Source organism: Marinobacterium stanieri (assembly GCF_900155945.1).
Classification (GTDB): Bacteria; Pseudomonadota; Gammaproteobacteria; order Pseudomonadales; family Balneatricaceae; genus Marinobacterium; species Marinobacterium stanieri.
In genome coordinates this window covers 56,665-172,007 of sequence record NZ_FTMN01000006.1, presented here as the reverse complement: position 1 = coordinate 172,007, position 115,343 = coordinate 56,665, and the positions used below count along the sequence as shown (strand labels likewise).

Annotated in this window: 86 protein-coding genes and 4 tRNA genes (2 of these 90 only partly in view); 50 read left to right on the top strand and 40 right to left on the bottom strand. The window is 56.7% G+C overall.

Annotated elements, in window-relative coordinates; translation table 11 throughout:
* Positions 1-756 carry the end of a pyruvate:ferredoxin (flavodoxin) oxidoreductase gene (gene nifJ / locus BW956_RS14195; RefSeq protein ID WP_076463377.1) on the top strand. 2,859 nt of this gene lie to the left of the window's left edge, so only the last 756 of its 3,615 coding nucleotides appear in the window; the start codon falls outside the window, past its left edge; the stop codon is at positions 754-756.
* Positions 749-1,750, top strand: a complete 1,002-nt coding sequence (locus BW956_RS14190) for a dihydroorotate dehydrogenase-like protein (RefSeq protein ID WP_076463374.1) — start codon at positions 749-751, stop codon at positions 1,748-1,750. Before nifJ ends, BW956_RS14190 begins: the two co-directional genes overlap by 8 nt.
* A gap of 36 nt (positions 1,751-1,786) precedes the next feature.
* Here BW956_RS14190 and thpD read toward each other — a convergent pair whose 3' ends face one another.
* Complete coding sequence (gene thpD, locus BW956_RS14185) at positions 1,787-2,710, bottom strand: ectoine hydroxylase (RefSeq protein ID WP_076463371.1); 924 nt, start codon at positions 2,708-2,710, stop codon at positions 1,787-1,789.
* Between the two features lie 249 nt (positions 2,711-2,959).
* Between thpD and BW956_RS14180 the strand changes: the two genes are divergently transcribed.
* Positions 2,960-4,711, top strand: coding sequence for a sensor domain-containing diguanylate cyclase (locus BW956_RS14180; protein WP_076463368.1), 1,752 nt, complete (start codon positions 2,960-2,962; stop codon positions 4,709-4,711).
* Here the strand turns inward: BW956_RS14180 and BW956_RS14175 are convergent.
* A complete protein-coding gene (locus BW956_RS14175; protein WP_076463366.1) occupies positions 4,708-5,613 on the bottom strand; it encodes a MurR/RpiR family transcriptional regulator in 906 nt (301 codons plus the stop codon). The two genes, BW956_RS14180 and BW956_RS14175, sit on opposite strands and share 4 nt — an antisense overlap.
* 218 nt (positions 5,614-5,831) lie before the next feature.
* On the opposite strand from BW956_RS14175, the gene BW956_RS14170 reads away from it, so the two are divergent.
* On the top strand, positions 5,832-7,097 hold the full coding sequence (locus BW956_RS14170) for a pyridoxal phosphate-dependent aminotransferase (RefSeq protein ID WP_076463365.1): 1,266 nt from the start codon (positions 5,832-5,834) through the stop codon (positions 7,095-7,097).
* A gap of 54 nt (positions 7,098-7,151) precedes the next feature.
* Here BW956_RS14170 and acnA read toward each other — a convergent pair whose 3' ends face one another.
* The 3 genes from acnA to BW956_RS14155 all read right to left on the bottom strand — a co-directional run bounded on the left by acnA (position 7,152) and on the right by BW956_RS14155 (position 13,630).
* On the bottom strand, positions 7,152-9,869 hold the full coding sequence (gene acnA / locus BW956_RS14165) for an aconitate hydratase AcnA (RefSeq protein WP_076463362.1): 2,718 nt from the start codon (positions 9,867-9,869) through the stop codon (positions 7,152-7,154).
* 106 nt (positions 9,870-9,975) lie between these two features.
* Positions 9,976-12,363, bottom strand: coding sequence for a Lon protease family protein (locus tag BW956_RS14160; RefSeq protein WP_076463359.1), 2,388 nt, complete (start codon positions 12,361-12,363; stop codon positions 9,976-9,978).
* A gap of 16 nt (positions 12,364-12,379) precedes the next feature.
* A complete protein-coding gene (locus tag BW956_RS14155; RefSeq protein ID WP_010322625.1) occupies positions 12,380-13,630 on the bottom strand; it encodes an MgtC/SapB family protein in 1,251 nt (416 codons plus the stop codon).
* A 363-nt stretch (positions 13,631-13,993) separates the two neighbouring features.
* On the opposite strand from BW956_RS14155, the gene BW956_RS22475 reads away from it, so the two are divergent.
* The 3 genes from BW956_RS22475 to BW956_RS14135 all read left to right on the top strand — a co-directional run bounded on the left by BW956_RS22475 (position 13,994) and on the right by BW956_RS14135 (position 17,426).
* Complete coding sequence (locus tag BW956_RS22475) at positions 13,994-15,196, top strand: hypothetical protein (RefSeq protein WP_076463353.1); 1,203 nt, start codon at positions 13,994-13,996, stop codon at positions 15,194-15,196.
* A 43-nt stretch (positions 15,197-15,239) separates the two neighbouring features.
* Complete coding sequence (locus BW956_RS14140; protein WP_076463348.1) at positions 15,240-15,650, top strand: hypothetical protein; 411 nt, start codon at positions 15,240-15,242, stop codon at positions 15,648-15,650.
* 72 nt (positions 15,651-15,722) lie between these two features.
* On the top strand, positions 15,723-17,426 hold the full coding sequence (locus BW956_RS14135) for a metallophosphoesterase family protein (protein ID WP_076463346.1): 1,704 nt from the start codon (positions 15,723-15,725) through the stop codon (positions 17,424-17,426).
* Between the two features lie 61 nt (positions 17,427-17,487).
* On the opposite strand, the gene BW956_RS14130 is transcribed toward BW956_RS14135, so the two are convergent.
* Both BW956_RS14130 and BW956_RS14125 read right to left on the bottom strand, forming a co-directional pair.
* The gene (locus tag BW956_RS14130) at positions 17,488-19,005 is read right to left on the bottom strand and encodes an acetyl-CoA hydrolase/transferase family protein (protein WP_076463343.1); all 1,518 of its coding nucleotides are present in this window, start codon (positions 19,003-19,005) and stop codon (positions 17,488-17,490) included.
* Positions 19,006-19,326: 321 nt separating this feature from the next.
* Positions 19,327-20,709: a DEAD/DEAH box helicase gene (locus BW956_RS14125; RefSeq protein WP_217695134.1), complete on the bottom strand. Its 1,383-nt coding sequence runs from the start codon at positions 20,707-20,709 to the stop codon at positions 19,327-19,329.
* A 248-nt stretch (positions 20,710-20,957) separates the two neighbouring features.
* Here BW956_RS14125 and BW956_RS14120 point away from each other — a divergent pair, with 248 nt between their 5' ends.
* The 12 genes from BW956_RS14120 to BW956_RS14065 all read left to right on the top strand — a co-directional run bounded on the left by BW956_RS14120 (position 20,958) and on the right by BW956_RS14065 (position 46,128).
* On the top strand, positions 20,958-23,582 hold the full coding sequence (locus tag BW956_RS14120) for an ATP-binding protein (protein WP_076463340.1): 2,625 nt from the start codon (positions 20,958-20,960) through the stop codon (positions 23,580-23,582).
* Positions 23,579-25,330, top strand: coding sequence for a putative bifunctional diguanylate cyclase/phosphodiesterase (locus BW956_RS14115; protein ID WP_076463337.1), 1,752 nt, complete (start codon positions 23,579-23,581; stop codon positions 25,328-25,330). Before BW956_RS14120 ends, BW956_RS14115 begins: the two co-directional genes overlap by 4 nt.
* 119 nt (positions 25,331-25,449) lie before the next feature.
* Complete coding sequence (locus tag BW956_RS14110) at positions 25,450-25,914, top strand: C40 family peptidase (RefSeq protein ID WP_076463335.1); 465 nt, start codon at positions 25,450-25,452, stop codon at positions 25,912-25,914.
* Positions 25,915-26,359: 445 nt separating this feature from the next.
* The gene (locus tag BW956_RS14105; RefSeq protein ID WP_175612020.1) at positions 26,360-27,325 is read left to right on the top strand and encodes an ABC transporter substrate-binding protein; all 966 of its coding nucleotides are present in this window, start codon (positions 26,360-26,362) and stop codon (positions 27,323-27,325) included.
* The gene (locus BW956_RS14100) at positions 27,322-30,111 is read left to right on the top strand and encodes an EAL domain-containing protein (protein ID WP_076463332.1); all 2,790 of its coding nucleotides are present in this window, start codon (positions 27,322-27,324) and stop codon (positions 30,109-30,111) included. The genes BW956_RS14105 and BW956_RS14100 overlap by 4 nt, the downstream gene beginning before the upstream one ends.
* 82 nt (positions 30,112-30,193) lie before the next feature.
* Positions 30,194-30,281, top strand: a tRNA-Ser gene (locus BW956_RS14095).
* A gap of 23 nt (positions 30,282-30,304) precedes the next feature.
* A tRNA-Asn gene (locus tag BW956_RS14090) sits at positions 30,305-30,380 on the top strand.
* Between the two features lie 53 nt (positions 30,381-30,433).
* Positions 30,434-30,509 (top strand) — tRNA-Lys (locus BW956_RS14085).
* Positions 30,510-30,533: 24 nt separating this feature from the next.
* Positions 30,534-30,609, top strand: a tRNA-Lys gene (locus BW956_RS14080).
* 168 nt (positions 30,610-30,777) lie between these two features.
* Complete coding sequence (locus BW956_RS14075; RefSeq protein WP_175612019.1) at positions 30,778-32,658, top strand: sensor histidine kinase; 1,881 nt, start codon at positions 30,778-30,780, stop codon at positions 32,656-32,658.
* Entirely contained in the window at positions 32,637-33,332 is a 696-nt protein-coding gene (locus tag BW956_RS14070) for a response regulator transcription factor (RefSeq protein ID WP_076463326.1), read from the top strand. Before BW956_RS14075 ends, BW956_RS14070 begins: the two co-directional genes overlap by 22 nt.
* A gap of 133 nt (positions 33,333-33,465) precedes the next feature.
* Positions 33,466-46,128, top strand: coding sequence for a DUF4347 domain-containing protein (locus BW956_RS14065; RefSeq protein ID WP_076463323.1), 12,663 nt, complete (start codon positions 33,466-33,468; stop codon positions 46,126-46,128).
* A gap of 71 nt (positions 46,129-46,199) precedes the next feature.
* On the opposite strand, the gene greB is transcribed toward BW956_RS14065, so the two are convergent.
* A complete protein-coding gene (gene greB, locus BW956_RS14060) occupies positions 46,200-46,697 on the bottom strand; it encodes a transcription elongation factor GreB (RefSeq protein ID WP_010322611.1) in 498 nt (165 codons plus the stop codon).
* A gap of 73 nt (positions 46,698-46,770) precedes the next feature.
* On the opposite strand from greB, the gene BW956_RS14055 reads away from it, so the two are divergent.
* Together BW956_RS14055 and BW956_RS14050 are read left to right on the top strand one after the other, a co-directional pair.
* A complete protein-coding gene (locus BW956_RS14055; protein WP_076463321.1) occupies positions 46,771-47,202 on the top strand; it encodes a hypothetical protein in 432 nt (143 codons plus the stop codon).
* A 58-nt stretch (positions 47,203-47,260) separates the two neighbouring features.
* On the top strand, positions 47,261-48,178 hold the full coding sequence (locus tag BW956_RS14050) for a DMT family transporter (protein WP_010322609.1): 918 nt from the start codon (positions 47,261-47,263) through the stop codon (positions 48,176-48,178).
* On the opposite strand, the gene zntB is transcribed toward BW956_RS14050, so the two are convergent.
* From zntB to BW956_RS13995, 11 genes are all read right to left on the bottom strand, one after another.
* A complete protein-coding gene (gene zntB / locus BW956_RS14045; protein ID WP_076463318.1) occupies positions 48,143-49,117 on the bottom strand; it encodes a zinc transporter ZntB in 975 nt (324 codons plus the stop codon). The two genes, BW956_RS14050 and zntB, sit on opposite strands and share 36 nt — an antisense overlap.
* 23 nt (positions 49,118-49,140) lie before the next feature.
* Positions 49,141-49,533, bottom strand: coding sequence for a hypothetical protein (locus tag BW956_RS14040; RefSeq protein ID WP_010322607.1), 393 nt, complete (start codon positions 49,531-49,533; stop codon positions 49,141-49,143).
* Positions 49,499-49,798 (bottom strand): hypothetical protein, encoded by a 300-nt coding sequence (locus BW956_RS14035; RefSeq protein ID WP_010322606.1) that lies wholly within the window; start codon positions 49,796-49,798, stop codon positions 49,499-49,501. The genes BW956_RS14040 and BW956_RS14035 overlap by 35 nt, the downstream gene beginning before the upstream one ends.
* Positions 49,795-50,622 carry a putative RNA methyltransferase gene (locus BW956_RS14030; protein WP_076463316.1) on the bottom strand — a complete coding sequence of 276 codons (828 nt, stop codon included), beginning with the start codon at positions 50,620-50,622 and terminating at the stop codon, positions 49,795-49,797. Before BW956_RS14030 ends, BW956_RS14035 begins: the two co-directional genes overlap by 4 nt.
* Complete coding sequence (gene dapE, locus BW956_RS14025; protein ID WP_010322604.1) at positions 50,619-51,764, bottom strand: succinyl-diaminopimelate desuccinylase; 1,146 nt, start codon at positions 51,762-51,764, stop codon at positions 50,619-50,621. Before dapE ends, BW956_RS14030 begins: the two co-directional genes overlap by 4 nt.
* A gap of 80 nt (positions 51,765-51,844) precedes the next feature.
* Positions 51,845-52,876 (bottom strand): 2,3,4,5-tetrahydropyridine-2,6-dicarboxylate N-succinyltransferase, encoded by a 1,032-nt coding sequence (gene dapD / locus BW956_RS14020; protein ID WP_010322603.1) that lies wholly within the window; start codon positions 52,874-52,876, stop codon positions 51,845-51,847.
* A gap of 61 nt (positions 52,877-52,937) precedes the next feature.
* Complete coding sequence (locus BW956_RS14015) at positions 52,938-53,288, bottom strand: ArsC family reductase (protein ID WP_076463313.1); 351 nt, start codon at positions 53,286-53,288, stop codon at positions 52,938-52,940.
* An 11-nt stretch (positions 53,289-53,299) separates the two neighbouring features.
* Positions 53,300-54,496, bottom strand: a complete 1,197-nt coding sequence (gene dapC / locus BW956_RS14010; protein ID WP_076463312.1) for a succinyldiaminopimelate transaminase — start codon at positions 54,494-54,496, stop codon at positions 53,300-53,302.
* An 88-nt stretch (positions 54,497-54,584) separates the two neighbouring features.
* Positions 54,585-55,958 carry a class II fumarate hydratase gene (locus BW956_RS14005; protein WP_076463310.1) on the bottom strand — a complete coding sequence of 458 codons (1,374 nt, stop codon included), beginning with the start codon at positions 55,956-55,958 and terminating at the stop codon, positions 54,585-54,587.
* A 20-nt stretch (positions 55,959-55,978) separates the two neighbouring features.
* Positions 55,979-59,083 carry an efflux RND transporter permease subunit gene (locus tag BW956_RS14000; protein WP_076463308.1) on the bottom strand — a complete coding sequence of 1,035 codons (3,105 nt, stop codon included), beginning with the start codon at positions 59,081-59,083 and terminating at the stop codon, positions 55,979-55,981.
* A 2-nt stretch (positions 59,084-59,085) separates the two neighbouring features.
* Positions 59,086-60,342 (bottom strand): efflux RND transporter periplasmic adaptor subunit, encoded by a 1,257-nt coding sequence (locus BW956_RS13995; protein WP_076463305.1) that lies wholly within the window; start codon positions 60,340-60,342, stop codon positions 59,086-59,088.
* A gap of 202 nt (positions 60,343-60,544) precedes the next feature.
* Between BW956_RS13995 and BW956_RS13990 the strand changes: the two genes are divergently transcribed.
* The gene (locus BW956_RS13990; protein WP_076463303.1) at positions 60,545-61,546 is read left to right on the top strand and encodes a hypothetical protein; all 1,002 of its coding nucleotides are present in this window, start codon (positions 60,545-60,547) and stop codon (positions 61,544-61,546) included.
* A gap of 14 nt (positions 61,547-61,560) precedes the next feature.
* Here the strand turns inward: BW956_RS13990 and BW956_RS13985 are convergent, their stop codons facing one another.
* Positions 61,561-62,253, bottom strand: coding sequence for a hypothetical protein (locus BW956_RS13985; protein ID WP_076463301.1), 693 nt, complete (start codon positions 62,251-62,253; stop codon positions 61,561-61,563).
* A gap of 117 nt (positions 62,254-62,370) precedes the next feature.
* Here BW956_RS13985 and pdxH point away from each other — a divergent pair, with 117 nt between their 5' ends.
* On the top strand, positions 62,371-63,018 hold the full coding sequence (gene pdxH / locus BW956_RS13980) for a pyridoxamine 5'-phosphate oxidase (RefSeq protein ID WP_076463298.1): 648 nt from the start codon (positions 62,371-62,373) through the stop codon (positions 63,016-63,018).
* Between the two features lie 9 nt (positions 63,019-63,027).
* Complete coding sequence (locus BW956_RS13975; protein ID WP_076463296.1) at positions 63,028-63,489, top strand: FKBP-type peptidyl-prolyl cis-trans isomerase; 462 nt, start codon at positions 63,028-63,030, stop codon at positions 63,487-63,489.
* A 33-nt stretch (positions 63,490-63,522) separates the two neighbouring features.
* Here the strand turns inward: BW956_RS13975 and BW956_RS13970 are convergent, their stop codons facing one another.
* Positions 63,523-63,795: a hypothetical protein gene (locus BW956_RS13970; RefSeq protein ID WP_010322593.1), complete on the bottom strand. Its 273-nt coding sequence runs from the start codon at positions 63,793-63,795 to the stop codon at positions 63,523-63,525.
* Positions 63,796-64,342: 547 nt separating this feature from the next.
* On the bottom strand, positions 64,343-64,537 hold the full coding sequence (locus BW956_RS13965) for a hypothetical protein (RefSeq protein ID WP_076463295.1): 195 nt from the start codon (positions 64,535-64,537) through the stop codon (positions 64,343-64,345).
* Positions 64,538-64,726: 189 nt separating this feature from the next.
* Between BW956_RS13965 and BW956_RS22470 the strand changes: the two genes are divergently transcribed.
* Together BW956_RS22470 and BW956_RS13960 are read left to right on the top strand one after the other, a co-directional pair.
* Positions 64,727-64,867 (top strand): hypothetical protein, encoded by a 141-nt coding sequence (locus tag BW956_RS22470; protein ID WP_175612017.1) that lies wholly within the window; start codon positions 64,727-64,729, stop codon positions 64,865-64,867.
* A 109-nt stretch (positions 64,868-64,976) separates the two neighbouring features.
* Entirely contained in the window at positions 64,977-65,606 is a 630-nt protein-coding gene (locus tag BW956_RS13960) for a YigZ family protein (protein WP_010322591.1), read from the top strand.
* Here the strand turns inward: BW956_RS13960 and dacB are convergent.
* A complete protein-coding gene (gene dacB / locus BW956_RS13955) occupies positions 65,603-67,012 on the bottom strand; it encodes a D-alanyl-D-alanine carboxypeptidase/D-alanyl-D-alanine endopeptidase (protein WP_076463294.1) in 1,410 nt (469 codons plus the stop codon). The genes BW956_RS13960 and dacB overlap by 4 nt on opposite strands.
* A gap of 84 nt (positions 67,013-67,096) precedes the next feature.
* On the opposite strand from dacB, the gene BW956_RS13950 reads away from it, so the two are divergent.
* From BW956_RS13950 to BW956_RS13935, 4 genes are all read left to right on the top strand, one after another.
* Entirely contained in the window at positions 67,097-67,693 is a 597-nt protein-coding gene (locus tag BW956_RS13950; protein ID WP_076463293.1) for a DNA-J related domain-containing protein, read from the top strand.
* 105 nt (positions 67,694-67,798) lie between these two features.
* Positions 67,799-69,169 carry an efflux transporter outer membrane subunit gene (locus BW956_RS13945; protein WP_139327192.1) on the top strand — a complete coding sequence of 457 codons (1,371 nt, stop codon included), beginning with the start codon at positions 67,799-67,801 and terminating at the stop codon, positions 69,167-69,169.
* Complete coding sequence (locus BW956_RS13940; protein WP_076463291.1) at positions 69,166-70,368, top strand: efflux RND transporter periplasmic adaptor subunit; 1,203 nt, start codon at positions 69,166-69,168, stop codon at positions 70,366-70,368. Before BW956_RS13945 ends, BW956_RS13940 begins: the two co-directional genes overlap by 4 nt.
* Positions 70,365-73,514, top strand: a complete 3,150-nt coding sequence (locus BW956_RS13935) for an efflux RND transporter permease subunit (RefSeq protein ID WP_076463290.1) — start codon at positions 70,365-70,367, stop codon at positions 73,512-73,514. The genes BW956_RS13940 and BW956_RS13935 overlap by 4 nt, the downstream gene beginning before the upstream one ends.
* Here BW956_RS13935 and BW956_RS13930 read toward each other — a convergent pair.
* Positions 73,508-76,231, bottom strand: a complete 2,724-nt coding sequence (locus BW956_RS13930; RefSeq protein WP_076463289.1) for a DUF2339 domain-containing protein — start codon at positions 76,229-76,231, stop codon at positions 73,508-73,510. The two genes, BW956_RS13935 and BW956_RS13930, sit on opposite strands and share 7 nt — an antisense overlap.
* A 99-nt stretch (positions 76,232-76,330) precedes the next feature.
* Here BW956_RS13930 and BW956_RS13925 point away from each other — a divergent pair, with 99 nt between their 5' ends.
* The gene (locus BW956_RS13925; RefSeq protein ID WP_010322584.1) at positions 76,331-76,714 is read left to right on the top strand and encodes a DNA-J related domain-containing protein; all 384 of its coding nucleotides are present in this window, start codon (positions 76,331-76,333) and stop codon (positions 76,712-76,714) included.
* Positions 76,715-76,783: 69 nt separating this feature from the next.
* On the opposite strand, the gene BW956_RS13920 is transcribed toward BW956_RS13925, so the two are convergent.
* A complete protein-coding gene (locus BW956_RS13920) occupies positions 76,784-78,109 on the bottom strand; it encodes a multiheme c-type cytochrome (RefSeq protein WP_076463288.1) in 1,326 nt (441 codons plus the stop codon).
* A gap of 11 nt (positions 78,110-78,120) precedes the next feature.
* Positions 78,121-78,660 (bottom strand): cytochrome c3 family protein, encoded by a 540-nt coding sequence (locus BW956_RS13915; RefSeq protein WP_076463286.1) that lies wholly within the window; start codon positions 78,658-78,660, stop codon positions 78,121-78,123.
* 136 nt (positions 78,661-78,796) lie between these two features.
* On the opposite strand from BW956_RS13915, the gene BW956_RS13910 reads away from it, so the two are divergent.
* The 3 genes from BW956_RS13910 (at position 78,797) to BW956_RS13900 (ending at position 80,743) form a co-directional block, all read left to right on the top strand.
* A complete protein-coding gene (locus tag BW956_RS13910; protein WP_076463284.1) occupies positions 78,797-79,351 on the top strand; it encodes an NMCC_0638 family (lipo)protein in 555 nt (184 codons plus the stop codon).
* 7 nt (positions 79,352-79,358) lie between these two features.
* A complete protein-coding gene (gene arfB, locus BW956_RS13905) occupies positions 79,359-79,772 on the top strand; it encodes an alternative ribosome rescue aminoacyl-tRNA hydrolase ArfB (protein WP_076463281.1) in 414 nt (137 codons plus the stop codon).
* A 122-nt stretch (positions 79,773-79,894) separates the two neighbouring features.
* Positions 79,895-80,743 (top strand): pirin family protein, encoded by an 849-nt coding sequence (locus BW956_RS13900; protein ID WP_076463279.1) that lies wholly within the window; start codon positions 79,895-79,897, stop codon positions 80,741-80,743.
* Here the strand turns inward: BW956_RS13900 and BW956_RS13895 are convergent, their stop codons facing one another.
* A complete protein-coding gene (locus BW956_RS13895) occupies positions 80,744-81,289 on the bottom strand; it encodes a DUF3087 family protein (protein ID WP_083703080.1) in 546 nt (181 codons plus the stop codon).
* Between the two features lie 149 nt (positions 81,290-81,438).
* Between BW956_RS13895 and BW956_RS13890 the strand changes: the two genes are divergently transcribed.
* Positions 81,439-81,924, top strand: a complete 486-nt coding sequence (locus BW956_RS13890) for a nucleoside deaminase (RefSeq protein WP_010322577.1) — start codon at positions 81,439-81,441, stop codon at positions 81,922-81,924.
* Positions 81,925-81,944: 20 nt separating this feature from the next.
* Here BW956_RS13890 and BW956_RS22465 read toward each other — a convergent pair whose 3' ends face one another.
* Positions 81,945-82,577: a Spy/CpxP family protein refolding chaperone gene (locus BW956_RS22465; RefSeq protein ID WP_076463277.1), complete on the bottom strand. Its 633-nt coding sequence runs from the start codon at positions 82,575-82,577 to the stop codon at positions 81,945-81,947.
* A 166-nt stretch (positions 82,578-82,743) separates the two neighbouring features.
* Between BW956_RS22465 and BW956_RS13880 the strand changes: the two genes are divergently transcribed.
* The 7 genes from BW956_RS13880 to BW956_RS13850 all read left to right on the top strand — a co-directional run bounded on the left by BW956_RS13880 (position 82,744) and on the right by BW956_RS13850 (position 92,808).
* Complete coding sequence (locus BW956_RS13880) at positions 82,744-83,160, top strand: putative signal transducing protein (protein WP_076463276.1); 417 nt, start codon at positions 82,744-82,746, stop codon at positions 83,158-83,160.
* A 133-nt stretch (positions 83,161-83,293) separates the two neighbouring features.
* The gene (locus BW956_RS13875; RefSeq protein ID WP_076463274.1) at positions 83,294-84,880 is read left to right on the top strand and encodes an ABC-F family ATPase; all 1,587 of its coding nucleotides are present in this window, start codon (positions 83,294-83,296) and stop codon (positions 84,878-84,880) included.
* Positions 84,881-85,239: 359 nt separating this feature from the next.
* On the top strand, positions 85,240-86,604 hold the full coding sequence (locus BW956_RS13870; protein ID WP_083703079.1) for an SPFH domain-containing protein: 1,365 nt from the start codon (positions 85,240-85,242) through the stop codon (positions 86,602-86,604).
* 147 nt (positions 86,605-86,751) lie between these two features.
* On the top strand, positions 86,752-88,053 hold the full coding sequence (locus tag BW956_RS13865; protein WP_338066347.1) for a DEAD/DEAH box helicase: 1,302 nt from the start codon (positions 86,752-86,754) through the stop codon (positions 88,051-88,053).
* Positions 88,054-88,164: 111 nt separating this feature from the next.
* The gene (locus BW956_RS13860) at positions 88,165-91,212 is read left to right on the top strand and encodes a sensor domain-containing diguanylate cyclase (protein WP_076463270.1); all 3,048 of its coding nucleotides are present in this window, start codon (positions 88,165-88,167) and stop codon (positions 91,210-91,212) included.
* Between the two features lie 71 nt (positions 91,213-91,283).
* Positions 91,284-91,751, top strand: coding sequence for a Cys-tRNA(Pro) deacylase (gene ybaK / locus BW956_RS13855; RefSeq protein ID WP_010322570.1), 468 nt, complete (start codon positions 91,284-91,286; stop codon positions 91,749-91,751).
* A gap of 100 nt (positions 91,752-91,851) precedes the next feature.
* A complete protein-coding gene (locus BW956_RS13850; RefSeq protein WP_076463268.1) occupies positions 91,852-92,808 on the top strand; it encodes an Acg family FMN-binding oxidoreductase in 957 nt (318 codons plus the stop codon).
* Between the two features lie 30 nt (positions 92,809-92,838).
* On the opposite strand, the gene BW956_RS13845 is transcribed toward BW956_RS13850, so the two are convergent.
* Positions 92,839-95,343 (bottom strand): penicillin acylase family protein, encoded by a 2,505-nt coding sequence (locus tag BW956_RS13845; protein ID WP_244894374.1) that lies wholly within the window; start codon positions 95,341-95,343, stop codon positions 92,839-92,841.
* A 174-nt stretch (positions 95,344-95,517) separates the two neighbouring features.
* Between BW956_RS13845 and BW956_RS13840 the strand changes: the two genes are divergently transcribed.
* Positions 95,518-96,393 (top strand): LysR family transcriptional regulator, encoded by an 876-nt coding sequence (locus tag BW956_RS13840; RefSeq protein WP_076463266.1) that lies wholly within the window; start codon positions 95,518-95,520, stop codon positions 96,391-96,393.
* A 56-nt stretch (positions 96,394-96,449) separates the two neighbouring features.
* Here BW956_RS13840 and BW956_RS13835 read toward each other — a convergent pair whose 3' ends face one another.
* Entirely contained in the window at positions 96,450-96,953 is a 504-nt protein-coding gene (locus BW956_RS13835) for a MarR family winged helix-turn-helix transcriptional regulator (protein ID WP_010322566.1), read from the bottom strand.
* A 75-nt stretch (positions 96,954-97,028) separates the two neighbouring features.
* Here BW956_RS13835 and BW956_RS13830 point away from each other — a divergent pair, with 75 nt between their 5' ends.
* Positions 97,029-97,343, top strand: coding sequence for a DMT family transporter (locus BW956_RS13830; protein WP_076463264.1), 315 nt, complete (start codon positions 97,029-97,031; stop codon positions 97,341-97,343).
* A 61-nt stretch (positions 97,344-97,404) separates the two neighbouring features.
* Here BW956_RS13830 and BW956_RS13825 read toward each other — a convergent pair whose 3' ends face one another.
* The 6 genes from BW956_RS13825 to BW956_RS13800 form a co-directional block, all read right to left on the bottom strand.
* Positions 97,405-99,363 (bottom strand): methyl-accepting chemotaxis protein, encoded by a 1,959-nt coding sequence (locus BW956_RS13825; protein WP_076463263.1) that lies wholly within the window; start codon positions 99,361-99,363, stop codon positions 97,405-97,407.
* Between the two features lie 319 nt (positions 99,364-99,682).
* Entirely contained in the window at positions 99,683-100,021 is a 339-nt protein-coding gene (locus BW956_RS13820; protein WP_244894373.1) for a gamma-glutamylcyclotransferase family protein, read from the bottom strand.
* Between the two features lie 519 nt (positions 100,022-100,540).
* Positions 100,541-100,975, bottom strand: coding sequence for a host attachment protein (locus BW956_RS13815; protein ID WP_010322562.1), 435 nt, complete (start codon positions 100,973-100,975; stop codon positions 100,541-100,543).
* A 151-nt stretch (positions 100,976-101,126) separates the two neighbouring features.
* Entirely contained in the window at positions 101,127-103,982 is a 2,856-nt protein-coding gene (locus tag BW956_RS13810) for a valine--tRNA ligase (RefSeq protein WP_076463259.1), read from the bottom strand.
* 650 nt (positions 103,983-104,632) lie between these two features.
* Positions 104,633-105,400, bottom strand: a complete 768-nt coding sequence (locus tag BW956_RS13805) for a hypothetical protein (protein ID WP_076463257.1) — start codon at positions 105,398-105,400, stop codon at positions 104,633-104,635.
* A 37-nt stretch (positions 105,401-105,437) separates the two neighbouring features.
* Positions 105,438-106,124, bottom strand: a complete 687-nt coding sequence (locus tag BW956_RS13800; protein ID WP_076463255.1) for a tetratricopeptide repeat protein — start codon at positions 106,122-106,124, stop codon at positions 105,438-105,440.
* Positions 106,125-106,518: 394 nt separating this feature from the next.
* Here BW956_RS13800 and BW956_RS13795 point away from each other — a divergent pair, with 394 nt between their 5' ends.
* From BW956_RS13795 to BW956_RS13770, 6 genes are all read left to right on the top strand, one after another.
* A complete protein-coding gene (locus BW956_RS13795; protein WP_420811652.1) occupies positions 106,519-107,628 on the top strand; it encodes an MlaE family ABC transporter permease in 1,110 nt (369 codons plus the stop codon).
* Positions 107,625-108,401 (top strand): ABC transporter ATP-binding protein, encoded by a 777-nt coding sequence (locus tag BW956_RS13790; RefSeq protein WP_083703077.1) that lies wholly within the window; start codon positions 107,625-107,627, stop codon positions 108,399-108,401. The genes BW956_RS13795 and BW956_RS13790 overlap by 4 nt, the downstream gene beginning before the upstream one ends.
* Before the next feature lies 1 nt (position 108,402).
* The gene (locus BW956_RS13785; RefSeq protein WP_010322557.1) at positions 108,403-109,341 is read left to right on the top strand and encodes an MlaD family protein; all 939 of its coding nucleotides are present in this window, start codon (positions 108,403-108,405) and stop codon (positions 109,339-109,341) included.
* Between the two features lie 11 nt (positions 109,342-109,352).
* Positions 109,353-109,970 (top strand): ABC-type transport auxiliary lipoprotein family protein, encoded by a 618-nt coding sequence (locus BW956_RS13780; RefSeq protein ID WP_076463254.1) that lies wholly within the window; start codon positions 109,353-109,355, stop codon positions 109,968-109,970.
* A 47-nt stretch (positions 109,971-110,017) separates the two neighbouring features.
* Complete coding sequence (locus tag BW956_RS13775) at positions 110,018-110,884, top strand: bifunctional methionine sulfoxide reductase B/A protein (protein ID WP_076463252.1); 867 nt, start codon at positions 110,018-110,020, stop codon at positions 110,882-110,884.
* A 76-nt stretch (positions 110,885-110,960) separates the two neighbouring features.
* A complete protein-coding gene (locus BW956_RS13770) occupies positions 110,961-111,425 on the top strand; it encodes a YkvA family protein (RefSeq protein ID WP_076463250.1) in 465 nt (154 codons plus the stop codon).
* Here the strand turns inward: BW956_RS13770 and BW956_RS13765 are convergent.
* The 4 genes in view from BW956_RS13765 to BW956_RS13750 are tightly spaced (each overlapping or abutting the next) and all read right to left on the bottom strand, a layout consistent with a single transcriptional unit that may run on beyond the window.
* Positions 111,394-112,590, bottom strand: a complete 1,197-nt coding sequence (locus BW956_RS13765; RefSeq protein WP_076463246.1) for an ABC transporter permease — start codon at positions 112,588-112,590, stop codon at positions 111,394-111,396. The two genes, BW956_RS13770 and BW956_RS13765, sit on opposite strands and share 32 nt — an antisense overlap.
* Positions 112,577-113,797, bottom strand: coding sequence for an ABC transporter permease (locus tag BW956_RS13760; RefSeq protein WP_076463245.1), 1,221 nt, complete (start codon positions 113,795-113,797; stop codon positions 112,577-112,579). Before BW956_RS13760 ends, BW956_RS13765 begins: the two co-directional genes overlap by 14 nt.
* Positions 113,784-114,467: an ABC transporter ATP-binding protein gene (locus BW956_RS13755; RefSeq protein ID WP_010322551.1), complete on the bottom strand. Its 684-nt coding sequence runs from the start codon at positions 114,465-114,467 to the stop codon at positions 113,784-113,786. Before BW956_RS13755 ends, BW956_RS13760 begins: the two co-directional genes overlap by 14 nt.
* A protein-coding gene (locus BW956_RS13750) for an efflux RND transporter periplasmic adaptor subunit (RefSeq protein WP_076463243.1) crosses the window boundary here: on the bottom strand, positions 114,464-115,343 show its 3' portion. Its footprint extends 254 nt past the window's final position; only the last 880 of its 1,134 coding nucleotides appear in the window; its start codon lies off the right edge, out of view; it ends in the stop codon at positions 114,464-114,466. The genes BW956_RS13755 and BW956_RS13750 overlap by 4 nt, the downstream gene beginning before the upstream one ends.

Genomic DNA, 115,343 nt, shown 5'->3' with positions numbered 1-115,343 from the left:
CTGGAATGTCTGGATGACCCGCGTGCGCACGAGTTGGGACGGCTGGCGGACAAGCTGTGCCGTCACAGTGTCTGGATTGTTGGCGGTGATGGCTGGGCTTATGACATCGGCTACGGCGGCCTGGACCATGTGCTGGCCTCAGGACGTAATGTGAATATCCTGGTACTGGATACGGAGGTGTACTCCAACACCGGTGGCCAGACCTCCAAGGCCACCCCGCGAGGTGCCGTGGCCAAGTTCTCGGCAGGCGGCAAGCCGGTGGCGAAGAAGGATCTGGCTCGCATCGCCATGGATTACGAACATGTGTATGTGGCGCATGTGGCCTATGCGGCCAAGGATGTACAGACACTGCATGCCTTCCAGGAGGCGGAAAGCTGGGATGGACCCTCTCTGATCATCGCTTACTCGCCCTGCATCGCACATGGCTTTGATCTGTCCGATAACCATGAGCATCAACGTCTGGCGGTCGAATCAGGGCACTGGCCGTTGCTGCGCTATGACCCGCGCCGAGCCGAGCAGGGGCAAAATCCGCTGAAACTGGATTCCAAACCGCCTTCCATTCCCTACCAGGCGTTTGCCCGTACCGAGGCGCGTTTCAGCATGCTGGCCCGTGCCAACCCGGCTGCCGCCAAAGCCTTTCTGGAGCAGGCCCAGCGTGAGGTCAGCGAGCGTTATCATCGCTATGAACAGCTGGCCGGCCTGAGCTGGGGGAGCGGAGCAATACCGACGGGTGCCGAGGAGGGACAGGATGACTAAATCATTGCAAACAGAGTATCTGGGGCTGGCGCTGGATAGCCCGCTGGTGCCTTCGGCGTCACCGCTCACCGCAACCCCGGCGGGCGCCTGTGAACTGGAAGATGCAGGGGCGGCAGCCATCGTCATGCATAGCCTGTTTGAAGAGGAGTGCACCCGCGATCACGAGTTGCTGCACCGGTTTCTCTACGAACAGGAAATTGGTCATTTCGAAGCGGATGACTTTTTGCCTGTGCCCGATGCATTCAAAACCGCTGAAGAACATTATTTGGAACGGCTAAAGGGTATGAAGGAGCGCCTGCAGATTCCCGTGATCGCCAGTCTTAACGGCGTCAGTCCGCGCGGCTGGGCGGAGTATGCCGTGCAACTGGCTGAGGCCGGCGCCGATGCACTGGAATTGAATATCTTCCATATCGCGGCATCGGTGACCGAAAGCGGGACGGCTGTTGAGCAGCGCTATCTGGATATTCTCGATGGCGTGCGCGCGGCGGTGCCTGACCTGCCATTGGCGGTGAAGCTGTCTTCCCGGTTTTCCAGTCCGGTACACATGGTGGCGCAACTGAAACACCGGGGCGCTGATGCCGTGGTGTTGTTCAATCGTTTTCTGGAGCCGACGCTTGATCTGGACGCTCTGGAAATCAGGCCGCAGCTTCAATTGTCGACGCCCTCGGAGTTGAACGAACGTCTGCGCTGGACAGCGATTGTCAAAGCCCAGGTGGCGTTGGATGTGGCGATTACCGGAGGTGTTCACAGCGCTGAAGATGTGATCCGAACCCAGCTGGTGGGTGCCGAGGTGGCGCAGCTGGCCAGTGTGCTGATGCAGCAGGGCCCCGAAGTGATGCAGCAGATGAAACGGGACATGAGTGAGTGGCTGGAGCAGCATGAGTACGCGTCTCTGGATCAGCTCAGGGGCAGTGTCAGCCATGCCAATGCGGCCAACCCGTCCGCCTGGGAACGAGCCAACTACGTTGATTCACTGGATCTGTGGCGCCCTTGAGCAGGCAGGGGCGTACCCTGCCTGGACTGGAATAGATCAGCCGACTTTGCGTTCCCGGGCATTGTTGCGCGCGGGGAGTAGGGAAAAGGTCTCCCGCGTGGCGAGAAATTCCGGCCGCGGCGGCTGATTACAGAAAGGGGCAACACAGCGATTACTGACCGCGTTATAGACAAAGAACAGGTTGCTGCGCGGCATGGGGGTAATGTTGCCGTTGGAGCCGTGCATCAGGTTGCAGTCAAACAGCAGTACTGAACCGGCAGGTGCCGCTGTGGACTCCAGGCCAAATTCCTTATGCAGGCTGGCAAGGCTGTGGTTGTCGGGTGTACCCACGGTTTGCTGCTGCAGCGAGTTGCGGTAATACCCCTCAGGGGTTTCGCCGACGCAGCTGACATACTGGCGATGAGATCCCGGCATCACCATAAGGGAGCCATTGAAGTCACTGTTATCGGTGAGCAGGATAGAGGCGCTGAGGGCGCGCATGCGGGGCATCCCGTCCTCTACGTGCCAGGTTTCAAAATCCGAGTGCCAGTAGAACTCGCGGCCATTAAAACCGGGCTTGAAGTTCAGGCGTGACTGATGAATGTAAAGATCATCGTCCAGAATAAAGCGGGCTATGTCCGCAACCCTCGGGTCGGCGGCGACCTGACTGAACAGATCATTGTATTGATGGATCTGGAAAACCGAGCGTAGCGCACCGCTCCCCGGTTCGGTGATGGCGCGTTCAGAGTCAAGCAACGTCTGGTTTTGCTGCATCTGCTGAAGCTCGTTGAGGAAGCGGCTTACCTCAGCACGGCTGAAGACTTCGGGCAAAAGCAGAAAGCCCTTTTCATCGTACTGGTTCAGCTGCTCCTCACTGATGGGCGCTGCACTGAAATCGGTACCGTGAATAACAGGATCCTGACGGTCCAGAATGACCGGCTGAGCGCTGGTTCGGGACGGATAGAGATCCTTGGCTGGCATATTACCTCCTTTTGTCTGGGCACCCGGATAAAGGGAGTGGTCGGCACAGCGAGCCGACAGGGACCGGGTGCTGGCAATAGAAATGTAAAACCCGATGGAAATCTGGGGGTTAATCGGGGATATTTCAACCCGTTAAAGCCACAATTTGTGGGTTGTCAGGCTACGCAGCCAGATGAACATGATCTATAGTAGATTGTTATTCGGAACACACTGACGTTTTCAGTGGGATACATTCAACAGGGGGTTCCGTTGAACCTGAAAGCCAGACTGAGCTTTCTGGCGTTGTTATTGATATTGGCATCGGCTTCAGCAGTTTGGGTAGCGGTACAGACCCTGGCCGAGCGCATTATTACCGAATGGGCGCAACGCTACGTAGAAAAGCAAGTGCTGTACGACAAGGAGCGTGTACTGCAACCGCTACTGCGCGAAATCGTGCTCGCTCGGCAGCTGGCCAGCTCCCCTGCTGTGCTGGACTGGCTGCAAAAACCTGATGATATAGTTATGGAATATCAGGGCCTTAGAGAGCTGGAGCGCTATCGCCAGGCGTTCCGCAATGGCAACTACTTCCTCGCCGTGGCGGCCAACGGCCACTACTACTACAACAATGCTGAAAACGAGTTCGGCTCCGATCAGCTGCGTTATATTCTCAACCAGCGCGAGCCCGGTGACCGCTGGTTCTATGAATTCCTCAAACAGGACCGTGACCTGGTCATCAACGTTAACCCGGATATGCATCTGGGGGTGACAAAGCTGTGGATTGATATCATGTTGCGCGGTCCGGATGGCCAGAGCCTGGGCGTGGCTGGTACGGGTATTAATCTGAGCGGTTTTCTCAATGATTTCGTCGACAGTGGTGAAGAAGGCATCACCACCATGTTCGTCAATCATGATGGCGCAATTCAGCTGTACCGTGACCAGAGCATGATCGACTTTGCCAGCTACACCAAGGGGGCCGAAGAGGGCAATCATCTGGGCAAAATGGTTAACAGTCGTGATCAGGCGCGCCTGCGTGAAGTCATGACCCAGCTGGAAGGTTCATCCCATCAGGTGATGAGCCGTTTTGTCGAGATCGACGGCAAGCGCTATCTGGCGGGGATGGCCTACCTGCCGGAGGTGGATTGGTACGAAATTACCCTCATGGACCTTGAACAGCTGCTGCCGATGAGCCTGTTCAATACCATCCTGCTGGTGTTCTCCATCTGCTTGCTGATTACCATATTGCTGTTCCAGCTGGTGCTGGGACGCTGGATTGTGGAGCCACTGTCAGCACTGGACCGTGCCATTCGCTCCATTCGTCGTGGGGAATACCGGGGCGAGCCGCTCAACATTCATGCATCAGGTGAGGTCGGGCGGTTGGTGCGCGAGTTTGAACTGATGAGTCGGGAGGTGTTCGAGGCCCGTGCCAATCTTGAGTTCAAGGTACAGGAGCGGACCGAAGCCCTGAATCGCTTGAGTCAAACCGATGCTCTCACCGGACTGTTAAATCGGCGTGGCATGGATCAGAAAATTCTGGAGGAACTGAAGCGCTGTGAACGTGAGGCCCGTGCCCTGGGGATCATCTGGATAGACCTGGACTACTTCAAGGAGATCAACGATATCTACGGCCATGCCGTGGGTGATGACGCTTTGGTGCTGGTGTCTCAGGTGCTGCGCTCTGTCCTGCGTGAATACGATGCGGCTGCCCGCTGGGGAGGGGACGAGTTTCTGATTATCCTGCGCGATGCCGAACCCTTAATGATCAGGTCAATCTGCGAGCGTTTGCTCAGAGTGATCCGCAGTCAGGTGCTGGAAAGCCCCAACGGTGCCAAAATATGCATGACCTTCAGTATCGGAGCCTGCCTGGCGCAGAGCTCAGACCCCGAAACCGCCCTGCACCGGGCAGATGCGGCGCTCTATGCCGCCAAGGAAGCCGGACGTAACTGCTACCTCATCGATGGCGAAACCACACCCAGTGGTCAGCAGAAACTTGTGTCTGCTTCACATGATCCCAACCTGCATTAAAATTCGTCGTTCAAGCGGTTAATCAATTCTTCACGGCGGCTCAGCTGGGCCACGGCCTTGTCCCCCAGCTGCCGGGCCGTATGCAGCAGCAGAGTTTCCATCATGAAGACAGTGGCGACCATGCTGTTGGTATACAGCGGGCTGGCATTTTGTGTCAGCAGACTGGCATCGGCCAGCTGCGCCAGGGGCGAGTGATAGCTGTCGGTCAGTGCCAGCAGCGGCAATTTCAGCTCACAGGCCAGTTGCGCCAGTGTCACCGAGTCACGGCTGTAGGGCTCGGACCCGAACATCACCAGCAGGTCACGTGAATCCAGCTCGGCCAGCGTCTGCGCCTGACCCTCGCCGGCAGCGCCAACCACCCCGACACCGCCACGGATCAGCCCCAGCATGTAGTTGAACATGGCAGCCAGCCCATAGGACTGGCGCCGGCCAGCGATGCGTACGCGTTTGGCTTTGACCAGCAAGCGTGCCGCCTTATCCAGTTCGGACTCACTCAGGTGTTCAGCCGTACGTAACAGGTTTTCGGTCTGGCGCTGACAGTGGCTATTGATACGCGAGCTCAGGCTGCTGTTCTGATCGCTGCTGACCAGGGCCGTGGCCTGTTCACTGTAATAGCGCCCAGGTTCGCTGACAGCATGTCGAAACAGCGCCTGGAACTGGACGAAGCCGGTAAACCCCAGCAGCTTGGCCAAGCGGGTCAGTGAGGCAGGGCTGACACCGGTCGCTTCAGCCAGCTCGGTAATGGTGTGAGTGGCGACCAGTTGAGGATCATCCAGCATCAGGCAGAGTGCTACCAAGAGGCGTTTGCCCATGGGCAGGGTGATTTCACCGCGCTTGAGCAGTGAGGGCAGCTTGCGCAGTTGCGACAGGGACTTGGGGGGGAAGCTCACTGGCGTGGACATAAGACCATTTCCATTGTTTTCAATCGCTTTGAAGCGGGTTTTTGCAACTAGCTGAATTAAATGGTTTTTATTTCTTATCTGAGTAAGTGTATCGGATATTTTGAAAATTGCTTTTCATTTTATGTGTCTTGATTGAAAAGATTTTCATAGCGGCGATAGTTACCCCCATAGCCAGCTGCATTGCAGGGCTGTAGCCACTTCCAATCAGGACCCAAAACATGTCTATCGATGAATTCTTACGTCCGATCAACCATTCGGAAACCTTATTGATCAACGAACGCTCCGACTCACTGGAACAGACCCGCCGTGTGTTCCGCTTCGGTTTCGGCCAGTCACCCTTTCCGGTGCCGGCTTCGGTAACCGCCGTGTTGGCCGAGCATGCCGGCGAGAAAGCCTATATGCCGGTACAGGGCTGGCGCCAGTTGCGGGAAGCGGCTGCGGCGTTTCATCGCAGTGCCGATGGTGTTGACTGGCAGCCCGAGCGAGTGCTGGTTGGCCCTGGCAGCAAGCTGCTGATCTACGCCGTGATGGCGGCGTTTACCGAGGCTGAAGTGCTGCTGGTATCGCCCAGCTGGGTGTCTTATGAACCCCAGGCGCGCCTGGCCGGTCACAGCGTTCATCGTTTGCAAACCTCCGCCGAAACCGAATGGCGCCTGACAGCGGAACAGCTGGATGCCTTTTGTGCTCAGCGCGAACAGCCACAGCGTCCGCTTATTCTGGTATTGAACTATCCGGGTAACCCCAGCGGCACGACTTACAGCGAAGCCCAGCTGAAGGCACTGGCCGAGGTGATGCGCCGTCATCAGGTACTGGTGATCAGTGACGAAATCTACGGCATGTTGCATCACCAGGGACAGCATCGCTCGCTGGCACGCTACTACCCGGAGGGCACTCTGGTGACCGGTGGTCTGTCAAAATGGTGTGGTGCCGGTGGCTGGCGCCTGGGTGTTATGCATGTGCCTGAGGCTCTTGCCGGCAACCTGATGCCAAGGCTGTTGGGTGTGGCGTCTGAAACCTGGTCCTGTGTGGCCTCACCGGTACAGCATGCGGCTGCAGTGGCCTATCACTTTGGGCCGGACGTGCAGGCCTACGTCGAAGGCGAGCGCCGTGTCCTCAGTCATATCGGCAATCGCGCTGCCGAGCGTCTGAATAATGCGGGGGTAGCGACTGCCGCACCAGAGGGCGGGTTCTACCTGTTCCCGGATTTTGCCGGCTGGCGTGAACTCTTGGCAGAGCGGGGCATTCATACCTCCGATCAGCTGTGCGAGCGTTTGCTGGAAGAAGCCGGGGTGGCGCTGTTGCCGGGTACGGCATTTGGTATGCCGGCCGATGAGCTGGTGGCACGCCTGTCTTATGTGAACTTTGATGGCGCGGTGGCACTGAATGCCCCGCTTGAAGACCTGGAGGCTATTGCCGCACCGGTTATGGATGGGCTTGACGCCATTCGCGGCTGGCTGGGCGACCGGCAACAGGTTGCGGCCTGATTCCGGTGCCCGCGTGGGCTCAGGCAAGGGTCGCCTGAGCCGAGGCAAGCGCCATCAGGCCTTGCCGATCATACGGCGCAGCACATAGTGCAGAATACCGCCGTGTTGGAAGTAGGCCAGTTCGTTGCCGGTGTCGATCCGGCAGCGAACATCCACCTGCTCCGTACGACCATCCGGATAAGCTATCTCCAGTTTCAGCTCCTGACGCGGGCTCAGCTCCGCCAGCCCCTTGAGGCTGATCTCCTCTTCGCCGGTCAGGCCCAGCGCCTTGCGATCCGTATCGATAAACTCCAGAGGCAGTACGCCCATGCCCAGCAGATTGGAGCGGTGGATGCGCTCAAAAGACTCTGCAATGACGGCGCGTACGCCCAGCAAACGGGTGCCCTTGGCAGCCCAGTCACGTGACGAGCCGGTGCCATATTCGCGCCCGGCAATGACCACCAGCGGACGACCCTCATCCTGATAGCGCATGGCGGCATCATAGATGGCGAGCTGATCGCCACTGGGGTAGTGGCGTGTTTCGCCGCCTTCCACGTTTTCCAGCATTTCGTTGCGGATACGGATATTGGCGAAGGTGCCACGCATCATCACCTCATGGCTGCCACGCCGGGAACCATAGGAGTTGAAATTCTCCGGAGTAACACCCTGATCCTGCAGATAACGACCGGCAGGACTATCCGCCTTGATCGCGCCAGCGGGGGATATATGGTCTGTAGTAACCGAGTCACCCAGCAGGGCCAGTACGCGTGCCTTGTCGATATCTTCGACCGGTTCCGGCTGCGGAGACATGCCACTGAAGAACGGTGGCTGTTGAATATAGGTGGATGTGGGCCAGTCATAGGTGTTGCCGGTAGCCACGTCGATCGCCTGCCAGTCCGCATCGCCGTCAAAGACGGCACCGTACTCCCGGCGGAACATGTCGGTGTTGACCTGCTCCAGAGCGTCGGCAATTTCGCCCTGGCTGGGCCAAAGGTCCTTGAGATAGACCGGCTGGCCGTTACTGTCTTCGCCCAGAGGCTCCTGCGACAGGTCGATATCCACGCGCCCGGCCAGGGCGAAGGCGACGACCAGCGGCGGAGAGGCCAGCCAGTTGGTTTTCACGGCGGGGTGCACGCGGCCTTCAAAGTTGCGGTTGCCCGAGAGCACTGAAGCGACGGTAAGGTCCCGCTCGCGAATGGCTTGCTCGATCGGATCGGGCAGAGGGCCGGAGTTACCGATACAGGTGGTGCAGCCATAGCCGACCAGGTTGAAACCCAGTGCGTCCAGCGACTTATCCAGGCCTGCGGCCTTGAGGTATTCGGTGACCACTTTGGAGCCCGGTGCCAGCGACGTTTTCACCCAGGGTTTGCGTTGCAGGCCTTTTTCGAGCGCTTTCTGTGCCAGCAGGCCGGCGGCCAGCATTACGCCCGGGTTGGAGGTGTTGGTACAGGAGGTGATGGCGGCAATAACCACGGCGCCCTGATCCAGGGTGAAGCGCTGCCCATCCAGTTCAACCTCTGCGGTTTCCGGTGTGTCATTCACCGGTTGGCCTCCTTCGGCTTCCAGCTTGCCTTCGGCGCTGCCGGGAGCCGGTGTCAGGCTGAGCGCCATAAGTTCATCGAAGCGGGATTTGAGATCGCTGAGTGTGACCCTGTCCTGTGGACGTTTGGGGCCTGCCAGTGAGGCTTCGACGCTGCCCAGATCCAGTTCCAGGGTGGTAGTGAACACCGGCTCGTCGCCGGGCTCGCGCCACAGCCCCTGCTCCTTGCAGTAGGCTTCGACCAGCGCGACCTGTTGCTCGTCACGACCGGACAGGCGCAGATATTTCAGGGTTTCTTCATCCACCGGGAAGAAACCACAGGTCGCGCCATACTCGGGTGCCATGTTGGACAGGGTTGCGCGGTCAGCCAGTGGCAGCTGGGCCAGACCATCGCCATAGAACTCAACAAACTTGCCCACCACACCATGCTGGCGCAGCATTTCGGTAACGGTAAGTACGAGGTCGGTGGCGGTGATACCCTCACGCAGGGCGCCGCTTAACTTGAAGCCCACAACCTCGGGAATCAGCATGGAGACGGGCTGACCCAGCATGGCCGCTTCCGCTTCGATGCCACCCACACCCCAGCCCAGAATGCCCAGGGCGTTGATCATGGTGGTATGGGAGTCTGTGCCCACCAGCGTATCGGGGTAGGCCCAGTTTGCGCCGTCAATTTCCTGAGTCCATACGCTTTTGCCCAGGTACTCCAGGTTCACCTGGTGGCAGATCCCGGTACCGGGCGGTACCACGCGGAAGTTGTCGAAGGCTTTCTGGCCCCAGCGCAGGAAAGCATAGCGCTCGCCGTTGCGTTCCATTTCGATCTGGACGTTATCGCGAAAGGCATCGGGGCTGGCGAAGTGGTCCACCATCACCGAGTGGTCGATCACCAGATCCACGGGTGACAGCGGGTTAACCTTCTGCGGATCTTCACCCAGTTCGCTGACTGCGTCGCGCATGGCAGCCAGGTCGGCGACACCGGGGACACCGGTAAAATCCTGCATCAGCACGCGGGCGGGTTGATAGGCAATTTCGCGATCCGAGCGTCCGCCCTGATGTTGCCAGTCTACCAGGGCCTGCAAGTCTTCCGGTTGCACCGCGTCGCTGTCGTGACGGCGCAGCAGGTTTTCCAGCAGAACCTTGAGTGAGCGGGGCAGGCGGTCAACCGACCCCAGCTGCTCAGCGGCCTTGCGCAGGCTGCTGATGCGGTAGTCCTGGTTGCCCACGGTCAGGGTGTGCGTTGTGTCCACTAGCCTCATGTCGAGCCTCTCCTGAGTTGTACGCAGAAAATTCAGAGTAGCCTACTCTGATGACCTTGGGACGACAGAACGATACTTCAACCCCTGCAGGTCCAGAGTATGGGTATCAGTCCTTGCCGCCAGCATGCTTTTGCGCCAGCTCCGACCAATCCGCCAGTTGCTGCTGTACCAGCCCGTTCACGGTGCTTGGCGCATAGCGACCGCCGGCATCCGCCTTGCCGGCAGGGCGGTCGAACAGCAACTCGATCAGTTCATCCAGTATCGCAACTGCATGGATCTGGAAGTGGCCTTCCCGGCAGGCGTTGACCACCGCCTCACTCAAAATCAGGTGCGGTATATTGGCTGCAGGAATGACCACGCCTTGTTCACCATCCAGCCCTCGGCTTTGGCAGAGCTCGAAAAAGCCTTCGATTTTTTCGTTAACGCCGCCAATGGCCTGAATATCGCCCTGCTGGTTGATGGAGCCGGTAACGGCCAGGCTTTGCTTGATCGGTAGCTGGGCGATGGCTGATATCAGGGTGCAGAACTCGATAGCGGAGGCGCTGTCACCGTCAACCGGTCCATAGGATTGCTCAAACACCAGACTCGCATTCAGAGACAGAGGACGGTTGCGGGCGTAGCGAGCCCCGATACAGGCACCCAGAATCATGACCCCCTTGGTATGAATGGCACCGCCAAGCTTGGTTTCGCGTTCGATATCCAGCATGCGGCCATTGCCTATGCGAGCGGTGGCGGAGATCCGGCTTGGTTTGCCAAAACGCTGGTCGCCCAGCTGGAATACCGACAGGCCGTTGGCGCGCCCGACTTCCTTGCCCTGGGTGTCGACCATCTGCAAGCCGCGTTCGATCTGCTCTTGCATCAGCTCGGACAGCTGGCTGCTGCGATAGCGTTGTTGGGCAATTGCCTTTTCCACATGGGCTCGATTGGCCTGTGAGTCCCCCTGACGCAGGGCCCAGAAGCTGGACTCACGCAGCAGATCGATCAGCTGGCCACGGTGAAGTGACAGCTTCTCGCTGTCATCCATGCGTCTGGAACTGTACTCGATCAGGGTTTCCAGTCCGGAGCGATCAAAGTGGGTCAGTCCTTCCTCACGCACCAACATGCTAACCAGTCCCAGATAGGCGCTCAGATTATCGCGGATTCGATCAAAGCCCTCGGCAAAATCGGCATAGACCTTGAACAGGGAGGTGAACTCGGGATCGTACTGCTTGAGCAGGTAGTAGAGGCGCCGGTCTCCAATCAGAATAACGCGGGTATCCAGTGGCACGGGTTCAGGGTCCAGGGCACGGGTGCCGCTGACACCGTAAATTTTCTCCAGTGAATCCAATCGCACCTCTCGGTTGCGCAGGGCACGTTTGAGGCCCTCCCAGGCAAAGGGGTAGCTGAGCAGTTTCTGTGCATCAACGATGAGGTAGCCGCCATTGGCACGGTGCAGGGCGCCGGGCTGAATCAGGCTGAAGTCCGTGCTCAGGGTGCCGAAGTGGGCTTCGTACTCCACCCGTCCGACCAGATTCTGATAACTGGGGATATCTTCATGAATCACCGGTGCGCCGTCGGTTTCATGGTGTCCTACCAGCACATTGATCTGGTAGCGACGAAACTTGGCAGAGCGTGCACGCTTGTGCAGCGGGGCACGTTCTTCCTCTTCGCTGGGGAAAAAGTCGTCCACATTCTCGATCAGATCCTGGTGCAGGGCATCGAGAAAATGGAAGGTGGCGCTGTGTTCGCCATATTTCTGACGCAGGTTGTTGAGGGCCGGGTCGATGACGCCCCGAGTGGTTTCCTGCTCAAGATCGCGAATGCGTGCCTGGTGCTGTTGGTGCAGGCGGGGCACTTCGTGAACCAGCTCCGTCAACTCCTCGTTAAGGCTTTCCAGCTTCTCCTTGATGCGATTTTGCTCGGCCTCGGGCAGTTCACTGAACTGGTCCGGGGTCATCAGTTTGCCATCTTTTATCGGTCCGAGCGTGTAGCCGCCGGGGGTACGCATGAGGGTAATGCCGGACTCTCGGGCGGTCTTGCCCAGTGCCTTGAAGCCGGCTTCTTCCAAGTGCTGAAACTCATCATTCAGCGCCTGCAGCTGGTTGCGGTACTCCTCGCTTTTGAACTGGGCGGGGATGCGCAGTAGCAGTACTTCGATCAGGCGGCGCAGGTCTTCATGCAGTTGCTGCCCGGTACCACGCGGTAAAATGAGTGTGCGTGGCTGGCTCGGGTTGTCGAAGTTGTGGATATAGCAGTAGTCCGAGGGGACCTCGCCGCTGGCGGCTTCGGCGCTGATGATGCGCGAGACCAGTTCACGCTTGCCAAGCCCGGTTGAGCCACTGACAAACAGGTTGTAGCCACTATGGTCCATGCCGATGGCGAACTGGATGGCATCCACTGCCCGCTCCTGTCCCAGCGCGGAGTAATCCGGTGTGATATCAGCCGATGAATCTATGCCCAGTTCGCTCAGATCACAGGGGTGACGCAGGTGTTCGGGGCTCAGCAGCGTTGTCATGTCCATCTCCTCCCGCTCAGGTCAGGAATAAGGTTAGCAAAGCCAGCGCGACGGCCAGCACCAACCCCGGCCAGAGCCGTTTACACAGTGCCCAGTGGCCGGCAAAAAAGGCCAGGCCACCCTTGACCAGGGTGTTGGTGATCGCTGCCAGAGTGATACCGGTGACCGCTGTATCCTGGCTGATGGTGTCACGTGCCATCCGCGCCAGCGTCAGGGTGATGGCATCTACATCGGTGAGCCCGGCCACAATCGCGACCAGCCATAACCCCTGCTCGCCCATATGTGCCTTGATGCCGTGGGAGATCAACATGATCAGTGCCAGCAGAAAGCCGAACTGCAGCGCCGGCATCAGCTGGAAGGGCTCGGTGATAAGTTGAGAGGTATCCAGGTTGCCGAAGGGCTCCCGGGTGCGCCACAGCCATACTGCGCCGGCGGCACAGCCCAGTGCCATGGCACCCATAGGCAACCAGAGGGCGTCCAGCAGGGCGGCATTGACCACTGCCACTTCCAGCAGAATACGCGGATACATGATGGTGGCGGCCAGCAGAATGCCGCAGGCCAGCAGACGTGGCAGCGGCAGGCGGCTGGTCATGCGGGCCAGACTTAGAGTCAATGCGGTGCTGGATGCCAATCCGCCCAGCAGGCTGGTGATAATCACGCCCTTGTCCGGCCCGGCCAGGCGCATGGCGAAGTAGGCGGCCAGGCTGATGCCGGCAATCAGGACTACGAGAAGCCAGATCTCATAGGGGTTAAGCGCATCCCAGGGGCCGTAGGTTTCATTGGGCAATACCGGCAGCAGGACAGCGGAAATAAGTGCCAGTTGCAGAATGCCACGGATCTCATGATCGCTCAGGTGCTCCAGAGCGCGATGCAGAGCCTGCTTGAAATGCAGCACTATTGTAGTGAGGACCGCGATGGCCACAGGCAGACTGAGGTCGGTCAGTACGGTCATGGCACCTAACAGGTAAGTCACGATACCGGCAACGACAGTGGTGATGCCGAAGTCCTGATCGTCGCGGGAGTCGAGCCAGTGCGCCAGTCCCAACAACAGGGCGGCCGCAATACCGATACCGATGGTAATGCCGGGCCCCAGCGGTTCAGCCAGCAGTGCGGCCATGGCACCGCTGAGGGCCAGCAAGCCAAAGGTGCGTATTCCACCGATGCGACCACCAGCGCGGGTGTGACGTTCATGCCAGCCACGCTGAAGACCGATCAGCATGCCCAGCGCCAATGCTACCAACACTAAAAACAGAGGTTCTTGAGCCATATCGCCTCCTGCTGAAGCTCTAGTCTCAGCCTAACAGATTTTGCTGCTGTTGGGCCGGAGGCAATGCTTTGCTATTGATATAGACCATTGATGTGATTTGAAGGCAGGGGCAAGTAATAATAGGAAATGGGTACAGCATGAAAATCAGAAAAAGCGGTATTTTTTGAAACTTAAAGAAGATTTTTTGTTTCTTTTTAAAGTCGATTTTATTTTTGATAAAAAACATCTTTAATTATAAAATTTGCCTTTGACACGAAAACCTTTTCTTTTCGTCAATTCAAACACTCAATTCATTTTTACTCTTATCTTTTAGCCGTGCATGGATGCACTCGCTATAGCCTGTTTTATCTATGAGCAATTGACATGAAACCAAAGAAGGAAATAACCTTTTTAATTGAAGGGTTATCGGAGGAAGACAAGGAAAAGTTGCTTTCAGTTCTGGTACTGGCTGAAGTAAGGCTTGATGCCAGCTGGATGTATCTGGAACAGGCAGATAGTGCAGATGTTTGTTTTTCCGGTGGAAGTGTAGATCAAAAGCCGAACATACAAGCGCATGCCTGGGTTCTTTACGGCAAGGCGGAAAGCACAGAGGTTTTTCCCAGGCAAGGAAGTGAATTGTTTTGCCTTCGTGTCGACAGCAACAACGTTCCTTTTATTTCTGACTTGATTTGTGTTTTGAATCAGGTGTTTACATGGGTAGAGCGTGTCTCGGAACAGGATTCTGTTGAGCCAGAGCCAGAGCCAGAGCCAGAGCCAGAGCCAGAGCCAGAGCCAGAGCCAGAGCCAGAGCCAGAGCCAGAGCCAGAGCCAGAGCCAGAGCCGAGGTCTGAAGTAAACGCATCTGAGCCACAGATGGTGATTCCTGACGCCAGTCTTATTCCGACGCTCATGCCGGTTGACGACGACAGCTTACCCGCTGCCGAAAACCCAGCAGCCACCAGGATAGTTGATGAATCCAGGGGCAGTAACAGCAAGTTGCCTTGGCTTGATGCGATTACTCATTATCTGCACTCACTCGATGCTGATGCCGAATACTGCAAAATAGTGTTGCAGTCTGGCGATATTTTAATGATTGATTTTAATCAAGAGCGCTATTACTCAAGTGTCGAAGTTGAAAGTTTTATTTCGAAAGGAAGAGACAATAAGGTTTCCTGTTTTTCAGTTCAGGATAAACATGAATTTAAAACAGGTGTAAGCAAGCAGGGGTATATCGAGAGGCCGCTGAGTAATCTGAAATGGTTTCTTGCACTCTACTCCAATGTGGGCAGTCTGGATATAGATGCAGAAAGCGATGCCTATGTCCTTGGAGCCTGGCCCGGGAACGAACTCCCCGGGCTTCACCGTGACCATTTGAAGTTGGCGGCATTTATGCGTGCCAAAAGAGCTTCCCTGTCAGAAATAGCAGCGGAAACGGGAATCGCCATTGGCCAAATCACCTCCTTTGTCGAAGCCTGCCACCATGAAGGGTTACTGCTTGATGAGCCTGAATTGGAGACGCTGCAAGAGCTGGCGCCCGAAAAGCCCAAAGGTCTTTGGGGGCGCCTGTTACACAAAATCAGGGGGTAAGGGAATTACCACCCTGAGTCCATAATGTTGAGTCGGAAATACTATGTCTAAGCTGGATGACCTGTTACAGAATATTGTGAATGATGTGGATGGTGCTCTGGGGTGCGCTGTCGTTGATTTGGAAAGTGGATTGCTGTTGTCAGTTGCGCACAACGTTCCTTACTTTACTTCTTCCTATCTCGAAGCCGTGGCGGCAGCTGCTGTTGATATGATGCGTGGGCGTAATGTGCGAGCGGTAGAGTCGCTTCTGTCCAATCAGCGTGGCCAACCGGTTCGCCATATGATTCAGGAAGTGCAAATGAGCACGGAGAGAACCTACCACTTTATGGCTGTTGTGCCCGAGAAGCCCAATTCTCTGGTTGTGCTGATCACCAGCCGAAATACCAACCTGGGTATGGGCTGGTCAGCCGTTCGAATTAACCTGCCGCATATTGCAGAGTATTGCCCGTCCTGATCAATCCTTACCCCTTCACCAGGAGCAGCCCGGATGGCTGCTCTTTTTGGTTTTTGAAAAAATGGGACTGATGTGAAAAAAAAACTGAAAATTATCGGTGCGCTAGAGGGGCGGGCAGGCTTTGGACCTGCACAGATTAGTGATGCCATCAAGCAGGGTTCGACAGCACTGGCGCATAACAGCGAGTTCACGGGGCGCCCCGAAACCAATATCTATGCGAATCGTGACACTGTGGTCAAAATTCGCCGGGATCTGAAATTGACGGCGGCGCAGGCCGATCCCTGGTTGGGCAAGGTGCTGGAACGGGAGCGCCAATTGGGGGTGTACCACCCTGAGAAGACCTGGTTTTACATCTATATAGAACGCGACGGCGCCATCGATCTTTCTGAAGAGGTGCTGATCGGAAATATTACGCCCAGGCTGCGTCCCTTGCACAAGCTGCTGGAAGTTCGGCCTGATACAGAAAATGCGCGTCGTGTTTTACTGCGACAAATGACGTCCATGTTTGAGATGTACCTGCAGACGGCCGAGCGTTGCCAGCTCAAGCTTGATGAAGGCCTGTCCAACTTCGCGCTGGATGCAAATGATCGTCTGTTCTACGTCGACGATGAAACCTACCCCTGGGACAAGTTCATTTCCTTCTCGGTGATGCTGGGGGTCATGATCCGTAAACTGGAGTGGCTGGACCGTGACTTTGCCCGTACCCTTGCAACAGAACTTGGGCAGCAGGTTGATCATATTTTCGGTGATCTTAACTACAGAGCCAGTATCGCCTACCAGCTCCGTTCAGCCTTTATGCCTGCAGGCAAAAAGCGTGATATTGCCAATCTTATTTGTGCCACGCTGAATGCGCCTGGCAAGCTCTCTGATTGCACACTGGGTAAGGTTCATGAGCCCGCTTCCAGTGCTCCAGCAGTTGCTGTGACATCGGCAGACACTCCCGCAGATGTATCCCGGCCGGCAGCCAGTGTGCAGGGAACTGATCCATTTTCGACCCGGAGTTCTGCTTGCCAGAGCAAACAAGATTTGATTAATCAGCAACCGTTGGCTGTGTTGGCTGATATTCATGCCAACCTGCCGGCGCTAAGTGCTGTGCTCGAGTGGTTGGAGCAAAACGATGTTTCTCAAGGAATCGTGCTGGGTGATCTGGTTGGTTACGGGCCTGATGCCAGAGAGGTTGTGGAGTTGATGAGGGCATCCAATTTCCACATCATCAAGGGCAATCATGATCACTGCATTGCACTGGGAGCTTATGAGCGAGGCCTGTCCAAGCACGCACGCCATGTGGCTGAATGGACGAATGCACAGTTATCCGAGGAGCAGTTGGGATGGCTCAAGGCGTTGCCTCCGGTGCTGGATAATGATGACTGGATGGCAGTCCACGGAGCGCCCCTGGACCCGGAGTTTTTTTACGGTTATGTCTATGAAATGACCTACCGGGAAAATCTGGACAAGCTGACAGCTCTGAACCGCCGTCTCTGTTTCCACGGCCATTCCCATATGCCGGGGCTGTATGGGCGTGATCTGGAGGGGCAGGATCGTCACAGGGTGGGTGAGGTGATTTCTCTGGAAAGCTTTGCCCAGTGTCTGGTCTGTCCGGGGTCTATCGGACAGTCTCGTAATGGCACTCCGCAGGCACAGTTTGCACTCTATGATCCGGTGAAAAACGAAGTCAGTTTCAAATCTCTGCCCTATGACTATGAACCGGTAGTGGAGCGAATGAAGGCAGAAGCATTTCCAGCTGAGCTTTACCGGCGTTTGGCTAAAGGCGTCTGAGTACTGGATAAAAAAGGCGCCCGTAAAGGGCGCCATAAGGGCTTAGAGCATCGGAAAAATCTTACATCTGTCCGCTTTGTTCATAGCGCTGGTGCCAGCTCAGCGCTTCTTCCAACAGATGCGGGGTATGCATGCCGCGACCCGAGTGCAATGCACGTTCGTAGTAGTCGATCAGCGCAGGGCGGAAGTCCGGATGGGCGCAGTTGTTAATGATTTCATGGGCGCGCTGGCGCGGTGACAGGCCGCGCAGGTCCGCAAGGCCCTGTTCGGTGACGATGATCTTCACGTCGTGCTCGGTGTGATCAACGTGTGACACCATCGGCACGATCGCCGAGATAGCACCATCCTTTGCGGTCGACGGCGATACGAAGATCGACAGGTAACCGTTACGGGCGAAGTCGCCGGAACCGCCGATGCCGTTCATCATGCGGGTACCCATGATGTGGGTAGAGTTCACGTTGCCGTAGAGGTCGCATTCGATCAGGCCGTTCATGGCGATCACACCCAGACGACGGGCCAGTTCCGGGTGGTTGGAGATGTCCTGCTGACGCAGAATGATCTTGTCCCGGTAAAAGTCGATGTTGTCGTCGAACTCCTGGATGCCGTCCGGGCTCAGGGAGAAGGCTGTAGCGGATGCAACCTTCAGGGTGCCGGACTTGAGCATCTTCAGCATGCCGTCCTGAATCACCTCGGTGAAGGCGGTCAGGTTCTTGTAAGGGCCGGCATCCAGACCTTCCAGCACCGCGTTGGGGATGTTGCCCACCCCTGATTGAATGGGCAGCAGCTCTTTCGGCAGGCGGCCCAGTTCGATCTCCTTGTTGAAGAACTCGAGGATATGCCCGGCGATCTTTTTTGAAACTTCATCGCTGGGCTTGAACGGCGAGTTGCGGTCAGGCGCTGCTGTTTCGACTACGGCGATCACTTTCTCCGGCGGGCAGGCCAGGTACTGCTCGCCGATACGGTCTGCCGGATCGGTCAGCATGATCGGTTTGCGGTTCGGCGGCAGCGCGGTACCGTAGTACACGTCGTGCATGCCTTCCAGCTTGGCATTCTGCCTGGAGTTGACCTCCAGAATGATCTTGTCCGCCTGCTCAATCCAGGTCTTGTTGTTACCGATAGAGGAGGAGGGGATCAGGCTGCCGTCTTCACGGATGCCGGCCACTTCGATCAGGGCGATATCCATCTTGCCGAGGAAGCCGGACCAGGCGTACTGGGACACCTCGGAAAGGTGGTAATCAACATAATCCATGGTGCCATCATTGATACGGTTGCGGCAGATGGGGTCGCTCTGGAACGGCAGGCGCATCTCGATGCCATCAACTTCGGCCAGCACACCATCCAGCTCGGGCGCCGTGGAGGCCCCTGTCCACACATTGATACGAAACGGCTTGGCATTGGGCTGACTGTTCAGCTGTCGAATGCGTTGCGCCAGAGCGCCCGGGACGGCTTTGGGGTAGCCGGCACCGGTGAAACCGCTCATACCTACATTGGCACCTGCCGGAATCAGCTCGGCAGCCTGTTCGGCGCTCATAATGCGTTGTTGCAGGACAGGGCAGAGGATTCTTGAGTGATCAGACATAGGGACTCTCACGCCAGATTGTTGACAATTATATTTATGGCCTGGGTTCGCATTTTTGCGCAGGGTATAAAGATTGGCCGTATTACAGGTTATGCAGGCGTATTTTACGAGCAGGACTTTAACTAGCTGTAGTTCTTTAGTCTAGTTTTATGAATAAATTGTAGACATTGTTGCGGGTTTGTGGAAACTGAGTTGCATTATGCGCAACTCTAATCTGCTATAAGGCGGCGTTCAGGTTGTCGCCGATTCAGGGGTGGCAGACCAACGTGCAGGCACAAAAAAACGGGCCTTGAGGCCCGTTTTTAATGGATAAACGCGTACTCAGTCGTTATCTGGTTTTGGCTTGCGCTTCATCATCGGCATGGAGCCATCGCCCAGACTGGGGCCTTTGGGCACTGGGCTGGCGCCGCTACTGCCCCGGCGCTTGCCGACCTGTTTGCGGTCGCGTTCGCGCACCTTGCCGCTGCTCTTCTTGGCGCCTTTGGCGTCAGTTTTCTTTTTCTTGGTACCGGCGGCCTTGCCAGAGGCTTTCACCTTCTTGGGTCCCTTGTAGCTGCCTTCCAGTCCTTTCAGTGTGCGCCGCTCAAACTGGAGCTTGAGGTACCGTTCGATGCTGGACATCAGATTCCACTCGGTGTGTGAAATCAGGCAGACCGCCAGGCCTTCACGTGATTGGCGACCGGTGCGGCCCACTCGGTGAACATGTTCGTCACCCTTGCGTGCCATATCAAAGTTGATCACCAGGTCCAGGCCTTCAATATCCAGACCGCGCGCCGCCACGTCCGTTGCTACCAGAACATTGATTTTGCCGCTGCGCATCAGTCCCATGACATGCTTGCGCTCATCCTGGGTCATTTCACCATGCAGTACGCCGGAGCGGCGGTGCTGGCGTTGCAGGCTTTTGGCCAGCCACTGCGCCTTGTCGCGTGTATTGGTAAAAATGATCGCCTTGTCGTACTGCTCGTTGGCCAGCAGCCACTCCATCAGGCGTTCCTTGTGCTTGTCATCATCCGCCAGAATGATCTGCTGGCGAATGGACGCCTGGGCATCCTGAGGCGTGTGAAGCAGAAGCTCTTTAGGGTCCTTGAGTACCTGCGGCAGCAGCTCCCGCACGCCGCGGTGAGTCAGTGTGGCAGAAAAGACCATGGACTGGCGTTGAGGGCGGCAGATATCAACAATGGCCATCACCTCGTCACGGAAACCCATGTCCAGCATGCGGTCGGCTTCATCCAGTACCAGATATTCGAGATCATCAAGGTCCAGTGTCTGGCGCTCCAGGTGCTCGGCCAGACGGCCCGGCGTGGCTACCAGCACTTCCGGATTCTTGCGCATCTCGGCAGCCTGCTCCTTGAAGCCGGTGCCGCCGCAGACGGTCATGACGTTGACGCGGGTAAAGGCGGCGAGATCCTTTACCGACTGGCAGACCTGTTCTGCAAGCTCTCGTGTTGGCGTCAGGATTAGGCCGCGGGTACCCGTGTTGGGCGAGGGGGTATCCAGAAAGTGTTGCAGCATCGGCGCTACGAACGCCAGCGTCTTGCCACTGCCTGTCTCGGCACCGACGATCAGGTCATGTCCGGCCAGGGCTTCGGGCAGGGTTTCCAGCTGTACGGGAGTCGGCTGGGTGAACCCCAATTTATCGATCGCCTTGAGCAGGCGTTCATGTAGCATCAGTTCTGCAAACACGTTGAAATCTCGCATGGACATTAGACTGCGAATCCTAGCAAATTACGGGGCGCTTGAGGATGCGAAATGATCGCTGGCTGTCAGGCCCCGCCGCATATCGCTTCGGCAGGGCTGTGCGGAGGTTGTTCAGGGGGTTGTCCACAAAAAGCGTGGATAACTTTGAGCCTGATCGAACTTGTCTGGCTGAGCGTATACGGATTGCTGATTGCGGTCTGAATTTAAATGTCTGACTATGGCGTCTATATCCTACTTGCTCGGTGCTTCCTGCCATGATTCAAACACCCAAATCGTCGAATACTGAAGCTCATCGCCTGGCAGTCTTGGCCGAGCTGGCTCTTTGGGATACGGAGCCTGATCCTGCTTTTGACAGCCTGGTCGAACTGGCAGCAGCGCTGTTCGATGTCCCTATCGTACTCATTTCACTGCTCGATGCAGAGCAGCAGTGGTGCAAGGCGGCGCATGGGCTGGAGGCGAGGCTTTGGCCAAAAGGCCAGTTGCCATGCACTAATGCGCTGGAGCGAAATGCCTTACAGCAGGCTTCCGACCTGACCCAGGTGCCGGGTCTTGGCTCTTCATTGGTTGAAGAGCTGGGGGTGAGATTTCATGCTGCCGTGCCCTTATATTTCAGGCAGCAGCCGGTAGGGGCTTTGACGTTGCTGGATCGCCGTGCACGTCAGCTCGATGAGCGCCAGCTCCAACAATTGCAGCAACTGGCGCTTCAGGCTGAGCAGTTACTGGAACTGTTCGCCTGCCGACAGCATCCCAATGCGCAGAGCTTTGCCGGTGCCGGTGAAGCACGCTACAAGGCGATCATTCAGGGAGCCGCAGCGGGTGTCGTCCGTATCGATGGTCGTGGTCGTATGCTGGCTGCGAACCGTTTTGTTCAGGATATGCTGGGATATCAGGAAACAGAGCTGATTGGTCGCAACGTTAAAATGCTGATGCCTGACCGCTGGAGCCAGCACCACGATGGCTACCTGCAGGCCTATCAGCGTACCGGGGATGCGAGGGTTATTGGTACCGGGCGAGAGGTGGAGGCGTTACACCGCGACGGTCATACCATTCCTGTTCACCTTGCTGTCAGCGAGGTAAAGACCGATGGCCAGGGGCCGGACAGCCGTGAGTTCATCGGTATTCTTTCCGACCTTTCGGATGTGCATGCGGTGCGCCAATCCCAGGAGCGTCAGCGTGCGCTGCTTGAGGTTCTGCATACCGGGTTGACCGATTATAAGGCGCTGGTTACGGGCAATACACTCTGGGAATTCCTCAAAGAAGCCCTGCGTGAATTGACCGGCAGTGAGTATGCACTGATCGGCGAGGTTGTCAGTGACAGCGAGCAGCCGGCGCTCAAACTGCACGCCATTACCGATCTGTCCTGGAGTGAGGACTCGCGGGAACTGATGCGCAAGCTGGTCAGTGGTGATATGCGCCTGACCAACCCCAATAGCATGCTGGGACGAGTGTTTGCCGGCGGGGAAGTCGTATTGAGCAATGCCATGGAGCAGGACCCGCGCGGCGGAGGCTTGCCGCCGGGGCATCCAACGCTTTACCGATATCTTGGGGTGCCAATACTGGACCGTGGCCAGGTGATCGGCATGTATGCCATCGCCAATGCCCATGAAGACTACGCACCTGAACTGGTGCAGTGGCTGGAGCCTTTTACCTCAACCTGTGCGCTGTTGATCAACCTGTATCGACAGATGAATGAGCAGCAGCGGTTGAACGAGGCGCTGAAAGCAGAGCACGAGCGTGCCGAGCGCGCCAGCCATGCCAAAACCGAATTTCTCTCTTCCATGAGTCACGAGCTGCGTACGCCGCTGAACTCTATTCTCGGTTTTGCCCAGTTGCTGCAAAACAGCCGTACACCGCTGACTGATCGACAGCATCGCCAAACCGAGCAGATCATCCGCAGTGGGCGCCATCTTCTGAGTCTGATAAACGAAGTGCTGGATCTGGCCCGTATTGAAGCTGGTAAAATGCAGGTTTCCATTGAGCCTGTTTGTCTGGGTGACGTGATTCAGGAGGCTTTGGAAACCCTCAGCCCGTTGGCGAACGAGGCGGGAATAAAGCTCAAGTGGTTGCAGTCCGAAACCTGCCGTCATCGTATCCGGGCTGATTACACCCGCCTGCAGCAGGTCCTGATAAACCTGATCAGTAATGCGATCAAGTACAACCGCCCCCAGGGGCGGGTGGAGCTGTTCTGTACGGTTCTGGACGGCACACGTATCAAGGTAACCGTAAAGGATACGGGCAAGGGTATTCCGGCGCAGCGCATGTCGGAGCTGTTTCAGCCGTTTAATCGGTTGGATGCCGACAATGGCACGATTGAAGGCTCGGGCGTGGGGCTGGCGCTGACCCGTAAGCTGGTACATCTGATGCAGGGTGAAATAGGCGTCGATAGCGTTGAGGGTGAGGGCAGTGAGTTCTGGTTTGAGCTGCCCCTGGAGAATAGAACGGCGGTACCCGAGCAGAGCGACGAGGCTGAAGCACCAAGTGCCAACCTGCCATTGCCGGAGCAGCAGGTACTGTATATCGAAGACAACCCTGCCAACCAGCGCCTGATGATCGACCTGTTTGAAGAGCTGGAAGGATGTGACCTGGTATGTGTCAACAGTGCTGAAGAGGGCATAGAGCTGGCCTGTTCGGAGCCGCCGGACCTTATCCTGATGGATATCGACCTGCCGGGGATGAGCGGCTTTCAGGCACAGCGGCTGCTCAAGGGGAATCCACTGACGGCGCAAGTGCCCGTGCTGGCAGTGTCGGCCTCGGCGTCAACGCGGGATATTCGCAAGGCGCGCGAAGCCGGTTTCGTGGACTACCTGACCAAACCATTGGATCTGATGCTGTTCATGGACAGGGTGGCGCAGATACTCAATCAGGGAGAAGGTTCATGAGTGCACATCTTGGGGCAGATGTCCTGATTGTCGATGACAACGCGGTCAATGTTGAGCTGCTGGAGAATCTTCTCGAAGATGCCGGATACCAGCAGCTGGAAGGCGTAACCAGCCCCTTTGCGGCCGAGTCTCGCATTCAGCAACGTTGTCCGGACCTGGTGCTGCTGGATATTCGCATGCCGGGGATGGATGGTCTCGAGCTGATGCAGCGTCTGCAGACCCGTCTGGGAGAGCGGATGCCGGCAGTAATTTTTCTGACCGCACAGATTGATGAACAAACTCGCTACCAGGCGTTGTCACTGGGAGCACAGGATTTTATCACCAAGCCATTCGACCAGACCGAAGTACTGCAGCGCATGACCAATACGTTGCAGCAGCGGCTGTTGTTACGTGAGCACAGCGAGAAAGCAGACCTGATGGAGCAACTGGTGGCGCAGCGTACCGCCGAATTGCACCGTCAGGCACGTGAAGATCCGGTGACCCGGCTGCCAAACCGCCGTGCCTTGCTGGAAATTCTACAGCGACATTTGCATCACTCAGGCCCTGTGGCTGTGCTGTTCCTTGCCTTGGAAGGGTTGGAAAGCAGTGCGCGTCTGCACGGCTACGGAGTGGCTGATCAGCTGGCGCAGGCTTTGGCGCAGCGCCTGCGGGAGCATTCCCGGCCGGGGGCTATTATTGCGGGCGTCTGGAACAGCCACGAATGGCTTTTGATCATGCCGCAATGGCCCGGTGAAGCGGAAGGCGAGCGTAATCTGGATAGTCTGCTGGGGTTGTTCCATGAGCCTGTGCAGGCCGGTGGCGTGCAATTGAAACTTGGGGTACGTATAGGCGTTAGCATCAGTGATGATCGTTGTGATGCAGAACAACTCATTCGCATGTCGGCGCTGGCTTTGCCGCAGGAGTCAGGCCATTGGCAGCGCTATGATGCTGAGCTTGAGCAGCAGTTGCGACAGCGCCAGATCATGCAGGATGAGTTGGCTGATGCCCTTGCAGCGGATGAGTTCCAGCTGGTGTTTCAGCCCAAAATTGATATTAACAGCGGACGCCTTAGCGGTGCCGAGGCTCTCTTGCGCTGGCACAATAAACAGCTGGGGCAGGTTTCGCCTGTACATTTCATTCCCCTTGCCGAAGCCGGGGGCGACATTATTGCCATCGGTGATTGGGTGCAGCAACAGGCCTTGCAGCATGTAAATGCCTGGTACCGCGCTGGCAAGGTCGATAACGACTTTACCCTGGCATTCAATGTGTCCAGTGTTCAGTTGATGCAACCCACCTTTGCGGAGCGGTTGATCGAGCAGATAGCGGCTTTGCAGTTGCCTCCGGCAATGGTCGAGGTGGAAGTGACGGAGTCCGGCCTGATGGATGACGTCGAGCTGGCAAGAGCGCAGCTGGAAACCCTGGCCGACGCCGGTGTGGGTGTTGCCATTGATGACTTTGGCACGGGCTACTCATCTCTGTCCTACCTGAAAAGCCTTCCGGTCTCGGTGCTGAAGATTGATCGCGCGTTTATCCGTGAGTTACATCTCAGCTCCCAGGACCAGCGCCTGGTTGAGACCGTGATCGATATGGCGCGCCATTTTGAGTGCAAGACCGTGGCCGAGGGGGTCGATCAGGTTGAGCAGATGGACATGTTGCGGCGTATGGGCTGTGATCAGGTGCAGGGGTTTCTGTTATCCCCGCCGCTGCGAGAAAAGGCTTTTCTTCAGCTGGCGCAGCTCGGCTTCGATCACCTGTTTCAGGATGAATAACCCTCTGGCCTGAATGCTGGGGAACTGACGCCATATACTTGTGGCGTTATGATGATGGTTTCTGAGCTCTGACGGTCGCTGGCTGTCAGCTGGAACTCGGCCAACCATGGGAGCTTGTTATGGCCCTGCGACCGCTCATTGTGCTTCTGCTGCTAAGCCTTGCGCTTGGGGGGTGTAGTACCCAACCTTCCCAACCGGCAAGCATCTCCTTTGACCATCCGGTTCGTCAGTCCTTACTGGGGCATTATGCAGAATGGGCTGGTACGCCCTACCGTTTTGGAGGAGTTTCCCGCAGCGGTGTTGATTGCTCCGGTTTTATTCAACAGGTCTATCTGAAGGCTGATCAGCGACAGTTGCCTCGCTCTACAGCTGATCAGTCCCGTCTGGGGATGCATGTGCCAAAGCATGAGCTGCAGCCGGGTGATCTGGTCTTTTTCAAAACCGGCTTCAAGCAGCGTCATGCCGGAATTTACCTTGGCAACAGCGAATTCATGCATGCTTCAACCAGTCGCGGTGTGATGATTTCACGCCTCACCAACCCTTACTGGTCAGAGGTCTGGTGGATGGCACGGCGCCTTCCCTGAGCGGGTAAAAGCGGTTATTCACAGGCTTTGTACACTAAGCATAAAATTTTTCTGCCCTGTGAATACAAACTCTTGATTATTGTGATTTCAGTTGGTTTGGTTATTAAATAACCGTCTCGTCGGGGTTGACAATTTCTGCTTGAGGACAACTATACCGGCGCCGCTCAATAAATATACTGTTTTTTAAATTTGTTTTAAAACAAAGGGTTATAGTATAGCTTTGTGAGCTTTCCAAAACTTATCCTAAAGGTTTTGCACAGAAAGTGTGAGCAAAAAAAGTATGTTTTCAACAATTCGTGCTACTTCTGGATTTTGTGAGTAAAACTGTGAGCGGAATTCGGGCGGTAGAGCCTGACAGTGTCTGTTAACGGGTCATTCAGAGACTTGGGTGATGCACTGCGTCGCTTGCGTTAAACTGGGGATATTGTCCGAATGGAGTTGCCGGATGCATATTCGATCTCGCCTTGTCGTGCTAACCCTGATGCTGTTAGCAGGAGCCTTACTGGCTGCGTCCTTTCTGTTAACACCATCCAAGCCCATTAAATTGGGAACCAACCTTTGGCCCGGGTATGAGCCACTCTATGTGGCCCGAGAGCAGGGCATATTGAGCAGTGATGATGTTGCGCTGGTTGAGCTGTTATCGGCCAGTGAGGTGATGCGTGCCTTTCGCAATGGCGCCATTGACGCAGCAGCTCTGACACTGGATGAAGTGATTAACCTGAGGGTGCTGGGGCTCAGGCCGGTCATTGTGCAGGTCACCAATATCTCAATGGGTGCTGACGTTATTCTGGCGCAGCCGGGTATCACCTCCTTTGAAGAATTGAAAGGCAAACGGGTGGGCGTCGAAGCAACTGCGCTGGGTGCGTACATGCTGTCACGTGCGCTGGAGCTGAATGCCATGTCGCTCGATGATATCGACGTGGTCCACCTCGAGGTAAATGAGCATGCCCAGGCGTTCAGGGCGGGACAGGTGGATGCGGTTGTTACCTTTGATCCGGTGCCGCAGCAGATTGGCGAAGACCAGTCGGTTCAGCTGTTTGATTCCACTCAAATACCTGGCGAAATTGTCGATGTATTGGTGGTACGTGAAAGGACGCTCGCTGAGCGCAAGGATACGATTCGCCAGCTGATCAGTGCCTGGCATGAGGTGCTGGCATTTATCGACGATAACCCCGATGCCAGTGCTCGTATGATGTCTGAACGTTTGAAAGTCACGCCGATGGAAGTGAAACATAGTCTGCAGGGGTTAATGCTGCCTGATCAGAAGGCGAGCCTGGAGTTATTTGACGGGAATCCTTCTCCCTTGCAGCAGCAGGTCGAGCGTCTGGCCGAGACCATGCTCAGGGATGATTTGATTGATGATATCCCGGACCTGAAAGGCGTAGTGTATGGCGGGTACCCCGACGCATGAACAGGATTAATCAAATCCCGCTAAGACGCCTGCTGCCTGGCGCCATCATTCTGTTAGCGCTGTTGTTGCTGATCATGGCGCTGGGGGTACTCAAGCCAATGGTCACAGGCATCCTCTACGACAACATGGAGGAGGGCCTGAGATCGACCCTGAACCGCATTCAGGGTACGACCGAATACATGCTGAGCCGGGGAGACCTGGCCGGCCTGAAGCGGGAAGTAGCGGTCACCAGTGCTCGCAGCCAGGTTAAGCATCTGCTGATTATTGATGCTGACAGCAATGTGATTTCGTCCAGCCGGCTGGCTCATGTTGGCAAGTCGGTAGCTGAACTGGCCCTGCATTTGGATCCGAGCTTTCTTCCACGCGCCCGTGAAGCGATTGAACCCTTGTATGTGAGGCAGCTGGAAGGGGAAAACACTCTGTATGGTTTATCAGCCTTTCGTTACCCCGACCCGGATAACAGTCTGAGGAACCGGCAGGGGCTCATCATTATGGAGCTGGATGTCGAGCAGGTGTTGCGTCCGGTGACTTACAAACTGGATATGATTTTCGCTGCACTTACATTAGGGGTCATTCTGTTTGCCTTCATGCTATGGCGTCTGTTGGAAGGCAGTATCACCCGCCGACTACAGCAAATTACCCAAGCAGTTGAAGGGCTGGCTCAGGATGACTTCAGCCAGCGCACAGGCTTGCAGGGCGCGGATGAGCTGGGGCAAGTGGGCCAGGTGCTGGACCAGCTGGCCGAGCAGCTGGAGCAAAGCCGTGCCCAGATTGTGACGTTCAACAAGCAGATGGAGAACATTCTCAAGTACATCCCTTCGATGGTGTATATCAAGGACCGCGAAGGGGTATACCGCCTGGTCAATGAGCGCTTTGTGCAAGTGCTGGGGCAGCCCGACGCCTCTGGCGATACGGTGTTCGATCTTCTGGATGACCCCTATGCCAGTTTTATTTCGGAACGTGATCAGCAAGTGCTGGAGCAGGGAACTCCGGTGCAATTCCAGACAGAGTTTCCGGTCAGTGACGAATTACACCGCTGGTTTATGGTCAAGTTCCCGCTGGTGGATGAGCAGGGGCATTGCTATGCCGTGGCTACGGTCGCAACGGATGTTACCGAACAGGAGCGCAACGAAAACCTGGCGCGAATTGCCCGTCGCGTGTTCGAGCATACCACTGAAGGCATCATGATCACCGATTCGGACAACCGCATTGTTGATGTGAACCAGTCTCTGGTCAGGATGAGCGGCTACAACCGTGACCAGCTGATCGGGGAGTCTCCGAACATCCAGAATTCGGGTCGACAGGATCAGATCTTCTACCACCGTTTATGGCAGGCGCTTGAAAAGCAGGGCAACTGGACCGGCGAGCTGGAAAACCGCCGTGCAGATGGCAGCCTGTACCCGGTTCGTCTTTCTGTCAGTGCCATCTATGACCGTGCGGGAGGGCTGGATGGCTATTTCGGTATTTTCCAGGACATCACTCACGAGAAGCAGGCCGAACAGGATCTCCACCGCCTGGCATACCATGATTCCCTGACCGGGTTGTTCAACCGCACCGAGTTTCAGCGTGTCCTGAGCGAGGCGGTTCACCGCGGCGAGCGCTACGGAGAGCCATTCGGCCTTCTGTTTATCGATCTGGATCTGTTCAAGGAAGTGAATGACTCGCTGGGGCATGCGGTAGGGGATCAACTCCTGTGTGAAGTTGCCCATCGCTTGCGCAGTTGTATTCGTGACAGCGACCGGGCATTCCGTCTGGGCGGGGATGAATTCACCCTGCTGTTGCCTCAAGTGAAGCGAGACAGTGAGCTTTCAGCGGTGGCTGAGAAAGCCCTTCAGGCACTTAAAAAGCCGTTTGTCATCGACGATCGTGAAGTGCGCATAGGCTGCAGCATCGGTGTAGTCAGCTATCCGCGTGATGGTCACGAGGCGGATATTCTGCTGGGACATGCCGATGCCGCCATGTACTTTGCCAAGGAGCTGGGGCGTGGCCGCTTTGCCTTCTTTGATCCTCAGATTAACGAGCGCAACCAGCGTGCGATGAAGGTCAAGTCCGAGTTGCCGAGGGCGCTGGAGCGCCTGGAGTTCAGCCTGGTGTACCAGCCAAAGCAGAAGCCGGACGGTACGATCACCGGTTACGAGGCGCTCATGCGATGGCAAAGTGCCGAGCTGGGTGCGGTGTCACCGGCCGAATTTATTCCGTTGGCAGAAACCAGTGATGCACTGGAGCTGATGACCGACTGGCTGTTGCAGCAGGTAGTGGCCGACCTGAAGGACCCGAAGCTTTCAGGCAAGCAGATTGCCATCAACCTGTCACCGCGACAGTTCCAGGGAGGCAACTGGGCGGAGAGCCTGAAGCAGACCATCGAAACCAACAATCTGCGCCCGGAGCAGCTGTGTATCGAGGTGACCGAAGGTGCGCTGGTGGAAAACTTTGCTACTGCTGCCGAGCAGCTGTCCGCTGTGCAGGCGCTCGGTGTTGAGGTTGCGGTGGACGACTTTGGCACCGGCTACTCCTCTCTGGAGTATCTCAAGCGCCTGCCTATCGATTATCTGAAGATAGACCGCTCCTTCGTGCGTGACATTGAAACCGATGCTGACGATCGTGTGATTGTGGAAACCATCATCGTGCTTGCACACTCGTTGGGGTTGCAGGTGGTGGCTGAAGGGGTCGAGACCCGAGCGCAAGCGGACTTCCTCAGCGAGCGTGGCTGTGACGAGTTGCAGGGCTATCTGTTCTCGGCACCGCGTCCATTGTCCGAATTGGGTGAACAGCAGGTAAAAATTTAACCATTTCAGATAATTATGTGGTTTTTTTTACAAAGGGTGTTGACAGAAATTCTGAACTCTATAAAATCTGCGCCCATCCTTTGGAGGGGTGGCTGAGTGGTCGAAAGCACCGGTCTTGAAAACCGACGAGTCGAGAGGCTCCCAGGGTTCGAATCCCTGCCCCTCCGCCATTTAGGATGATGATTTGAGCAGTTCCTCGATAGCTCAGTTGGTAGAGCAGTAGACTGTTAATCTATTGGTCGCTGGTTCGAGTCCAGCTCGAGGAGCCAAATCATGAAGATCTAGCCTGTCTGGCTTGATCGATGCGTAGAGCATAAAGAGCGGGTCGTTAGCTCAGTTGGTAGAGCAGTTGGCTTTTAACCAATTGGTCATAGGTTCGAGTCCTATACGACCCACCACTCTCTTGAACTCTCGCAACCGGAGGGTCGTTAGCTCAGTTGGTAGAGCAGTTGGCTTTTAACCAATTGGTCATAGGTTCGAGTCCTATACGACCCACCACTTCCGGTTTTCTTACTACTTCCTCATTGATCGATATCACTTTACTGTCCGCTCTGTTGATTCACTTTTGAATCTCTCTTGATTGTGCCTGTTACAATCGATCAGACCACTATACGGATCAATGTAGGCTGTTCGCTGTGGGCAGTGTGGTTTCTGAGGCGGGGCAGAGTGAAAGGATTTAGATGCTACCCAAAGCTTGCGATATCGGTGATATTTCTACTCTTCAGCCTGGTCCTTCCGCAAGCCCAAGCTTCTTTCAATGGCAGCGATACATATACGCCGCGATTCGAATACTATGTTGATTCTACACAAACTCTAGGTATTGATAGTGTAGCTAACTTGCCAGCGAGTGCATTTAAACAAGCACCCAAGGCTGGTTATGTAGGTGGGTATAATCGGTCGATACAATGGCTGAAATTCAGGCTGCCACCTTCGAGCGGCCCTTCGCTTTTGCGCATAAAACCAGCCTATACCGACTATGTAACTCTGTATCAGCCAGATGATGGTGACTTCAAGGTTACTGAGCGAGGTGAGCTGTCAGAAGTTGAGGTGGGCAGGTTTGATCGCGCAATTGTGTTTGAATTGGAACCTGTTGAATCGGAAAGCACCTACTATTTGCGAATTGAAACAGAAAATACCAGTACGGTGGTTGCTCAGGTTTACACCCAGCAAGGGTATTTGCGGGCTGTCATGCTGGACTCCATGGTTGCTGGCAGTTTTATTGGTTTGCTCATCACGTTGATAGTCGTAAATTTGAGCTATCAGCGCTGGCGGAACGATTTGGGCTTTCGCTACTACATCCTGTTCGTGATTGCCTCTCTGATGGTGTTTTTGTCAGTCGATGGCTGGCTTCTGCTTGTTTCTCCGCAGTGGCTCAAGCCTTTAGTGTCTTACCTTCCTCAGCTAACGACGTTGTTGTATTTGTTGTCGGTAGCAGTCTTTTACCAAGCCCTTTTTGGCTTTGCTTTGGCAGAAAGTCGTTATTGTCTATGGATATCTCGTATTTATCAGCTGGCAATTTTATTGGGGGGAGGGGCTCTGATAGTAGGTGCTTATATCGAGTACTTTCCCTGGTTTATGCAAATCTCAGTTATCTATTTGCTGTGGATTTCAATGATTGCTCTTAAACGGGTTTGGACGGGGAGCAGCGAAGGGCGTGCTCTGCTGTTCGCGGTGGTTTTAGGTTTTTTGGGAATCCTGGGCACGGCCTTGTCATTGAACGGAATAGTGTCGGGTGGAATATGGCTTCTGTATTCCTATACTGCGGGCACATTGGCTAGCATCCTGGTATTTCAGAGTGTTATGAATCGTCGCCTTCGGTGTGCTGAAAAGGTGCATCTGACGACGCTGCTGGAAAAAGAGCATGCTGAAGTGCTGGCTGAGCGAGAACGGCAGGAGAAAGAATTAAAGGCCCAGTTCATCAGTATGCTCTCGCACGAACTTAAAACACCCTTGTCCGTCATTAGTATGGGCGTCTCCCAGCAAGTAATAACCGGCAAGACACGTAAATATTTGATTCAGGCTGTCAGTGATATGAGTCGTGTAATCGATCGATGTGCTGTGCTTGAGCAGGTGGATGCTGAAGTGTATACACGCAAGGAGGCTGTAGAGCTTGTCAACTTGATAGGCACTCAGATTGAGCAAGCCGGGGGGAATAGCCGCATTCTTTGGCAACCACCACAGAGCGAGCTTTGGGTCAGCAGCGATACCGACTGGTTGCGTGTAATTGTCTCCAACCTGATTGATAATGCCCTGAAATACAGTCCTGCCAAAACAGCTATCAGTGTCCGTGTTGAATGTCACTTGGGGGAAGTCTGTGTGCAGGTTGAGAATATGGTAGAAGGTGAGCCGCCGGACCCGCAGTATATTTTTGATAAGTATTACCGCGCTCGAAGTGCGCACAAGCAAACGGGTGCCGGACTGGGTCTGTATATTGTTAAACGCCTGGTAGCCCAGCTAGGTGCTCGGATAGATTGCCGGATAGAATCGCTGCCCATCCAAATGGCCAATAGAGTTGTAATGTGCCTATGTTTGCCCGATCGTCAATAAAGCTAATACTGGTTGAGGACAATGACGTTCTCAGGGAAATGCTAGTGGGCTCTCTGGAGTCGCTTGGTTATTCGCTTGTTGCGTATGACTCTGCCGAATCCGCTTTGGCTTCACCTGAGGCTCAGGCTTGTGATGTTGCTGTGCTGGATGTGAACCTGCCTGGCGAAGATGGCCTCTACCTGGCACAGCAACTGCGATATAAAAATGCTGGTGTAGGTGTTATTTTGTTGACGGTGCGCAATCAGTTGGCAGATAAGTTGGCAGGTTATGAAGTAGGGGCTGATATGTACCTGCCGAAACCTGTTACGCCAGAAGAACTGGACGCAACCATACAGGCACTTTGCCGTCGTTTGCCGGGTGTGATCAGAGCTGATCTGATTTTGCATTATCCAACTCATCAGCTCCTGAACGCTGAGGGTCTGAACTTGCTTTTATCCCCGGAAGACGCTCGCCTACTGGTTTTGTTGGCGCAAGCGCCTCAGGCTCGCCAGGAGTTCTGGGAATTGGCTGAGCATCTGGAACTGGATTTGGACAGCGATACCTTCCGAGCCAATTTGGAAAAACGTATTTCCCGCCTGCGTCGCAAACTTACTCAACTAGGGCAGCCTGCTACTGTCATCAAAGCTCTGCGTGGGTATGGCTATCAATTGAATTGCACTGTAAATATTCAGTAACTGGTCAGCTTGGGTCAGGTTCTTTTCGAGAAGATTCGTAAGATGGAGACAATAAAACAGGTGTTAGAGTGCTTCGTTCAATGAAGTAAGGCGCCTGGTCTCTGATTGAATCTGATGTCTGGAGCTGCTCAGCATGACCACACGTTCATCCTCAGTTTTCCCCCAAGATCGCCATGAAATTGCTTTTATTGACACCTCGGTAAGCGATTACCAAAGCTTGGTGGACGGTTTGCCCGCAGGTGTAGAAGTCCAGCTTATTGATGGTACCCAGGACGGTATCCTCCAAATCGCTGAATGGGCCGAAGATAACAGCGGATACGATGCTATTCATATCCTTTCCCATGGCAGTGAAGGTCAGGTACAGCTTGGCACAGCCAGTCTCAATGATGACAGTCTCGCCGATTACTCGGCTGCCTTGGAGAAGATCGGACAAAGCCTGAACGACGAGGGCGATATTCTGCTGTATGGCTGTAACATTGCGGCTGAGCAGACCGGCGTAGACTTTATCGGCAAATTGGCGCAAGTCACGGGTGCTGATGTGGCTGCATCTGATGACTTTACCGGTGCTGAGGCTAAAGGTGGAGACTGGGTGCTGGAAGCGGGCGTTGGTTCTGTTGAATCGGCAACACTTTCTTCCGCAGCTGCAGATGTGCTGCTGGCTTCAGGCTTTTTGCAAAATAGATACGTCAAGTTTGGTTACAGTGATAACGGCACTCTGGGTTACAGCGGAAGCGTCAAACCGGGTATCCAATATGACAAGGATGGCTCCTATAACTTCCTGGATACGGCTGACTACCTGACTCCAGGTTCACCCTGGGAAATGTTTGCCGTCAAAACCGGTTCGAGCAATTACGTCAACAATAACTCCTCTGGCGGAACCAGTGGTTCCATGACCACGACGCTCAAGTCAACCGATATTACGACATCGGGCCAGGATACGTATGGATCAATTACCTATGAAAGTACGGCCGGCAATCTGAAAATTACGCAGATCTATACGCTGGGGCAGGCCGCCAAAGTCATTAACATGCAGGTCAAGATTGAAAACACAGGCTCCAGCACTGTGTATGATGTCAAATACGCGCGTGGTATCGACCCCGATGTGGATTCAAACGGTTTGCCCGGGTCTACCTCAAGCACCAATAACGTGCGTGGTGCCACTGATATAGCACCGACAGATATCGTATTGGCCAAAGGCCCTGTCAGTGATAGGTACATTGGCCTTTATACTGATAGTTCATTTACCCACAACACCGGTGTTACCGGCTGGAGTACAGATCCAAACTCTTACCTTGCAGGCACTGATGTCGGTGATGGCGACAATACCATCGGTGTCGGCTTTGAGTTGGGCAACTTCGTTGCGGGCCAGTCCAAAACCTTTTCGTTTGCCTATGTGTTTGCAGCCAGTGCCGCAGAACTGCAGGATTCTGTCAATGAGGTGCCCAAAAGTAATCCTGCACCGACTTTGACCGCGTTTGCTGAACCGGTTGGTGGCACGAACGAAGATATCGCGGAAACCATTGCCTATGCCGAATTGATCCACTGGGGTAATGAAGCGGATATGAATGCTGACGATACGGTCGGCACGGTAACTGGCTTTGTTGTCACATCGGTTGCAAGCGGCACTTTAACCATTGACGGTGCTGCCTGGGCGGTCGGCAGCAACGATGTTATTACCGCCTCAAAAACTGCCGTGTGGACACCGGACGAGAATGCCAACGGCATTATCAATGCCTTTTACGTGGTCGCGCAGGATGCTGAAGGTGCGGTTTCAGACAGCCCGGTGGCTGTGCAGGTGAGGGTTCATGCGGTCAATGATCGCCCTACGATTATCAGTGCGCCCACCCTGGCTTCCATTACTGAAGATGCTGCCGTCAATAACGGCAGTGCCGTCAGTGACCTGTTCATTCCACGCTTCAGTGATGTGGATAGCGATATGGCGGCCATTGTGATTACGGCCAATACTGAATCCAGCATCGGGCAGTGGCAGTACAGCACAGATGGCGGTTCAACCTGGCATGACGTCGGCACCGTCAGTGCGGATGCCGGGCTTGTCCTGGCGGCTACCAGTACAACCAAACTTCGCTTTGAGCCCAATGAAAACGCCAACGGCACGCCCAGCCCACTGACTATTTGGGCACTGGACGATACCTACTCCGGTACATTCACCAGTAGTAGTACACGAGAGGTGTTTGATACCAACAACCCGGCTAGCACTGGCCCGCTGAGTACCAACAGCATTGACTTGGGCACTGAGGTCACGGCGGTAAACGATGCCCCTGTATTCACCAGCACTGAAGCGACTGCCAGTGTGGGTGAAACGGCCAATAGCGACACCGCGGTGGGCTCAGGCGTCACATTGACGGCCGAGACGGGCTCTACGGTGGCGGAAGGTAAACTGACCGGTACATTGGCTGCCACCGATGTGGATGATGAAGACTCTTCCCTGGTTTTCAGTATCCGCGGCGGTCAGGAAACAACGGGTACATGGAGCAAACAGGGCCTGTTCGGTACCCTGACGCTAAACGCGGATGCAACCTGGTCGTATGAATTGACCGAGTTCGATGCCATCAATGCGCTGCCTGAAGGTGCAACGGCAACCGAGCAGTTTGACTTCAAAGTGGCGGATGACGGTGGCGCCCTGTCCGTTCAACCGTTGACCATCACGCTGACCGGCACCAACGATACACCGGTGTTGGCAGCTGCAATCGCTGATCAGAGCCTGACTGGCAATGGTGACTGGCTGTATCAGATTCCGGCGGCAAGTTTTACCGATGCTGAAGGTTCAGGTCTTGCATACACCGTCAAGGTCACTCATGAGGGTGGTGTCGCAGTTACTCCCTATGACATCAGCGGTTCAACAACCAGTGGTACTGGACAGGCTTCAGACTGGCTGACTTTTGATGAAGCTACCCGCAGCTTCACCGGCAACCCTCCAGCTGATGAATGGGGCAATAAATCCCTTACCTTTGAGGTGACCGCCAGTGATGGCGGCCTGAGTGTTACCGACAGCTTCGATCTGACCATCAGCGCCAATGACAACCAGCCACCGGTTGTCGATAACCCACTCACTTGGACCGCAGCGGACGCGCCCAAGGAAGTCACCAAGGTCACCTTTGGCGAAGCCTTGGGCGGCACCACCATTGCCTTTGATGGCAGTGGTGATATCACGCTGGGCAGCAAAGCCACCGGAGCCGAGGTCGCCGCAGAATTCAGTGCTGGCACGACAAATTACGACCAAACCGGCACTACCGACAACATACTCACCCTGACGGCTACAGTAGCGGGTGCTCGCACCGATTTCAGTGATGGTGATACCGTTATTATTCCGGGTGGCAGTTATTCAGTAGCGGTCACGCAAGAAGGTGCGGATGCCACAACCGAGCAGTGGCAAGTTCAATTCCTTGGAGGCACAACGCTTGGTGAAGGCACCCTTACGGTATTAGGACAGACAGTCAACGTTACTGCTACGGATGATGCGGCAGCCGTTGCCAGCAAAGTTGTAACCGCTTTGAGTGCCGATGGAACATGGAACGTTGAAGTTGACGGAACCGACACGGATATTGTCAATTTTACCGCCAAAGCAACGGGTGTTACCGCCGATTTGGCACCCACAGACTTTACATATGTCGTAACGAGTGACGCTTCTACCCCTAACCCATTGAATACAGGTTTTGACGCGGATGGCCTAAAACGTGTTGAAGATGGTGCTGACGCAATAAAGGAAACCGTTACCCTGACCTTCGACGGTGCCTACGGCGGTGCCGATATCATCATTGATGGCACCACTCAGTCAGCTGGCAGCAGTGTTGCTGCAGGAGATGTAGCAACAGCCGTCAACGGCGGCACTTATACCACCTATGACACCAACGCAGATGGCGCAGTTGTAACCTTCACGGGTAAAACCCCGGGTAATCTGACCGATATCCAAACCTCTGATTTCACCGTGACCGATGTAACGGGACAAACTCTTTCGGTGACGCCTAGTGTGACAGAGCAAGGTGATGGCTGGAGCGTTCAGGTTCCTGCCAATACCTTCAGAGACCCGGACGATGATACGCTGACATATACGGCCTATACCGTCACTGTCGATGGTAGTGGCACTCAAGCCGCGACTGAAATCAGTAACACCGCGGCCCTGGCATTTGATGCTAATACACTAACCTTGAGCGGCGACGGCTCTGGGCCCACGACACGGTACATTGAAATCCGCGCCACCGATGCAGCAGGCTCCAATACAACCGTTGCCAGCCAGTTCGAGCTGGCGGTGTACAGCAATACCCAAACGGCAAGCCTGGATAAGGTTGCCAATGGGGTTCCCTCAACTGTTCCCTTTGTGGATGGTGCCGGCAGCGGTAGTTTTACCGTACCGGCCAGCGCATTCAATTTTGCATCAGATGACACCGACAGCCTGGCCTACAGTGCCACATTGGCTGACGACACCGCACTGCCTGAATGGTTAACCTTTGACACCACCACCGGAACCTTTAGCGGCAATCCGCCCCATGGCTCAACCGATATCAGTGTCAAAGTCACGGCAACCGCAAGCAGTGGTGGCAGTGCTACAACCGATGCATTCACGCTGCAGGTGGCGAATGCGAACGACCCCTTGCAGTCGACAATTCCGCTACCGGACCAGTCAGCAAATGAAGGCGGTGCCGTTAGTATCCTGGTCGACAAACCGTTTATTGATCCTGATGGTGCGGCAGATGGCACATCAAGTATCACGGGTATTAGCTATGCTGCAACGGCAAATGCTCAGCCCTTGGCCGACTTTGGCCTGACCTTGGAAGAAGGTACTGGTGCAAATACCGGCAAGCTTCTGATTACGGGTAATACTCCGGCGGGTGTGTCTTACCTGAACATCGAAGTTACGGGTACTGAAGACAACGGCGGTGATACAGCAGCCACTTCATTTACCCTTAACTTGGGTGGCACAGGTACGGATTATTCAGGTGCCCAACGCTCCAATGATATGGGCGAAGTCACCATCGCTTCTGATGCAAGTATTGAAGCGCCAAAACAAGGGGATGTGCTGACGGCCGAAACACCGACGGACGCCGATGGGATAACGAATAGCACCTTCAGTTATCAGTGGCAGGTGTCAGCTAATGGCACCGATTGGGACGATATTGGCGGTGCCCGCGGCCAGGGCAATACTCTCACGCTGGCGCAGTCAGAAGTCGGCATGCAGGTGCGTGTTCAGGCGTTTTATATTGATGATGGCGGCTTTGCCGAATCTCCGGTTTCCAGTGCGCTACCAGCCATTGCCGATGTAAATGATCCCGGTGCTGTTAGCATCAGTGCAAGTGGCTCCAGTGTAGGTAACACCTGGAGTGCGGTGGTTACCGATGTGGATGGTTTGACAACCGCAACACCGACCTATCAATGGCAACGCGCCGACACTGAAGGCGGTAGCTATACGAACATCGATGGCGCAATCTATAGCGGCTATACCCTTACTGCCGAGGATGGTGGCAAGTGGGTACGTGTTATCACCAGCTACACCGATGACCAGGGCAATACTGAAACAGCGATCACCTCGACTGCCCGTAATGTGAACCTGTCAGAAATTGCCCCTGTTGCGGCAGATGTCGGCGGCAATGCAACCGAGGCGAGTGGTGTTGACAACGACATTGCCGGCAGTGACGCTACCGGCAATCTCACTGCCGGCGCAACGGATGCCAACCCTGGGCAAGCAGATGCCCTGACAGTGAGTGCGGTACGCGCTGGCGAGCTTGAGGGGCTCGGCCGCCCGGCGAATGACACCGGTACTACTTTCATTATCAGCGGTGAATTTGGTGACCTGGAAGTCAACAAGTCGACCGGTGCTTATACCTACACGGTTGCACAAAACAGTGAGGCAGTGCAGGCGCTTAACAGCGGCGAGTCTTCGACTGAAACATTCAACTTCACACTGCAAGATCCGGACGGTCTTACCGACACGGGGGTGTTGACCATCACGATTGATGGTGCCAATGACAAGCCGTCTATTTCAGGCGAAGTCGCAACGGCAAACGTGGTGGAGGATGTGCCAACCGTACTGCCGTTGGATATGCTATCCGTCGTTGATCTTGATGATAATGCCCTGTCACTGACACTGTCGGTAAACGCAGGAACCATGCGGGTAAACTCGCTGGATGACTCTGTCAGTATCACGGGTAATGATACCGATACGCTGACACTTTCTGTTACCTCCAGCCCAGCAGTGCTGGCTGGCTGGCTGTCGGACAACGATGTCTTGTATGTGTCACCCGCGAACCAGACGGGAGCGGTGGCCACACTCAACTACAGCGTTGATGACGGTAGCGGCGCGGTCGTGGCAGCCGGCACCACAGACATTACGGCCACCGCAGCCAATGATGCTGTGCAAGTTGACCCTGACGGTAACAATGCAACGGTTGGCAATCATGCTACAGCTGTATTCAAACCACGCGGTGAGGCTGTCAAGGTGGCGTCTGAACTGACCCTCAGCGATATTGATGCCAGTGCACAAAACCTGACGTCTGCTACCGTTACTCTGGCCAGTGGTGCCATTGATAATCAGTACGGCACCATCTATGAAAAGTTGACCCTCAGCGAGGCAGGTGCGGTTGCAGCGACAGCAGCAGGCTTGACGGTATCGATCACTGAAAGTGCTGCCAGCGTTGAGTTGAACCTGGCCGGGACGGCCACTCAAGCAGAGTACCAGGCGGTGCTGCGCGAGGTGCTGTATGAAAACAGTAACCCAAGCGCTTTTACCGGTGACCGTGGACTGACCATATCAGTTACCGATGAAGAAGGTGTACTGGGTAACGCGGCGGCGTTCAAGACCGAGGCTGAGAATAACGACATTGCCCAAGGTCAACGCATCTTTATCAATGGCGAAGATAGCGGTGCGGTTGTCGCTACAGTGGAAGATAACCAGCATTTCATTGCCAGCCAGCCATTGGTTCTGGAATCCGGCGACATACTGAACTTCTATGATGCTGACAACCAGCCAACGTATCAGCGCAATGCAGATGGCACTATCTCTCTGGCAAGTGGTGATACTCCGCTGACAACCGCCTCAGTGGCAGATCCGCGCCTTGCTACCGTGACGGTGCAAGTCCCCTGGACACCCGTAGTGGATCTGAACGGTGAGGCTTCCGGCCGCGACCATGCTGTTGGATTTACCGAGGGACAAGAGGGTGTTGCAATCGCAACGGCTGACTCCAGCATTACTGACCAGGATGGTAATCTCAAGGAGGTCACGATAGCCATTCTGAACCCGCAGGATGGCACCTCTGAAAAGTTGTATTACACCGATGCTGTTGCCACGAACCTGGAATATTTAGGTATTACCGTTACCGGTAACAACACCCATACCATTACACTGAGCGGCAACACGGATGCCAGCCAGTTCCAGCCCTGGTTGCGTGCAATTCAGTATGTGAACGAATCTGATGATCCTGGTATCGCTGCGCGTCAGGTTCAGGTAACGGTGATTGATGCGGCGGATAATATCGGCGTGCCTGCCACTACCACCATCGGCATCACTCCTGTTAATGATGCCCCTGTTAAAGGTGGCGATGTTGCGGGTGAGCTGGATGAAGGTGGCGTTTACGTCTTCACCAATGCCGATCTGAACAGTGCGGATGTCGATAACGACAATGGCACGCTCAAGTATGTACTGACCTCCACACCTACCCAGGGTACGTTGTTCCGCGATACCAACAACAACGGTGTGGTCGACGCTGGCGAGTCTATTGTCACAGCAGGTGACAGTGACAGCCTGGACGCGATTAATGCGATTGGTACCGACGGCTACTTCACTCAGGCCGAGGTGGATGCGGGCCAGATCAAGTACGCCCACAATGGCCAGAACCCGGATGGCACCAGCGCAACCGGTAACGACAGCTTTGGCTTCAAGGTTGTTGATGGCATGGAAGATTATGCCTTTGCCGATATTGCGGCCAACCAGGCAGGTGATGTGACCCTGACGGTTACTGAAACCGATGATGTGCCCACAGGTGAACCAGTCATTACGGGGGAAATGACACCAGGGGAAGTGCTGACGGTCGAGGCCAGTAGCATTGCCGATGCTGACGGGCCAGACAACCTTGTTTTCAGTTATCAGTGGCAAACCTTCAACGGTACAGCCTGGGATAACGTTGGCACCGATGCGGCCAATTACACATTGGAAGCAGCCGACCAGGGTAAACAAGTCCGTGTACAGGTCAGCTTTGACGATGCGCTGGGCCGGGCCAATACCCTGAACGGTGAAGCGGTCGGCACTGTGGCCTTTACCAACACGGCAGCCACCGGTGTTGTCACTATCACGGATGATGGCACGCCGCAGGCGGGTGAAACGCTTACCGCGGATACCTCTGCTATTGCCGATGCCGATGGATTGGGGCCGTTCAGCTACCAGTGGCAGGTTAGCACAGATGGGGGCGGTACCTGGGAACCTGTAGAAGGAGCAACCGCCAAGGCGTACAGCCTGCCGGCTGATGCCGCTGAGGGCACAGAGTACAAGGTCGCCGTTAGCTTTACCGATGGTCGTGGCAATGCTGAAACACTGGAAAGTGGTGTCACAGCCGTGCAGGCGCCGGATGCTGCAGTGGATGTAGCACCATGGCTGACGGCAACCGGTGAAAACCCAACGGTTATCGACGGCAGCCAGGTGCTGTTCAGTGGTGTAGTTGCCGACACCGTGGAGGACGGCCAATTGATCACTCAGTTGATCCTGACGGTAACCGGTTTGGCCGACGGTGCTGATGAGCAACTGAGGATTGACGGTGAAGCAATCGGCTTAACCGATAGCAATACCGGTATAACAGCCGCGGGGGCTATTGGATATGCCGTCGCCGTAACCGATACAACCGCCACGGTAACCCTGACCCACTCAGGGCTTAACGAAGCCGAAGCAGGTGCTCTGGTCGGCAGCCTGGCGTATGTCAACAGTAAGAATGACGGTGCCGAACCGCCAACACCCACTGCAACCGCTGGATTGCGAGTGGTGACGCTTGTCAGCCTGCAAGACAATGGTACGGGCGACAACACGGGGCTCATTGGCCTGAGCTCTACGCAGGATGTAGGCAACACGCTACCGGACAGCAACAACGCGCCAGTGGTTGCCGGTGATCTCAATGGAGTGGTCAGCGAGGGCGAGGCTGTCACGCTGACGTTGGCTGACCTCAACGGCACCGATACCGAGCAGCCGGGCCTTGGTGTTCAGCTGAGCAGCGATACCACCCATGGTGTGCTGTTCCGTGATACCAACGGCAATGGCACTGCGGATGCCGGTGAAGCACTGGCAGCCGGCAGCACCTTCACGCTGGCTGATGTGGATGCAGGCCTTATCCAGTATCAGCACGACGGCAGCGAAACCACCGAGGACGGCTTCAGCTTCCATATCAGTGACGGGCTGGCGCTCAGTGATGCTGATAGTGGTACTGCGGATGATCAGGCTACTGCCTTCAACATCACCGTGAACCCGATGGATGATGCGCCGACTCTGGCGGCGACTGCCTTGGGCAGTAGTGCGACACCTGTTGCCTTTACCGAAGGCGACGCCAGTGGTGCAGTGCTGTTCAGCGGCTCCAACGCAAACCCGATCGAGGATGATGAAAATCTCACCGGCCTGACACTGATGGTGGGCGGTCTGAAAGACGGCGCCGCCGAACAGCTGTTCATTGATGGCGTGAATATCGCCCTGACAGCCGGTACAACAGGCACTACGTCTAGTGGTGTTGGATACACTGTTGCTGTGACCGGTGGTACCGCCACGGTTACCCTCAGTAACGATGCTGACGAGGCTACCTGGAACAGCCTGATTGATGGTCTTGCCTACCAGAACACCAGTGAAAACCCGACGCAAGGCAGTCGCGCGGTTACTCTAACCAAGGTAACTGAGGCTGGTGATCAGAGTTCAGATGTTGTTTTTACCAGCTATGTGGCGGTCAGTGCAGTCAACGATGCACCGACGCTGGTTACAAATGGCTTCGCGGTCGCTGAAGGCGGCTCAAAAACATTGACGACCACCGATATTGTGGCCGCGGATGTTGATGATGCCCTCAATACACTGACTTACACGCTTGAATCGGCACCGGTCGGCGGCACTGTCTATATTGACGCCAACGGTAACGGTACTCAGGATAGTGGCGAAGCCCTGATAACGGGCGATACCTTCAGCCACAGTCAACTGAATGCAGGCAAGGTGCGCTATCAGCATAATGACGGTGAAACGGATGATAGCCTCAATTTGAGTGTGACTGATCCGGATGCCGCAAGCGCGAGTGCAGCAACGCTGAACATCACACGTGCCGCAGTCAATGATGCTCCGGCTATCAGTGGCCTGAATACCGATATTCTGGGTTACCCGGCCAATTCCGGCGCCAAGACGCTGGAGCAGGGCGGCGATGTTGTGATCAATGACCCGGACTCCCCCGACTTTGATGGTGGCAAGCTACAGGTATCGATTACCTTCAACCGCGATCCCGCCCATGATGTGCTGAGTATCGAAAACGTAGGTACCGGCGCTGGGCAGATCAGCGTTGCCGGCAGTGATGTTTCCTATGCAGGCACTGTCATTGGCACCCTCTCCGGGGGTAGCGGTACCAGCGACCTGGTGGTGACTTTTAACACTAACTCCACACAGGAAGCGGTCTCAGCACTGGTTGAAGCGATTCAGTTCACCAACGACCAGGAAGAACCAGTCCACACATCACGCACCGTCAGCTTTGCTCTTAGTGATGGTGATGGCGGCCAGTCTCAGCCAGCGGCGGTCAACGTGAACATTGCGACGGGTGTTACGCCCAGTATTTCGATCGCAAGTGGCTTCTTTGTAGTCGAAAACTCGCAGTTGGTGACAGCGCTGTCAGCGGTTGATCCAAACGGGCGGCCAATCACCTTCAGTATTAGTGGTGATAATGGTGCTGATAACCCGGACAGCAGCCTGTTTGAAGTTGTGTCGGGTAACCTGCTGCGCTTCAAAGGTGCGCCGGACTTCGAAAATCCGACCGACAGTGGTGAAGACAATGTCTACAACGTGATCGTTCGTGCGACCAATGACGAAGGGTCTTATGCTGAACAGGCTTTGGCTGTCACAGTGCTGGATCAGGAACCGGAAGGCTCTGCCGTTGGTGACACTGATGGCCCTGTATTCGGCTTTGCCACTGTAAATGGCAATAGTCTGGTTATGACCTACACCGATGCCAGCCAATTGGCGTCATCTAACCTGCCGTCTGCTGCAGCCTTTGGCGTTAACGTCAATGGCTCGGTCGTTGCGGTAAATGCTGTAGCAGTAGATTCTACTGCCAAGACTGTAACCCTCACACTGGCCAGTGCTGTTCGGGCTGGGCAGGCCGTTAAAGTTTCTTACACTGACCCGACCACAGAGGATGATGTGGTCGCATTGCAGGACAGCGCGGGTAATGATGCGCAGAGCCTTGTTGACGCAACCGTCAGCAATATCACTCCGAGCACAGGTGGCGGTGGTGGAACTCCAACTGTGCCCCAGCCTCAGCCTGAACCGGAACCACAGCCTGAGCCTGAGCCTGAGCCTGAGCCGGAACCGGAACCGGAACCACAGCCTGAACCTGGGCTTCCGCCTCAGGAAGACTGGGAAGATCTGCCGGATAATGACGGTGATGGCATTCCAGAAGATATCGAGGACTTTGTGCCTTCTCTTGTTGGAGGCTCTCAGGGCGATGGAAACGGTGACCGTGTTCAGGATAGTGAGCAACAGGATGTCGCTTCGGTGCCGTTCAAAAATACGCCTACGCCGTCCCAGGAACCTGATGCCCCCGCGATTTTTGTCTCACTCACCGGAGGTAGTGAAAACGGTAAATCTACCAACAGTGGCGTAAAATTGACCAACGTGCGTCAGTTGGACAAACCCGAGGAAAATACAACGGGTGATCTGGATATGCCGCTGGGGATGATTGCGTTTGATGCCGATATCGGTATCGAAAATGCTGGCGGAACCGAAACCTTCAGCCTCTATGTCGATGACGACGTGGCTGTTAACGGTTATTGGAAACAGGATGCCCAAGGTGATTGGGTAAATCTGGCGTCTGAAGAGTACGGCGGCAAGATTGTGCTGGAAGGTGACAAGCTGCGACTGGATTTCCAGATCACGGATGGCGGTGAGTTTGATGCTGATGGCGATGCTACCAACGGCAAAATATCGGACCCAGGGGCTCTGGCGTTTGGCAGTAACGCTATTAGCGAACAGGTACAGGCGCTTTATATCGCTTACTACCAGCGTCCTGCAGACTCGGCAGGCCTCGACTTCTGGGTGGACTATCTGAATGAACACAATGGCAGCTTGGATAACATCGTAGATGCCTTTGCAAGCTCGTCAGAATCACGGGCCCTCTATGGTGATATTACCGAGGCCAATGTGAATGCATTCATTAGCGATCTGTATGGCACGCTGTTCGATCGGTCCGTGGAAACTGAAGGTCTTGATTTCTATCGCAGTGCCTTTATCGCAGGCGAGTATGAAGATGGCCGTCCGGCAACTGCGGGCACCTTGATGCTGGATATCCTGCAGGGCGCACAGAACGGCGATGCCGAGGCGGTGGATAACAAGCTTGCAGCTGCACAGACGTTCACTTGGCTACTGGATCCAGATGCGGACGCTGAGGTTATGGCAACCTTTGATGCCAGTGACCTGGCGCCTGTGCGGGATTGGCTGCAGGGTATAACAGCTGATATGGATGTGCCTGGAGTAGGGGCCATCTACAATTTGATCAGGGATCAGGTTGCTGAAACCGGCGAGCCTATTACGGTTGTAGGCGAAGGCGGGGTAGTTGATCTGCTGTTCTAAGGCTTTATAGCCAGCTCAATGCCGGGCACCCCATCATCTTTGGTTGGTGGGGCCCCGGCTTTATTGGGCCCTCAATACTCTATCGCCAGCACTTCCAGCCAGAGCTCGTCCTGCTCGGGGCGCTCAATGACTACTTCATCGCCCACCTGTTTTTTCAACAGCTGCCGTGACAACGGTGCGTCTATGCTGATGTAACCCTTGGCAGGATCTATTTCGTCGGCACCGACGATGCGATAACGCCGTTCCTGATCCTCTTCGTCCACCAGCGTGACCCAGGCGCCAAAGAAAACACGGCTTTGGTCATCCGGTGCACGGTCGACCACCTTGATGTGCTCCAGCCGTTTGGACAGGTAGCGCACACGCCGGTCGATTTCACGCAACTGCTTCTTGCCGTAAATATATTCAGCATTCTCCGAGCGGTCGCCCTGAGCTGCGGCTTCCTTGACGGCCTGAGTGACTTCCGGGCGTTTTACCTTCCACAGGTATTTCAGCTCCTCTGTGAGCTGGTTGTAGCCTTCCTGAGTGATATAGGGCGAACTCTTCGCCTGAGGGGGGCGCCAGCGTCCCATCGACAGGTCTCCGTAAGAAAAAAGTAAAGGATTACAGCTGTTTGCCGATAATACCAGTCACTACGGAGGGATGATGCAAACAGAGCAAATTCAAAATCGAATTGAGACCTATACGGCCTCACTGCCACAGGCAGTGCAGTCGCCCAATGGTGCCCAATTCGCCTTTTTGCTCAGCCTTATTGCCTCCAATCAGGAGATCTACCAGCCGCAACAGGCGGCTGCGCCCGCAGGTGAAGGGTTTGAGCTGCCCACCACTGCCGGCCTTAGCTACCCCGATCCCACCGAGTTGCACACCTCCCAGGTGGTTGATCGCCTTAATCATTCCATTAATGACCCCAATCCGGGCGACTATGCGTTTCAGGTTTCCAGACTGGACGTGCAGGCCCGTACGCCACGTGCCCAGGCGCTGCGATCCGACCGCTTCGAGCAGGTTGCCCTCTATGCAGCCAGTAACCTGGCCGGCGAAATCGAGCAGGCGCGAAGTTCAATCCACGTAGAGGCCTGACACAGAGCCGCAAATATGTTTTGCTAGCGCGTTTTGTCCCCCACCTGAGGTTGTTCGGATGTCGGAGAAATCCCAGTCACGCGCCATGCTGCTCGGTCTGAGCGCAGTCCTGCTGTGGTCCACGGTGGCCACGGCATTTAAACTCTCTTTGCAGACCCTCAGTCCACTGCAGTTGCTGGGCTGGTCCGGCCTGTTTTCCACGCTGGTACTGGCGGTAGCGGTCAGCTGGCAGCACCGCTGGGGTGAGCTGCTGCAACAGCTGCGCCGGCGTCCCGGCTACTATCTGGCCATGGGTGCGCTGAATCCCTTTCTGTACTATCTGGTGCTGTTCCGTGCCTATGACCTGCTGCCCGCGCAGCAGGCTCAGGCGCTCAATTACACCTGGGCACTGACGCTGGCATTGCTGGCTGTGCCTCTGCTGAAGCAGAAACTGCACCGCATCGATATTATCGCCATGCTGCTGGGGTATATGGGCGCGCTGGTGATTGCTACCCGCGGCAACCTGCTGGCACTGGAGTTCGACAGCCTGCCCGGGGTGGCACTGGCACTGGGCAGTACCCTGATCTGGGCGTTGTACTGGATTCTCAACACCCGTGCCGAAGGGGCGCCGGCGGTAACGTTGTTGCTCTGTTTTCTGCTGGGTACGCCCATGGTGTGGGCATTGATGGCCTGGCAGGGTGAGCTGGTGGTGCCCTCCCTGCAGGGGGTGTTGGGGGCTGCCTATGTGGGGCTGTTCGAGATGGGGGTAACCTTCCTGCTTTGGTTGGGGGCGATGCGGGCGGCGACGCATGTCAGCCGCATATCGAACCTGATTTTCCTGTCACCCTTTCTGTCGCTGGTGTTTATCCGGCTGTTCCTGAATGAGCCCATAGTGCCCGCCACCTTTGTGGGGCTGGCACTGATCGTGGGTGCAGTGGTGCTGCAGCAGAAAATGAAGCCTTCAGAGCCAGCGCCAGCGGCGGAACAGCCAGAATAATCCGCCCACCATCAGGCTCAGGCTGGCCAGAAACATCAGGAAGGCATTGTCGTTGTCAGCACCGGGAATGCCGCCCACGTTGATGCCCAGCAGGCCTGTGAGGAAGCCCAGCGGCAGGAAAATGGCGGAGATGATCGACAGCACGTACATGCGCTGGTTGAGCTGCTCGCTTTGCTGGCTGGCCAGCTCTTCCTGTGCCATGGCGGCGCGCTCGCGCAGCATGTCCAGATCTTCAATATGGCGCAGCAGGCGGTCGCTGATCTCCCGCAGGGCAAGACGGTGATCGGTGCTTAGCCAGTCCAGGCGTTCGCCCTGCAGCTGGTTGAACGCATCACGCTGGGGTGAGTAGTAGCGACGCAGGCTGATGCACTGGCGGCGCAGGTTGCGCACGCTGTGACGCATTTCACTGTCGGCGTCGGTCAGCAGGTTCAATTCCAGTTCTGAAAGCTCATCATCCAGTGCTTCCACGGTCAGCCCCATGCGCTCCACCAGCCCTTCATTGAGCTGCACAATCAGATCGGCACTGGTGCAGGGGCCCTGACCGGCATGCAGCTGTTCTACCAGCTTGATTACCGAGAGCAGGCGGCGTTTACGGGTGGAGATGATGCAGTTGGAGGAGATGCACAGGCGAATGGACACCATGTCCTCGGGGTCTGCACCCGGGTTGGTATTGACGCCACGCAGGGCCAGCAAAAGGTGTTCGCCCAGCAGGGCGGCTCGGGGGCGAGTGTTTTCCGCCAGCAGGGATTCGATGGCCAGTTCCGGCAGCTTACTCTGCTGCTCCAGCCACTGTCGCGAGGCGGAGTCGGTGTAATCCAGGTGCAGCCAAAGCAGGCCCTGTTCGGGCTGCCAGGCATCCAGTTGTGCCGGTGTCAGGCTGGTTGCGCCGCCCTGACCGTCGAGTAATAGCGCGTGTAGCGGGGGAGATTCGAGTGTCATGGCGGCTTTCCTGTGCAATGGCCTTATTCGGTACGCCAGCTGATCTTTTCGGTGTTGCCGTTTTCGATGCGCCACCACTCGTCGGGGTCATCGCCGTCTTCCCAGCCGGATACGATACAGCGCACCTGGGTATCCAGAGCCCGGGATGCCTCTTCGGCGCAATCCAGATCGCGCTCCCAGGGGGTGGCGTCGGAGCGGAACCAAAGGCTGGTCCAGGCTTTACCCAGCGCGCGCTCATGGATCATCACCGGAATCGTCTGACCCTTGATGATGCATGACAGGTGGTGGGTGCTACCGGCGGTTTCCACCGCCTGCAGGGATTCGCTCAGTTGCTCCAGCCAGGCCAGAATCTGCTCCAGCGAGCGGCTCTTGATGTAAATCTCAATGTCGGGGTGGCGTGTCGTCTCGTCGCTCATCATCGTCGTCCAGAAAGTGCCAAATTCGCAGCAGGCTGAGGCTCAGGTAGCCATACAGGGCGAGTATGCTGCCGAGGCTCAGCAGGATCAAGCCTGCCAGCGCCAGCATTTCAGCCTTGAGGCCGCTCGGCAGGCTGTACTGTGCCATCATGATGGCACCCAGGCCTACAAAGAAAAGGAAGGCGCCGCTCATCAGGTTGCGCAGGTTGGCGCGACCGTCTTCGGCCTGGCGGCGCAATCTGGCTTTGAGGCGCTGCCAGTTCATCGTTTGTGAAAAAGGTACAGGGTAAAGTCTGCCTGTTCCTGCAGCTGCTCGCGCTGGCTCAGGCGGGTACGGGCTTCGGGTTTGAGACGCTGGCCATGGGGCGTCATGGCAAGCAGGTCCTGTATCGCCTCGGCAGTGTCCAGCGTGAAGTCGAAACTCAGGGATTCACAGGATACCGGCTCAAACTGTTCCGCCAGCAGGGCGGCAGGATCAAATCCGGAGGTGGCGCGGACATCCGTGTAGATCAGGCTGCGCAGTGCCAACAGGTGGTTGGGGCCAGGGATGACCACCAGCAGCAGCCCGCCGGGCTTGAGTACGCGTGCAGTGGGTTCCGGCATCAGGCGGCTGAATACCAGTGTAGCGGCATCGACGGAAGCTTCGGCCAGTGGGATATCGGCGCCGGTCGCTACCAGCCAGTGCACGTCTTTATTGCGCTTGCAGGCGGTTTTGATCGCGTCCTTGGAGATATCCAGACCGGTGGTGCAGCAGCCCAATTGGCGCGCCAGACGGTCGGTATACCAGCCTTCGCCGCAGCCCAGGTCCAGCAACTGTGTCTGCTCGTCTGGGTTGAGTTCGGACTGCAGCAGCTGACCGATGCGCTCCGCCAGCGGCGTGTAGTAGCCGGCTTCCAGAAAACGCTGTCGGGCTTGCACCATTTCGGCATTATCGCCCGGAGCCTTGCTGCGCTTCTTCTGCGGCAACAGCAGGTTCCAGTAGCCCTGACGGGCGCGGTCGAAGCTGTGCCCGTTGGCACAGCTCAGCCGCTTGTCATCCAGTACCAGTGCCTCACGGCAGACCGGGCAGGCCAGTGCAGGTTGGCTCATGCCTTGGCAACCAGCAGGCGGGCCAGGATATTTTCGTACAGGGACGAAAGGTCATCCAGATCCTGGGCGCGCACGCGCTCGTTGATCTTGTGGATGGTGGCGTTGCACGGCCCCAGTTCCACCACCTGTGCACCGGTAGGCGCGATAAAACGCCCGTCGGAGGTGCCGCCGGAGGTGGACAGTTCGGTTTCGTAACCCATGATCGCCTGGATCGCTTCGCGGCTGGCATCAACCAGATCGCCGGCAGCGGTCAGGAAGGGGTTACCGGACAGAATCCAGTCGATATCCCACTCCAGGTTGTGTTTGTCGAGAATGTCCCGCACGCGGATCTTGAGCTCGTCTGCAGTCACTTCGGTGGAGAAGCGGAAGTTGAAGGCTACATCCACTTCACCCGGGACCACGTTGGTGGCACCGGTACCGGCGTTGATGTTGGAGATCTGGAAGCTGGTCGGCGGGAAGAAGTCATTGCCTTCGTCCCAGGTGGTCGCGGCCAGTTCGGCCAGTGCTGGCGCCGCTTCGTGAATCGGGTTGCGTACCAGGTGCGGATAGGCCACATGGCCCTGAATGCCGCGTACCTTGAGGCTGCCGCTGAGGGAACCACGACGGCCGTTCTTGATGATATCGCCCAGCTTGTTGGTGCTGGAGGGTTCACCGACGATGCACCAGTCGATCTTCTCGTTGCGGGCTTCCAGGTGATCGATGACGCGAGTGGTGCCGTTGACGAAGGGACCTTCCTCGTCGCTGGTGATCAGCAAGGCTATGGAGCCTTCATGGTCCGGGTGGTGCTCGATAAAGCGTTCTACAGCCGTTACAAATGCCGCCAGGCTGCCTTTCATGTCGGCGGCACCACGGCCGCAGAGGTAGCCTTCTTCGATAACCGGCTCGAAGGGCGGGTGATCCCAGTGTGCTTCGGGGCCGGAGGGCACCACATCGGTGTGGCCGGCAAAGCAGAATACCGGACCGCTGTCGCCACGGCGGGCCCAGAAGTTGGTCACTTCTTCGAACGGCAGGCGTTCAATCTTGAAGCCCAGGGCTTCAAGGCGGCTGATCATCAGTTCCTGGCAGCCGGCATCTTCCGGGGTGACCGAGCGGCGGCTGATCAGGTCCTTGGCCAGTTCAAGAGTGGGCGAGAGCTGTGTCATGACGGATATCCTGCTTGGCAAAAGGTGAAAACCCCGCAGGCCAGGCCGGCGTGCGGGGTCGGGTACGCTGAGGTCGCTGCTTAGTTGTGCGAGTGCAGCTCAGCGTTCAGTTCGATCGCGCTCTTGTTGGTTTTCACCTCGATACGACCGTTCTGGGAGTTACGACGGAACAGCAGGTCCGGCTTGCCGGCCAGTTCGGCGGCCTTGATCACGCCAACCGAGTTGTTCTGGTCGTCCAGCAGGGTGACCTTGGAGCCGCCCGTTACGTACAGACCGGCTTCGATGGTGCAGCGGTCGCCCAGCGGCAGACCCAGACCAGCGTTGGCGCCCAGCAGGCAGTTTTCACCCACGGAGATCACCACGTTGTTGCCACCGGACAGAGTGCCCATGGTAGAAGCGCCACCACCAACATCGGAGCCGTTGCCCACGACAACACCTGCAGAGATACGGCCTTCAACCATGCTCACGCCCAGTGTACCGGCGTTGAAGTTGATGAAGCCTTCGTGCATGACAGTAGTGCCTTCACCCACGTGCGCGCCCAGACGGATACGGGCCGCATCACCGATGCGGATACCGGCCGGAACCGCGTAGTTGGCCATTTTCGGGAACTTGTCCACAGACTGAACGTCCAGCACGCGGCCCTGGGCACGGGCAGACAGCTGACGACGCGGCAGGTCTTCCAGTGCCACGGCGCCTTCGTTGGTCCAGGCCACGTTCGGCAGCAACGGGAACATGCCGCTCAGGTCCAGGCCGTGCGGCTGAACCAGACGGTTGGACAGCAGGGACAGCTTCAGATACACCTCGGCAGTGGTCTGCGGTGCCGCATCGGTTTCCAGGATGCACAGGACAACCGGCTGAGAGGTGCCTTCCAGAATTTCCACGACTTCAGCCTGAGCTTCAGCATCGACGGACAGGAACGCCGCTTCCAGTGATTTCAGCTGGGCTGCGTCCAGTTCAATCGCCTGGTTACCGCCTTCGTAACCCACTTTCTCGGCCACGGCTGCAACCAGTGCATCGTCTGCGTTCAGCAGCGGTGCGTTGTAATAGACTTCCAGCCAGTCACCTGCGGAAGATTTGGTGCCTACACCCAGACCCAGTGCGAAATTCGCCATCGTTAACTCCGTTCTTCAAAAAGTAAAAAAGTATTCAGTAATCGGTATTGGTTGGCCCGGCTCAGTTGCCGAACAAGGCGGCATAGCTGTCCGCCTTGAAGCCGATCTCGATGCGGCCGTCGTCCAGTTCCAGCACCGGACGCTTGATCAGTGTGGGCTGCTCCACCAGCAGCGCCTGCAGTGCCGCTTCATCGGTGGTAGCCTTGACCTCATCGGGCAGCTGGCGCCAGGTGGTGCCACGCTTGTTCAGAACCTTGTCGATGCCGGCGGCTGCGCACCAGCGGGCAACCTGCTCGGCACTCAGGCCCTGTTTGCGAAAATCATGAAACTCGAACTCAACCGCTTCTGCTTCCAGCCATTTGCGCGCCTTGCGCACCGTATCGCAGTTGCTGATACCGTAGATGGTTGTCATGCCGGCTCCCGTTACAGCGATTCGATGTAGCGGCGGATACGCTCGGCCGCTTCGACACATTCAGACACAGTGGCGACCAGTGCCATGCGCACGAAGCCTGCACCCGGTACCACACCGTCGATTTCGCGGGACAGGTAGCGACCCGGCAGCACGGTCAGGTTCTGCTGCTCGAACAGGCCCTTGGCGAACTCGTCATCGGCGATGGGGGTCGGTGCCCAGAGGTAGAAGCTGGCATCGGACTGTTTCACGTCCATGACCGGCTGCAGCACGCGCAGTACGGCTTCGAACTTGTGGCGGTACTGGCTGCGGTTCTCCAGTACGTGTGCTTCGTCGTTCCAGGCTGCTATGGAGGCCAGCTGGTGTTGAATCGGCATGGAGCAGCCGTGATAGGTACGGTACAGCAGGAAGGGCTCCAGCAGGCTGGCATCACCGGCAATAAAGCCGGAACGCATGCCCGGCAGGTTGGAGCGCTTGGACAGGCTGTGGAACACGATGCAGCGGGCATAATCGCTGCGCCCCAGTTCGGCACAGGCCTGCAGCAGACCGGCCGGCTTGTTGTTCTCATCCGGGTACAGCTCGGAGTAGCACTCGTCGGAGCAAAGGATGAAGTCGTGCTCATCCGCCAGCGCAATCAGCTTTTTCAGCGTGTCCATGTCATGCACGGCGCCGGTGGGGTTACCCGGTGAGCAGACAAACAGCAGCTGGCAGCGCTGCCAGACATCGACCGGTACGGCATCGTAATCCGGAATAAACCCGTTTTCCGGCAGACAGTTCAGGTAGTGCGGCTCGGCACCGGCCAGATAGGCGGCGCCTTCATAGATCTGGTAGAAGGGGTTGGGCGCGACCACCATCGCATCGGGCTTGCGTGCCACGGCGGCCTGGGTGAAGGCGAAGATCGCTTCACGGGTACCGTTCACCGGCAGCACGTTGCGGTCCGGGTCCACATTGCCCGCACCCAGCTCAAAGCGACGCTCACACCAGCCGGCGATGGCCTGGCGCAGTTCGGGCATTCCCTTGGTGGTGGGGTAGTTCGACAGGCAGCTGAGATTATCCGCCATCACTTCGAGCACGAACGGCGGTGCCGGGTGCTTGGGCTCACCGATGCCGAGCGAAATGTGCTCAAGGCTGGTCGGTGGCTGGACGCCGGCTTTGAGCACGGCCAGCTTTTCAAACGGATAGGGCTGGAGTCTGTCGAGATCTGGGTTCATGCGCTTTTCCTGTCAGGCCCTGCTACTCACAAAAAAAGCAGGGTTTTTCGCTCACGTTTGGGGGCGAAAGTATAGCGGATGGCGCCTGTCAGGCGCCAGTGAGATGCCGGGGATTGAGCAGCTGTTCCAGCTCTTCGCGGCTCAAGTCGGTTTCTTCAGCAACCACGTCGATGATGGGCCGGCATTCGGCATAGGCCTGTTTGGCCAGTGCAGCTGCGCGTTCGTAGCCCAGAACCGGGTTCAGTGCCGTCACCAGCACCGGGTTGCGGGCAAGCGTCGCCTCGATATGCTCGTTGTTGATGCTGAAGCCCTGAATGGCCTTATCGGCCAGGTGTTCGGCGGAGTTGGCCACCAGCGTCTGGCTCTGCAGCAGGTTATAGGCAATCAGTGGCAGCATGGTGTTGAGCTGGAAGTTGCCGTGCTGAGCGCAGATGCTGATGCTGGTGTCGTTACCGCTGACCTGGGCTGCGGCCATCATCACCGCTTCCGGGATCACCGGATTGACCTTCCCGGGCATGATGGATGAGCCGGGCTGCAGCGTGGGCAGTGCGATCTCACCCAGGCCTGCCAGCGGGCCGGAGTTCATCCAGCGCAGATCATTGGCGATCTTCATCAGGCTGGTGGCGCAGGTTTTCAGCTGGCCGGACAATTCCAGCGCCGTGTCCTGGGTTGCCTGGGCACTGAAATGGCTGGCGGCCGGTTTGACGGTCAGGCCGCTGCGGGTGCTGAGATAACGGCAGAACAGACGGGCAAAGGTAGGCGGCGCATTGACGCCGGTGCCGACGGCAGTGCCGCCCTGGGCCAATTGGGTCAGGCGTGGGCGAATGTTCTCCAGCCGTGTCAGGTTATCTTCAATCTGCTGCTGCCAGGCGGCCAGCTCCTGGTCCATGCGGATCGGCATGGCATCCATCAAATGGGTGCGGCCGGTTTTCACCACATCTGCCACTTCGTAGCGTTTGCGCGTGAGACGACCGACCAGATGGCGCAGTGCCGGCAGCAGGCGATTTTCCAGCATCAACAGGTTGCTGACATGGATGCAGGTGGGAATCACATCGTTGGAGCTCTGGCTCATGTTGATGTGGTCGTTGGGATGCAACTCAAGACCCGAGTGATGCTTGACCAGCGAGGCCAGCACTTCGTTCATGTTCATGTTGGTGCTGGTGCCGGAACCGGTCTGGAACACATCCACCGGGAAGTGCTCGGCATAGCCGCCTTCGATAACGCGGTCGGCGGCGGCGACAATGGCGTCGGCCTGCTCCTTCTCCAGCAGGCCCAGCTCGGCATTGGCCTGAGCACAGGCGGCCTTGATACGGGCCAGGGTAGCGATGAAATGATCCGGCAGTTTCAGCTCGCTGAACTGGAAATTGTCCACCGCGCGCTGGGTTTGAGCACCGTAGAGTGCCGCTTCGGGGACTTCCACTTCTCCCAGACTATCGTGTTCGACTCGGGTGTTATTGGCCATTTCGTGAACTCCTTGCCCGGTCAGGGCAGCACTTTTTTCGCTTTGGTCTTGCTCTCTTCCAATAGACTCAGCATAGCGGGTATGACCACGAGTATCAGCAGGGTTCCGTAGGCCAGGCCAAACACGATGGAAGTGGCCATGGGAATCAGGAAGCGCGCCTGCAGTGAGGTCTCGAACAGGATCGGCATCAGGCCGCCAATGGTGGTCAATGATGTCAGTAATACAGCACGCAAGCGCTGGCAGGCCGCTTCGATGATCGCCTCGCGTGCTGCCATGCCCTGTTCGCGCAGGCCCTTGTAGAAGGTGACCAATACGATGGAATCGTTGATGACGATACCGGACAGGCCAAAGAGGCCGAACAGGGACAGCACGGTCAGATCCAGGCCACTGAGCAGGTGGCCGTAAATGGCACCGGTGAGGCCGAGGGGGATCGCCAGCATGACCACCACGGGCCAGCTCCAGGAGCCGAACACCCAGGTCAGGATGATGTAGATCAGGGCCAGTGCCAGCAGCAGGCCGGCTTTCATATCGGCCAGGGTTTCGCGCTGGTCACGGTTCTTGCCTTCAAAACTGGCGCCGACGCCGTACTCGCTGGTCAGTGAAGGAATAACCTCTTCCTGCAGTTTGGCGATGACTTCGTCAGCGTTGGTTACGGCCTCATCCAGGTCGGCTGAGACATTCAGGGCCAGCTGGCCATCGATACGTTGCAGGCTGTCCAGACCCGGTCGTGCCTCGAAGCTGACAACATTGCCAATCGGCGTGACCCGGCCATCCGGCAGCACCACCGGCAGTGAGCCCAGAGTGCTGAGCTGATCGCGGGCGGCGTCGGGCAGCATCACGCGCACTTCGATCTCGTCCCGTCCTTCGTAAAAGGCCTGTACCTTCTGGCCATCAAAGGCGGACCTGAGCTGACCGCCCAGCGCGTTCAGTGTCAGTCCGGCAGCCTGCGCCGAGGGTGTCAGGCTGTAGATCAGCTGGGTACTGCCCCAGGGCAGATCGTCGTCAACATTGGACAGCCCCGAGTAACGGGACAGACGGTCCTGCAGTGCCAGTGACGCCTGCTTCAGCGTGCTGACGTCGGGGCCGGTCAGTTTGACCTCGATGGGTTTGCCGGGCGGGCCGGCCTGCGCCAAATCGATGCTGAATTTCTCAATACCGGCGGGCAGCTGGATCTGTTCACGCCAGTGACGGATCAGCTGCTGGTTGGTCACCTCACGATCATCGGCCGGCTTGAGTTCCACATAGAGCGAACCGTAGGTATCGCCGGTGAAAGCCGTGGCTGAACTGCGCGGGAAATTGGCCATGCCGGATTCGCGCAGCCGAACCTTGACCAGGTCACCACCCAGCGCCTCATCCGTACTGCCCAGCGTACTGTCCAGATGCGCCAGAAAACGATCCACGTGGATACGGTCGGTACCGGCCACAAACTTGACGTTGGCGGTGAGGGTGTTGGTATCCACGCTGGGGAAAAAAGTAAACGACAGGCGGCCACCGGCAATAAGGCCAAATCCGACCACCAGCAAGCCCAGGGCCAGGGCAAGGGTAGCGCCACGGTGATGCAGGGCCAGGGTTATAAAACGGCGGAACTGGTGCTCACGGAAATGGTGGAAGCCCGAATCCAGTCGCAGGCGCAGTTTGGACGGGCGCAGATCCTGGATACTGCGCAGGCTGTGGCTCAGGTGACCGGGCAGAATCAGCAGGCACTCCAGCAGCGACGCCAGAATGACGCAGATGACCACCGTAGGAATGTCGATCAGGATGCTGCCGATAATGCCACCCACCATCAACAGCGGCAAAAAGGCCGCGATGGTGGTGAGCGAAGAGGCTATTACTGGCGCAGCCATGCGCTTGGCGCCACCGATGGCCGCTTGCAGGCCCGGTTCGCCTTTTTGCACATGGGTCAGGGTATCCTCGCCCACCACGATGGCATCATCCACGATGATCCCAAGGGCCATGATGAAGGCGAACAGGGACATCATGTTGATGGAGCCGCCAATGCCCCAGAGCACCGCCAAAGCCGTCATGAATGAAACCGGAATACCGACACAGACCCAGAAGGCGACGCGGGCATTGAGGAACAGGAACAGCACCAGAATCACCAGAATCAGGCCGCTGATGCCATTTTTCACCAGCAGCTGGATACGGTCGCGCACCAGTTGCCAGCTTTCATTGAAGGCCACCAGCTCGACACCCTGCGGCAGGGTGGGCCGGGTGTCGGCGAGCCAGGTATCAAGGATCGCAGCCGCTTCCAGAGTGTCGTCTGCTTCGGTGCGCTTCAGTTGCATCAGTACGGCAGGCTGGCCCTGCCAGGACAAGAGTACAGACCGGTCACGCGGGCGCTGTTCCACTTGTGCTACATCACCGACGCGAACCAGACGCCCCTGATCATCGGTCAGTAATGGCAGCTGACGAAAGCCTTCGCTGTCGCGCTGTTGGCCCAGGCTGCGGATCTGGCGTGCCCCTTCACTGCGGGCCGCTGTGCCGGCGGGCAGATCCCGGCTTTGTTCACGGATACGGGCTGCGATCTGGTCCAGCGTCAGGCCCAATTGCTGCAGTTGCTCGGGCGGCACCTGGATGGCGATCTCCTGCTCCGGCAGGCCGATAAAATCGATTTTGCGCACACCACGGTCCAGCAGCTCCTGTTCCAGCTGATAGGCCAGCGGACGAAGTTCATCCAGCGAGGCACGGTCCGAGGTGAGAATAACGTCGGAGATGCCTTCGTAATTGATGACCTTCTGGATCAGCGGTTCTTCGCTGTCGCTGGGCAGGTCGGCGCGAATGGCATCAACCTTCTGGCGCACTTCGGTGAGGGCGTAATCCACGTCGGTGCCTTCTTCCAGCTCTACGCGGAAGGCGGCACGCCCCTGATTGGCGGTGGCATAGAGCGTATCCACACCGTTGACCGAGCGCAGTTCCTGCTCCACCGGCAGCAGAATAGAACGCTCCACATCTTCGGCGCTGGCGCCGCTCCAGACCACTTCTACCGTGACAATATCGATATCAAAGGTGGGGAAGAACTGGGTGTTGAGCTGGCGTAAACCGTACAGGCCACTGAGCAACAACAGCAGCATCAGCAGGTTGGCGGCGACGCGATGGCTGGCAAAAAGGGCGATGAATCCGTGCATGCTTACTCCACCACCTGTACCGGCAGGCCGCCGATGGCATTGGGCAGCTGCGTGGTGATGACCCTGTCACCGCTGGTCAGGGCGTCGGCACTGACCAGTACCTGTTGCTGGCCATCAGTCAGCTGGCGCTGACCGGCCAGCTCTACCCTCACGGCCTGCAGGCGCTCATCCTCATCCAGACGGTACACGCGGTTGGTGCCGTAAAGAGCTTCCGGCGGCAGGGCAAACAGCGCGTTCTGCTGTGGCAGCAACAGACGGATGCTGAGGGTTTGTCCCGGCAATGGCAGCTGGCCTTTTGGTGGCAGACTGAACAGGGCATCCACGCCGGCCTGGCCGGGGTTGATGCGGGCCGCCAGGCGTTGCATTTCCAGCGACACCGTTTCTCCGGCCAGTTCGGCACGAGCCTGCAACGGCCCCTGCTCCAGGGCTTGCCCCAGGCGCTCGCGCCAGTGGTCAGGCACCTGTGCTCTGAGCTGAATACGGTCCAGGTCGTACAGAGTGATCAAGGCATCCCCCGGGCGTACTCGGTTACCGACCGCGGTTTCGATGCTGAGGATGCGGGCATTGAAAGGGGCCTGAATGCGGGTGCGCGCCAGGTCCAGCTCGGCCAGTTCAATCTGGCTTTGAATGCGCTCGCGTTCGGCTTCCAGCTGGGCCAGCCGGTTGGGATGATCGGCAATGGACTGGCGTCGTGCTTCGATAGCCAGGGCCTGCTGGCGCAGCGTCTGACGGCTGGCATCCAGTTGCTCCTGGCTCAGCAGGTTACGCTGCTGCAGGCTTGCGGCGCGATCAACCCGGTCCTGGTTGAGGGCCTGTACGTCCTGCTCCAGCTTCAATGAGCTGCGGTCATGCTGGTAACGCACCTGCTCGGCGTTGATGCGAGCGTCGATGGCCGCCAGTTCGGCCTTGCGCTGGCGCAGCTGGAGTTCAACCTCACGTGCATCCAGTTCCAGCAACAGGCTGCCCTGGGGCAGGCGTTCACCCTCGGACGCGAGGATATGGCTTACATCGGCGTTGAGGGCACTGCTCAGGCGCGTCGTTTGAGGCGGCTCGAATTGGCCGTACAGCCTCAGCTCGGGGGCCGCAGACAGACTGTTAATCTGAGTCGCGGTGACGTTCCAGCGTTTGATCTGGGCGTCCTGTGCCTGAGGTTGCTCACGGGTTTTGACCAATGCAAAGGTGATCAGACCGGCGATGGCCAGAATCAGCAACGGCAACAGACGCTTGAACAGAGAGTACGTCCCGACAGAGTCACGCATGAGGCATCCTTGGTGTCGATGAGTAGTGTCGCGTACAGAAGAGACCGCCGCTTACGGAACCCGGCGGAATTTGGATCTATGGTATGGCAATCACTGGGGGTTATCCACAGCACCGAATGCCATTACTGCGGATATCACCCGAGATTGCAACTGGTGTAGACTCAGTGCCCTTATCCACAGGTCGATCATGCAAGGAGACCCCATGAGCCTACTGACACGCTGGCCCCGCAATCAGCTCTGCCTTTCCGACGAAGAGCGCCGTCATGCGGTCAATGCAGTGGAGCAGGCGTTTGCAGCGACGCTGGAATCGCTCAAGGTGGATATCGGCCTGAAAGAGATGTTTGAAGAGATCTACGTGCCGCTGGCGGCCTGGATTCTGGCCCGGCAACGGCGTCAGGAAGGGCCGCTGGTGCTGGGCATCAATGGTGCCCAGGGCGCCGGCAAATCGACCCTGTTCAACCTGCTGGAGGTCATTCTGGGTGAAGGCTTCGGCCTGCGCGTGGTGGGGTTTTCCATCGATGATCTGTACAAGACCCGCGCTGACCGTGAACTGTTGGCTGAGTCCGTGCACCCGCTGTTGGTCACACGTGGTGTACCCGGCACCCACGACGTTGATCTGGGCGTCGAGATCATCGACAGCCTCTGTGCCGATGATCCTGATCGCATCACCAAGATCCCGGTGTTCGACAAATCCATTGATGACCGCTGTCCCGATTCCGTCTGGCAGGAATGGGTCGGTGGTGCAGATCTGATCGTGTTCGAGGGTTGGTGTGTCGGCGCCCAGCCGCAATCTGAAGCTGAGCTGGCTGACCCGGCTAACGTGCTGGAACGTGACGAAGATACAGACGCCGTCTGGCGTACCTACGTGAACGAACAGTTGAAAGGGCCTTACAAGGCACTGTTCGAACGTCTGGATATGCTGCTGATGCTGTGTGTACCGAGTATGGATGCAGTATATGAGTGGCGTTCGTTGCAGGAGAAGAAGCTGGCGGAGCGGGTACGCTATATCTATGACACCCAGCAGCCCACGGATCACCTGCGCATCATGAACGAGGACGAAATCCAGCGCTTTATTCAGCACTATGAGCGCCTGACACGTGCCATGCTGGAGCAGATGCCGGAGCAGGCGGATGTCACCCTGTTCCTCAACGAGAACCACAAGATAGCCGATATCCGCGTACTCAAGCCCCTGCGGGATTGCTGATTATACTCAGTCGCTTAGATCGGCAGCAGCGTGGTTGAGGCGATGCCATGCACCACCGTGTTGATGGCGCGGTTGGTGGAGTCCGAGACGATGCGCGCCATCATGTCCTGGTGTGCAATCAGTTTGCCGAGGAGGCGCTCAAAGCTCAGGTTGGCCGGGCTGTTGCTGAGCAGGAAAGGCGTACCGTTGGGCTGGCGGTAGGTGTTCAGGCGCCAGGCTACGGCTTCCAGGTTGCGTGCCGAGTTGTAGAGCTTCTGCTGGTCGATCTCGTTCAGCATGTAGAACTCGTCGCGGTAGTTGTAGGACGCATGCAACATACCGGTGATACCGATCATCAGCGCGAATACCCGGTCACCCTTGAAATCGGCATCAAAGGCCAACGGGATCGCCTTCTCTGCGTACAGGTTATTCAACTCGGCGTGGCGAATGGGGCGCGGCGACCCCAACAACAATTCCAGGCGGCGGGATACCGTCATGCCGGGTACCTTGGCCAGTTCACGCGGGTTACGCTTGTACAGCTTGATAGTCAGTTCGCGTGCCAGCTGGTTGACGGTTTCGATATGCAGATCGGTGACCATGTCGATCTCCGACTTGGCCAGATTCTTGAGTTGAAACGGGCGAGGCTTGCCAGTGGTGGTACAACCGCCGAGCAGCAAGCTGGCGCTCAGAACCAGCAGCAAGGCGGTGCGTATCGGCTTCAATGTCATCGTCCTGTTCTCCACTGCCGTAAAATCGGTGAAAATGCCTCACCCGTGATCAGGGGCAGTATAACCCCCAAGCCATGCTTTATAGTATTGGCCTGTAGCAAACGACTGGAGATAGCGATGAGTGAATCCTCTGAAATCAGTGCCCTGCGCCGGGAATATGTTGCGGCAGGGTTGCATCGGGAGCAGATGCAGGCAGACCCCATGCTGCAGTTTGAAGACTGGATGCAGGCTGCGCTGACCGCACACCCGGATGACGCCACCTCAATGACATTAGCCACCGCTGATGCCGAGGGCTGGCCCAGTGCACGCATCGTACTGCTCAAGCGCTATGACGAATGCGGCTTCTGCTGGTTCACCGATTTCCGCAGTGAAAAGGGCCAGCAGCTGGCGCAGAATCCCAAGGCAGAGTTGCTGTTCTACTGGCGTGGCCTGGAGCGTCAGGTACGTATCCGTGGTCGGGTTGAACAACTGCCCTTCGCTGATGGCGAAACCTATTTCCACCAGCGCCCGCGTGGCAGCCAGCTCAGTGCCGCCGTGTCTGACCAGACCCAGCCCATCGATCACCGAATTACCCTGGAGCAGCGGGTCGCCAAACTGGACGACGAATATGCCGATCAGGTCGTGCCCTGTCCGGAAACCTGGGGTGGTTACTGCCTGGTGCCGGAGCATTTCGAGTTCTGGCAGGGCCGTGAAAACCGTCTGCACGACCGTTTCCGGTATACTCTGGCCGCCGATCAATGGCGTCTGGAACGCCTGCAACCCTGAGGACCAGCTGTGAACATTACCCGCGACACCCATGTCAGCTTTCATTACGCCCTTGAAGGCACGGATGGTGAAGTACTGGACGGCTCCCGTGATGCCGAACCGCTGACTTACATCCACGGCCACCGCCAGATCGTGCCAGGTCTTGAACAGGCACTGGAAGGGCGAGCTGCGGGCGATACCTTCCGTCAGGAAGTGCCGCCTGAGCTGGGCTATGGCGAACGGGATGAAAGCAAGGTGCTCGAACTGGATCGAGAAGCTTTCGCCGGCATGCCGGGCCTGAAAATCGGCCTGTTCTGCCAGATCGAAGACGAACAGGGCGAAATGCGTTTGGGCAAAGTGGTTGCGCTGGACACACGCGAAGTTCGTGTGGATACCAACCATCCCTTTGCCGGCCAGACCCTGGTGTTCGATGTTGAGGTTGTGGCCGTGCGTGCTGCAACCGAGCAGGAACTGGCTGGCTCTGACCGCTAAATCACCCCAATATCCAGGATCGACCCGAACCGGTTAGCTCCCGGTTCGGGACACCTTTTCCCGCCACTGCAACTCACCGATCTGCACATTCAACCAGTCGAAGCCAATTCGACGTGCCACGGCTGATGCGCCATCCAGGCTTTTGAACTCACGTTCATGTTTGGAGCGCTGCAAGTTCAGCGTCACCACATCCTGATCCCGAGTGATGAATTTCAATGTCCAGCCGCGTGACATTGAGATCGGAATCGCCTGACAGGATTCAAACACTCCCGCCTTGAATAACAACTTGATTTCCTTCTCTTGCATTGTCTTAGTTCTTTTTTGATTAATTTTTAATCGATATTGATCATTATATTTACAGTTATGATTAATGGCAAATAAATATCCCCACTTGCTGGTCTGTATCTCATTGAAATAAAAGGATTTTTATTGCCCGGGCGCAGTTTTTTTGGATACAGAAGGAAATGGATCTAAGCCTATGATTTACATGGTTTTTTATTTTCACCCTGGTTAGATTGTTTGGTTATTTAAATATGTTTCTGATATGTATTTAATGAATATTGATGTGTCTCTATTAAATTGTGATTAGTCAATAAATAATTAAGATAATTTGAAGCCGAATTTGAGCCAAACAAGGAGAAGTGGGAAGTGAGAAGAGAGCGGGGAGGAGCGTATGGAGTACAGCTGCAGCCAGGAAGCCGCCTGCTGTTATCAAGCAGCTTCAGGCTGAGAACGGGGGATCAGGGCCTTCAGTCCGGTGGCTATGGCGTCATCAGCTGTGATGGTCAAGCAGGGATAAAACGGGGGAGCAGGGCAGACAGAACCTGTCTGCCGAAGGAAGAATCAGAAATGATCAGTTTTCGCGGGTGGCTTCCAGACGGGCTTTCAGAGCGGCCTCGACAGCATCGAGTTTGCTCTGCATCTGGGTGGTGGAGCTTGAGTCTGCATTGGAGGGTGAGTACTGGAACATGTCGAGCATTTCGACCAGGAAGCTTTCCTCATTCATCTTGCTCAATTGCTCCGCAGTCCACTGTTTGCGCTGGTACATGGATGAGCTCCTTGTATTGAGTTGTCATACTCAGATATGGCTCAGAAATTGACGAGAATCAAGCTGGAATAGGGCTTTAAGGGGGTGTTTAAAAAATGAACAAGCTCTGTTGAGCCAAGTCAATAGTCCCCAGTCTTTATGGGAGTAATCTGACCCTAACATTAGATGCAAGCGATAAAGGTGATTGCTATGTTCGGGATCGATGCTTACAGCTTTGGTACTCTCTGGCCCAGCCTGCTGGGTGTTGCCGGTATGGCAGCTGCGATGATCTGGGGCTTTATCAAGGTGCGCAAGTTGATGTCTGAAGACGCGCACAAGCACGGTAAATAAGCTCTGCAGATCTGTCTGGAAGCCCCCGCTGAATGCGGGGGTTTTTGTTTCTACTCCCCGCCAGCGACTCTGATACCATATCCCGGTGAATTCATCCGCTGGAGTTGCTGTGTCCCGCCCTCAAAGCTACCAGATCCCCTTGGCCGAAGCCGAGGCCGAGATCGAAATCAAGAAAAGCCGTTTTATTGCCAGCCTGAAACCGGTTCAGTCCGAGGCCGATGCCAAGGCATTCATTGAGCTACAGCGACAGCGCTTTCCGGGCGCCAACCATCACTGCTGGGCATTTGTGGCGGCTGAACCTTATGCGTTAACCGGGCTGGGCAGTAGTGATGATGGCGAACCCTCAGGTACCGCCGGGCGGCCCATGCTGGCTGTTCTGACAGGAGCCGATGTGGGGCAGGCCTGCGTGGTGGTGACCCGTTTCTTTGGCGGCACCAAGCTGGGGACCGGCGGGCTGGTGCGGGCCTATTCCCAATCTGTGCGTGCCGTGTTGGCAGAAACCGAGATGCAGCACTGTGAACCCCAGGCGCAATACCAATTAACCTATGGCTATGGGCTGACCGGGACAGTGGAAGGGCTGCTGAACCGCTTTGACGTCAGCATACGTGACCAGCAGTTTGCCGAGCAGGTTCAGCTGGCCTGTTCCCTGGACCTGAACCGGTGCGAGCAGTTCGAGGCTGAGGCCGCCGAGCTGCTGCATGGTGAAGCCACAATCAAGCGACTGGATGACAGTGTTTAACCGTTCGCGTGTACCCACTCCAGCAGCGAGCGTTCGAAAACAGTAAGAGGCGTCGGTCTTGGCATTCTTTCCGGCAGGCTGAGGCCGCTGATCATAAGCACGAATACATAGCGCTCGCCCGAAGCGGTATCCATGTAGCCTGCCAGATTTCGGGAGCCATTCACGGTGCCGCTTTTAGCCTGGATAGCGCCTGCCAAAGGTGGTTTGCGGGTGCTGCGTCGGTACTTGAGGGTGCCGTTCTGTCCACTGACCGGCAGCGCGCTGTGGCTGATCATCTGCGGATGTTCGGCCAGCCAGCGCAACAGTTGAGCCAACTGGCGTGCCTGTACCAGGTTATCGCGGGACAGGCCTGAGCCGTCTTCCATACGGGCCAGCGTCAGGTCGATACCGGTCTGCTCGGTCAGTATCTGCTTCAGTTTACGCTCGCCGAGGGCAAAGCTGCCTGCCTGGCCATCCAGCGCACCCAGATTCTTGAAAGTCAGGTCGGCAATCAGGTTGTCCGAGTCCTGCAACATGGTCGCCAGCAACTCGCCAAGGGGGGCCGAGTGGACTTCAGCCACCGGTTGCCACTGCGGGTCGCGCTGGCCAAATTTGATATCACCGCGCAGTACAATGCCAAGACGGGTCAGTTCCTGCTGCACCACGGCCCTGCCGTAGGCAAAGGGATCGTTGACGGCAAAGTTGAGCGGCAGCACTTCACGCTTGCTATTGATGCAACCGCTTAAATGGTAACGGTTGCCGGGGCCAAGCCGGGCTTCCAGGCTGCACAGTGATTCCCGCATCTGCTCGGGCGGCATCGCCTCGACATCCGAAGTAACCTCAACCGGCTGATGAGCGGGGACAAAGAAGCGGGCCGGGCGATTGTCGCCTCGGCTTGTCAGACTGGCGGCGACACAGTTGCCCTCCAGAGTCAGGGCTGCTGCCGGTGCGCTGTAACAGACGCCCAGGTTATTCCAGGGCCAGCCGATGGCGCGATCATAGCCGCTGAAGTGGCTGGTATCGAGCAGCAGGTCGCCCTTGATCTCACGGACCTTGCGTTGGCGAAGGTTGTCTAATAAGTCAGCCAGCTGGCGGCGGGTCAGATCTGGAGCGCCGGTGAACTCCAGCAGCCAGTCACCATGCCACTGGCCACCTGTTTGCTGACCTCGACTCCATAACCCGGTGGTAAAGCGATAGTCGGGTCCCAATGACAGTTCAGCGGCGCTGGCCGTAAACAGTTTGAGGGTACTGGCGGGCGGTAAAAAGCGATCGTCCCGGTAGTGTATCTGCAAGGGTGCGCTGGCACTGAGCGGCTCCACCACCAATGCGACCTGACTGCCTTCCGGGGCCTGGTCGATCAGGTTTTTCCAGTCGCTGGCGTGGACAAGCGGTGCCAGGATCAGGAGGATAAGAAAGCGTAGCAACATGATCGTCTGTCCTGCTGTGAACCTGAGCCTCATTCTGCCAGAGGGGAGGGAGGCATGACAGGAAAATGCAACTGCGGAGAGCAGATGACTGACGCCATAAGCCCCAACCCCCTGATACCCGAGCTGCTGGACCTGCTGCGCGGTGCCCCTGAGGGGATCAGTGAATTTTCCCTGATGAAGGGACTGGAAACCCACCCTGCCTTTGCCGAACTGGCAGACGACTACCAGCTGCGCCTGTTTCAAAAGCATTTCATGATCATGCATGGTCTCTACAGCCTGCAATCGCGGTTGTGGTATGAAGAGGGGCTGCGGCTGGAAATCTCGCCTTTGAGCGTGCGTCTTTATATCGACCCTGTGCCCATCGCTGAACAGAGTGCTGACCTGCCGGATCAGGAAAACAAACTGCGTGCCTACTACCTGGACTGGCAGCAGCTGGAACAGACCAGCGCCGAGGATGTGCGTCGTCTGATGAAAGGCTTTGCCATGCAGTGTGCCGATCCGGATGTGCGTCAACGCGCTTATGAAACCCTGGGCCTGGAAGCAGGCGCGTCTGCCGAAATGGTGCGCAGCCGTTACCGGCACCTGGCTGCCCAGTGTCACCCGGACAAGGGTGGCGACAGCGAGGTCTTTATTGAAGTCCGGCGCGCCTACGAATTCCTGCGCAATGCGCAACGGTCCTGAACAGCGGTCGTAAAGAAATGTAAAAGGCGCTGTGATTGCGGGAACAATTCTCTACTATTAGCGCTCACAGGGCCGAGTTCTTTTCAACCAGATCAGGGAGCAGATGTGCGCGTCTATTTGATGTTGCCCCTTGTGGCACTTTTGAGTGCCTGCAGTACCCCACCTTCATTACAGCCACCCGTACCTGACATTCAGGACAGCTGGCAGGCTGAAGCCGATATTGGCAACGCCAGTCCCGGTTGGCTCAACACCCTGCAAGATCCCGCCCTTGAAGGCCTGGTTGAAGAAGCAATGAACAATAACCCGGGGCTGGCGGCTGCAAGCCAGAGCCTGGTTTCAGCTCGACAGCAATGGCTCGCCACTGGCGCCGATGCCTATCCGCAACTGTCACTGGAGCTGGGTGCACGGCGACAGGAAAACACGGATCGCTCCGACTCCTTGAGCCTGAACCTGAGCTGGACCCCTGATATCTGGGGCGAGATGGACGCGCGCACTCAGCAGGCCGCCTTTACCTACGCCGCGGCAGAAGCGGCGCTGGAAGAGCAGCGCGAAGAGCTGGTGGCTGATGTGAGCCGCACCTGGTTTGAAATCCAGGAAGCGCGGCTGCTGCTCGAACTTTATACCCGCCGCCATGACACCCTGGAACAGAGCCTGGATATCATCGAGTCCGGTTACCGTCAGGGCTTGAACGAAGCGCTGGATCTGTACCTGGCGCGGAACAACGTCAACTCTGAAGCGGCCCGGCTGGAACAGCAACGCCAGACACTGAGTGAGCTGCAGCGCGACCTGGAGCAAACACTGGGTCGCTACCCTGCCGCCGAATTGAGCAGCAGTGGTTCTTTGCCGTTGCTGGATGCCGAAGTGCCGGCGGGTATGCCGGCGGATGTGCTGCGTCGTCGCCCCGATCTGCAGCAGGCATGGCTGCGTTTGCTGGCGCGTGACGCCGCCTTGGCGGCGGCCCATCGCGACCGTTTTCCCAGCTTGACCCTGAGTGCTGCCGAGGGTGGCAGCAGTGATGCGCTCAGTGATCTGCTTCGAACCGGAAACCTGGCCTGGAGCCTCGGGGCATCACTGACCCAAACCCTGTTCGATGCTGGCCGCAAGGAGGCTGTGCAGGCCCAGGCTCTGGCTGACCGGGCAGAGCAGGAACAGCTCTGGCTGGAGGCGGTGTATGCAGCACTGACCGAAGTTGAAAATGCCCTGTCTGAGCGGCGCAGCCTGCACAATCGTTACCAGCTGTATCTCAAGGCCGAGCAGAATGCACTCAATGCCGAGGCGCTGGCGTTCGAGCAGTACCGCAATGGTCTGGAAAGTTTTACCACAGTACTCGAGGCCCAGCGGCGCTCGCTGGATGCCCAGACCAATGTCATCAATCTGCGCCTGCAGCTGCTGCACAACCGTATCGAACTCTATCGCGCACTGGGCGGACGCTTCAGTGCCGACACGACTGCTGAACCGGAGCCGGACACCCCATGATCAAACGCCTACTGCCGTTTTTCGTTATTGGCCTGCTAGGCTTTGCCAGCTGGCAGATTACCCAGAATCCGCCCCAGGCCCAGCGTGGCGCTCCGCCCGAGCCCAAACGTATCAGTGTGGAAGTGCTGCCGATTGAAATGGACAGCTTTCATATTCAGGTGCGCAGTTACGGACGTATAGAGCCCCGAACACAGAGCACGCTGCTGCCACAGGTTGCAGGTGAGGTGGTCTGGCTCAACCCGGATTTCCGCGCCGGTGGCTTCTTTGAAGCGGGTGAAGAACTGATTCGACTGGATGAGCGTGATTACGAAGCGGATCTGGCCCAGGCTGAAGCCACCCTGATGAGTGCGCGTCAGGCACTGGCAGAAGAGGTGGCACGCAGTGCCCAGGCGGCTGCCGACTGGAAACGGCTCGGTAATGCCGGTGAAGCGCCTCCGCTGGTGCTGCGCAAACCCCAGTTGAGTGCTGCGCAGGCGACGCTGGCGTCGGCTGAAGCGGCGGTAAAACAGGCTCGACTGAATCTGGAGCGCACCCATATTCGCGCTCCTTATGCCGGACGTGTGCTGGAAAAATCCGTTGACCTGGGGCAGATCGTCTCAAGCGGAACAACTCTGGGCAGCATCTACGCGGTTGATGTGCTGCAGGTGCGTCTGCCCCTGCAAAACCGTGATCTGGGCTATCTGGAGCTGCCCGAGGAATACCGCGTCAAAGGAGTCACGCCGGTTCAGCCCAAAGTGGCGATCCACTCTGATCTGATCCGACCGGAAACCTGGCAGGGCAAGGTGGTTCAGACCGAAGGTGCCATCGATGAAGACAGTCGTCAGCTGCATGTGCTGGCACAGATTGAAGACCCTTACGGCGAGAAAGCAGTAGATCGCATCCCGCTAAAAGTGGGGCAATATGTCACGGCGGCCATTGAAGGCGTGCAGGTTGAAGACGCGATCGTGATTCCCAACAAGGCGATCTATCAGGGCAGCTATGTCTATGTGGTGGAAGAGGGCGTGCTGCAGCGCCGCGAAATCGACGTAGCCTGGCAGGATGACACCCAGGCCTTGATCGAAAAGGGCCTGAAAACAGGGGACAGGCTGGTACTGACTTCATTGGGGCAGGTGGTATCGGGTACACCGGTCAGAGTGCAGGGCGATTCCGCCAGGGTCGCCAAGCCCACTGAGGGGCAGCCTGATGGAGACCGCTCATGATCGCCTGGTTTGCCCGCAACCACGTGGCCGCCAACCTGCTGATGGTCAGCATTCTGTTTGCCGGCTTGATGTCACTGAAGCTCAATATTCCGTTGGAAATTTTCCCCAGCTTTGAGCCGGATTCAATCAGTGTGCGCATCAGCCTGCGCGGTGCCACGCCCGAAGATGCCGAGCTGAGTCTGGCGACCCGGGTCGAGGAGTCGGTCAGTGACCTGGAGGGTGTGGAAGAGATTCGCAGCCGCTCGGTGGAAGGCGGGACCACTGTTACCATAGAAGTGGATAAGGGCTATGACCCGCGCGAGTTGCTGGCGGATGTGAAATCCCGGGTCGACGAAATCGGTACTTTCCCCGCTGAAGCCGAAGAGCCGGTGATTGCACTGGCCACGTTCAAGCGTGATGTGATAACGGTGTCCGTGGCGGGCGATCTGAGTGAGCATGAACTGCGCAGCTATGCCGAGCAGGTACGTGATGACATTCTGCAACTGGATGGCGTAACCCAGGCCGAGCTGGATGGCGTGCGCAGCTATGAGATCGGTGTCGAGATCTCCCAGGATCAGTTGCGTGCCTATGACCTGACCCTGGCGCAGGTGGCCGAGCGTATATCCTCCAGCTCGCTGGACCTGTCCGCCGGTAACATCCGCACCGATGGCGGCGATATCCTGATTCGCTCCAAGGGCCAGGCCTACAGCCGTGACGAGTTTGAAAACGTCATCATCAAAACCCATCCCGATGGCAGCCTGCTGCGCCTCGGGGACCTGGCCAGCGTCAGTGACGGCTTTGAAGAAACAGCCTTGAGAACCCGCTTTAACGGTCAGCCGGCGGCGATGATCGAGGTCTATCGCGTGGGTAACCAGAGTGCCATCGCGGTGGCGGATGCAGTTAAAAACTATATTGCCGAGCAGCAGTCCCTGCTGCCCGAAGGCCTGCATCTGGGCTACTGGGACGATGATTCCGAAATCGTCAAAAGCCGTATCAATACACTGACCACCAATGCCATTCAGGGCGGGGTGCTGGTCCTGCTGCTGCTGACCCTGTTCCTGCGTCCTTCTATCGCCTTCTGGGTGTTCATTGGCATTCCGGTGAGCTTCATGGGTGCCTTCCTGTTGATGCCGGTATTCGGGGTCACCCTGAACGTGCTGTCTCTGTTCGGGTTTATTCTGGTACTGGGGATCGTGGTGGATGATGCCATTGTCACCGGTGAGAATATCTACAGTCACCTGCGTGGTGCCGAGTCGGGTCTTCAGGCGGCAATTCGAGGCACCCAGGAAGTGGCGGTGCCGGTGACCTTCGGGATTCTGACCACCATTGCCGCATTCCTGCCGATCGCGTTTATCGAAGGCCATCGTGGCGCCTTCTTTGCCCAGATTCCGGTGGTGGTCATCCCGGTGCTGCTGTTCTCGCTGATCGAGTCCAAGTTCGTGCTGCCGGCCCACCTCAAGCATCTGAAGCTGCGCCATGAAAATGTCGAAAGCCAGGGCCGACTGGCCAAACTGCAGCAAGGCTTTGCCGATGGGTTTGAACGACTGATCGTGCGTTACTACAAGCCCTTGTTGGGTGTGGCGTTGCGCAACCGTTTGACTACGCTGGCGCTGTTTATCGGCGTGTTCATGCTGATCATGTCGATGGTCACGTCCGGCTGGACCCGCTTTGTATTTTTCCCGCGCGTGCAGGGTGATACCGCACGTGTAACGCTGACCATGCCCAGCGGCACCCCCTTTGAAGTGACCGACCGTCACATCTTTCGCATGGTGGAAGCGGCTCGTGAGCTGCAGGATGATTACCGTGATCCGGCCACCGGTGAAAGCGTGATCATGAATATCTATTCCACCACCGGCTCCGGCGGCAGTGCCGAAGTGGGCCGAGTGCGTTTTGAGCTGGTGCCTTCGGAAGAGCGTGAGGTGGAGATCAGCACGCGCCAGATCGTCAGTGAGTGGCGCCAGCTGATCGGACCGATCCCGGGTGCAGAAACCGTTGCCTTCCGCGCCGAGATTGGCCGCGGTGGTGATCCGGTGGATATCCAGCTGCGTTCGACACGCATCCAGGACCTGGAAGCCATGGCGGATCAGGTGAAAGAACGGCTGGCTACCTATCCGACGCTGTACGACATTGCCGATAACCTGTCTGATGGCAAAGAAGAGCTGCAGCTGGAGTTGACCGAGCAGGCACACCTGCTGGGGCTGACGCGCAGTGACATCATCCGTCAGGTGCGACAGAAATTCTTCGGTATTGAGGTGCAGCGCGTACAGCGTGGCCGTGATGATGTGCGCGTGATGGTGCGCTTGCCCCTTGAGGAGCGCCAGGCCATTGCCGGCTTGCGCGATGTCTTGATCTCCACCTCCACCGGTCAGGTGCCACTGGACTCGGTAGCACGGCTGGTGCCGGGGCAGAGCCCTTCGGCGATCTACCGTGTGGATCAGCAGCGCACGGTAAGTGTGGTAGCAGACATGGACAAGGAAAGCACTAATACCACGGTGCTGAACCGGGATCTGAGCGAGTTCCTTACAGAGCTGGTGCGGCAGTATCCGGGCTCGTCCTACAGCCTGGAAGGGGAAGCGCGTGAACAGCGTGAATCCTTCACTTCATTGGCGATCGGTCTGGGTTTTGTCTTCTTTGCCATCTACAGCTTGCTGGCGATTCCGTTCCGCTCCTACCTGCAGCCGCTGATCGTGATGTCGGTGATTCCCTTTGGTGCCATCGGTGCCATCATTGGCCACTGGATCATGGGGATGGATCTCACCATCATGAGCCTGCTGGGCTTGATGGCCCTGATCGGTGTGGTCGTGAACGACAGCCTAGTGTTGGTGGACTTTACCAACCGGCGCCGCCAGGAGATTCAGGAAGCAGGTGAGCACTCACATTTCGAGGCGACCCTGCAGGCGGTACTGGTCGCGGGGGTGGCCCGTTTCCGCCCGGTCATGCTCACCTCGTTGACCACCTTTATCGGCCTTATGCCGCTGCTGTTCGAAAAGGCGGTACAGGCACAGTTCCTGATTCCCATGGCGGTTTCGCTGGGCTTTGGCATTATCTTCGCAACACTGGTAACGCTGATTATGGTGCCGGTGAACTTCATGCTGCTGGAGGATCTGCGCCGCCTGGCACGACGCCTGTCTGGTCAGGCCAAAACCACCGACACGGCCACTCACTGAGTGGCCGTCGGGTCCCCGGCTGCGGAGGGCGTTGGTGTAAAGCGCTGATGCAGCCAGGCCAGTGCCAGCAGGGCCAGCCCCAGTCCCATGAAGGAAGCGACGCGCCAGAGACCGGTCAGGTCTGACATGTCCACCAGGAACAGCTTGGCGACCACGACCAGCAACAGCGCCATGCCGCCTCTATACAGGTTGCGCCGCTGCAGCCAGTTACCCAGGATCATGGCCGCCGAGGCCAGCAGCAACCAGACGATTGAATAGGTGTACAACTCGCCATCCGATGTGGGGTTGGCCAGATTGACACTGCCACCCTGCCAGAGATGGCGAATCTCCAGTGATACAAACAGCAGCAGGCTCAGTCCGGATGCCAGTGCCATCCAGCGTCCCAGCGCATGCGGCAGCTGACGCCAGAGCACCAGCAATAGCAGGCAGGGCAAGCCATAGCTGAGCAGCAGCAGGTTCCAAATGGGGGTATCGCTCAGCGGTGAGCTGCTCCACATCGGATTTTCCCGCAACAATACAATCAGCACATGGTTGGCGGCGGCCGCCAGCAGGTGAAGACTGGCAATGATCTGGTAGAAACGTTTCAGATGACGGCTGAGCGTTGCGCGCCAGAGGTAGACACAGCCTGCCGTACCCCAGATCAGAGTGTTCAGGCTGGCTTCGATGAAGCCATACTGCTGGCGGAAGATGTCGCCGTCATACAGCCAGTAACGTACTTCTGCTGCCAGCGTCAGCACCAGCAAATGAGCACCGGCCCCTTGCAGCCAGGCCGTCATTTTGTCGTCGTTGCGAAGAATCCAGGCACCTGCAAAGGCACAGGCTGTAGCACCGCCGTAAGTCCAGAGCGACCAGTGCGTACCCATATCGTAGCTGAGCAGCCAGGGGTTAAAGGTCAAACGGCAGACCACCACCGCCAGTAACAGTCGAATCACCCAAGGCAACAGGCTTAGCTGGAAACGCTGTTGCAGCAGCGACAGACTGACCAGTTGCAGCGCCAGGGCAAGGGTGAGCGTGGCATCGGTGAACCAGATTACAGCGGCTAGTGACAGGCCCAGATGCGCCCCGCTGAACAGGGCTGTTTTGATCAGGTCATTGCCACCGCGCTCCAGCGCCAGCCGTGCCAGTGCCAGGTAACTCAAGCCCAGGATCAGTGCAGCACCACCCCAGGCCCAGTCAGCACTGAACGCGGTAAACAGGTAGTACCCCATCGCCAGCATCAGCAACGGAGTAAAACAGCCCAGCGTAACCCAGAAGCCCGGGTGTTCGATCCGACGCTGCAGCAGCCAGGCCGCTGCGGCCGTGTACAGCAACGTCAGCATGACAAAGCGGGACACCAGTGCTGCCTGAGTATCGGCATCAGGCGGGGTGAAAATCAGTTGATCACCCATATAACTCAGCATGGGCATGACCACTGCAAGTGCTGTGGCGATCAACATTAACGCGGGTAAAGGGTTCAGCAGTGGTCGACGGCTGGCCACCAGCAGAAGCAGTGCCGGCAGCAACAGCAGGGTTGGGTAGGCTGCCTGAGGGACTCCTTCCGTCGCCAGGGTATAGCCCTGCGCCAGCGTAATCAGCCCCAGCGTCGGAATGACTGGCCAGTGGGCCGACTCTCGTACTCCCTTGAGACGGTTCAGCCAGTTGGCTGTTGGGGTTTCGGTTTGCGTCAGTAGCCAGTCATAACCGGGCACGGCCAGGAACAGATATGCCAGTGCCAGCAGGTAGGCCGAGCGAACGCCGTCTGCCGGGCTGGCGCCCAGGCTCAGCAGCCACCAGAACAGGCTGCCGCCAATCACGCCCAGCCAGAGCCAGCGGCGCTGCACATAGCCGAGCAACCAGAGAGACGCCAGAGTCAGAATGCCGATATAGACCAACGCCAGCTCGATATTGCCGCTGCCGGTGTTGACCAGAATGGGTACCAGGTATCCACCCAGCATGCCCAGCGCGGCCAATATGGGACCGTGCCTCAGTGCGAGCACCAGGGTGGCAAAAGAGACCAGTGCCATGGCAAGGAACAGCAGCCCCGGCGCGATACCCGGCAATAGTTTGAAGGCCGCGAAAAGGGCGGAGTAGAGGATGATACTGGCACCGCCAGCCAGCGCGGCAAATACGTTGTTCTGGCCCTGGCGTCGTCGTAGCCACTCGGCCAGTACGTGCAAGCCTGCGCCCACCAACAGGGATAGAATCACCCTTGCTTCGGGCCCCAGCAGGCCCTGCTCTATGGAATAACGCACCATAAAGACACCGGCAAGGCCCACGCAAAGGCCACCCAGCCAGGTCATCCAGTGCTCGCGAATACTGGCCTGAAGCCGATCAAGGAACCCGGGCTGCGCCGGTGTTGTATCCACTACAGGCTTGGTGGAACCCTCACTGGAGGGGCTGGTATAGGGAGAGGTGTTGGCCGTTGGCCCCCAAGTGGTGACAGGCTCGGGCGCAGGTGAGGCTGCTGCGTAGGCTGTGTCAGATTCGGCTGTTAGGTCGGCAGAATCTTCGGGCTCTGGGGGAGGGGGAGTCTCTGCGCTTTGCGGTGGTGGTTCGGCCTGCTGTGGGCGGGCCGCAGTCTGCCCGACCCCCTGGTTTTCATAGTGGGCCAAACGGTTGTGCAGGTGCTGTATCTCCTGGCGCAATTGATGCGTATTCAACCAGGCGCGTATGCCCAATATTGAGCCAAGCAGCAGAAACAGCGGAAACGCCAGCAGTAACAGCCAAAGGGCATCCATTCAGATTCTCCGTCCCAGTGCCACCCAGGTGGCAGTCCATATGCTGCTGACTATACTTTAGGCAGGCCCCTTTACCAAAGCAAAGCCTCAGGGGGAATCATGGTGAATCCGGTACTGCCACAGGTCCTGAGTGAAATCAGACAACATCCGGAAGGCGTAAGTGAGTACTACCTGATGCAGCAGCTCGAGCATCAACACCTGTTCGAGGACTTGCATGCAGAAGGCTCTCTGGCGCTTTATCGCAAGCACTTCATTATCATGAACGCGCTCTATGATCTGCAGAATGTGCTTTGGGACGAGGAGCAGCGTGTACTCAGCATTTCGCCCATGCATATAGAATTGCATGAACCGGGTACCGACTGGGAAGGCTATAACCCCAACCCTGATCTCAGCACCTACTATCTTGATTGGCACAACTTTGAAACCACAACGGCAGAAGACGTGGAAACACTGATGCAGTCCGTGTCCGGCACGCGCCATTAATGTCATTACGTCCCTTTTGAGCTAAGGGTTAAGCAGACCGGCCAAATGGCCGGTCTGCTTTCATCGTCTTCAGTCTTCGATCTCACCTGTTTCCAGGCGCTTGCGGTGGATGGCCTGCAGTTTGTACAGGGACTGCTGCAGTTCAAAGAACCCGTGCCAGTGAGCGTAGTCCGGTCCGGCCATCATGGCGCCGTGTCGGGCGCGGCGGCCTTCGTGATGCCAGAGGTGGTAGAAGGTGATCTGGAATTCATCGGTCCAGGGGTTTTCCTTCAACAGGCCCTTGGCTTCCAGCTCATCCAGCATCTTCTTGGCCGGGTCGTAATATTCCACGTTGTAGAGTTTAACCGCCTTATCACCCTGGGTGAAAAAGCCTTCGGTATGGGAGTCGCCGTGGCAGGAGCCGCATACGGCTTTCATTTCCTCACGGCCCTGGGGGCCGTTGCCCAGTAATGGGCTGAGAACATCGGTGGAGTTACGCACTTCCGAACGCTTGGCCCAGAGGTTCCAGTACAGACGCTGGCTGATATTGTGTGTCGGCGCCAGCTCGCCAACGCCACTCATGTGGCAAGTGGCACAGGTGGGAGCACGGTAGTCGCCAGGCTCCCAGGCATCTGCCGGCGCATCCCAGTTCCACTCATGGCCTTCGGCGGCAAACACCTGGCCGTGCTTGCTGTTTTCGAACACCTCAATGTCCGGGTGGTCCGGTCCCAGGTGGCAGCTGGCACAGGCCTGTGGCTTGCGCGCTTCGGCAATGGAGAAGCGGTGGCGGGTATGGCAGGCACCGCAGTTGCCGGTGGAACCGTCCGGGTAGATATTACCCATGCCGGAGTTGGGCCAGGTGCTGGGGTCCGGCTTGCCGCCCTCCAGCAGTTTGATTTCGGTGCCGTGGCACTGCATGCAGCCGGTTTCGCCCGGTGCGTTGCCCAGTTCCGGGTTGTCACGCCCTTCATGGAATTTGACCAGCGCATGCAGGCTGTCCTTGGGAATGATCTGGCGGTAGGCACGGAAGTGGCCACTATGGTTGAACTCGGCCTGTTCCTGAGAGTGGCAACGGCCACAGGTATCCGGTGAAACCAGCGGAGAAATATACACATTCTGCAACCCTTCCTGGTTGTGCAGCTGGGCATCAGGTTCCCCCTTGCTGGCCGCATGGCAGTCATTACAGCCGACGCCAACATGACTGTGGCGGCTGTTTTTCCAGTCAGCGACCACACCGGGGTGTTCCTCCTGGTGGCAGCTGACGCACTGCTTGCCCAGCTCGGTCAGGCTGCGGCTGAAGGCCAGGGAGCGTACTTCCGGGTTGATTTCGATGCCTTCACTGGTAGCCGATACACCAAGCGACGGGATCAGCAGGGTCAGCAGGCAACTCAAAAGCAGGGGCAATCGGAGGTTCATCGGGGTTCTCCTTATCCGTCGGTAGCCGCAAGAGGGGAAGAGGGCAGGTTGCGTTCCAGGTCGGTATGACCCACGCGGTGGCAGTCGATACAGGTTTTATCGATGGTGCCGAGAAAGTAGGGTTTGTGGGCAACAAACTGAGCATTATCCAGCTCCGAGCCCTGCTGCAGGTTGTTGTGGCACTTCAAGCAGCCCCAGTCATAGACGAATTCGTTCGCACGGGCCCGCTTGGCATGCCAATCCACATCTTCGGCGCCCAGCACAAATTCCTTCCAGACATCCCAGGCACCATTGCGGGCTTTCATCCAAAGGTAATTGACGGTGCTGTCATGGGGCAGGTGGCAATCGGTACACTCGGCCTGGATGCCGGTGGTGGAGCGTCCGCCATGTGGGTCGCGCAGAAAGGAGGCTTGCATGGGCTTCATGCTGTGACAGCTGCCACAGAATTCCTGCCCCGAGGTGAGGTGCAGTGCCTTGTCGGTGAGGGCCCAGGCCAGCAGAGAACCACCGCCCAGCAGGGCCAGTATGAGTAGCGCCTTGATCCAGAACATCTGCCGATATCCTTATTCAATGCAGGTTTATTATTATGTTCATCGCAGCTTAGACAAGGCTGGCAGAATTGCCAGTCCACTTGTCAGTCTGTTGATCTGCGTTCAGACTGGGAGCCGAATGACGAGGACCTGATTGATGAAACAGACATCCCTGCTTGGCCTGCTGCTGAGTTGCCTGCTGTTCCCTGCCGTTTCCGTGGCCGATGAAAATGCCGGTTTCCTGCAAAAGATCTATCTGTCCTTTTGTGTGAAACACCTGGAAAACTATGGAACCCTGAGAGCCCAGCTGGAGCAGCAGGAGCTGCCCAAACTGCCGCCTGAACAGGCGCGGGCCTTTTTGCATAACAAACCGGGCGATGCCTGGCCAATCCCTTTCAAAGGGCAGTTCGGCTTTTTTGTGATGGCGCTGCCTGAAGGCGACCAGGAATGCCGGGTCATGGCGCGCGCCGGTGATGCTGCGGCCAACCGACGCTGGTTTGCACGTATGGCCGAGCAGGCACCGGCTCCGCTTCAGCCCAGTATGCTGGCAGATGACCAGCTGGAATATCCGTTGAGCGGCCCGTCCGGCCGTTTATCCTGGCAGTGGGCAACCGAGCATGCCCAGCGCAGTCTGGTTCTTACCCTGATCACTGCCCAGGAGCCGGAGGCACCCATTCAGGCGCAGGTGTCGCTGACACTGGCCAACCGTTGAGACTAACGTGCCCAAGATATCCAATGCAGTTGACCTGCCTGAACATGAAATTGAACTCAATGCCATCCGTGCACAGGGCGCGGGTGGGCAGAACGTTAACAAGGTATCCAGCGCTATCCACCTGAGGTTTGATATCCAGGCCTCCTCCCTGCCGGCCTTCTACAAGGAGCGCCTGCTGGGGCTGAGTGACAGCCGCATATCCAGTGATGGCATCATCGTCATCAAGGCGCAGCAATACCGTACCCAGGAACAGAACCGTGAAGATGCTTTGATGCGTCTGGTCGAACTGATTCGAAATGCGGTCAAAGTGGAAAAGAAACGCCGCCCCACCAAACCGACACGCAGTTCGCAGCGCAAGCGTCTGGATAAGAAAAAGCAGCGCGGCAATATCAAGTCCATGCGGGGCAAAGTTGGCCTTTGATACAGATTGATCGTTTTATCCGATCATAATCCGCCACTTTTTCCCGTTCATCATTAAGAGAATCGATCTCACAATACTGGCATATCTGATCAACACGGCAATAAGCTTAGAGGAGGCCAGACATGTCCGATCGCACAATTAATCGCCGTATCCCTGCCCGAGAAAGCCGCGATGGCGCCGGTGTGCGTTTGCTGCGCAGTCTGGGACGCTCGGCGCATCACCGCATCGATCCCTTTTTGATGCTGGATAATTTCTTCTCGGATAATCCGGATGATTACATTGCCGGCTTCCCGGCCCACCCGCACCGCGGTTTTGAAACCGTTACCTATATGCTGGATGGGCGCATGCGCCACCGTGACCATCTGGGGAATGAAGCCGTGCTGGAAAGTGGTGGTGTGCAGTGGATGACAGCCGGGCGTGGCGTGATTCACGAAGAGATGCCGGAACAGGAAGAGGGGCTGATGCGCGGTTTCCAGCTTTGGGTCAACCTGCCTGCAGCGGAAAAGATGACGCCCGCGCGTTACCGTGATTTCAATGCTGATGAGATTCCCCAATACGAAGATGCTGTCACGGGAGCAAGGATCAAGCTGATCGCCGGCGAGATTGAGATTCACGGTGAGCCGCTACAGGGTGCAGTAAAAGGCATCAGCCGTAATCCCTTGATGCTGGACCTGCGATTGCCGGCCGGTGCCGAATTGCGCCTGCCTCTGGCAGATGAGCGAGCCGGCTTTGCCTACCTTTTCGAGGGTGAGGCTCAGTTGGGAGGCCAGCCGTTAAACCTGAATGAAGCCGCAGAGCTGGGCAGTGGTGATCAGCTTCATTTCACGGCCGGTACTGAAGGCGCATCGATTTTGCTGCTGGCGGCCCAGCCCATTGCCGAGCCTGTCGCCCAGTATGGTCCTTTTGTGATGAACACCATGGCCGAGGTGGAGCAGGCGATCGAGGACTACCAGGCCGGTCGTCTGGTGTGATCAGCGTTTGGACTTTTTGGCCGGCTTGAGCTGCTCGATCCAGCGCGGGTCCAGTGATGGCTGATCAGCTTCCAGGCCCTGTGCCAGCATCTTGTCACGGTGACTTGCGCTCTCCTGCTGGAGATCATGCAGCTCGCTCTGGTTGTTCTCCAGCCGGTACATCTGTTCCAGACCCTGATGATAAAAGCGCATGACACGCATGGCGGTGGGGTTATCGCGTTCAACTCCGGCCTTCACCTCATGCAGGATGTTGGTCACGCTCATCAGGCTGCGTTTGAGCTGCCAGCCGTATTTGGCCTCATCCATCCATGGCTGATGCCAGTAGTAGAGTTTGAATATGGCGGTGGTCACCAGTACACCTGCCAGTACGCCCCCCAGGTTCCAGACAAAATTACCGCCTTCCGGGCTGCCGAATACCCTGACGCTTAGAGTGGCCAACGCCATTGCCACCAGGGCAAAGGTCAGCATGATGATCATATTGCTTTTGCGTGTGGCCTGACGGTAGTGCTCGGGGTCACGGCTTTCCAGCGTAAATATGTCCGACATTCGATTGTCTCTTCAGAGCAGGGCTAGACTTGGGATAGCAGAGGTTAGCAGTTAACCTGGCTGTGGCAAACCAAAGTCGTGAAGCGCCGGTCAAGCTGCTAGGCTGAGACCTGTCTGAGCTTTTAAATACTCTGGAAACAGGAGGTTATATGTGGTCTGAGTCGGATTTGCAGCATCTGCGTCGGGCAATTGAGTTGGCTGAGGAGGCTTTGAAGTCGGGTGATGAGCCCTTCGGCTCGGTACTGGTCAGTGCAGAGGGAAAGGTGCTGGCCGAGGACCGCAACCGCATTGTGGCCACCGGCGATAATACACGTCACCCCGAGTTTGAACTGGCGCGGTGGGCTGCTGAAAACCTCACACCCGAACAGCGTCGGGAGGCCACGGTGTATACCTCGGGTGAGCACTGTCCCATGTGCGCAGCGGCCCACGCTTGGGTTGGTCTGGGTCGCATTGTTTACGCCAGTTCATCACGCCAGTTGTCGCGCTGGTTGAGGGAGATGGGGCTGTCTCAGCCGCCGGTCAGCACGCTGTCGATACGCGAAATAGCGCCTGGAGTACCAGTCGAGGGGCCGGTGCCCGAACTGGTTGATCAGGTGCATGCCCTGCATCGGCGCAGACACCAGACCAACCAATAAAAGCACTACCGGGGCGGTGGTTACTGGCCGCCCTGATACATCCGCTGGTGCATCTGCCACATTTGTTGGCGCTGCTCTTCAGTCAGCACTTTTTGCATCTCTTCCTGCATTTCAAGACGCTGTTTCAGCATCTCATGTTGCTGTTTTTGCATGTCACGGTGGGCGTCCAAAATTTGTTCGCTGTCGGGTTTGCCATCCTGCCAGAGCTTATGCATGGATTGCTGCCGACCCCACATTTGCTGCATGTGCTCTTGCTGCTGTTGCCAGAGCTTTTCTCGTATCTGTTGCATTTTCTGTTGCTGCTCACTGCTCAACTGCAGCCCGGGGCCGCTGCCATATTGCATGCCGCCCATCATGGGGCAGGGCATCATCCCCATGTTGCCCATCATATGGCCGCCATGCATCATTCCCATACCCATTCCGCTTCCCATCATGGGACCGGCCATTCCATAGCCACCGTACCCCATCATGTAGCCGGGCATTCCGTATCCCATCATCGGTCCGTAACCTTGCATCATGCCGGGCCCCATCCCCTGGCCAGGCATATTGTTTGGGCCTGAGTGCATCATGTGGTTTTGGGCACTGAGGGGGGCGGAGAGCAATGCAGCGGTCATCGCCGCAATTACATAGCGTGGAAGTTTGGACACGTTCATGTCGAGTCTCCATATTTGAGTGTTCGACGTTGGTAACCTGATTGAAGCGTGGCACAGGTCGGTGGTATCGCAAGGCTGGAGTGCTGTGCCAGATCAATGTCGGGGCTTTTGACATGCGTCGTATAGCGGGCATGATTAACAAGGAAGCAGTTGAGAGGCCGGTATCATGTTAGTGACCATTGCCCGCTATACCTACCCCTACGAAGCCCAGATCGCACGTGCTTTGCTGGACAGCGAAGGTATCGATGCGTTTATTGCAGACGAGCAGACCATCAACATGCAGTGGCTGTACTCCGATGCCCTCGGTGGTGTCCGCCTGCAGGTGGCGCAAGAGGATGTAATGCGGGCGCAGCGTATTTTGCAGGATGATCGAGAAACGCCGCTGGTTGAGCTGGAAGGAGAAGATCGGCCGGCATGTCCAGTGTGTGGCAGCCGGGATACGGAATATTATCAGATTGGCCGACGCTGGGCGTTCTTGATGTTTCTTGCTATCGATTTCCCGCTGTTTCGGGTGCAGGACGGCATTCGTTGCCACAGTTGTGGTGCTATCAGCAAGCAGCATTCTGACGCAGCCCGGCACTGAAGTTCGCGTCGTTTTGTGGCATAATTCATTACCTGAAACAAACATCCCCTAAGCTATCCAGATTGCCCCGCCTTCGCTTCCGGCTTTACTGTTTGGGCTTTCATCTCTTTTCCAGACAAGCGAGATCACTCCATTGCTGACCACAGCCAATATCACCATGCAGTTTGGTGCCAAGCCACTGTTTGAGAACATTTCCGTCAAATTCGGTGACGGCAACCGTTACGGCCTTATCGGTGCCAACGGCTGCGGCAAGTCCACCTTCATGAAGATCCTCGGTGGTGACCTGGAGCCATCGTTCGGTACCGTATCCAAGGACCCGAACGAGCGACTGGGCAAGCTGCGTCAGGACCAGTTTGCCTACGAGGAATACACGGTGGTGGATACCGTGATCATGGGGCACGAAGAGCTTTGGGCCGTGAAGTCCGAACGTGATGCCATCTATGCCAAGGCAGAAATGACCGAAGAAGACGGTATTCGCGCCGGTGAGCTGGAAGCGGAGTTTGCCGAGATGGACGGTTACACCGCCGAATCCCGTGCCGGTGAGCTGCTGCTGGGTCTGGAAATCCCGGTGGAACAGCATTTCGGTTTGATGAGTGAAGTGGCGCCGGGCTGGAAACTGCGTGTGCTGCTGGCACAGGCACTGTTCTCCGATCCGGATATCCTGCTGCTGGACGAGCCGACCAACAACCTGGATATCAACACCATCCGTTGGCTGGAAGGCGTACTCAACCAGCGTAACTGCACCATGATCATCATCTCGCATGACCGTCACTTCCTGAACAGTGTCTGCACTCACATGGCGGATATCGACTACGGTACGCTGAAGGTCTATCCGGGCACCTACGATGATTACATGCTGGCATCGACCCAGGCACGTGAGCGCATGCAGGCCGACAACGCCAAGAAGAAGGCCCAGATCGCCGATCTCAAGGCGTTTGTGAGCCGCTTCTCGGCCAACGCGTCCAAGTCCCGTCAGGCCACGTCGCGTCTGAAGCAGATCGATAAAATCCAGTTGGATGAGATCAAACCCTCCAGCCGACAGAACCCGTTCATCCGCTTTGAGCAGGCGAAAAAGCTGCACCGTATTGCGCTGGAAGTGGACGGGCTGGCCAAGTCATTTGACGAGGAGCTGTTTTCCGGTCTGAACCTGCAGGTCAATGTGGGTGAGCGCATCGCCATCATCGGCCCCAACGGTATCGGTAAATCCACCCTGCTGAAATGCCTGGTAGGGGGTCTGGAACCCAATGCTGGTGAGGTGAAGTGGTCTGAAAACAGCGAAATCGGCTACTACGCCCAGGACCATGCCCACGAGTTTGAGGAAGACAAGAACCTCTACGACTGGATGAGCCAGTGGGGCAAGGAGGGTGATGATGAGCAGGTGATCCGCGGTACGTTGGGTCGCATGCTGTTCTCCCAGAAGGAGATCGATAAATCAGTGAAAGTGATCTCCGGTGGTGAGCAGGGCCGCATGCTGTTTGGCAAGATGATTCTGCAGAAGCCGAATATCATGCTGCTGGACGAGCCCACCAACCACCTGGATATGGAATCGATTGAGTCGCTCAACATGGCGCTGGAAAACTATCCGGGCACACTGCTGTTTGTCAGCCATGACCGTGAGTTCGTCTCCTCGCTGGCGACCCGCATTATTGAACTGACACCCACCGGTATCGTCGACTTCCACGGCAACTACGAAGACTACCTGCGCTCGCAGGACGCCTGATTGCGGCCTGAATTGATTGGCGATTGAAGCTTAGCCCGATGTGTCCAAGGCACGTCGGGCTTTTTGCTTTCAATCTGTAGCCAAATGCTGACTTGCCAAGGTCGCAGCGGCATTGCAGACTTACGTCCTTGTAACCCATGGAACCGGGTATCCCTCCCATAAGGAACAGGATAGGTGTCTCATCCTCTTGCGCCTGATAGCTGGCTTGTTGAGCCAGCAACGGCACCCGTACTCCCCTGGTTATCGCTATACCCCAATACTCTGGTTTTGAATGACGGATCTTTTTCTGGGCGCGCTGTTGACCCGGAAGCGGATTCTTCCAACAACCCGCTGCTCCCACGACAAGGAATCATGCAAGCATGGACGAAAAACCGACAGTTAAATTCCCCTCGTTTAACAAGGTCAAGGTGGCGGTCGGCGCCGTCCTGGCCCTGATTATCGGCTATGTACTCTCGCAATCCTTTTTCTATGCCGAACCCGGTTATATTTATCACGTGCGTACGGTGACCGGTAACGAAGCTGTGGTGACCGAGATCGGTTACAAGTTCTATCCCTTCAGTCGTTACAATTCCTGGAAGCGCGCAATGACGGTCCAGGCGGTCTCAGGCTCCAGCCAGGATGCCATTACCTCGGAAAAGGATGCCAACAACGCGTCCGCCAGCCTGCCGCCCCTGAGCATCATGTTCCTGGATCAGGTGGATGCTCATGCCCAGGCTACCGTCCGTTTCTCCATTCCCTCGGATGAGGAATCCTTCCTGAAACTGGCCCATGAATACCGCTCGCCGGAGAACCTGCTGAGGACTGCGTTGTTGCCGGTGTTCAAGGAAACCCTGCAGGCCAATGCCTCGTTGATGACGGCGGAAGAGTACTACGCCGGCGGGCGTACCGAGTTCAACTCTGAATTTGAAAACCAGATGCGCAGTGGTATCTATCTGGTGAAACGTGAAGAGGTCAACGTCAAGTCCGGCCGCTCCGCGATTGGTTCTGCCAATATTGCGCTGGGCACCGACCAGGAAGAATATGGCGAAGACGACAAGACCATCTTTGTGGTGCAGAAGGTGCTGGATGCCACTGGCCAGCCGCGTCGTAAACAGCAGCGTTTCACGGATTACGGCATTACCGTGGTATCGGCCCTGGTAACGGATATCAAACCGAACCAGAAATTCATTGAGCGCATGCAGCTGAAGCAGAAGGCTTCCGCCGACCGTGCCATTGCCCGCGAACAGCGTGTCCAGGAAGAAGAGCAACGCCTGCTGGCCATCGCCCGTGGTGAGCGTGAAGTCGCTGAACGTCAGGCCAAGGCAAAGGTGGATCAGATCCAGAAAACCACTGAGGCGCAAACCGAGAAACAGTTGGCAATCACCCGTGCCGAAAAGCTGAAAGCAGAAGCGGAAATTCAGCGTGAAACCGCCGAAATCAATCTGGAAAAAGCCCGTATTGAAGCCGAGACCCAGCGTACTCTGGCGGATGCGGAAGCTTACCAGAAGCAGGTGATTCTGGAGGCGGATAATGCGCTGGCTCAGAAGCTGGAAGCCGAGATCAAGATTCAGCAGCTGTGGGCCGAGGCTTATGCCAAGCGCAAGGTGCCGACCAATGTGTTTGGCAGTGGCAGCGGGAGTGGCGCGCCGGTGGGCAACGACTATGAAACCAAGGCATTCATGCAGATGCTGACGCTGGATGCGGCCAAGCGACTCAGCTATGACCGCGATATGGTCAAGGAATAAACCGGCATCCCCAACCGTATCGACTTTTTGCAGGCCCGGAAAAATCCGGGCCTGTTTCTCTACATATCTCGCCCTGTTCGCTGGCGTGTCAGTTGGGCCAGCCGGTTTGGCGTGCGATAATATCGGTTTTTAAGCCGAGCCAGCCACGTGACCACTTTCGCTGATCTCAACCTTTGCCCGGAACTCATGCATACGCTGGAAGAGCTGGGGTATAAGACACCGACGCCGATTCAGGCGCAGGCGATTCCAAAAGTGCTGGAAGGCCGGGACCTGATTGCCGAAGCCCAAACCGGCACTGGCAAAACCGCCGCGTTTACCCTGCCGATGATCCAGCGCCTGAGCCGCACGCCGGTTGAGGGTGAGTATCATCATATTCGTGGACTGGTGCTGGTCCCCACCCGAGAACTGGCCGTGCAGGTCGGCGATAATGGCCTGGCCTATGGCCAGCTGCTGGGCATGCGGGTGATCTCCATTTTCGGCGGCGTACGTTTTGATAACCAGATCCGCAAGATGAAGCGAGGCGCCGATATTCTGGTGGCCACACCGGGGCGTCTGCTGGACATGCTCAAGCAGAAAAAGCTGTCGCTTGCACAGTTGGAAATGCTGGTGCTGGATGAAGCGGACCGCATGCTCGATCTGGGCTTTATCAACGATATCCGTCAGTTGCTCGGTTACATGCCTGAGCAGAAGCAGACCCTGCTGTTTTCCGCGACGCTCAATGGCTCGGTGGAAGCCCTGGCTGAAGCCCTGTTGCAACAGCCTGAGCGGATTCAGGTGGCTCGCCGGAATACCGCCAGCCAGCAGGTCAAACAGAGCGCTTATGCGGTCACCAATGCTGATAAAACCGATGTGCTTCTGTATTTGATTCGTGGCGGCAACTGGCAGCAGACGCTGGTGTTTACACGAACCAAGCGGCGCGCCGACCAGGTGGCCGAAGAGTTGCAGCAGGAAGGTATCAGTGCGGTGGCCATCCATGGCGACCGGCATCAGCGTGATCGTCTGGCCGCACTGGAGGCTTTTACCCAGGGTGAAGCTTCCGTGATGGTGGCAACCGATGTGGCGGCACGAGGGCTGGATATCGAAGCGCTGCCACAGGTGGTGAATTATGACCTCCCCAATCAGCCCGAAGCCTATGTGCACCGCATTGGACGCACCGGCCGTGCGGGGCTGAAGGGCTGGGCCGTGTCACTGGTGGCCCCGGAGGAGCGCCGCTTCCTGAAAGGCATTTCGGATCTGATCGGCAAGTCGCTGCAGGTACAGCCCGTACCGACGCTGGAGAACGGGCAGCTGGTTGAAAGCGGTGCTCAGGCTGTGACCGGCAAACGCAAGGGGACCAAACCCTCTGCCAGGAAAACCAGCAAGCCGACCACCAACGCGGTTGATACTTCCGCTGACAAGCCGGCCAAGCCCAAACGTTCAGCGGGTCGTCGTTCTCTTTTTGGTGGTTAACCAGGCTGCCGCTTATTGGGTATCCAATATGCGACCAAGGAAGGAGCCTGTTTAGTTGAATCCAGCGGGCTACCGCTGCAAGATGTAGGAAAAAGTCTTGGTATACTGCCCATGACGGTTTCTGCTTACTTCAGCAGGAAATGGATTGTCCGCTGTTTCATTCTCGCACTTGCCTACTTTGTGGCCGGCATCATTGGTCTGTCGGTACCCTTTATCGATAGCCATATCACGTTGATCTGGGCTCCCACCGGTATAGCGGTTGCCGCTCTGTTACGCTGGGGTATGTCGCTTTGGCCCGCATTGGGGGCTGGGGCGTTTGTTGTAAACCTGTGGATCGGCAGCTCTCCCGGGCTGGCACTGGGCATTGCCGTTGGCAATACGCTGGGGCCTTTGCTGGCAGTCAGCCTGTTGCAGCGTTTCCATTTTAATATCGACCTCAAGCGGCGCCGAGACCTGCTATTGTTCCTGAGTTGTGCAGTCTTTGGCGGCATGGCGCTGACTGCATCCAACGGTGTGTTTCAGCTTTGGTTCGCAGGCGTTATTCCTGACCCGGAGGTCGCGGCAGCCTGGGCCGTCTGGTGGTTGGGTGATGCCATGGGCGTTCTGGTCTGCGGTGTGCCCCTGCTGACATTCGACTGGGCCAGGTTGAAACGCTCGCTGCAGCCGCAGCGCCTGCTGGAGTTGGGACTGGCATTTTCCCTGCTGATCATCTCCGGTGTTCTGATCTTCAACGGGCCGGTAAATAACGCGGCTCTGTACCATCCAGTGTTGTATCTGCCCTTTCTGCTGCTGGCCTGGTTGGCCATACGAGGGGGGATTGCCGTTGCGTCTACAGCTGCTCTGCTGCTCTCGATTCAGGCCGTGTGGGCGACCTCTCAGGGCATAGGCCCCTTCCAGTCCAATGATGTGCATTTCAGCCTGGCCATGTTGTGGGGCTATATGGTGTCGGCAACCGTCATCCCCATGCTGATCACCATTTTGATTGGCGAGCTGGTGGAAAGCCGGCGGGCACTGCAGCAGAGTGAAGCGCGTTACCGTCAGCTGCTGAGTAATTCGCCTTCCGGCATCCTGAATTATGACGCCGACCTGATTGTCACTTTCTTTAACACCCGGTTTGCAGAAATCATGCATGCCCCTGAGGGGTACCTGCAGGGGTTGGACTGTCATACGCTGAGGGATTCCCGTGTTATCCCCACCATGGAAAAGGCCTTAAAAGGTGAAACATCCAGCTATGAAGGCCCTTACAGCACGTCTTACAGTGGTGTGGCTATCTGGATCTCGCTCAAGTGTGCCCCGGTGTTTGATGCCAAGGGCCGTATCACGGGCGGAATAGCGCTGGTCGAAGATATCACGGCACGCAAGCAGGTCGAGCAGGCCCTGTTCAAGTTCAAGTTCTTCAGTGATAACGCCAGTGATATGCACATGCTGGTGGATGACCAGACCTGTATTCGTTATGCCAACCGTCTGGCCTGTGAAACCCTGGGATATACCCAATCCGAGCTTCAGGGAATGAGCATTCCGGATATCGATCCGCACTTTTCCCGGGTGCAGGTTCAGGAAGTTGTTGAGCGCAGTAAAGCCGGGCCGATTTCCTCCTTTGAAACCGAGCACAGCCGACGTGACGGCTCTCTGATACCGGTCGAGATCACGGCCAGGGCGCATGAGTTTAACGGCGAATGGCTCTGCTTTACCTCGGCCAGGGATATCAGTGATCGCAAGGCACTTGAGGCCCGTGCCCGACGCCAGCGGGATGGCCTGGCGGCACTGAACGAAGTAGCGGCCCTGACCCACCTGTCCTTACAGGAGCAGCTCCGTGAAGCCCTGGTGATCGGCAGTCGTTACTACGGCCTTGAATTTGCCATTGTCAGTCGGGTAGAAGGTGATAACTACACGGTTTTGGCACAGGTAGCGCCGCCGGATAGCCTCTCGGATGGACAGACGTTTCCTCTGGCAGATACATACTGCGATATTACGCTCAAATCCGGCGATGTCTTCGTAACCGAAAATATGGGGCACTCCAGCCACAGTGACCACCCCAGTTATGAAAACTTCGGCCTGGAAACCTATTTGGGCGCGCCGGTACATGTGGGTAAGGAGCTGTATGGTACGGTCAACTTCTCCAGTCCTGCTCAGTATGAGCGTGTATTTGATGAAGGGGATCGCGAGTTCATGCGCCTGCTGGCACGCTGGATCGGCTCTGTCATTACCCTTAATCAGAACCGTGAAGCACTGGCTGCGCGCGAGGCCTGGTTACAGACGATCATCGAAACCGAACCGGAGTGTGTGAAAGTTGTTTCCCCTGAAGGCAAACTGCTACAGATGAACCAGGCAGGGCTCAGCATTCTGGAAGCGGAAAGCGTGGAGCAGATCAACCAGATTGGCCTGATGGCATTTGTTGATGAGCCCTTCAGAGAGGCTTTTGAGGAGCTCAGTACCCGTGCGTTACAACAGGGTGACTCGGGTTCTCTGGAGTTTACCATTACGGGGCATCATGGCCGTGTACGCTGGCTGGACACACATGTAGCACCCTTGCGGGATAACACCGGACAGATCGTTTCGGTGTTGTCGGTAACACGTGATATTACCCAGCTGAAGGAACAGCAACAGAAACTGGAGCTGTTGGCGCATTATGACAGCTTGACCGGCCTGCCCAACCGAACTCTGCTGGCTGAGCGCATGCAGCGTGAACAGGCGCTGTCACATCGAAACGGCTCCGGCTTTGCCATTTGCTACATGGACCTGGATGGCTTCAAGCCTATCAATGACGAACTGGGCCATGATGCCGGTGACAGTATCCTGAAAGTAATCGCTCAGCGTTTACAGTGGGTATTGCGCGAGGTGGATACTGTCTCCCGTTTGGGCGGTGATGAGTTCGTGCTGATTCTAAGCGATACCCGCTCGGCCAGTGCCTGCGTGCCGGTACTCGATCGGGTGCTGGCGGCCATTGCCGAGCCGATTACCGTCAGCGGCCAAAACCGTCAGGTTTCGGCCAGTATCGGTTTGGCGCTTTATCCCGATGACGGGGACGACCCTGAAACACTTCTCCGGCATGCGGATCAGGCCATGTATCAGGCCAAGGGGCAGGGTAAAAACCGCTACTGCGTTCATGGTGTCGGCACGCCTGAGCCCTCCCTTGACGACTCTGAGCGTGTACACTAGGCGCTTTTGCAACGCGCTCATTAGAGTAGAGTGGGCTCATCAGAGCCAAGTACAAAAGGGAGATCAGGGCGATGACGCCAGCGATCAATACGGCGCGCAAGGCCAGGGTTCAGCATCAGGTACACGAATATCAGCATGATGCATCCAGCGAATCTTACGGCACGGAAGCGGCTGAAAAACTGGGGCTTTCCCCGGCAGAGGTGTTCAAAACACTGGTGGTCAGCCTGGATGGTAAAACCCTGGCAGTCGGTATCGTGCCGGTCAGTGGTAAGTTGAATCTCAAACAGATTGCCAAGGCTGCTGGCGCGAAAAAAGCGGCCATGGCCGATCCCGCAGATGTGGAGCGCTCCACAGGATACGTCATGGGAGGCGTCAGCCCCCTGGGGCAGAAAAAGCGCCTGGCGACATTTATCGATGCCAGTGCTCAGAAACTCGACAGCATGCATGTCAGCGCCGGGCGGCGGGGGCTGGAAATTGAGCTGGCACCAGACGATTTGGCACGCCTGACATCGGCCCGCTTCGCGCCGATCGCCGGTTAAAGACTGCCACCGCTCACGCCGTCAGATATCATTCACAGGCTGACGTTCGGCTTCGCTTGGCATACACTCAAGCCTCTACAACCACATCGGAGCTTGCAGAATGGAGATGCTTCCCGATCAGGACACCCTGAGAAGCCTGGTACAGCACGCGGTACTGGCACCTTCCAGCCATAATACCCAGCCCTGGTTGTTCCACATTGAAGACCGCGCGGTGCAGCTGCATGCAGATCCGTCCCGTGCACTCCAGGTGAACGACCCAGAGGGGCGAGAGCTGCTGATGAGCTGTGGTTGTTCCCTGTTTAACCTCAGGGTTGCCGCAACGCATGCGGGGTGGAGCTATAACATCCAAATGTTTCCTGATCCTGAACGGCCTGATTATCTGGCACGTTTTGAGCTGGATGAAGATGAGTTGTCCTGCGACCTGAGCCCGCTGTTTGATGCACTTCTACTGCGGCGAACCTACCGCAATCGTTTCCAGAAGCGCCAACCCACGGAAGACGTTCTGAACCGACTGGGCGAAGTCGCGAAACTGGAAGGGGCCTGCCTGACTCAGGTGGATGAAAAGCGCCGGGATGCGGTCATTGACCTCGTGCGTGAGGGGGATAACCGCCAGTGGCAAAACGAAGACTGGCGCAGGGAACTGGCTGAGTGGCTGCATGGCAGTCGCAAAGGGGATGGCCTTGCCGTGCCGGGGCTGGTGGCTCCGCTGGTGCGAGGTGTTGTCCGTCGTTTCGATATGGGAAAAAGTGTGGCCTCCCAGGATGACCTCCTGGCTTCGGAATCGCCGCTTCTATTACTGCTCTCTACCCGTGAAGACCGTCGCGATGCCTGGGTCAGAGCCGGGCAGGCCCTGCAGCGGCTTCTGCTGGAAGCGCAACGTGAAGGCTTGCAGGCGTCCTACCTTAATCAGCCGATTCAGGTACAGGCACTGAGGCCGCAGCTGCAGGCGCTCTTTGATAGCCAGGGGCATCCGCAGATGCTGATGCGCATGGGCTACCCGGAAGAAACGCTGACAGCTTCGCCGCGACGTCCGGTGGAAGATGTGATCCGCGCATGAAAAAGCCCGTCAAGTGACGGGCTTCTGAGATCAGTGACCGGTATTCAGGCGTGTCACTGATTGTGTGTTGGCGTCCACCTGCTCCGGCGCCAGCCAAGTCTGCTTGTAGTCAAAGTCTTCATACAGTTTCAACTGGTCATCATAGTGCGGCGAAGGCGTGCCATCTGGCGCGATAAACCCGCTTTGGCCTGGCGCTACCACCTCATGGGTCTGCACCTGCTGACCGTTAAACACCACCAGATTGTTTTCGGTGCCACGGTTCATGGCGATATGCGTTTGTTTCTCCTCGTCTTTACCTGCCTGAGGCATGCCCAGGAAGTTGTTGGTGAAGAAGCGCATGGGCACGACCGGCAGTTTCCAGTTGGCCGGGTCATCACCATGCTTCTGTTTAACCTTCTTCAGGGCGTTGTCCAGACTGGACAGGAGCAGTTCATTGGCCGAGCGGCCATTGAGGAAATCGTAGCTCTGTTCAACGCCCGCATCCTTGCCTCGCAAGGCCTGCAAAAGAGCCTTGGTGCCCGGCTGGATATTCACGCTGGAACGCAGCGGTGACTCTGGAGAGGGGTACCCGGCGGAGGCATACCAGTTGAAGAAATTGCCCGGAATATCGTCTTTGAAGGTCAGGGCCAGCATCTCGGGCAACCAGGCCTGAAACAGCGCGGTGGCCGCTTCGTCGTAGAAACCGTCCCGATCCTTGTCATGACTGGTCATGGCCCAGTCCAACAGCAACTGCACGGCCTTGCGGCGTTCGTCTTCTGTATTCAGACCACGGGTGGCCTGATCCAGGTAGGGGATGAAATAGCCCGCATTAACGTCGGCGTAGGATACATCTTCCATCATCTGCTTCACGTCTTCAGCCGTGAATCGATCTTTTGAATCCATGATGGCACGCATGGTGTCCACGCGATCCGCTTCGCTCCAGGAGTACCAGAACATGTCCGGGGCGATGAAATCGTCAGCCGGCTTGTTATTCCAGTTGGCGATATAACCGGAGCTGGGGTTATACACCTGAGGGTTGCGCTCGAACGGCTTGATGCCCAGCCATTCCTGATCGCCCTCGCCGGAAGCTGGCAGGCGGTTATCATGGCCCGGCTTGCGCTCAGGGTACTTACCGGTGAAGGCATAACCGATATTGCCCTGTTGGTCGGCGTAGTAGAAATTGATGTTGAAGGCGCTGCGAGCCGCCTGTTTCAACCAGTCGGCGTGATTGCTCGCCTGCCCCTGGCGGGTCCAGGCCATTAGCGTTTCAATTTCACGACCCTGCCAGGCACGTTTCTTGGCGTAGGCAAGGTTCTGGGCATCGTCCCGGCTGATCAACAGACCGTGTACGGTTTTATATACCTTCAGCTCGACTGGATCGGCACCTTTTACCTGAATGGTTTCGGTGCGCACTTCCATTGGGCGGTATCGACCCTCAAACAGGTACTCATTCGGGTTTTCCGGGTTCAGCGTTTCGCGGTAGATATCCACCACATCACCCGCGCCCCAGGTACTGCCCCAGGCGATATCGGCGTTGTTGCCGAACAGAATGCCGGGGTAGGCGAAGGGGGTGTTACCCACCAGATCAAACCCGGCACCGTGCAGGCCGATGGAATAGGTGTAGGCCGGGTTGTACCAGCCAAACTGGGGACCATTCAGCAGGATACTGTTGGCGCCTTTGGCCTTGTCTTTGCCGACCACAATCATATTGGAGGTCTGGGGGTAACCGGCCACACCGGTGAGGCCGAAGTCACGGAATTGCTGAGCATTGTAGTGCTGAGCTTCTGCCAATGCGAGGTTCAGCACGCCGCCATCCTGACCAATTGCCAGGCGCGCAATATCGGCCTCTGTCTTATCTGAAATGGATGGGCGCTGGGCCAGTTCCACATGGCGTTTGTCAAAGGTGCCTGACCAGTCGCCCTTGGGCACAGTTGTGGGTGCGCTGGGGTCGTTCAGGGGATTGAGCTGGTTGAAGATGGCCCAACCATCGGTTTCGCCATGTTCCTTGATCAGTGCATCCAGCAGTTGCTGGTTTTCGATCTCGGTGTTGTAGTCACCAAAGCGGTTGCCCATGGAGCCGACAAAAATCATTGCCACATCGAAGGCTGTCCAGGCTTCGGGGACGAAGTCATTATCGTGGAACTGCTTGGCCAGCAGGCTATCCTGTTTAGACAGAACCTGCTCGATCCAGGCGTTCATACCGGCGGCATAGCCATCCAGAATGGCGCGATCATCGGTACTCAACGCATCGATCTGGCGCTGGATGGAAGTCGGGTCGTAGTTGCGGCGAATTTTCTTGTCGTACTCGACATAGTCCGTCCCCAATACTTCCGCCATACGCCCCTGGGTTGAGCGTTTGGCGATTTCCATCTGATACAGGCGGTCTTGCGCCACGGCATAGCCATAGCCGTAGAAAAGATCGTGTGTTGTTTCAGCATAGACATGAGGTACGCCCCAGGTATCACGTTTGATGGTGATTTCGCCGGCATCGGCAAACAGGGGCAGGGCCGCCAGAATGGCGGTCGACAGCGCGGTGCGTGTCATTTTATTTGGCATGGTTTCACCTCTGTCACGAGGCGAATCAAAGCTTGTCTGAGATACAGCATCATTGCGCCTCGCGGGTTTCTTGTTGTTATATGCGTGTCACTCTGAGTAACGATCTCACCTTAGCAATCCGTATTTTGATAATTAATGACGGATATTTTCTCTATTTTTGTATCAGGTGAAACAATGCTTAACCTGCGCGATTTCGAAGCCTTTGTTGCCCTGGCCCGGCAACTGCATTTTCAGGACACTGCAGACCGGATGAATATATCGGCTGCCACACTGAGCCGTATTATTAGCAGGGTAGAGGAAAAGGTGGGAACGCGCCTGTTTGACCGGACGACCCGCTCGGTCAGTCTGACGGTGGCTGGTCAGGCGTTTCTGGTCGAGGCCGAGCAACTGCTGAAACAACAAAAGCGGGCCATGCAGGTAGGCCAGGAAATTGGCCAGGGTATCACCGGGCATCTCAAGCTGGGATATGGTGGTGCTGCCATGGAAACCTTTCTGCCCAGCATGTTGAGTCGGTTTCGTGCCCGCTTCCCGCGCGTTCGCATTGACCTGAACCTGTTACCGATCAGCGTACAAGAGGAAGCGTTATTGGCACGGGAGCTGGATATCGGTTTCTTCAGCGGCAGCACCCGTAACAGTGAGCTGAGAATGGAGCTGTGCCATCGTGAACCCTTGCTGTTGATTATGGCCGAAGAGCATCCGCTCAGTGCCAGGACCAGTATTCGGCTGGCGGATTTGGCACCTTACGGCTTTGTGTTTGGCAAGCGGGAAAAGTGGGTCAATGTGTATGACCGCTTTCTGGACGCCTGTGGCCAGCATAACCTGGATATTCGTGTTGAATATGAAGCCGATGATGTGGCCAGTGTCATGGGGGTTGTGGCTGCCAGCGACTTGTTAAGCCTTTTCCCGGAGGGAAACCCGTTGATGCGGCGCCGGGGCATCGTTTGGCGGGCGCTGGATGATTTCAGCGATGAGAGTCAGATCAATGGCATTTGGCGCCGCGATAACGATAACCCTGTGCTGAGGCACTGGTGGGCCTTGATGCATGAATGAGAGGGCAAGACGAAAGGCTTGCCTTTGGGTACTCCGGCGCAACTAAAGGCTGGCTGTTAAGCCTTGTGCGCATCTTCCAGGTTTTCCAGCCATTGCATCAACAGTTGTTCCAGCTGGTCGGACTGCACGGCTTTTTCAATCAAGACGGCCTCCTGCTGCAGCAAATGTTCGGTCACTTCCTCGATCAGTGCTTTTCCCTTGGCCGTGAGAGCAACCAGCCGGCTGCGCGCGTCTTCAGGGTTGGCCGGACGCTCAATCAGGCCTTTATCCTCCAGACGCACCAGAATCTTGGTCATACCGCCCGAACTCACCAGCAGTTTTCGATACAGCTCTGTGGGTGTGATCCGGTAAGGCTCGGGGCTGTTGCGCAGGGCACAGAGGGTCTCAAACTCGGCACCTTGCAGTGAGTACTGTTTGAATAAGCCATCGGCCAGGGTGCTCAGGTGTTCGTGCAACCGGTAGATTGCGGGGGCAATGGAGCTGACACCCTCGGTAGACTCCGGCCAGTGTTGTTTGGAGCTATCGAACAGTTCGGTGAAGCTGATACGTTCACGGGGCATGCTTGACTCCCTCTTGTCTTTATCTTCCCAGGAAGATAATATCACGCCAAAGTATCTTTCTGGGAAGATAGCTGTATGTCTTGGGTATATTTGATCATGGCCGGCCTGTTTGAAGTCGGCTTTGCAGTGGCGTTGAAGCAGTCCGAAGGCCTCAGTAAGTTGTGGCCATCGTTGATGTTTGTATTCCTTGGCGGTTGCAGCTTTTTTCTGCTGACGCGGGCCATGGCGAGCATTCCACTGGGCACTGCCTATGCCATCTGGACCGGAATCGGTGCGGTGGGCACGGTGCTGGTGGGCATCCTCTGGTTCGGTGATCCCGCCGGTGGGCTGCGCTTGCTGTTTCTGGCATTACTGCTCTGCTCGCTGGTCGGGCTGAAGCTGGTGTCTTGACGGTTATGGGACCGGCCCTTGCCATGCAAAGGGCCAGTCGGGTTTGTGGTTTGTATGCCTGTCAGACTTTGAAACGTTGCATCAGTTCACTGAGTTGCGCCGCGAGGTCAGCCTGACGGGTAGAGTGATTGGCCACATCGGAGGAGACCCGGTTAACCTCGGTGGCTGCGCCATGAATGGCTTCAATATTAACGTTAATGCTTTCGGATACCTGGTGCTGCTCTTCGGCGGCACTTGCGATCTGGGTTGCCATGTCGGTGATCTGATCCACTGACAGTTTGATACTTTCAAACGCTTCATGCGCCTGAGCTGAAAGGTCTACAGCCTTTGACGACTGTGTCTGGCTGGCTTCCATGGTAGTGACCACCTGTGTCGTGCGCTGGTTCAGGCGGTCAACCAGTGAACCGATCTCTTCTGTCGAAACCTGTGTCCGTTGTGCCAATGATCGTACTTCATCAGCCACCACGGCAAAGCCCCGCCCGGATTCACCTGCGCGCGCGGCTTCGATGGCGGCATTCAATGCCAGCAGGTTGGTCTGCTCGGCGATCCCGCGAATCACTTCAAGAATGTTGTTTATCTGGGCTGTTTCCTGCTCCAGTTCGTGAATGTGGGTGACCGAACGGGCAACCTGGTCTCCCAGTTCACGCACGCCCTGTTCGGTCTCGGATATGACGCGTTTACCTTGTTCGCTGGCTTCCTGACCCGCCTCCGCTGCATCTGCCGTACGTGCGCAACTGCTGGCGACTTCGTTCGCCGTTGCCGACATCTCGTTTACGGCAGCGACCATGGTTTCAACTTCCCTAACCTGATTTTCACTGGCGCGATCGACCTCACGAACACTGTTCTGCGCCAGGGAGGATACCTGAGCAATTTCCTCCGCACTGCGGTTTACCTGGCTGACCAGCGCTTGCAGGGAGTCAAGGAAGTGGTTGAACCAGGTAGCCAGTTCACCGGCTTCATCGCGGCTGACAACCGGCAGTCGTCGGGTCAGGTCGCCTTCACCCTGGGCGATCTCTTTCAGGCCATTGCTCACCAGCAGAATGGGTTTGACCAGCATGCCTGACAGCCAGAAGGCGAGAGCACAGACAAGAACCAACACCAGACAGGTAATGCCCAGCGTCGTCCACATCAGCGCTTGCGCCGGTGCCAGGATTTCATGGCGGGGCATCAGTGCGATCATCTTCCAGCCAAGTGATTGGGAGGTGAGAATCCGGGCACTGTAATCAACGCCATCTATGCTGACGCGCAGCAAACCAGAGTCAGTCTGTTGGAACTGCCGGTAGGCCTCCCCCTGAAGTTCCCGGATGTTTTTGAAGTTGTGGTCAGGCTGGGCAGCATCTACCAGTACGGTACCCGTGTCCTCAATCAGTATCAGGTAGCCCTCTTCTCCTAGCTTTACTTCCTGTGCCATATCGGTAAGCGAGGACAGGGAAACATCTGCTGACATCACGCCCACGATCTGTCCGTTCTCATTCTCGACTGTCCGTGCCACTGAAACCAGGGTGACATCATCGCCGGCCCAGTAATAGGCGTTTTGCACATCGACCTTGCCGGGCGTTGACATAGCTCCCTTGTACCAGGGACGTGTACGAGGGTCATAGCCGGCCGAAATCTTGCCTTCAGGCCACTGGACGATGCCACCCTGTGCCGTACCGATGTACACATAATTGAATCCGGGGTGTGTTTCACCGAAGAGTGCCAGCTTGTTGTAAATGTCGGTTTCCAGGCCGCCTGCCTGTGATGGCCGCATCATCATCTCCGGCCCATCCTTGTAGCTGGTGATACGTTCATCAACCTGGCCAAGGAGCGGGGAGAGTGCGAGGTTACTGATATCTTTCCTGATATCCTCGAAAAAACTGGTGAAAAAGTCATCAACAGCGCCGAGTTTCTGTTCACTCAGCTCGACAAAACGTTCTTCAGCAGCGTTTCGCTCCTGAATAATACTGTAGGCGGATAGCAGTACGCTGGGTACCAGAGTTGTAACCACGAAAGCGAGCATCAGTTTTCGTTTTATTTTCATTGCAGGTGCGCTCAGCAGGTTTGGATAGAGCCGTCCTTGTAAAAGCTTCCGATGTCGGAAATGTCCAGATTCTGCTTATAAGATAGTCAATGTTGCGGTTCGTCAACAAAAATAGTGCATCCAGTATTAAAAGCTTTGTGCGGTTGTACATAGGCCCCTTGGAGTGGGAATCACGCCTCTATTGCAGGGTAAGGGAGGGCTGTCAGGTGGAAACGGGGGATGAAGAACCAAGCAGCACAGGCGGGTTGGGCATGAACGTTTTCCTGCTGTCATCTTTCTTGGTCCTCCGATTGGCAAATGGCCTCGGAACATCGAGATGTCAGCGTGTTTCAAGCACCATCGGAAGCCGGGTGTAAACCCAGGCACTTTGCCCGTCGGCCAGTGTCATTTCAGTGCGTTCATAACGAATGCCCAGCCGTTCATAACGATCCAGATCGATCAGGTTTTCCCCTGTCACGACCATAAGCTGGCCTGGTGTATGTGCGCCGGCCTGTGGCACCAGGTTCAGGCCGTCCCGATAGTAGCCCTTCAATTGGGCTGGCCGGGTATCAATCTGCTCACCGGTAACCAGCCACCGGACCCAGCCTTGTGTGAGTGTGCCATACACAAATACTCGATACTCTTCAGTGGGGATAACTGCAGGCAGTCCGGCGGGCATTTTGTAACCCCAGGGGCTCAGCAGGTTATACCAAAGCCAGGCAAGGAAGAGGCAGAGGGCCAGTACAGGCAGCAGAAGCAGTGTTCGGATTCGTCTGTTCATATGGCTTGGGTACGCGGCTCTTTGGAAACTCGTTCAGACCCATGATGGACCAGAGGAGTGTGTGTTTGAAGGGGCTATTCGCGCGCGGAGCGCGCTCCCACAATTGGGAGGGAGTCTGGAGCAGGGTGTGAGAGGCTGGTTCCTGGCCGAATATCAGCGGTAGCATGAGTATTCGGAGAGTGTGCATTTCGCGCGCGGAGCGTGCTCCCACAAGGCATTCAACTCAGGGTGGTTGATATGTGTGGGAGGCCAGTCCCCTGGCCGAATATCAGCGGTAGCATGAGGATTCCGAGAGTTTGAATTTCGCGCGCGGAGCGTGCTCCCACAAGTCATTCAATTCAGGGTGGTTGATATGTGTGGGAGGCCAGTCCTCTGGCCGAATGGCGGCGTTGCAAGGACTGGCTCAGGAGCAGGGTATCAGGTCAATTTGGGTCTGAAGGCGGCTTTGGCTTCTTCGCCGGTTGCCTTGGACAAGTTTTTGGCCAGGTCGCCGGCCAGTGCCTTGGATACGCGGTCATCCATGGCGTTGCGCAGCAAGCCCAGGAAGTGGGGCGGAGCAGCCATATAAAACTGGCGAATCCGGTTGTCATTCAAAGCGTGCCGAACCTGGTCGATCACCTCCTTGGCAAAGCGTTGATCCTCTGCTTCCCGGGGCGAGGCTTTTTCCTCCATGCCATGGCTGCCGGAGCCTCCGTTGGCTTGAGCACCCGGACTGTCGCTGACCAGGTCGCCGTTGTGCATGCGTGCCTCGGGATGAACAAGGGTGTGAATTTCCTCGGCTGGGTCTTTGGGGCCGTCGTGTTGAAAGATGCGTGCCTTGGCGGCATCAGCAACCAGGATCCATGTTGGCATAAACTTTCCCCCTTTTTATTCAGTTAGGTCCCACAGGTTCGACCTGCGATCTCTAAGTATCGTTCAAAATTCGGCAGAGGAAAGTCGGGGCCAAAAAGAAGGGCCGGCAAATGCCGACCCTTGATGGAGCTGAACGTCAATCCTGAAAGGATTAGAGCGCTTCGATCTTGGCGTATTGCTCCTTGAGCTTGTCGTAAGCAGCCTGGGAGTCAGCGATCTTCTCTTTCTCCTTGGCGACAACTGCTTCAGGTGCATTGGCGACAAATTTAGCGTTGGACAGCTTGCCTTCGACACGTTTGATTTCACCGGTCAGGCGATCCAGCTCTTTCTGCAGACGGGACAGCTCGGCGTCCTTGTCGATCAGGCCGGCCATGGGCACCAGTACTTCCATCTTGCCAACCAGCTGAGTGGCGGCCATAGGCGCTTCCTCGTCCGCTTCCAGCCAGGTCAGGCTGCTCAGTTTGGCCAGCTTCTTGAGGAAGTTGGCGTTGGCTTCAAGACGTACCTTGTCGTCGGCGCTGCCATGCTGGAACAGGACGTCCAGATCACGCGACGGCGGGATCTTCATCTCGCCACGGATGTTACGCACACCGGTGATCACGCCCTTGAGCCATTCGATATCGGTTTCGGCCTGAGTATCGATTTTGGCTTCGTCCGCAACCGGGTAAGGCATCAGCATCAGGGTTTCACCCTCGACACCGGCCAGTTCCTTGATGGACTGCCAGATCTCTTCGGTGATGAACGGCATCAGCGGATGGGTCAGGCGCAGGATCGCTTCCAGTACGCGGACCAGAGTACGGCGGGTACCGCGCAGGGCTTCAGCAGAGGCGTTCTCGTCCCAGAGTACGGGCTTGGACAATTCCAGATACCAGTCGCAGTACTGGTTCCAGATGAAGTCGTACAGGGTTTGAGCCGCCAAGTCGAAGCGGTATTCGTCCAGGTGTTTGGTAACGGTGGTTTCGGTGCGCTGCAGGGCGCTGATGATCCAGCGGTCCGCAGTGGACAGCTCAACATCTCCACCGTTCTGGCCGCAGTCTTCACCTTCGGTGTTCATCTGCACGTAGCGGGCAGCGTTCCAGATCTTGTTACAGAAGTTGCGGTAACCTTCCAGACGCTTCATGTCCCAGTTGATGTCGCGACCGGTAGAGGCCAGCGCCGTCAGGGTGAAACGCAGGGCGTCGGTGCCGTGGGCGGCAATGCCTTCCGGGAACTGTTTCTCGGTGCGCTTGCCGATCTTTTCGGCCAGCTGCGGCTGCATCATGTTGCCGGTCCGCTTCTCGAGCAGATCTTCCAGGCTGATGCCGTCGATCATGTCCAGCGGGTCGAGAACGTTGCCCTTGGACTTGGACATCTTGTCGCCGTTCTCGTCGCGGATCAGACCGGTGACGTACACGTTCTTGAAGGGTACCTGCGGCTTGCCGTCTTCGTCCTTCATGAAGTGCATGGTCATCATGATCATGCGCGCCACCCAGAAGAAGATGATGTCGAAGCCGGTAACCAGGGTATCGGTCGGGTGGAACGTCTTCAGACGCTCGGTGTCCTCCGGCCAGCCCAGGGTGCCGAAAGTCCACAGCGCGGAGCTGAACCAGGTGTCCAGTACGTCATCGTCCTGACGTAGTTCCAGTTCCGGATCCAGGTTGTACTTCTGGCGTGCCGCTTCTTTATCGGCAGCCACGTAGACATTGCCTTCGTTGTCGTAGAAGGCCGGGATACGGTGACCCCACCACAGCTGACGGGAGATACACCAGTCCTGAATGTCACGCATCCAGGCGTAGTACATGTTCTCGTACTGCTTGGGCACGAACTTGATATCGCCGTTTTCAACCGCTTCGATCGCCGGCTTGGCCAGAGTCTTGGCATCGCAGAACCACTGGTCGGTCAGCATCGGCTCAATGACTACGCCGCCACGGTCGCCGTAGGGCACGGTCATGTTGTTTTCTTCGATCTTCACCAGCAGGCCGGCGGCTTCCATATCAGCTACGACAGCCTTACGCGCAGCGAAGCGTTCCAGCCCCTGGTAGGCTTCCGGCAGGCTCGGATCGATTTCGCTGTTGTCGCTGCCATCGGTGTTGAAGGTCTGGGCTTCCTTACGGATATGGCCGTCCAGCGTCAGCACGTTGATCATCGGCAGGCCGCAGCGCTTGCCGACTTCGTTATCGTTGAAGTCGTGCGCCGGGGTGATCTTCACACAGCCGGTGCCTTTTTCCATGTCGGCGTGTTCGTCGGCCACGATCGGGATACGACGGCCAACCAGCGGCAGCTCGACAAACTTGCCGATCAGGCTCTGGTAGCGCTCGTCTTCCGGGTTCACCGCCACACCGGTGTCACCCAGCAGGGTTTCCGGACGGGTGGTACCGACCACGATGTGGTCTTCACCGGCCGCGGTTTTCACGCCGTCGGCCAGCGGGTAACGCAGGTACCACATCTTGCCTTTGACTTCGCGGTTCTCAACTTCCAGATCGGAGATGGCGGTGTGCAGTTTCGGGTCCCAGTTGACCAGACGCTTGCCACGGTAGATCAGCTTGTCGTCATACAGGCGGATGAACACTTCCTGCACGGCGCGGTAGAAACCGGAGTCCATGGTGAAACGCTCGGTGGGCCAGTCCACGGAGTTACCCAGACGGCGCATCTGACGCGTAATAGTACCGCCAGACTCTTCCTTCCATTCCCAGATCTTCTCGATGAAGGCATCGCGGCCCAGATCGTGACGGGTCAGTTCCTGCTCCGCCGCCAGCTTGCGTTCGACGACCATCTGGGTGGCGATACCGGCGTGGTCGGTGCCGACCTGCCACAGGGTGTTGCGGCCCTGCATGCGACGGTAGCGGGTCAGGGCATCCATGATGGTGTGCTGGAACGCGTGGCCCATGTGCAGGCTGCCGGTGACGTTGGGCGGCGGGATCATGATGCTGTAGGCGTCGCCTTCACCGGAGGGGGCAAAGTAACCTTTCTCTTCCCAGGTCTGATACCAGGATTTCTCGATCTCGTGTGGCTGGTAGGTCTTATCCATTGGGGTCCGTATCTCTGATCTTGTGGCCGCTCGGGTGGTTGCCGCGGGCGCTCGCTGCGTACGCTGTGGTACGGGGCACCGGCAACTCGGTCGAAAACCGGACATTATACAGTCTGGACGAAGCCGATTACAGAGCTGCAAACACGACGGAATCGGCTGAGCTTTCTTAGCTTCAAAGGTTAAGGCAGGGCTCTAGTTCGGGGTTGTGAGCCCCGAACTGAGTCGGTTGTCACTCTGGTGCCCCAACGCTTTTCTATATTGCTTTGGAGTATGACCAAAATAGGCAGGGGGCGTAATGTATTCACTGCTTCCATACGGATGAATTCAACACTGCCCGGTAATTGGTAACTGAGCCAGTCAAACCCACCATAAAGGACTTAGTGCAAATAAAACGGATAATATCTATTTGTACAGAGTGATTAATATCTAGGAATGTGAGCCGTAGGAGATAGGTCGCTTGGGTGGTAAGGTGTTGCTGTAAGGCTTGAAACTTATGAGGAGTTGCTCCCTATGATATGATTGCTTATTGCATCGTAAATATTATGAGGATCGGTGGTTTTCGAATTAATATTTTTTAGATTGATATTGGCACCCGTTTTATAAGAAAAGTGTGAGTGCCAATATGCTATTTTTTTTGATTTTTTAAAAGGCTAGTATCCAGTTATTTCTGGACACTGTGCAAAAAGGCAAAAAATCAGGTTTGGCTTTCTCTCGATTAGGGCTATATTGTTGTTGTATTCATATTCTATTTCTTTTAGTTTGATACCAATCTTCTCATATCCTTTTATGAGAGCTTTGGTGGCTCCAAGTCTACGATCAATAATCTCCAGCGCTGACCCAGTAATAATACCTACTGCTATTGCTGCAATAAGTGGCACGGCTGCAGTAGATCCAATGATTGCTATCGAGCCAGCGACTAGACCTGCAGCAGCAGCAGCTATTGATGCTAGACCTATTTTTATTAGATCTGATGAAAGGGTGCCTAAAAGCCTACTTAAAGTATATCCATCTTGAATAAGGTAATCAAAAACCTCTAGGCCGCTAGACAGGATGAAACTAATAACAAAGCCTGATTTTGCTGACTCAACTATACCCTTGGGGCCAATGGCAAGCCTAACGACATCAGGATTGTTAACTAAATATTTTGTTCCCTTGAGGATTTTTCTTTCGCCTGGATACCCTTTAAAGATAACGTATTTTTTTCCGTTGGAATACGTTCTTATTTCCACTTTCTCTGCAGAAAATCCAAGCTCTTTTATTATCCTGGCGGCTGTTATTGAATCTAATGTCGCTGCTGTATAGGACTTCAAGTTTCCCTTTGTATGTTGGTATTCTTGGGTAAGTGTAAGAGCTTCTATAACGTGAATGACTGTTTCATTTTGTCTTAAGTCTTTTTCCAGCTTCTGTTCATAATTCATCTTCACATATCCTTGTGGCTTTAAATTGAAAAGCTATTTATTTGCAAATAAAATCTTTTTGTATTGAGGAAAGTATTTTGTTTGCCTTGTCTTTATTTTTGTTTTGCGTTATGCCTTTGCAATAAAAATAACCCGTCATTAATTTTGCTTCGACATTTCCCAGTTCTGAGGCTTTCTGGTAGTGGTTAAATGCAAGAAGTAAATTTTGGTTTTCTAAAAGTCCTTCGTCATATATTTTTGCCAATCTATAATGTGCGTAAGCATCACCTTCTTTAGCTTTTTTTTTCCATTTTTCAAGAATGTCTATTGGTGCGTTGTTTTTACTGTCTATAAAAGATATATCTACCCCTCTATGTCTCTCAATTTTCTTTGACTTTCGTTCCCAGTCTATAGACTTAATTATGTTTACTTTTACACCAAGTCCTAAGCGATAAGACCTTGACAAGGGTGGCATTGCGGGGGGGAAGCCGTTTTCTGCTGCTTGTTTATAATTGCTAAAAGATTGGTGTTCGTCTCCATTTATTTCAGATATTAACGCCAAGTAGTAGTATTCTTCTCCATCGCAACAGCCAAGTATTGAACTTATTATTTCTTTTGATTTTTTTGTTTCTCCAGCGTAATAAAGCTCTTTAGCATTTTCTAGTTTGGCTTCAGTGAATGCTAAAGATGAAATTGAAAATGTAGATAACAGAAAAAAAATCAAAAGATATTTTTTTGAAATCATGAAGTTACCCTTTTTAAAATCAGGAAAGTTTGTTGTTTGAAATTGGTTTTTGGAGTTTTAGATATTTTTGATGAGTCTATATGACTCTCATTGAGTCTTGTGTAGTTAATAAGAAATATCTGTATAAGAAGAAGGAGGGTGATAAGTCTTTGTTTATTAGCAATAAACGAAAAAAGGCCTTGATAAGGCAAAAAATAGGAGACAGCTTGCCCTCACTCAGGGCGTTAATTTGATTGGCTCTGATCATCACTCATTCCTTGAGTTGGCCGTGTTTACCTTGTCCGATACCATCCGAATGTTAGCATAACTAGTCCTCGAATCTATCCTTGTGCTTGCAGCTGTTGCAATGGGTGGAGACAATGTCGGTTCAGGTAACCACGGGATATGGAAAGTGGTGGAAACGAACGAACCGAGAGTACTGCAAAAATCAGATGGTCTTGTTTTGACGGGGGCATGGACCCTTGCTCAACACGGCGTATTGAAGCGCCTTTTGGCGGCAACGCCAGCGCCCGATGCAGATGTATCGCTGGAAGCGATAACCGAGCTGGATACGGCTGGTGCCACCCTGTTGGGCAACTGGCTGGGCGTCGAGCGGCTGGGTGAGCTGGTACAGCAACAAAACCTGACACCGGAGCGCCGGGCGCTGCTGGAAACGCTGGTCAAGGCGATGGGGCGGCCGCAGCCAGAACCTCCGCCGGAACCCGGGCGTATTACGCAGATGCTTGAGTTTCTGGGCCGTAACACCCAGAGCCTGGGGCAAAAGTGGTGGTTGCAGAGCGGCTTTATCGGTCTGGTGCTGCAGGCAACACTGGGCATTATGTTCCGTCCGGCCCGTTGGCGTCTGACGGCGCTGGTGAACCAGATTCATCAAACCGGCTTTAATGCGGTACCAATCGTTGCCTTGTTGACCTTCCTGGTCGGTGCCGTAGTCGCCTTTCTGGGCGCGACGGTCCTGAGCGAATTCGGGGCCGAAATCTATACCGTTAACCTGGTGGCCTACTCCTTCCTGCGTGAATTTGGTGTGCTGCTGACCGCAATCCTGCTGGCAGGCCGAACGGCCAGTGCGTTTACTGCCCAGATCGGTTCCATGAAGGCCAATGAGGAGCTGGATGCGCTGCGCACACTGGGCCTGAACCCCATCGAATTGCTGGTCATTCCCCGCGTGCTGGCGCTGATGCTGACCCTGCCGTTACTCACCTTTGTCGCCATTATTTCCGGCCTGACGGGTGGTGCGCTGGTATCCCTGGTATCGCTTGGCATACCGCTGGATCAATATCTTGGCATTCTGGCCGATGTGGAGCTCAGGCACTATCTGGTCGGTTTGGCCAAGGCGCCCATGTTTGCCTTTGTAGTCGCCACCATCGGTTGTCTGGAGGGTTTCAAGGTCAGTGGCAGTGCCGAGTCCGTGGGCCGGCACACCACCTCCAGCGTGGTGCAGTCGATCTTTATGGTCATCCTGCTGGATGCCCTGGCAGCAATGTTCTGCATGGAGATGGGCTGGTGAGTCGAACAAGCATCATTGAAGTGCGCGGGCTGTGTAACCGCTTTGGCCGCAACTCCGTTCATGAGGATCTGGACCTGGACCTGTATCGGGGCGAGATCCTCGGTGTTGTCGGCGGTTCGGGTACCGGTAAATCGGTATTGTTGCGCTCCATCGTTGGTCTGAATCGGCCTGTGGCCGGTGAGGTAAGGCTATTTGGCCAAAACCTGCTGGCATTGCCGGCAGCCGAACGCTCTCGTCTGGAGCAGAGGTTGGGCGTGTTGTTTCAGGGCGGCGCCCTGTTCAGCTCACTGACGGTACGGGAAAATGTCGCCCTGCCGCTGATCGAACATGCGGGCCTGTCCCGAAGGGATGCCGAGGAGCTGGCTGAGGTCAAACTGGCCCTGTCCGGGCTGGCGCCTCATGCGGGCGACCTTTACCCTGCGTCCCTGTCCGGCGGCATGGTCAAACGTGTTTCCCTGGCACGTGCGCTGGCACTGGACCCGGATGTGGTATTCCTGGATGAGCCCACGGCGGGGCTTGATCCTATCGGTGCGGCCGCCTTCGATCAGTTGATACTGACGCTGAGAAATGCGCTGGGACTGACCGTGTTTATGGTAACCCACGATCTGGACTCGCTCTGGACCGCCTGTGATCGCATCGCAGTGCTGTCGCAAAAGCGTGTGCTGGTGGCTGATGAGCCGGCCAAGGTTGCTCAATACGACGATCCCTGGATTCGGGATTATTTCAACGGCCCACGCGGCCGTGCTGCCTATCAGGCAGTGCAGGAGAGTTGATATGGAAACACGCGCACATCACGTGATAATCGGTCTGTTTACCCTTTTCGGGTTGCTGGCGGCACTGGCTTTCGGTGTCTGGCTGGTGAAGTCGGGCAAGCAGCAGGAAACGCATGCCTATCGGGTGGTATTTGAGGAAGCCGTCACCGGTTTGGTGGTTGGCAGCCTGGTGCAGTACAACGGTCTACGTGTGGGCGAAGTCCGCCAGCTGCAGCTGGATCCCAAGAACCCGCGCCGCGTGTTGGCCGATGTGGAAGTCAGTGCCGCCACGCCGATTAACCAGGCGACTCAGGCCCGTCTGGCCATCGCCAACATCACCGGCGCCGCCAATATCCTGTTGACCACGGATAATTCCCAAGCTCCTCCCATCGACCAGATGGCCGATGGCATGCCGGTCATTCTGGCCGAGCCCTCGGCAATCGGTACGTTGCTGGGAAATAGTGAAACGCTGTTCAGTAACGTCAATGCGCTGGTTGAACGGGGTGCGGAGCTGATGTCGAAGGAAAACATCGACCGCATCGGCCGCATCATCCATAACCTGGAACAAGTAACGGGCGAACTGGCCGAGTCTCGTACCGGTGTGGGTGAAACGCTGGATGAATTGACCCAGGCGGCGCGCGAGGCCCAGGCGGTCATGCGCGGTGCCCAGACCCTCTTGAGCCATGCGGATGAAATGCTGACACGCCAGGGCGGCCCCATGCTGGCAGAAGGGCAGCGCGCCATGCAGGCGCTGGCCAGTACCGGTGAGCAGTTGGATCAGCTGTTGAGCCGCAATGGTGGTGCTTTGGATAAGGGCCTGCAGGGTGTCAGTGAAATCGGGCCGATGGTGCAGGAGATGCAGCGCAGCCTGAGTACCCTGAACCGCATACTCTCGCGTCTGGAAGATGACCCGGCCGGTTACCTGACCGGACAGCCCCCCACCCGTGAATTTACCCCTTGAGGATTCTGTCGATGAAAGCCCTGATATCAGCCGCTCTGTTGTCTGTATTGGCATTGTCTTCAGGTTGCAGCCTGCTGCCCGAGTCCGAACCGGTGCAAATCTGGCAGCTGACCCCGGCTCCAACCGTTGAAAAGCAGGAGCCATCACTGACCGGACTACGTGTTCTGCGCCCCCAGTCGCAGGACCTGCTCAATGGCCGCCATATCCTGGTGGTGCCGGAAGGCGAGCCAGTGAGCGTCTATGCTGATGCCCGCTGGAGCGCCATGATTCCAAACCTTTGGCGCGATTATTTGCTGGATGCACTGCAGCGGGATAGCCGCTTTGCCCGTGTCAGCAGTGAAGATGTGCGCGTTCAGGCCCGCTACGAGCTGGTGAGCCGGCTGGATGCATTCCAGACCGAATATCGTGCGGGGCAAGCGGAAGTGGTGATCCGCGGTTACCTCCAGCTGGTACAAATGGATAACCGCGAAGTGCTGGCTGAACGCCGAATGGATTTCAGGGAACCTGTACCGGGGGAGGCGTTGTCTGAGGTAGTGGCAACCTATTCCGGCCTGATGGCCCGACAGAGCGATGAAATCCGCCGCTGGCTGCTGGAAGCCACAACCAGGGCTTCTGTTTCCCAGCCCTGAACCCCGGCGTAACGCCTGCGCACCGAACAATGATGTAGAGGTACCCGATGAGTAACAAGACACTGACCCCGGAAGAGCAGTACGTCATTCTGCAGAAAGGCACCGAACGGCCTTTTACCGGCAAGTACAATGAACACTTCGAGACTGGTGTCTATGCCTGCAAGCAGTGTGGGGCTCACCTGTACCGCTCGGAAGACAAGTTTCCCTCCCATTGTGGCTGGCCCAGCTTTGATGATGAGATCGAAGGCGCCGTTCGCCGTGAGGTTGATGCCGATGGCCGCCGTATCGAAATCCTCTGCGCCAACTGCGATGGCCACTTGGGCCATGTGTTTGAAGGTGAAATGCTGACCCGCAAAAATGTGCGTCACTGCGTCAACTCCATCTCCATGGATTTTATCAGTGCTGAAGAATTGGCCCAGCAGCAGGGCGGCAGCCTGCAAACCGCCTATTTTGCCGGCGGCTGTTTCTGGGGTGTCGAGCACCTGATGCAGCAACAGCCGGGTGTGGTTTCCGTGGTCTCCGGCTATATGGGTGGTCATGTGGATAACCCGAGCTACGAACAGGTGTGCAGTAAACAGACCGGCCATCTGGAAGCAGTAGAAGTACTTTACGATCCGTCCCAGGTGGATTTTGAAACACTGGCCAAGCTTTTCTTCGAGATTCACGATCCGACCCAGGAAGACGGCCAGGGCCCGGACCTGGGCCCACAATACGGCTCAGCCATCTTTGTCCATAATGATGAGGAGCGCGGTGTCAGTGAGAAGCTGATTGCGCTGCTGGAAAATCAGGGCCTGGATGTGGTGACCCGTGTACTGCCGATGGCGCAGTTCTGGCGTGCGGAAGAATTCCACCAGGACTATTACGTGCGTACAGGCAAAGTGCCTTACTGTCACCGGTATCAGAAGCGGTTTTAACCCGCTGATAAACGCTGAGATTGCGATGGCTGCTGCTCTGGCAATACAGAGGGCAGCCGAAAGAGGGGGGGGAGGAATGGGCAAGATCCCGCATCCGGATGATCCCGAGGATGTAAAACGAAGCGATGCGTACAGGCAATCCCGACGCAAAGCGGATGAATATAAAACCGACCCCGAAAAACTCAGTTCGCTGCTGCAGAATGCGCAGAAAAAGGCGCAGGGAAAACGCGGTAAGCTGAAAGAGGTTTGGGACCAGCTTCAGGCGGGTTTTCGACTGATCAAGGCCTACGCCAAGGGTGAGTACCGGGAAATTCCCTGGTCATCCATGGGGCTGCTGATTGCCTCGGTGGCCTATTTTGTCATGCCGGTCGACCTGGTGCTGGACTGGCTGCCTTTGGCGGGCTATCTGGATGATGCGGCCCTGCTTGCCTGGACGTTTCAGTCTATAGCCAGGGATATTGATGCCTTTCTGCTCTGGGAGGCGGAGCAGCCTGCCCGGGAAGACACACCTACTCACTCTGCAACGCCAACACCGGATTAAGCCTCGCGGCACGCCGCGCTGGCAACACGCCTGATATCAGACCAACCAGTGCCGACAGCAGCAGTGCCAGCAGCAGGTAAAACGGATCCAGCTGGATCGGCAATGTGGGCAGCGCCAATGCCAGCCCGCCCAGGGCAAGCCCACTGACCAGTATGCCAACCACGCCCCCCACCAGTGCCAGCAGAGTCGCTTCTCCCAGAAACAGCCACATCACCTGGCGTTGAGTGGCGCCCAGTGCACGCATCAGGCCGATCTCTGCACGTCTTTCCTGCACGCTGGTAACCATGATGGTGATGATGCCGATGGCCCCCACAACCAGCGAGATCCCGCCCAACCCGCCAATGGCCAGGGTCAGCACGGCAAGAATGCGGTCCAGACTTTTGAGCATTTCATCCTGAGTGATCAGGGAAAAGTCTTCCCCCCCGTGGCGAGCGATCAGGCGTTGGCTGACCTGCTGTGCCATGGCATCGGCACTGATACCCGGGCGATAGGTGACATCGATTTCCATCAGGCCGGTGCGGTTGAACAGGCTCAGCGCACGCTCCACCGGGATATAGACAATGTCGTCTAGATCAAAGCCCAACATCTGCCCCTTGGCGGCCATGATGCCGACCACACGGTAGCGCTCGCCACCGACACGGATGAACTGCCCCAGTGCTGTCTGTTCGCCGAAGAGTTCCTGTTTGACCTTGTGCCCCAAGACAGCCCAGGGCTGTGGATAACCGCCACGGCTATCAGGCAGAAAGCGGCCACGTGCCACCTCAAAGCGCCAGGCGTCGGCCATCTCGCTGCCGGTGCCGATAATGTCGGTATAGCGCACGCGACGGCCGAACTCGATGGCGCCACTACCCTGTACCACGGGGACGACATATTCCACATAGGGCAGGCTGCGCAGGCTGTCCGCATCCGCTACCAACAGGGGGCGGGTGCTGGCCAGCAGGCCACCGGTCCCACCGGTCTGGGACTTGCCGGGGTTGATGGCGATGATGCGGCTGCCGAACTGGGAGAAATTTTCCAGCACGTAGAGGCGCAGTCCTTCGCCCAGGGTGGTGAGCAGCACCACCGCACAGATGCCGATGGCGATGCCCAATACGGTGAGGCCGGAGCGCATGCGGCTGGCCTTGAGTGTGCGCAGCGTAAGGCGCAGGTAGTCAGCGCTGCGCATGGGTGAGTCCTTTCAACGCCAGAACCGGTGGCAGCCGTGCGGCCTTGCGTGCCGGCAGCCAGGCGAAGATCAAGGCGACACCAATGGCCAGCAACAGGGCACCGGCCAGTGCCCAAACAGGCACCGATACTGGAAATTGCGGCCATAACCAATGGCCGGTCCAGAGCAGCCCATAACCGATCGCCATACCGATGGCGGCTCCGAGCAGGGTCATCATCAGGGCTTCACTGAGAAACAGGCGGTGGACCTGACGCTCACTGGCGCCCAGCGCTTTTAGCAGGCCAATTTCCGCCGTCCGCTGGCTGACGCTGATCAGGGTGATGTTCATGATCAGAATGCCGGCTACGACCAGGCTGATGGCGGCGATGGCACCCACGGCCAGAGTGAGCAATTGCAGTACTTCGTCAAACACGCCCAGCAGACTGTCTTGAGTGATCAGGGTGATGTCGCGTTCACCCTGGTGCCGGGCCTGAATCAGATCCAGAATCGAGGGCTTGATGCTGTCGATCAAGTCCAGATGCTGTACCTGCACAAAGAGGCGAAACAGGCCCTGGGTATTGAACAGTTGCTGGGCGCTGGCCACGGGAATCAGGACGCTATCGCTCAGGTCGGTGCCCAGTGATACGCCGCGGGATTCCAGCACACCGATAACACGGCAGCGCCGGTCGCCGGTTCTGAGCCAGCGTCCCAGCACCTGCTGCTGGTCAAACAGGCTGGTACGGACTTCGGGGCCAATAACACAGATCGATTCGGCTCGATCCAAGGGTATGTCAGGCAGCACGCGGCCCTGCTCAGTGCTGAGCTGGCGCATGCGGAACAGCTCGGCACTGGTACCAACCACCATCAGCTCCCGGTTGCGGCCCTGTGCCTCCACTTCAGTCAGCCCCACAATCAGCGGCGCGACCGCCTGTACACCCGGCAGTTTCAGCAAGGCTTCGGCGTCGCCCAACGTCAGGTCGCGAGTGCCTTCTCCGGTCAGCGGGGGCAGGCCGCCGCTGGTTTCCTTGCGACCGGGCAGGATGATTAGCACGTCGTTGCCAAGCAGGTTGAATTCATTCAGGACAAAACGGCGGGCACCCTCGCCCATGCCGGTGAGTAAGAGCACGGCGGCCACGCCCACTGCGGTGGCCAGCAGGGTCATCAGGGTACGGAACCACTGCCCGGTCAGCAGGCGGCCGTTGAAGTGAAGCAGGTCAAGCGTGCGCATCCTGCTCGTCCTTAAGCAGTTGGCCGTCCTGCATCCACAGGCGACGACGGGCGCGCCGCCCCATGGCGGCATCGTGGGTTACCATCACCAGTGTAATGCCCTCCGCATTGAGCTCCTCCAGCAGCTCGATAACATCATTACCGGAATGGCTGTCCAGATTACCGGTGGGCTCGTCGGCAAGCAGGAGCTGGGGTTTGCGAATCACCGCGCGGGCGATTGCAACGCGCTGGCGCTGTCCCCCGGATAGCTGGTGCGGCAGGTGCTCGGCATGGCGCTCCAGCCCCAGTCGTTGCAGCAGTTCATTTACTCGGGGGCGGCGCTCTGAAGGGGTCGTACCGTTGAGTACCAGTGGCAGTTCGATATTTTCCCGTGCGCTAAGGCGGTCGATCAGATGATAGGCCTGAAACACGAAACCGATACGGCGGTTACGTTCCGCAGCCCGGCCTTCTTCCGACAGTGCGGTCATTTCCAGCTCATCGAGCCAGTACTCGCCGCTGTCGGGCTGATCCAGCAGCCCCAGCATATTGAGCAGGGTGGACTTGCCGGAGCCGGATGGTCCCATGACGGAGAGATATTCACCGGCGTTGATACGCAGGTCCACGTGATCCAGTGCCTGCACCGGCTCATCGCCCAGCTGGTAGCGCTTGCACAGTTGCTGCAGGCGGATCATGACGCCGGTACCACAGAAGCACCGGCTTCGGCCCCTTCGGTATCCAGCGACTGCAGGATACGATCTCCGGCCTCAAGGCCGGATGTAATCTCGGTCCAGGTCCAGTTGCCCAGTCCGGTGTCGACTTCGATGGACTCCAGCGTGCCATCTGCTTCGTTATATTTCAGCACCCGATTGCCCTGCAGCAGGGTTTCGGTGGGCGCACGCAGGACACTTTCGCGGCGCTCGATAATGACTTCGATATCGGCACTGTAACCGACCAGCAAGTGCGCATCTTCAGGCGGCGGGGTAAAACGAACATCCACGTCTACGGTGCGGGCCTGCTTTTCCAGTTCGGAGACAAAGGGGGCGATACGTTGCAGTTCGCCCTCGAAGCTGCGGCCACGGAAAGCATCCAGGGTGATGCGGACAGGTTGCCCTACCTGCAGACGGGCCGCTTCCACCTCATCAATGGGAGCGCGCACATAGAGGCAGCTGTCATCAATCAGGTCTACCGCGGGTGGGGTTGGTACGCCGGGAGGGGAGGGGGTGACATATTCACCCACTTCGCCGTTGATCTCGGCTGCTACGCCGGCAAAAGGAGCCTTGAGCACACGGTCTTCCAGCAGCACTTGATGAAGCTTCAGGGTTGCGCGTGCCTGGTCGCTGAGCGCGCGGGTTTCATCGCAGGCCAGTGCGGTGCGACGCGCTTCGGTCTGGCGCTGGTCCAGCATCTCTTCCGAGGCCAGACTGTCCCGGGCCAGGCGTTCGGCCCTTTGGGCTTCACGCTGCGCCAGTGCTGCGGTGTTGCAGGCACCTCTGGCCTGGATCTCCCGCGCCTTGAGGGTGGCGGTCACTTCCTCCACACGTGCTTCAAGATCATCGCTCCAGAGTTTA

Excerpts from the sequence above, each read along its gene's own strand:
- BW956_RS13870 (WP_083703079.1), top strand. The coding sequence starts at position 85,240 with ATGGACGAAAAACCGACAGTTAAATTCCCCTCGTTTAACAAGGTCAAG.
- BW956_RS13835 (WP_010322566.1), bottom strand. The coding sequence starts at position 96,953 with ATGCCCCGTGAACGTATCAGCTTCACCGAACTGTTCGATAGCTCCAAA.
- BW956_RS13830 (WP_076463264.1), top strand. The coding sequence starts at position 97,029 with ATGTCTTGGGTATATTTGATCATGGCCGGCCTGTTTGAAGTCGGCTTT.
- BW956_RS13800 (WP_076463255.1), bottom strand. The coding sequence starts at position 106,124 with ATGATTTCAAAAAAATATCTTTTGATTTTTTTTCTGTTATCTACATTT.
- BW956_RS14140 (WP_076463348.1), top strand. The coding sequence starts at position 15,240 with ATGTCTAAGCTGGATGACCTGTTACAGAATATTGTGAATGATGTGGAT.
- BW956_RS13895 (WP_083703080.1), bottom strand. The coding sequence starts at position 81,289 with ATGTCGGACATATTTACGCTGGAAAGCCGTGACCCCGAGCACTACCGT.
- BW956_RS13915 (WP_076463286.1), bottom strand. The coding sequence starts at position 78,660 with ATGTTCTGGATCAAGGCGCTACTCATACTGGCCCTGCTGGGCGGTGGT.
- BW956_RS14170 (WP_076463365.1), top strand. The coding sequence starts at position 5,832 with ATGTCTATCGATGAATTCTTACGTCCGATCAACCATTCGGAAACCTTA.
- BW956_RS13995 (WP_076463305.1), bottom strand. The coding sequence starts at position 60,342 with ATGCGTGACTCTGTCGGGACGTACTCTCTGTTCAAGCGTCTGTTGCCG.
- BW956_RS13890 (WP_010322577.1), top strand. The coding sequence starts at position 81,439 with ATGTGGTCTGAGTCGGATTTGCAGCATCTGCGTCGGGCAATTGAGTTG.
- greB (WP_010322611.1), bottom strand. The coding sequence starts at position 46,697 with ATGGGACGCTGGCGCCCCCCTCAGGCGAAGAGTTCGCCCTATATCACT.
- BW956_RS22475 (WP_076463353.1), top strand. The coding sequence starts at position 13,994 with ATGAAACCAAAGAAGGAAATAACCTTTTTAATTGAAGGGTTATCGGAG.
- BW956_RS13965 (WP_076463295.1), bottom strand. The coding sequence starts at position 64,537 with ATGTACCAGCGCAAACAGTGGACTGCGGAGCAATTGAGCAAGATGAAT.
- BW956_RS14175 (WP_076463366.1), bottom strand. The coding sequence starts at position 5,613 with ATGTCCACGCCAGTGAGCTTCCCCCCCAAGTCCCTGTCGCAACTGCGC.
- BW956_RS14155 (WP_010322625.1), bottom strand. The coding sequence starts at position 13,630 with ATGGCTCAAGAACCTCTGTTTTTAGTGTTGGTAGCATTGGCGCTGGGC.
- BW956_RS13985 (WP_076463301.1), bottom strand. The coding sequence starts at position 62,253 with ATGACATTGAAGCCGATACGCACCGCCTTGCTGCTGGTTCTGAGCGCC.
- BW956_RS13770 (WP_076463250.1), top strand. The coding sequence starts at position 110,961 with ATGGGCAAGATCCCGCATCCGGATGATCCCGAGGATGTAAAACGAAGC.
- BW956_RS14115 (WP_076463337.1), top strand. The coding sequence starts at position 23,579 with ATGAGTGCACATCTTGGGGCAGATGTCCTGATTGTCGATGACAACGCG.
- BW956_RS14050 (WP_010322609.1), top strand. The coding sequence starts at position 47,261 with ATGTCGGAGAAATCCCAGTCACGCGCCATGCTGCTCGGTCTGAGCGCA.
- dapE (WP_010322604.1), bottom strand. The coding sequence starts at position 51,764 with ATGACACAGCTCTCGCCCACTCTTGAACTGGCCAAGGACCTGATCAGC.
- BW956_RS13820 (WP_244894373.1), bottom strand. The coding sequence starts at position 100,021 with ATGCCCGCCGGACTGCCTGCAGTTATCCCCACTGAAGAGTATCGAGTA.
- BW956_RS13775 (WP_076463252.1), top strand. The coding sequence starts at position 110,018 with ATGAGTAACAAGACACTGACCCCGGAAGAGCAGTACGTCATTCTGCAG.
- BW956_RS22470 (WP_175612017.1), top strand. The coding sequence starts at position 64,727 with ATGTTCGGGATCGATGCTTACAGCTTTGGTACTCTCTGGCCCAGCCTG.
- BW956_RS13760 (WP_076463245.1), bottom strand. The coding sequence starts at position 113,797 with ATGCGCACGCTTGACCTGCTTCACTTCAACGGCCGCCTGCTGACCGGG.
- BW956_RS14000 (WP_076463308.1), bottom strand. The coding sequence starts at position 59,083 with ATGCACGGATTCATCGCCCTTTTTGCCAGCCATCGCGTCGCCGCCAAC.
- BW956_RS13920 (WP_076463288.1), bottom strand. The coding sequence starts at position 78,109 with ATGAACCTCCGATTGCCCCTGCTTTTGAGTTGCCTGCTGACCCTGCTG.
- BW956_RS14070 (WP_076463326.1), top strand. The coding sequence starts at position 32,637 with ATGTTTGCCCGATCGTCAATAAAGCTAATACTGGTTGAGGACAATGAC.
- BW956_RS14190 (WP_076463374.1), top strand. The coding sequence starts at position 749 with ATGACTAAATCATTGCAAACAGAGTATCTGGGGCTGGCGCTGGATAGC.
- BW956_RS22465 (WP_076463277.1), bottom strand. The coding sequence starts at position 82,577 with ATGAACGTGTCCAAACTTCCACGCTATGTAATTGCGGCGATGACCGCT.
- BW956_RS13970 (WP_010322593.1), bottom strand. The coding sequence starts at position 63,795 with ATGCAAGAGAAGGAAATCAAGTTGTTATTCAAGGCGGGAGTGTTTGAA.
- BW956_RS13815 (WP_010322562.1), bottom strand. The coding sequence starts at position 100,975 with ATGCCAACATGGATCCTGGTTGCTGATGCCGCCAAGGCACGCATCTTT.
- BW956_RS13810 (WP_076463259.1), bottom strand. The coding sequence starts at position 103,982 with ATGGATAAGACCTACCAGCCACACGAGATCGAGAAATCCTGGTATCAG.
- BW956_RS13930 (WP_076463289.1), bottom strand. The coding sequence starts at position 76,231 with ATGGATGCCCTTTGGCTGTTACTGCTGGCGTTTCCGCTGTTTCTGCTG.
- BW956_RS13765 (WP_076463246.1), bottom strand. The coding sequence starts at position 112,590 with ATGCGCAGCGCTGACTACCTGCGCCTTACGCTGCGCACACTCAAGGCC.
- zntB (WP_076463318.1), bottom strand. The coding sequence starts at position 49,117 with ATGACACTCGAATCTCCCCCGCTACACGCGCTATTACTCGACGGTCAG.
- BW956_RS14065 (WP_076463323.1), top strand. The coding sequence starts at position 33,466 with ATGACCACACGTTCATCCTCAGTTTTCCCCCAAGATCGCCATGAAATT.
- thpD (WP_076463371.1), bottom strand. The coding sequence starts at position 2,710 with ATGCCAGCCAAGGATCTCTATCCGTCCCGAACCAGCGCTCAGCCGGTC.
- BW956_RS14040 (WP_010322607.1), bottom strand. The coding sequence starts at position 49,533 with ATGAGCGACGAGACGACACGCCACCCCGACATTGAGATTTACATCAAG.
- BW956_RS13780 (WP_076463254.1), top strand. The coding sequence starts at position 109,353 with ATGAAAGCCCTGATATCAGCCGCTCTGTTGTCTGTATTGGCATTGTCT.
- BW956_RS14030 (WP_076463316.1), bottom strand. The coding sequence starts at position 50,622 with ATGAGCCAACCTGCACTGGCCTGCCCGGTCTGCCGTGAGGCACTGGTA.
- BW956_RS14005 (WP_076463310.1), bottom strand. The coding sequence starts at position 55,958 with ATGGCCAATAACACCCGAGTCGAACACGATAGTCTGGGAGAAGTGGAA.
- pdxH (WP_076463298.1), top strand. The coding sequence starts at position 62,371 with ATGAGTGAATCCTCTGAAATCAGTGCCCTGCGCCGGGAATATGTTGCG.
- BW956_RS13860 (WP_076463270.1), top strand. The coding sequence starts at position 88,165 with ATGACGGTTTCTGCTTACTTCAGCAGGAAATGGATTGTCCGCTGTTTC.
- acnA (WP_076463362.1), bottom strand. The coding sequence starts at position 9,869 with ATGAGGCTAGTGGACACAACGCACACCCTGACCGTGGGCAACCAGGAC.
- BW956_RS14160 (WP_076463359.1), bottom strand. The coding sequence starts at position 12,363 with ATGACAACGCTGCTGAGCCCCGAACACCTGCGTCACCCCTGTGATCTG.
- BW956_RS14130 (WP_076463343.1), bottom strand. The coding sequence starts at position 19,005 with ATGTCTGATCACTCAAGAATCCTCTGCCCTGTCCTGCAACAACGCATT.
- BW956_RS13880 (WP_076463276.1), top strand. The coding sequence starts at position 82,744 with ATGTTAGTGACCATTGCCCGCTATACCTACCCCTACGAAGCCCAGATC.
- BW956_RS13845 (WP_244894374.1), bottom strand. The coding sequence starts at position 95,343 with ATGCCAAATAAAATGACACGCACCGCGCTGTCGACCGCCATTCTGGCG.
- BW956_RS14110 (WP_076463335.1), top strand. The coding sequence starts at position 25,450 with ATGGCCCTGCGACCGCTCATTGTGCTTCTGCTGCTAAGCCTTGCGCTT.
- dapC (WP_076463312.1), bottom strand. The coding sequence starts at position 54,496 with ATGAACCCAGATCTCGACAGACTCCAGCCCTATCCGTTTGAAAAGCTG.
- BW956_RS14120 (WP_076463340.1), top strand. The coding sequence starts at position 20,958 with ATGATTCAAACACCCAAATCGTCGAATACTGAAGCTCATCGCCTGGCA.
- BW956_RS13925 (WP_010322584.1), top strand. The coding sequence starts at position 76,331 with ATGGTGAATCCGGTACTGCCACAGGTCCTGAGTGAAATCAGACAACAT.
- BW956_RS14055 (WP_076463321.1), top strand. The coding sequence starts at position 46,771 with ATGCAAACAGAGCAAATTCAAAATCGAATTGAGACCTATACGGCCTCA.
- BW956_RS13785 (WP_010322557.1), top strand. The coding sequence starts at position 108,403 with ATGGAAACACGCGCACATCACGTGATAATCGGTCTGTTTACCCTTTTC.
- BW956_RS13940 (WP_076463291.1), top strand. The coding sequence starts at position 69,166 with ATGATCAAACGCCTACTGCCGTTTTTCGTTATTGGCCTGCTAGGCTTT.
- BW956_RS13900 (WP_076463279.1), top strand. The coding sequence starts at position 79,895 with ATGTCCGATCGCACAATTAATCGCCGTATCCCTGCCCGAGAAAGCCGC.
- BW956_RS13910 (WP_076463284.1), top strand. The coding sequence starts at position 78,797 with ATGAAACAGACATCCCTGCTTGGCCTGCTGCTGAGTTGCCTGCTGTTC.
- dacB (WP_076463294.1), bottom strand. The coding sequence starts at position 67,012 with ATGTTGCTACGCTTTCTTATCCTCCTGATCCTGGCACCGCTTGTCCAC.
- BW956_RS13825 (WP_076463263.1), bottom strand. The coding sequence starts at position 99,363 with ATGAAAATAAAACGAAAACTGATGCTCGCTTTCGTGGTTACAACTCTG.
- BW956_RS13840 (WP_076463266.1), top strand. The coding sequence starts at position 95,518 with ATGCTTAACCTGCGCGATTTCGAAGCCTTTGTTGCCCTGGCCCGGCAA.
- BW956_RS14100 (WP_076463332.1), top strand. The coding sequence starts at position 27,322 with ATGAACAGGATTAATCAAATCCCGCTAAGACGCCTGCTGCCTGGCGCC.
- BW956_RS13935 (WP_076463290.1), top strand. The coding sequence starts at position 70,365 with ATGATCGCCTGGTTTGCCCGCAACCACGTGGCCGCCAACCTGCTGATG.
- BW956_RS13950 (WP_076463293.1), top strand. The coding sequence starts at position 67,097 with ATGACTGACGCCATAAGCCCCAACCCCCTGATACCCGAGCTGCTGGAC.
- BW956_RS13755 (WP_010322551.1), bottom strand. The coding sequence starts at position 114,467 with ATGATCCGCCTGCAGCAACTGTGCAAGCGCTACCAGCTGGGCGATGAG.
- BW956_RS14015 (WP_076463313.1), bottom strand. The coding sequence starts at position 53,288 with ATGACAACCATCTACGGTATCAGCAACTGCGATACGGTGCGCAAGGCG.
- BW956_RS13990 (WP_076463303.1), top strand. The coding sequence starts at position 60,545 with ATGAGCCTACTGACACGCTGGCCCCGCAATCAGCTCTGCCTTTCCGAC.
- ybaK (WP_010322570.1), top strand. The coding sequence starts at position 91,284 with ATGACGCCAGCGATCAATACGGCGCGCAAGGCCAGGGTTCAGCATCAG.
- BW956_RS14035 (WP_010322606.1), bottom strand. The coding sequence starts at position 49,798 with ATGAACTGGCAGCGCCTCAAAGCCAGATTGCGCCGCCAGGCCGAAGAC.
- BW956_RS13850 (WP_076463268.1), top strand. The coding sequence starts at position 91,852 with ATGGAGATGCTTCCCGATCAGGACACCCTGAGAAGCCTGGTACAGCAC.
- BW956_RS14105 (WP_175612020.1), top strand. The coding sequence starts at position 26,360 with ATGCATATTCGATCTCGCCTTGTCGTGCTAACCCTGATGCTGTTAGCA.
- BW956_RS13805 (WP_076463257.1), bottom strand. The coding sequence starts at position 105,400 with ATGAATTATGAACAGAAGCTGGAAAAAGACTTAAGACAAAATGAAACA.
- dapD (WP_010322603.1), bottom strand. The coding sequence starts at position 52,876 with ATGGCGAATTTCGCACTGGGTCTGGGTGTAGGCACCAAATCTTCCGCA.
- BW956_RS14125 (WP_217695134.1), bottom strand. The coding sequence starts at position 20,709 with ATGTCCATGCGAGATTTCAACGTGTTTGCAGAACTGATGCTACATGAA.